103 protein-coding genes, 6 tRNA genes and 2 pseudogenes (1 of these 111 running past the window's edge) are annotated in these 115343 nt (G+C 72.3%); 32 read left to right on the plus strand and 79 right to left on the minus strand.

From position 1 onward, the window contains the following. The 3 genes from A3IG_RS28505 to pyrR all read right to left on the minus strand — a co-directional run. Nucleotides 1-539 (minus strand): amidohydrolase family protein (locus A3IG_RS28505; RefSeq protein ID WP_040910778.1); only part of this gene is annotated, 539 nt, incomplete at its 3' end. Further along, a complete protein-coding gene (locus A3IG_RS0103480; protein WP_018382153.1) occupies nt 536-1564 on the minus strand; it encodes an aspartate carbamoyltransferase catalytic subunit in 1029 nt (342 codons plus the stop codon). The genes A3IG_RS28505 and A3IG_RS0103480, both read right to left, overlap by 4 nt. A gap of 265 nt (nt 1565-1829) precedes the next feature. Further along, nucleotides 1830-2420, minus strand: coding sequence for a bifunctional pyr operon transcriptional regulator/uracil phosphoribosyltransferase PyrR (gene pyrR, locus A3IG_RS0103485; RefSeq protein WP_018382154.1), 591 nt, complete (start codon nt 2418-2420; stop codon nt 1830-1832). Nucleotides 2421-2766: 346 nt separating this feature from the next. On the opposite strand from pyrR, the gene bldD reads away from it, so the two are divergent. After that, complete coding sequence (bldD, locus tag A3IG_RS0103490) at nt 2767-3267, plus strand: transcriptional regulator BldD (RefSeq protein WP_018382155.1); 501 nt, start codon at nt 2767-2769, stop codon at nt 3265-3267. Nucleotides 3268-3380: 113 nt separating this feature from the next. On the opposite strand, the gene nusB is transcribed toward bldD, so the two are convergent. The 20 genes from nusB to A3IG_RS0103590 all read right to left on the minus strand — a co-directional run bounded on the left by nusB (nt 3381) and on the right by A3IG_RS0103590 (nt 24075). Next, entirely contained in the window at nt 3381-3809 is a 429-nt protein-coding gene (gene nusB / locus A3IG_RS0103495; protein WP_018382156.1) for a transcription antitermination factor NusB, read from the minus strand. A gap of 2 nt (nt 3810-3811) precedes the next feature. Continuing rightward, nucleotides 3812-4378: an elongation factor P gene (gene efp / locus A3IG_RS0103500; protein WP_018382157.1), complete on the minus strand. Its 567-nt coding sequence runs from the start codon at nt 4376-4378 to the stop codon at nt 3812-3814. Nucleotides 4379-4442: 64 nt separating this feature from the next. Continuing rightward, nucleotides 4443-5546, minus strand: coding sequence for an aminopeptidase P family protein (locus A3IG_RS0103505; RefSeq protein WP_018382158.1), 1104 nt, complete (start codon nt 5544-5546; stop codon nt 4443-4445). A gap of 106 nt (nt 5547-5652) precedes the next feature. Then, nucleotides 5653-6462: an AAA family ATPase gene (locus A3IG_RS0103510; RefSeq protein ID WP_407701006.1), complete on the minus strand. Its 810-nt coding sequence runs from the start codon at nt 6460-6462 to the stop codon at nt 5653-5655. An 85-nt stretch (nt 6463-6547) separates the two neighbouring features. Further along, nucleotides 6548-6988, minus strand: coding sequence for a type II 3-dehydroquinate dehydratase (aroQ, locus tag A3IG_RS0103515; RefSeq protein WP_040910770.1), 441 nt, complete (start codon nt 6986-6988; stop codon nt 6548-6550). Next, nucleotides 6985-8073 (minus strand): 3-dehydroquinate synthase, encoded by a 1089-nt coding sequence (aroB, locus tag A3IG_RS0103520; protein ID WP_018382161.1) that lies wholly within the window; start codon nt 8071-8073, stop codon nt 6985-6987. Before aroB ends, aroQ begins: the two co-directional genes overlap by 4 nt. A gap of 7 nt (nt 8074-8080) precedes the next feature. Further along, on the minus strand, nt 8081-8638 hold the full coding sequence (locus tag A3IG_RS0103525) for a shikimate kinase (protein ID WP_018382162.1): 558 nt from the start codon (nt 8636-8638) through the stop codon (nt 8081-8083). Then, nucleotides 8635-9819 carry a chorismate synthase gene (gene aroC, locus A3IG_RS0103530; RefSeq protein ID WP_026219859.1) on the minus strand — a complete coding sequence of 395 codons (1185 nt, stop codon included), beginning with the start codon at nt 9817-9819 and terminating at the stop codon, nt 8635-8637. The genes A3IG_RS0103525 and aroC overlap by 4 nt, the downstream gene beginning before the upstream one ends. Before the next feature lie 183 nt (nt 9820-10002). Continuing rightward, on the minus strand, nt 10003-10839 hold the full coding sequence (locus tag A3IG_RS0103535) for a shikimate dehydrogenase (protein WP_018382164.1): 837 nt from the start codon (nt 10837-10839) through the stop codon (nt 10003-10005). Beyond that, complete coding sequence (mltG, locus tag A3IG_RS0103540) at nt 10836-12851, minus strand: endolytic transglycosylase MltG (RefSeq protein ID WP_018382165.1); 2016 nt, start codon at nt 12849-12851, stop codon at nt 10836-10838. Before mltG ends, A3IG_RS0103535 begins: the two co-directional genes overlap by 4 nt. A gap of 116 nt (nt 12852-12967) precedes the next feature. Then, nucleotides 12968-13426: a Holliday junction resolvase RuvX gene (gene ruvX, locus A3IG_RS0103545; protein ID WP_018382166.1), complete on the minus strand. Its 459-nt coding sequence runs from the start codon at nt 13424-13426 to the stop codon at nt 12968-12970. Further along, nucleotides 13423-16098 (minus strand): alanine--tRNA ligase, encoded by a 2676-nt coding sequence (gene alaS, locus A3IG_RS0103550; RefSeq protein ID WP_018382167.1) that lies wholly within the window; start codon nt 16096-16098, stop codon nt 13423-13425. The genes ruvX and alaS overlap by 4 nt, the downstream gene beginning before the upstream one ends. Then, nucleotides 16098-16433 carry a DUF6167 family protein gene (locus A3IG_RS0103555; RefSeq protein ID WP_018382168.1) on the minus strand — a complete coding sequence of 112 codons (336 nt, stop codon included), beginning with the start codon at nt 16431-16433 and terminating at the stop codon, nt 16098-16100. Before A3IG_RS0103555 ends, alaS begins: the two co-directional genes overlap by 1 nt. A gap of 8 nt (nt 16434-16441) precedes the next feature. Next, complete coding sequence (locus A3IG_RS0103560; protein WP_026219860.1) at nt 16442-16858, minus strand: DUF948 domain-containing protein; 417 nt, start codon at nt 16856-16858, stop codon at nt 16442-16444. 339 nt (nt 16859-17197) lie between these two features. Further along, nucleotides 17198-17809: a 30S ribosomal protein S4 gene (gene rpsD / locus A3IG_RS0103565; protein WP_018382170.1), complete on the minus strand. Its 612-nt coding sequence runs from the start codon at nt 17807-17809 to the stop codon at nt 17198-17200. 250 nt (nt 17810-18059) lie between these two features. Further along, nucleotides 18060-19430: a replication-associated recombination protein A gene (locus A3IG_RS0103570; protein ID WP_018382171.1), complete on the minus strand. Its 1371-nt coding sequence runs from the start codon at nt 19428-19430 to the stop codon at nt 18060-18062. 56 nt (nt 19431-19486) lie between these two features. After that, on the minus strand, nt 19487-20134 hold the full coding sequence (locus tag A3IG_RS0103575; RefSeq protein ID WP_018382172.1) for a vitamin K epoxide reductase family protein: 648 nt from the start codon (nt 20132-20134) through the stop codon (nt 19487-19489). A 162-nt stretch (nt 20135-20296) separates the two neighbouring features. Beyond that, complete coding sequence (gene aspS / locus A3IG_RS0103580) at nt 20297-22075, minus strand: aspartate--tRNA ligase (protein ID WP_018382173.1); 1779 nt, start codon at nt 22073-22075, stop codon at nt 20297-20299. Next, complete coding sequence (gene hisS / locus A3IG_RS0103585; RefSeq protein ID WP_018382174.1) at nt 22072-23346, minus strand: histidine--tRNA ligase; 1275 nt, start codon at nt 23344-23346, stop codon at nt 22072-22074. The genes aspS and hisS overlap by 4 nt, the downstream gene beginning before the upstream one ends. 12 nt (nt 23347-23358) lie before the next feature. After that, nucleotides 23359-24075 carry an MBL fold metallo-hydrolase gene (locus A3IG_RS0103590; protein WP_018382175.1) on the minus strand — a complete coding sequence of 239 codons (717 nt, stop codon included), beginning with the start codon at nt 24073-24075 and terminating at the stop codon, nt 23359-23361. Between the two features lie 169 nt (nt 24076-24244). Here A3IG_RS0103590 and A3IG_RS0103595 point away from each other — a divergent pair, with 169 nt between their 5' ends. The 3 genes from A3IG_RS0103595 to tsaA all read left to right on the plus strand — a co-directional run bounded on the left by A3IG_RS0103595 (nt 24245) and on the right by tsaA (nt 27169). Next, nucleotides 24245-25093, plus strand: coding sequence for a peptidylprolyl isomerase (locus A3IG_RS0103595; protein WP_018382176.1), 849 nt, complete (start codon nt 24245-24247; stop codon nt 25091-25093). Between the two features lie 293 nt (nt 25094-25386). Beyond that, entirely contained in the window at nt 25387-26616 is a 1230-nt protein-coding gene (locus tag A3IG_RS0103600) for a DUF349 domain-containing protein (protein WP_018382177.1), read from the plus strand. A 148-nt stretch (nt 26617-26764) separates the two neighbouring features. Beyond that, nucleotides 26765-27169, plus strand: coding sequence for a tRNA (N6-threonylcarbamoyladenosine(37)-N6)-methyltransferase TrmO (gene tsaA / locus A3IG_RS0103605; protein WP_018382178.1), 405 nt, complete (start codon nt 26765-26767; stop codon nt 27167-27169). 66 nt (nt 27170-27235) lie between these two features. Here the strand turns inward: tsaA and A3IG_RS0103610 are convergent, their stop codons facing one another. The 15 genes from A3IG_RS0103610 to pgsA form a co-directional block, all read right to left on the minus strand. Beyond that, nucleotides 27236-29794 carry a RelA/SpoT family protein gene (locus A3IG_RS0103610; protein WP_018382179.1) on the minus strand — a complete coding sequence of 853 codons (2559 nt, stop codon included), beginning with the start codon at nt 29792-29794 and terminating at the stop codon, nt 27236-27238. Nucleotides 29795-29971: 177 nt separating this feature from the next. Continuing rightward, on the minus strand, nt 29972-30544 hold the full coding sequence (locus A3IG_RS0103615) for an adenine phosphoribosyltransferase (protein WP_018382180.1): 573 nt from the start codon (nt 30542-30544) through the stop codon (nt 29972-29974). Between the two features lie 9 nt (nt 30545-30553). After that, the gene (secF, locus tag A3IG_RS0103620) at nt 30554-31720 is read right to left on the minus strand and encodes a protein translocase subunit SecF (RefSeq protein ID WP_018382181.1); all 1167 of its coding nucleotides are present in this window, start codon (nt 31718-31720) and stop codon (nt 30554-30556) included. Continuing rightward, entirely contained in the window at nt 31720-33501 is a 1782-nt protein-coding gene (gene secD, locus A3IG_RS0103625; protein ID WP_018382182.1) for a protein translocase subunit SecD, read from the minus strand. The genes secF and secD overlap by 1 nt, the downstream gene beginning before the upstream one ends. Before the next feature lie 107 nt (nt 33502-33608). After that, the gene (gene yajC, locus A3IG_RS0103630) at nt 33609-34142 is read right to left on the minus strand and encodes a preprotein translocase subunit YajC (protein ID WP_018382183.1); all 534 of its coding nucleotides are present in this window, start codon (nt 34140-34142) and stop codon (nt 33609-33611) included. Nucleotides 34143-34360: 218 nt separating this feature from the next. Continuing rightward, complete coding sequence (gene ruvB, locus A3IG_RS0103635) at nt 34361-35431, minus strand: Holliday junction branch migration DNA helicase RuvB (RefSeq protein WP_018382184.1); 1071 nt, start codon at nt 35429-35431, stop codon at nt 34361-34363. 43 nt (nt 35432-35474) lie between these two features. Beyond that, complete coding sequence (gene ruvA / locus A3IG_RS0103640; RefSeq protein ID WP_018382185.1) at nt 35475-36095, minus strand: Holliday junction branch migration protein RuvA; 621 nt, start codon at nt 36093-36095, stop codon at nt 35475-35477. Beyond that, on the minus strand, nt 36092-36691 hold the full coding sequence (gene ruvC / locus A3IG_RS0103645) for a crossover junction endodeoxyribonuclease RuvC (RefSeq protein WP_018382186.1): 600 nt from the start codon (nt 36689-36691) through the stop codon (nt 36092-36094). Before ruvC ends, ruvA begins: the two co-directional genes overlap by 4 nt. A gap of 154 nt (nt 36692-36845) precedes the next feature. Next, a complete protein-coding gene (locus tag A3IG_RS0103650; RefSeq protein WP_026219862.1) occupies nt 36846-37598 on the minus strand; it encodes a YebC/PmpR family DNA-binding transcriptional regulator in 753 nt (250 codons plus the stop codon). A 48-nt stretch (nt 37599-37646) separates the two neighbouring features. Further along, on the minus strand, nt 37647-38252 hold the full coding sequence (pdxT, locus tag A3IG_RS0103655; RefSeq protein WP_018382188.1) for a pyridoxal 5'-phosphate synthase glutaminase subunit PdxT: 606 nt from the start codon (nt 38250-38252) through the stop codon (nt 37647-37649). Nucleotides 38253-38410: 158 nt separating this feature from the next. Further along, nucleotides 38411-39328, minus strand: a complete 918-nt coding sequence (gene pdxS / locus A3IG_RS0103660) for a pyridoxal 5'-phosphate synthase lyase subunit PdxS (protein ID WP_018382189.1) — start codon at nt 39326-39328, stop codon at nt 38411-38413. Between the two features lie 56 nt (nt 39329-39384). Then, the gene (locus tag A3IG_RS0103665) at nt 39385-39921 is read right to left on the minus strand and encodes a membrane protein (RefSeq protein WP_018382190.1); all 537 of its coding nucleotides are present in this window, start codon (nt 39919-39921) and stop codon (nt 39385-39387) included. A 65-nt stretch (nt 39922-39986) separates the two neighbouring features. Then, nucleotides 39987-41165 carry a glycosyltransferase family 4 protein gene (locus A3IG_RS0103670; RefSeq protein WP_018382191.1) on the minus strand — a complete coding sequence of 393 codons (1179 nt, stop codon included), beginning with the start codon at nt 41163-41165 and terminating at the stop codon, nt 39987-39989. After that, nucleotides 41162-42064: a phosphatidylinositol mannoside acyltransferase gene (locus A3IG_RS0103675; RefSeq protein WP_018382192.1), complete on the minus strand. Its 903-nt coding sequence runs from the start codon at nt 42062-42064 to the stop codon at nt 41162-41164. The genes A3IG_RS0103670 and A3IG_RS0103675 overlap by 4 nt, the downstream gene beginning before the upstream one ends. Then, nucleotides 42061-42723, minus strand: a complete 663-nt coding sequence (gene pgsA / locus A3IG_RS0103680; RefSeq protein WP_018382193.1) for a phosphatidylinositol phosphate synthase — start codon at nt 42721-42723, stop codon at nt 42061-42063. The genes A3IG_RS0103675 and pgsA overlap by 4 nt, the downstream gene beginning before the upstream one ends. A 299-nt stretch (nt 42724-43022) precedes the next feature. Here pgsA and A3IG_RS0103685 point away from each other — a divergent pair, with 299 nt between their 5' ends. Further along, a complete protein-coding gene (locus A3IG_RS0103685; RefSeq protein WP_018382194.1) occupies nt 43023-45218 on the plus strand; it encodes an elongation factor G-like protein EF-G2 in 2196 nt (731 codons plus the stop codon). A gap of 183 nt (nt 45219-45401) precedes the next feature. Then, entirely contained in the window at nt 45402-47042 is a 1641-nt protein-coding gene (locus A3IG_RS0103690; RefSeq protein ID WP_018382195.1) for a hypothetical protein, read from the plus strand. A gap of 72 nt (nt 47043-47114) precedes the next feature. Here the strand turns inward: A3IG_RS0103690 and A3IG_RS0103695 are convergent, their stop codons facing one another. After that, nucleotides 47115-47696: an HIT family protein gene (locus A3IG_RS0103695; RefSeq protein ID WP_018382196.1), complete on the minus strand. Its 582-nt coding sequence runs from the start codon at nt 47694-47696 to the stop codon at nt 47115-47117. A gap of 131 nt (nt 47697-47827) precedes the next feature. Between A3IG_RS0103695 and A3IG_RS0103700 the strand changes: the two genes are divergently transcribed. After that, the gene (locus tag A3IG_RS0103700; RefSeq protein WP_018382197.1) at nt 47828-48580 is read left to right on the plus strand and encodes a maleylpyruvate isomerase family mycothiol-dependent enzyme; all 753 of its coding nucleotides are present in this window, start codon (nt 47828-47830) and stop codon (nt 48578-48580) included. 73 nt (nt 48581-48653) lie between these two features. Here A3IG_RS0103700 and thrS read toward each other — a convergent pair whose 3' ends face one another. From thrS to A3IG_RS0103715, 3 genes are all read right to left on the minus strand, one after another. Continuing rightward, nucleotides 48654-50633 carry a threonine--tRNA ligase gene (thrS, locus tag A3IG_RS0103705; protein ID WP_026219863.1) on the minus strand — a complete coding sequence of 660 codons (1980 nt, stop codon included), beginning with the start codon at nt 50631-50633 and terminating at the stop codon, nt 48654-48656. A 191-nt stretch (nt 50634-50824) separates the two neighbouring features. Then, entirely contained in the window at nt 50825-52009 is a 1185-nt protein-coding gene (locus tag A3IG_RS0103710; RefSeq protein ID WP_018382199.1) for a hypothetical protein, read from the minus strand. A gap of 62 nt (nt 52010-52071) precedes the next feature. Beyond that, nucleotides 52072-52638 (minus strand): DUF4365 domain-containing protein, encoded by a 567-nt coding sequence (locus tag A3IG_RS0103715; RefSeq protein ID WP_018382200.1) that lies wholly within the window; start codon nt 52636-52638, stop codon nt 52072-52074. 346 nt (nt 52639-52984) lie between these two features. On the opposite strand from A3IG_RS0103715, the gene A3IG_RS0103720 reads away from it, so the two are divergent. Then, on the plus strand, nt 52985-53530 hold the full coding sequence (locus tag A3IG_RS0103720; RefSeq protein ID WP_026219864.1) for a MarR family winged helix-turn-helix transcriptional regulator: 546 nt from the start codon (nt 52985-52987) through the stop codon (nt 53528-53530). Then, complete coding sequence (locus tag A3IG_RS0103725) at nt 53527-54684, plus strand: DUF3179 domain-containing (seleno)protein (RefSeq protein WP_018382202.1); 1158 nt, start codon at nt 53527-53529, stop codon at nt 54682-54684. The genes A3IG_RS0103720 and A3IG_RS0103725 overlap by 4 nt, the downstream gene beginning before the upstream one ends. Before the next feature lie 85 nt (nt 54685-54769). On the opposite strand, the gene A3IG_RS0103730 is transcribed toward A3IG_RS0103725, so the two are convergent. The 3 genes from A3IG_RS0103730 to A3IG_RS28510 form a co-directional block, all read right to left on the minus strand. Next, nucleotides 54770-54841, minus strand: a tRNA-Val gene (locus tag A3IG_RS0103730). 216 nt (nt 54842-55057) lie between these two features. Beyond that, nucleotides 55058-55129, minus strand: a tRNA-Val gene (locus tag A3IG_RS0103735). A 55-nt stretch (nt 55130-55184) separates the two neighbouring features. Then, nucleotides 55185-55697 carry a TIGR02611 family protein gene (locus A3IG_RS28510; RefSeq protein ID WP_018382203.1) on the minus strand — a complete coding sequence of 171 codons (513 nt, stop codon included), beginning with the start codon at nt 55695-55697 and terminating at the stop codon, nt 55185-55187. Between the two features lie 190 nt (nt 55698-55887). Between A3IG_RS28510 and A3IG_RS0103745 the strand changes: the two genes are divergently transcribed. Together A3IG_RS0103745 and A3IG_RS0103750 are read left to right on the plus strand one after the other, a co-directional pair. Further along, nucleotides 55888-56301: an SsgA family sporulation/cell division regulator gene (locus A3IG_RS0103745; RefSeq protein ID WP_018382204.1), complete on the plus strand. Its 414-nt coding sequence runs from the start codon at nt 55888-55890 to the stop codon at nt 56299-56301. Between the two features lie 339 nt (nt 56302-56640). Next, nucleotides 56641-57228: a CGNR zinc finger domain-containing protein gene (locus tag A3IG_RS0103750; protein WP_018382205.1), complete on the plus strand. Its 588-nt coding sequence runs from the start codon at nt 56641-56643 to the stop codon at nt 57226-57228. A 212-nt stretch (nt 57229-57440) separates the two neighbouring features. Here A3IG_RS0103750 and A3IG_RS0103755 read toward each other — a convergent pair whose 3' ends face one another. Further along, nucleotides 57441-57899 (minus strand): hypothetical protein, encoded by a 459-nt coding sequence (locus A3IG_RS0103755; RefSeq protein WP_018382206.1) that lies wholly within the window; start codon nt 57897-57899, stop codon nt 57441-57443. 228 nt (nt 57900-58127) lie between these two features. On the opposite strand from A3IG_RS0103755, the gene A3IG_RS0103760 reads away from it, so the two are divergent. Then, complete coding sequence (locus A3IG_RS0103760; RefSeq protein WP_018382207.1) at nt 58128-58631, plus strand: DsbA family protein; 504 nt, start codon at nt 58128-58130, stop codon at nt 58629-58631. Nucleotides 58632-58682: 51 nt separating this feature from the next. Here A3IG_RS0103760 and A3IG_RS0103765 read toward each other — a convergent pair whose 3' ends face one another. Both A3IG_RS0103765 and A3IG_RS0103770 read right to left on the minus strand, forming a co-directional pair. Beyond that, complete coding sequence (locus tag A3IG_RS0103765; protein WP_018382208.1) at nt 58683-59522, minus strand: GNAT family N-acetyltransferase; 840 nt, start codon at nt 59520-59522, stop codon at nt 58683-58685. Nucleotides 59523-59579: 57 nt separating this feature from the next. Continuing rightward, nucleotides 59580-60401, minus strand: a complete 822-nt coding sequence (locus A3IG_RS0103770; RefSeq protein ID WP_018382209.1) for an aminotransferase class IV — start codon at nt 60399-60401, stop codon at nt 59580-59582. A 249-nt stretch (nt 60402-60650) separates the two neighbouring features. On the opposite strand from A3IG_RS0103770, the gene A3IG_RS0103775 reads away from it, so the two are divergent. From A3IG_RS0103775 to A3IG_RS0103790, 4 genes are all read left to right on the plus strand, one after another. After that, a tRNA-Gly gene (locus tag A3IG_RS0103775) sits at nt 60651-60723 on the plus strand. A gap of 24 nt (nt 60724-60747) precedes the next feature. Beyond that, a tRNA-Cys gene (locus tag A3IG_RS0103780) sits at nt 60748-60818 on the plus strand. 54 nt (nt 60819-60872) lie between these two features. Beyond that, nucleotides 60873-60947 (plus strand) — tRNA-Val (locus A3IG_RS0103785). Between the two features lie 42 nt (nt 60948-60989). Beyond that, nucleotides 60990-61061 (plus strand) — tRNA-Val (locus A3IG_RS0103790). Between the two features lie 332 nt (nt 61062-61393). On the opposite strand, the gene A3IG_RS0103795 is transcribed toward A3IG_RS0103790, so the two are convergent. From A3IG_RS0103795 to A3IG_RS0103810, 4 genes are all read right to left on the minus strand, one after another. Then, a complete protein-coding gene (locus tag A3IG_RS0103795) occupies nt 61394-61666 on the minus strand; it encodes a TFIIB-type zinc ribbon-containing protein (RefSeq protein ID WP_018382210.1) in 273 nt (90 codons plus the stop codon). A 38-nt stretch (nt 61667-61704) separates the two neighbouring features. Next, nucleotides 61705-62634: a phosphotransferase family protein gene (locus A3IG_RS0103800; protein WP_018382211.1), complete on the minus strand. Its 930-nt coding sequence runs from the start codon at nt 62632-62634 to the stop codon at nt 61705-61707. Between the two features lie 138 nt (nt 62635-62772). After that, a complete protein-coding gene (locus A3IG_RS0103805; protein WP_018382212.1) occupies nt 62773-62979 on the minus strand; it encodes a hypothetical protein in 207 nt (68 codons plus the stop codon). A 623-nt stretch (nt 62980-63602) separates the two neighbouring features. Next, a complete protein-coding gene (locus tag A3IG_RS0103810) occupies nt 63603-63851 on the minus strand; it encodes a hypothetical protein (RefSeq protein WP_040910772.1) in 249 nt (82 codons plus the stop codon). A gap of 252 nt (nt 63852-64103) precedes the next feature. Between A3IG_RS0103810 and A3IG_RS35930 the strand changes: the two are divergent. From A3IG_RS35930 to A3IG_RS0103835, 5 genes and pseudogenes are all read left to right on the plus strand, one after another. Further along, a pseudogene (locus A3IG_RS35930) lies at nt 64104-65375 on the plus strand (serine/threonine-protein kinase); the annotation flags it as partial. Between the two features lie 954 nt (nt 65376-66329). Then, nucleotides 66330-66782 carry a MaoC family dehydratase gene (locus tag A3IG_RS0103820; protein ID WP_018382215.1) on the plus strand — a complete coding sequence of 151 codons (453 nt, stop codon included), beginning with the start codon at nt 66330-66332 and terminating at the stop codon, nt 66780-66782. Nucleotides 66783-66801: 19 nt separating this feature from the next. Next, on the plus strand, nt 66802-68004 hold the full coding sequence (locus A3IG_RS0103825) for an acyl-CoA dehydrogenase family protein (protein ID WP_018382216.1): 1203 nt from the start codon (nt 66802-66804) through the stop codon (nt 68002-68004). After that, a complete protein-coding gene (locus A3IG_RS0103830) occupies nt 68001-69140 on the plus strand; it encodes an acyl-CoA dehydrogenase family protein (protein ID WP_018382217.1) in 1140 nt (379 codons plus the stop codon). Before A3IG_RS0103825 ends, A3IG_RS0103830 begins: the two co-directional genes overlap by 4 nt. Beyond that, complete coding sequence (locus tag A3IG_RS0103835) at nt 69140-69769, plus strand: TetR/AcrR family transcriptional regulator (RefSeq protein ID WP_018382218.1); 630 nt, start codon at nt 69140-69142, stop codon at nt 69767-69769. Before A3IG_RS0103830 ends, A3IG_RS0103835 begins: the two co-directional genes overlap by 1 nt. A gap of 19 nt (nt 69770-69788) precedes the next feature. Here A3IG_RS0103835 and A3IG_RS0103840 read toward each other — a convergent pair whose 3' ends face one another. From A3IG_RS0103840 to A3IG_RS0103860, 5 genes are all read right to left on the minus strand, one after another. After that, on the minus strand, nt 69789-70610 hold the full coding sequence (locus A3IG_RS0103840) for a TrmH family RNA methyltransferase (protein ID WP_026219865.1): 822 nt from the start codon (nt 70608-70610) through the stop codon (nt 69789-69791). Then, the gene (gene cobA, locus A3IG_RS0103845; protein WP_026219866.1) at nt 70598-71878 is read right to left on the minus strand and encodes a uroporphyrinogen-III C-methyltransferase; all 1281 of its coding nucleotides are present in this window, start codon (nt 71876-71878) and stop codon (nt 70598-70600) included. The genes A3IG_RS0103840 and cobA overlap by 13 nt, the downstream gene beginning before the upstream one ends. A gap of 115 nt (nt 71879-71993) precedes the next feature. Further along, nucleotides 71994-76490, minus strand: a complete 4497-nt coding sequence (cobT, locus tag A3IG_RS0103850) for a nicotinate-nucleotide--dimethylbenzimidazole phosphoribosyltransferase (RefSeq protein ID WP_018382221.1) — start codon at nt 76488-76490, stop codon at nt 71994-71996. 328 nt (nt 76491-76818) lie between these two features. Continuing rightward, complete coding sequence (gene cbiE / locus A3IG_RS0103855; protein WP_018382222.1) at nt 76819-78036, minus strand: precorrin-6y C5,15-methyltransferase (decarboxylating) subunit CbiE; 1218 nt, start codon at nt 78034-78036, stop codon at nt 76819-76821. A gap of 225 nt (nt 78037-78261) precedes the next feature. Continuing rightward, complete coding sequence (locus tag A3IG_RS0103860; protein ID WP_018382223.1) at nt 78262-78894, minus strand: GNAT family N-acetyltransferase; 633 nt, start codon at nt 78892-78894, stop codon at nt 78262-78264. Between the two features lie 227 nt (nt 78895-79121). Between A3IG_RS0103860 and A3IG_RS0103865 the strand changes: the two genes are divergently transcribed. Beyond that, nucleotides 79122-79889 carry a class I SAM-dependent methyltransferase gene (locus tag A3IG_RS0103865; protein WP_026219867.1) on the plus strand — a complete coding sequence of 256 codons (768 nt, stop codon included), beginning with the start codon at nt 79122-79124 and terminating at the stop codon, nt 79887-79889. Between the two features lie 111 nt (nt 79890-80000). Here A3IG_RS0103865 and A3IG_RS0103870 read toward each other — a convergent pair whose 3' ends face one another. The 6 genes from A3IG_RS0103870 to A3IG_RS0103895 all read right to left on the minus strand — a co-directional run bounded on the left by A3IG_RS0103870 (nt 80001) and on the right by A3IG_RS0103895 (nt 85237). Further along, nucleotides 80001-80828 (minus strand): MetQ/NlpA family ABC transporter substrate-binding protein, encoded by an 828-nt coding sequence (locus A3IG_RS0103870; protein ID WP_018382225.1) that lies wholly within the window; start codon nt 80826-80828, stop codon nt 80001-80003. A 79-nt stretch (nt 80829-80907) separates the two neighbouring features. Beyond that, nucleotides 80908-81627 carry a methionine ABC transporter permease gene (locus tag A3IG_RS0103875; RefSeq protein WP_018382226.1) on the minus strand — a complete coding sequence of 240 codons (720 nt, stop codon included), beginning with the start codon at nt 81625-81627 and terminating at the stop codon, nt 80908-80910. Continuing rightward, nucleotides 81624-82682 (minus strand): methionine ABC transporter ATP-binding protein, encoded by a 1059-nt coding sequence (locus A3IG_RS0103880; RefSeq protein WP_018382227.1) that lies wholly within the window; start codon nt 82680-82682, stop codon nt 81624-81626. The genes A3IG_RS0103875 and A3IG_RS0103880 overlap by 4 nt, the downstream gene beginning before the upstream one ends. Nucleotides 82683-83224: 542 nt before the next feature. Next, a complete protein-coding gene (locus tag A3IG_RS0103885) occupies nt 83225-83890 on the minus strand; it encodes an AIM24 family protein (RefSeq protein WP_018382228.1) in 666 nt (221 codons plus the stop codon). A 64-nt stretch (nt 83891-83954) separates the two neighbouring features. Next, entirely contained in the window at nt 83955-84605 is a 651-nt protein-coding gene (locus tag A3IG_RS0103890; RefSeq protein ID WP_018382229.1) for an HAD-IA family hydrolase, read from the minus strand. 110 nt (nt 84606-84715) lie between these two features. Beyond that, nucleotides 84716-85237, minus strand: coding sequence for a GNAT family N-acetyltransferase (locus A3IG_RS0103895; protein ID WP_018382230.1), 522 nt, complete (start codon nt 85235-85237; stop codon nt 84716-84718). 468 nt (nt 85238-85705) lie between these two features. On the opposite strand from A3IG_RS0103895, the gene A3IG_RS0103900 reads away from it, so the two are divergent. Beyond that, nucleotides 85706-86443, plus strand: coding sequence for a DUF427 domain-containing protein (locus A3IG_RS0103900; RefSeq protein ID WP_018382231.1), 738 nt, complete (start codon nt 85706-85708; stop codon nt 86441-86443). 129 nt (nt 86444-86572) lie between these two features. Here A3IG_RS0103900 and argH read toward each other — a convergent pair whose 3' ends face one another. The 8 genes from argH to A3IG_RS34080 form a co-directional block, all read right to left on the minus strand. After that, nucleotides 86573-88012 carry an argininosuccinate lyase gene (argH, locus tag A3IG_RS0103905; protein ID WP_018382232.1) on the minus strand — a complete coding sequence of 480 codons (1440 nt, stop codon included), beginning with the start codon at nt 88010-88012 and terminating at the stop codon, nt 86573-86575. 81 nt (nt 88013-88093) lie between these two features. Beyond that, complete coding sequence (locus A3IG_RS0103910) at nt 88094-89287, minus strand: argininosuccinate synthase (RefSeq protein WP_026219868.1); 1194 nt, start codon at nt 89285-89287, stop codon at nt 88094-88096. A gap of 231 nt (nt 89288-89518) precedes the next feature. Further along, nucleotides 89519-90043, minus strand: coding sequence for an arginine repressor (locus A3IG_RS0103915; protein WP_018382234.1), 525 nt, complete (start codon nt 90041-90043; stop codon nt 89519-89521). A gap of 5 nt (nt 90044-90048) precedes the next feature. Further along, a complete protein-coding gene (locus tag A3IG_RS0103920) occupies nt 90049-91293 on the minus strand; it encodes an acetylornithine transaminase (protein ID WP_018382235.1) in 1245 nt (414 codons plus the stop codon). Further along, entirely contained in the window at nt 91290-92249 is a 960-nt protein-coding gene (gene argB, locus A3IG_RS0103925) for an acetylglutamate kinase (RefSeq protein WP_018382236.1), read from the minus strand. The genes A3IG_RS0103920 and argB overlap by 4 nt, the downstream gene beginning before the upstream one ends. Continuing rightward, the gene (gene argJ, locus A3IG_RS0103930) at nt 92246-93397 is read right to left on the minus strand and encodes a bifunctional glutamate N-acetyltransferase/amino-acid acetyltransferase ArgJ (protein WP_018382237.1); all 1152 of its coding nucleotides are present in this window, start codon (nt 93395-93397) and stop codon (nt 92246-92248) included. The genes argB and argJ overlap by 4 nt, the downstream gene beginning before the upstream one ends. Beyond that, nucleotides 93394-94422, minus strand: coding sequence for an N-acetyl-gamma-glutamyl-phosphate reductase (gene argC, locus A3IG_RS0103935; protein WP_018382238.1), 1029 nt, complete (start codon nt 94420-94422; stop codon nt 93394-93396). Before argC ends, argJ begins: the two co-directional genes overlap by 4 nt. Nucleotides 94423-94604: 182 nt before the next feature. Further along, nucleotides 94605-95669 (minus strand): GNAT family N-acetyltransferase, encoded by a 1065-nt coding sequence (locus A3IG_RS34080; RefSeq protein WP_158676899.1) that lies wholly within the window; start codon nt 95667-95669, stop codon nt 94605-94607. 323 nt (nt 95670-95992) lie between these two features. Between A3IG_RS34080 and A3IG_RS0103950 the strand changes: the two genes are divergently transcribed. Further along, a complete protein-coding gene (locus tag A3IG_RS0103950) occupies nt 95993-96253 on the plus strand; it encodes a hypothetical protein (RefSeq protein ID WP_018382240.1) in 261 nt (86 codons plus the stop codon). A gap of 593 nt (nt 96254-96846) precedes the next feature. Continuing rightward, nucleotides 96847-99300 (plus strand): Hsp70 family protein, encoded by a 2454-nt coding sequence (locus A3IG_RS31740; protein WP_018382241.1) that lies wholly within the window; start codon nt 96847-96849, stop codon nt 99298-99300. A 133-nt stretch (nt 99301-99433) separates the two neighbouring features. Here A3IG_RS31740 and A3IG_RS0103960 read toward each other — a convergent pair whose 3' ends face one another. Next, entirely contained in the window at nt 99434-99895 is a 462-nt protein-coding gene (locus A3IG_RS0103960; RefSeq protein ID WP_018382242.1) for a MarR family winged helix-turn-helix transcriptional regulator, read from the minus strand. 102 nt (nt 99896-99997) lie between these two features. Between A3IG_RS0103960 and A3IG_RS0103965 the strand changes: the two genes are divergently transcribed. Next, a complete protein-coding gene (locus tag A3IG_RS0103965; protein ID WP_018382243.1) occupies nt 99998-100948 on the plus strand; it encodes a quinone oxidoreductase family protein in 951 nt (316 codons plus the stop codon). Nucleotides 100949-101104: 156 nt separating this feature from the next. Next, nucleotides 101105-101395, plus strand: a pseudogene (locus A3IG_RS34945) (helix-turn-helix domain-containing protein); the annotation flags it as partial. 965 nt (nt 101396-102360) lie between these two features. Here the strand turns inward: A3IG_RS34945 and A3IG_RS0103980 are convergent. Together A3IG_RS0103980 and A3IG_RS0103985 are read right to left on the minus strand one after the other, a co-directional pair. Continuing rightward, nucleotides 102361-102849, minus strand: a complete 489-nt coding sequence (locus tag A3IG_RS0103980) for a hypothetical protein (RefSeq protein WP_018382246.1) — start codon at nt 102847-102849, stop codon at nt 102361-102363. 127 nt (nt 102850-102976) lie between these two features. Then, nucleotides 102977-104173, minus strand: coding sequence for an MFS transporter (locus A3IG_RS0103985; RefSeq protein WP_018382247.1), 1197 nt, complete (start codon nt 104171-104173; stop codon nt 102977-102979). Nucleotides 104174-104295: 122 nt separating this feature from the next. Here A3IG_RS0103985 and A3IG_RS0103990 point away from each other — a divergent pair, with 122 nt between their 5' ends. Beyond that, nucleotides 104296-104628, plus strand: a complete 333-nt coding sequence (locus A3IG_RS0103990) for an ArsR/SmtB family transcription factor (RefSeq protein WP_018382248.1) — start codon at nt 104296-104298, stop codon at nt 104626-104628. 52 nt (nt 104629-104680) lie between these two features. Here the strand turns inward: A3IG_RS0103990 and A3IG_RS0103995 are convergent, their stop codons facing one another. Then, entirely contained in the window at nt 104681-104983 is a 303-nt protein-coding gene (locus tag A3IG_RS0103995) for a YciI family protein (protein ID WP_018382249.1), read from the minus strand. A gap of 156 nt (nt 104984-105139) precedes the next feature. On the opposite strand from A3IG_RS0103995, the gene A3IG_RS0104000 reads away from it, so the two are divergent. Then, complete coding sequence (locus A3IG_RS0104000; RefSeq protein WP_018382250.1) at nt 105140-105331, plus strand: DUF1918 domain-containing protein; 192 nt, start codon at nt 105140-105142, stop codon at nt 105329-105331. Nucleotides 105332-105442: 111 nt separating this feature from the next. On the opposite strand, the gene A3IG_RS0104005 is transcribed toward A3IG_RS0104000, so the two are convergent. Next, complete coding sequence (locus tag A3IG_RS0104005) at nt 105443-106741, minus strand: glycoside hydrolase family 10 protein (RefSeq protein WP_040910774.1); 1299 nt, start codon at nt 106739-106741, stop codon at nt 105443-105445. A gap of 231 nt (nt 106742-106972) precedes the next feature. On the opposite strand from A3IG_RS0104005, the gene A3IG_RS0104010 reads away from it, so the two are divergent. The 3 genes from A3IG_RS0104010 (at nt 106973) to A3IG_RS0104020 (ending at nt 111792) form a co-directional block, all read left to right on the plus strand. Further along, nucleotides 106973-107830, plus strand: a complete 858-nt coding sequence (locus A3IG_RS0104010) for a 3-hydroxybutyryl-CoA dehydrogenase (RefSeq protein WP_018382252.1) — start codon at nt 106973-106975, stop codon at nt 107828-107830. Between the two features lie 249 nt (nt 107831-108079). Then, a complete protein-coding gene (locus tag A3IG_RS0104015; RefSeq protein WP_018382253.1) occupies nt 108080-109813 on the plus strand; it encodes an ABC transporter ATP-binding protein in 1734 nt (577 codons plus the stop codon). Then, nucleotides 109813-111792, plus strand: coding sequence for an ABC transporter ATP-binding protein (locus A3IG_RS0104020; RefSeq protein WP_322887982.1), 1980 nt, complete (start codon nt 109813-109815; stop codon nt 111790-111792). The genes A3IG_RS0104015 and A3IG_RS0104020 overlap by 1 nt, the downstream gene beginning before the upstream one ends. 29 nt (nt 111793-111821) lie before the next feature. Here the strand turns inward: A3IG_RS0104020 and A3IG_RS34735 are convergent, their stop codons facing one another. From A3IG_RS34735 to pheS, 3 genes are all read right to left on the minus strand, one after another. Next, a complete protein-coding gene (locus A3IG_RS34735; protein ID WP_201787463.1) occupies nt 111822-112217 on the minus strand; it encodes a hypothetical protein in 396 nt (131 codons plus the stop codon). Between the two features lie 138 nt (nt 112218-112355). Continuing rightward, nucleotides 112356-114863 (minus strand): phenylalanine--tRNA ligase subunit beta, encoded by a 2508-nt coding sequence (pheT, locus tag A3IG_RS0104030; RefSeq protein WP_018382256.1) that lies wholly within the window; start codon nt 114861-114863, stop codon nt 112356-112358. Further along, a protein-coding gene (pheS, locus tag A3IG_RS0104035; RefSeq protein ID WP_018382257.1) for a phenylalanine--tRNA ligase subunit alpha crosses the window boundary here: on the minus strand, nt 114863-115343 show its final stretch. It continues 641 nt past the right edge of the window; the window shows 481 of its 1122 coding nt (coding positions 642-1122); its start codon lies beyond the right edge, outside the window; its stop codon occupies nt 114863-114865. Before pheS ends, pheT begins: the two co-directional genes overlap by 1 nt.

The raw sequence follows: 115343 nt of genomic DNA on the forward strand, positions 1-115343 counted from the left end.
ACACCCCCAAACGCCCGCACATACTCCAACGCCCGCCGCATGATCACCGCATCATCCACACACCGACCATCATCAGAAAACACCCGCACCCCAGCAGCCGACTCCGCCATCGCCCCCAACTCCGCCAACTGCCGCCCCTCCAACCCCACCGTCACCGCACCCACCGGCTGCACATCGCAATACCCCNACTCCCGCCCCAACCGCCACACCTGCTCCACCACACCCGCCGTATCCGCCACCGGAAACGTATTCGCCATCGCATGCACCGCCGTAAACCCACCCCGCGCCGCCGCACGCGTCCCCGTCGCCACCGTCTCCGCATCCTCCCGACCCGGCTCCCGAAGATGCGTATGCAAATCCACCAACCCCGGCAACAACACCAACCCCTCCGCATCCACCACCCGCACACCACCACCACCCGAACCACCAGCCGACACACCCACACCCACCTCAGCCACCACACCACCCACCACCAGAACATCCCGCGGCGCACCCCCCAACACCCGCGCACCACGAATCAGGAATTTCGACTGGCTCACTTGCTCTCCTCGGAACGGTGGTGGGAAGGGACGGTGCCGGGCAGCGCTGGTTCCGCGCCCCCCAGCAGCAGGTAAAGGACGGCCATCCGGACGCTGACCCCGTTGCTGACCTGTTCCACGACGGTGGAGCGGACGGAGTCCGCGACGTCCGCGGCGATCTCCATGCCGCGGTTCATCGGGCCGGGGTGCATCACGATGGCGTGGTCGGGCAGCTTCGCCATCCGGGTGGCGTCCAGCCCGTAGCGGCGGCTGTACTCGCGTTCGGTCGGGAAGAACGCCGCGTTCATCCGTTCCCGCTGTACCCGCAGCATCATCACGGCGTCGGACGCGGGCAGCACGGCGTCGAGGTCGAAGGACACCTCGCAGGGCCAGCTCTGCACCCCGATGGGCAGCAGGGTGGGCGGGGCCACCAGGGTCACCTCGGCGCCCAGGGTGCTCAGCAACAGGACGTTGGACCTGGCCACCCGGCTGTGCAGCACGTCACCGACGATGGTCACGCGCCGGCCGGCCAGGTCCCTTCCGGTGCCGTCGCCGGGTCCGCGGTGCCAGACCGGGCCGCCGTCCGGTGCCCCGGCGAGGTGACGTCTCATGGTGAAGGCGTCCAGCAGGGCCTGGGTGGGGTGCTCGTGGGTGCCGTCACCGGCGTTGACCACACTGCCGCGGATCCAGCCGGAGTGGGCCAGACGGTGCGGGGCGCCGGAGGCGTGGTGCCGGATGACCACCGCGTCGGTCCCCATCGCCTCCAGGGTCAGTGCGGTGTCCTTGAGCGACTCGCCCTTGGAGACCGAGGACCCCTTGGCGGAGAAGTTCAGCACGTCGGCGGAGAGCCGTTTGGCCGCGGCCTCGAACGACACCCGGGTCCGTGTCGAATCCTCGAAGAAGAGGTTCACCACGGTACGGCCCCGCAGGGTGGGGAGCTTCTTGATGGGGCGGTCGGCGACGCGGGCCATCTCCTCCGCGGTGTCGAGGATGAGCAGGGCGTCGTCGTGGGTGAGGTCGGCTGCCGAGATCAGGTGGTGCTTCACAGGAACTCCGTGGCGGGGACATCAGGCGTGGGCACCGGCCGGGACGGTTCGGCGCGGGGACGTCGGGCGGGCACGTCGGACGGGGCGGGTCAGGGTCCGGACGTTACGGGTGGGCGTCGGGTGGGCGTCGAGCGGCCAGTTCCGGCGTGTCGCGCCGGGGCACCGGGTGGGTACGGGGCCGTTCAAGCGCGCCGGGCCGGGGTGTCGGACCGGGCGCCGCGCGGAGCCCGCGGTCGGGGGCTCGGGCGGGGGTGACCCGCGGGGGCTAGCCGCGTTCCGGTACGCCGCCGAGCAGTACGGCGTCCCTGCCGTCGTGTTCGGCCAGCAGGACCTTCACGGTCTCGCGCAGCGACGTGGGCAGGTTCTTGCCGACGTAGTCGGCCCGGATCGGCAGCTCGCGGTGCCCCCGGTCGACCAGGACCGCGAGCTGGACGGCTCGGGGCCGGCCGATGTCGTTGAGCGCGTCGAGCGCCGCACGGATGGTGCGGCCGGAGAAGAGCACGTCGTCCACCAGGACCACCAGTCGGCCCTCGATGCCGTCACCGGGGATCTCGGTCCTCGCCAACGCACGCGGCGGGCCGAGGCGCAGGTCGTCGCGGTACATCGTGATGTCGAGGGAGCCGACCGGGGTCTCCCGGCCGTTGATCTGCGCCAGCTTGTCGGCGAGCCGCCGGGCGAGGAACACGCCCCGGGTGGGGATGCCGAGCAGGACCACGTCGTCCGCGCCCTTGGCGCGCTCGACGATCTCGTGGGCGATGCGGGTCAGCACCCGCGCGATGTCCGGTGCTTCCAGCACCGGCCGGGCCGAGGACAGGCCGGGAACCGCGTCTCCAGGGACTTCGTCCCCTGGGAGCATGTCTCCATGGACCATGTTCTGGACCTCCTTCCCCGCCTCACGGGACGGGCCTTAAAGGACGCCTGATTACCCTGCCACGGTACCAGGGGGCCGGCGCGCACCCGCCACCGCCCCCCGCGGCGGCAGGGCCGGAGGACCCCGTGGAGCAGGCCCGCACACCTGCGCGAACAAGCCAGACTCGGCGTCCGTGGGGCCCGGTCGGACCATTCGGCTTGACGAAGCCAAATTACGCTGCGTAACCTCACAGTGAGTTACCGCGCTGGTCGCCGGGCACGGGGTGTCCCGGCAGGCGGGCCACCGCGGGATTGTTGACCATGATCGCCGAGTACCACGTCCGGGGAGCCATATGTCCAGCGACTACGCCAAGCAGCTCGGGGCCAAGCTCCGTGCCATCCGCACCCAGCAGGGCCTGTCCCTCCACGGTGTCGAGGAGAAGTCCCAGGGGCGCTGGAAGGCCGTCGTCGTCGGCTCCTACGAGCGGGGAGACCGCGCCGTCACCGTGCAGCGCCTCGCCGAGCTCGCGGACTTCTACGGGGTTCCGGTCCAGGAGCTGCTTCCCGGCAGCACCTACCCGGGTGCCTCCGAGCCGCCGCCGAAGCTCGTCCTCGACCTCGAGCGCCTGTCCCAGGTGCCGCCGGAGAAGGCCGGCCCGCTGCAGCGCTACGCCGCGACGATCCAGAGCCAGCGCGGCGACTACAACGGCAAGGTGCTCTCCATCCGCCAGGACGACCTGCGGACGCTCGCGGTCATCTACGACCAGTCGCCCTCGGTGCTGACCGAGCAGCTCATCAGCTGGGGCGTCCTGGACGCGGACGCCCGCCGGGCGGTCCCCCAGGACGAGGGCTGAGGCATTCGTCCCTGGTGAAACGTCTCACCCTCCCGGGTGGCCCGGGAGGGTGAGATCTCTGCTGTTCCTGATGCGCCGGCCCGCGCGGGGCCAGCAGCGCACGGACCGGTCATTCAGTCCCGGCGAAGGCTGGGCTTGAGCTCCTTGAGGCGGCCGAGGAGACCGTTGACGAAGGCCGGTGACTCGTCCGTGGAGAACTCCTTGGCCAGTTCGACGGCCTCGTCGAGCACCACGGCGTCCGGCACCTCGTCCTCCCACAGCAACTCGTAAGCGCCGAGGCGGAGCACGTTGCGGTCCACGACCGGCATCCGGTCCAGGGTCCAGCCCACGGAGTAGGCGCCGAGCAGCTCGTCGATCCGCGTCGCGTGTTCCGCGTAGCCCTCGACGAGCTGCATCGTGTACTCGGTGACCGGCGGCTGCCGGTCGTCGGTCCGCGAGTGCCGGATCCAGTCCGCCATGACCGTGGTCGGCTTCTCACCGCGCTGGTCAGCCTCGAAGAGGATCTGAAGGGCGCGCTTGCGGGCCTTGTTGCGAGCAGCCACGGTTAGCTGTTCACCCGACCGAGGTACTCACCCGAGCGGGTGTCGACCTTCACCTTCTCGCCGGTGGTGATGAACAGCGGGACGCCGATCTCGTAGCCGGTCTCCAGCCGGGCCGGCTTGGTGCCGCCGGTGGAGCGGTCACCCTGGACACCCGGCTCGGTGTACTCGATGACCAGCTCGACCGAGGCCGGCAGCTCGACGTACAGGGGGTTGCCCTCGTACATCGCCACGACCACGTCGAACCCCTCGAGCAGGTAGTTCGCGGCGTCGCCCACGGTGTCGGGGGAGATGTGGATCTGGTCGAAGGTCTCCGTGTCCATGAAGACGAAGTCGGAGCCGTCCTTGTAGGAGAACTGCATGCCGCGCTTGTCGACGTTCGCCGTCTCCACCTTCACCCCGGCGTTGAAGGTCTTGTCGACGACCTTGCCGGAGAGCACGTGCTTCAGCTTGGTGCGGACGAAGGCGGGGCCCTTGCCGGGCTTGACGTGCTGGAACTCGACCACGGACCAGAGCTGGCCGCCATCGAGCTTGAGCACCATGCCGTTCTTGAGGTCGTTCGTGGATGCCACGGTTGCGGAATCTCCTGGAGTGCTGCTTCGGGGACCCAGGGGGCGCGCCCGCGCCCTCGCGGGCCTACAGGGCGAGCAGCTCCTTGGTCGTGATGGTGAGTAGCTCGGGCCCGCCGTCCGTCACAGGACGGACGACGAGTGTGTCGTCGATCCGGACGCCGCCCCGGCCCGGAAGGTAGACCCCGGGCTCGACGGTGACCGGCACACAAGCGTCCAGTTTACCCACGGCCGCAGGCGACAGCCGAGGGTCTTCGTGGATTTCCAGGCCGACGCCGTGGCCCACCGAGGACCCCAGCAGGTCGCCGTGGCCCGCCCGGTCCACCACCTGCCGCACCGCGCGGTCCACGTCCCGGTACGCGGCTCCGGGGGCCAACGCCTCCCTCCCGGCGCGCTGGGCGGCGAAAACCAGCTCGTAGAGCTCGATCTGCCAGCTCGCGGGCTCGCTGCCGACGACGAAGGTGCGACCCACCTCGCACCGGTACCCGCGGTAGCAGGCGCCGAGGCAGACCGTGAGGAAGTCGCCCTCCTCGACCCGCCGGTCCCCGGGGTGGTGGTTGGGCGCGCCGGCGTTGGGTCCCGTGCCGACGTGCGGGGGGAACGCGGCCGAGTCGGCGCCGTGGTCCACCAGCCGGCGCTCCAGCTCCAGGGCGAGGTGCCGTTCGGTCCTGCCGACCAGGATCGACTCCAGCAGCTCGCCCAGCGCGTGGTCGGTGATCTCCGCGGCCACCCGCAGCGCCGCGATCTCGTCGTCCTCCTTGACCAGCCTCAACTGCTCGACGGCCCGGTCCAGATCGGTGAGCCTGAGCCGCGGGGCCGCCCTGGCCAGCTCCCGGTGCCGGGCGACGGTGAGGTGGTGTTCCTCCACGGCGAGGCCCTGCACGCCGATCCTGTCGGCCAGCTCCGCGGCGGCGACCGCGCAGTCACCGTCCGCGGACGGCAGCACCACCTGTTCCACCCCTTCGGGGGGCCAGCCCCGCTCAGGCTCCGCCCAGGGCTCCCGGGGCAACACCAGCACGTCGTGGTCGGGGGCCAGCAGCAGGGCCGCCCCGGGTGGCGCGCCGTCGGTCAGGTAGCGGACGTTGGCCGCCCGGGAGACCAGGGCGGCGCAGCCGCCCGCCGTGCAGCGCTCGCGCAGCCTCGCCCGCCGAGCCGCGTGGACCTCGGACATACGGCGAGCGTAAGCGGCATCGGGTCCGGCGGCCCACCCGGAGGGGCCACTCGGGGTGTCCGGCTGGCAACGGTGGCCCTGACGGGCCGCACCTCCTGACGAGGGCCTACCAGACCGGGGGCCCCACCATGCTCCGGGCGACCACCCGGTCCAGCGCCTCGGCCGCGGCGGAGACGTCGAGCGTGGAGTTGTCGATGATCGGCAGACCGGAGCCGTACCAGCCGGCCATCCGCCCGTGGATGCGGGCCACCTCCTCGTCGGACAGCCGACGGTTGCCGCTGCGCTCGGCGTTGCGGGCCAGGACCACCTCAAGGCCGGGGAGGAGGACCACCGGCAGCAACCCCGGCCCGACGTGGCGTTTCCAGCCGCCGAGGCCCACCACCGGGCGGTCCGGGAAGACCGCGTCGTCGATGATGCAGGAGATGGCGTTGGCGAGGAAGTTCCGGGCTGCGAAGCCACAGGTGCGGCGGGCGAGGCGGTACTGGGCCTCGGAGTTCTCGTTCCAGCCGGACTGCGGGTCGGCGAAGCCGGACCTGACCCACTCCCGGACGTCGTCGAGGCTGATGTGGGCCGTGGGCACGGGACGGGTGTCCGCCCACCGGCGCGCGATGGTGGTCTTACCGGCCCCCGCCGGTCCTATCAGCAGCACGGCGATCGGTGCGGAGGTGGACACCGACGGCGGTTGCGCGGCGGCCTGGGGCACGGGGACCGGACTGGACGGCGGCAGCGGGAAGTGCCCGGTGCTGCCGGTGGGCTGCTGCGCCGGCGGCGGCACCGGCGGGCTCCCCTGGCCCGGATAGCCGGTGCCGGGCGTCCCCCGAGCTCCGGCACGTCCTGGCGGAACGCCGGGCGGCGGGGGCATCGGCACCCCAGCATGTTGCATCTCGGCCCCACTCTGTCTTCCGTGGCACGGCACCCTCCCCCCGGGCAGCCCGTGCACTCGCCTTCGAACCGTGTCCCGCAAGGCGGGTTCCCCCACCGTGTTGGCCGGTCAGGAGTCTTTATAGCTCATCCGCGAGGGCGCGAAGGGCGAGCCGGTAGGAACCGATGCCGAACCCCGCGACGGTCCCGGTGGCCACCGAGGCCACCACGGAGGTGTGCCGGAACTCCTCCCGGGCGTGCGGGTTGGAGATGTGCACCTCGATCAGCGGGGCGGTCCGCTGGGCCGCCGCGTCCCGCATCCCGTAGGAGTAGTGGGTGAACGCCCCGGGGTTGAGCACCACGGGAATCCGCTCGTCGGCGGCCTCGTGGAGCCAGCGGATCAGCTCGCCCTCGTCGTTGGTCTCCCGGACCTCGACGGCGAGGCCGAGCTCCTCGCCGAGCGCGGTGCACTGCTCCACCAGCCCCGCGTAGGAGGTGGCCCCGTACACGTCCGGCTCGCGGCTGCCCAGCCGCCCCAGGTTCGGTCCGTTCAGCACCAAAACACGTGTGTGATTCGTCACTTGGCGACTTCCTGGTAGGCGGCAACCAGCAAGGACGGGTCCGGGGCGGTGAGGATCGCCGGCTTGGCAAGGCCGTCGAGCACCACGAACCTGAGCTGGTCCGCGCGGGACTTCTTGTCCACCCGCATGGTCTCGAGCAGCGCCGGCCAGGCGTCGGCACGGTAGGTGAGCGGCAGGCCCACCGACTCCAGCACCGCACGGTGCCGGTCCGCCGTGGCGTCGTCCAGGCGCCCGGCCAACCGTCCCAGTTCGGCGGCGTAGACCATGCCCACGCTGACCGCGGCGCCGTGCCGCCAGCGGTAGCGCTCGGCACGTTCGATGGCGTGCCCCAGGGTGTGCCCGTAGTTGAGGATCTCCCGCGGCCCGGACTCCTTCAGGTCCGCGGACACGACTTCGGCCTTGACCCGGACGGCCCGTTCGACCAGTTCCGCGGTGTGCGCGCCGGACGGGGTGCGGGCTGCCCCGGGGTCCTGCTCGACCAGTCGGAGGATCTCCGGGTCGGCGATGAACCCGGCCTTGATGACCTCCGCGAGACCCGCCACGTAGTCGTTGACCGGCAGCGACTCCAGGGCCGCCAGGTCCGCGAGCACACCGGCCGGCGGGTGGAACGCACCCACCAGGTTCTTGCCCTCGGCGGTGTTGATACCGGTCTTCCCGCCGACCGCGGCGTCCACCATGCCGAGCAGGGTGGTCGGCACCGCCACCCAGCGGACCCCGCGCAGCCAGGTGGCCGCGACGAAGCCGGCCAGGTCGGTGGTGGCGCCGCCGCCCACCCCCACGACCATGTCACTGCGGGTGAACCCGGTCTGTCCCAGGGCCTTCCAGCAGTAGGCGGCGACCTCCGCCGTCTTGGCCTCCTCCGCGTTGGGCACCTGGATCAGCACGGCCTGGTGGCCCCGGGCGGCCAGCTCGTCCCGGACGGCCTCTCCGGCCGTGGTCAGCGCCTCCGGGTGGATCACCGCGACCCGGTGGGCGCCCCCCACCAGCTTGGGCAGCTCGTCCAGCAGGTGGTGGCCGACCAGGACCTCGTAGGGAGCGGTGCCCGCGGTGCCGCCGACCTGGATCCGGACGGGGGTGTCGGTCATGTGTTCCTCACTTGGTAGGGCGGTCGGAGACGCAGGGCAGGTCGAGCGCCCTGGCCACCGCCTCGGCGACGTCCTCAGGGGCGCGCCCCTGGGTGCTCACCACCGCCGAGGCGACCTCGGTGTACAGCGGACGGCGCTGTTCCATCAACTCGCGCCACCGGGTCCTGGGGTTGCCGATCAGCAGCGGTCGGGGGGCGTCCAGCCCGACCCTGCGGACCGCGTCGCCGGGCGCCACGTCGAGGAAGACCACCGGGGCAGGGGCCAGCAGGGCCCGGGTGCCGCCGTCCAGCACGGCTCCGCCGCCGAGGGCCAGGACCCCGGTGTGCTTGGCCAGGGCGTCCTGCACCGCCTGCCGCTCCAGCTCGCGGAAGCGCGGCTCGCCCTCGTCGATGAAGATCTCGGGGATCGGTTTGCCCGCCGCGGCCTCGACGTCCGCGTCGGTGTCGCGGAAGGTCACCTCGAGCCACTCGGCGAGGATCCTGCCGACGGTGGTCTTGCCCGCGCCCGGCGGACCGACCAGGACGGCGACGGGGGCGGGTCGCTGTGGCGGAGTCGGGTCGCTCACCTGACCACCAGGTGCTCGAGGTAGCTGACGACGTTCCGCCGGGTCTCGGCGACCGAGTCGCCGCCGAACTTCTCCGCCACGGCGTCGGCGAGCACCAGGGCGACCATCGCCTCGGCCACGATGCCGGCGGCCGGGACCGCGCAGACGTCGGAGCGCTGGTGGTGCGCCCTGGCTGGTTCCCCGGTGACGACGTCCACGGTGGCCAACGCCCGCGGGACGGTGGCGATCGGCTTCATCGCGGCCCGCACCCGCAGCAGTTCCCCGGTGGACAGGCCGCCCTCGGTGCCTCCGGACCTGCCCGACCTGCGCCGCAGCCCGGTGGGTGTGGGCTCGATCTCGTCGTGGGCCCGCGAACCGGGCGTCCTGGCCAGTTCGAAACCGTCGCCGACCTCGACGCCCTTGATCGCCTGGATGCCCATCAGCGCCCCGGCGAGACGGGAGTCCAAACGTCGGTCCCAGTGCACGTGTGACCCCAGCCCGACGGGGACGCCGTAGGCCAGCACCTCGACCACGCCCCCGAGGGTGTCCCCGTCCTTGTGTGCCTGGTCGATCACCCCGACCATGGCTTCGGACGCCTCCCGGTCCAGGCAGCGCACGGGGTCGGCGTCGAGCCGTTCCACGTCAGCGGGCAGGGGGTGGACGCCGCGCGGCGCGCTGGCCCCGCCGAGCTCCACCACATGGCTGACGATCTCGATCCCGGTGGTGTGCCGCAGGTACGAGCTGGCCACCGCGCCGAGTGCCACCCGGGCCGCGGTCTCCCGGGCGCTGGCCCGCTCCAGCACCGGGCGGGCCTCGTCGAACCCGTACTTCTGCATCCCGGCCAGGTCGGCGTGACCCGGGCGGGGGCGGGTGAGCGGGGCGTTGCGGGCGAGCTCGGCGAGCTCCTCGGGGTCGACCGGGTCGGCCGCCATCACCTTCTCCCACTTGGGCCACTCGGTGTTCTTGATCGTCAGGGCGATCGGGCCGCCCAGGGTCAGGCCGTGGCGGACGCCGCCGAGGAAGGTGACCTCGTCCCGCTCGAACTTCATCCGGGCACCGCGGCCGTAGCCGAGCCGCCGCCTGGCCAGGGCGTCCGCCACCATGTCCGTGGTGATCGGCACTCCCGCGGGCAGTCCCTCAAGCGTCGCGACGAGTGCGGGGCCATGGGACTCCCCCGCGGTCAGCCAGCGCAACCTGCTCAACAGTGCTCCTTACCCTCGCGGCCCCGGGCCGGCCCGGTGACCAGACCCAGGCAGATCCTTCCACGACCCGGTCCGCCGACGGTCCGCCGTCCAGCCTACGGAACGGACCGGGACCCGGGTCGGGGTGTGGGGACCCGCGGGAGACCCGGACCCGCGGCGGAGCGGGCTGGGCGACACCGGGGCTCACCGTCCGGCCAGTGCCTCCTCGCCGGCCCTGCGCATGGCGGCCAGCGGGGCCGGACGACAGCCGGTCATCCGCTCCACCTGGAGGACCGCCTGGTGCACCAGCAGGTCGAGGCCGCCGACCACGGTGCCGCCGCGGACCGACCAGGCCGCGGCGAGGGGCGTGGGCCAGGGGTGGTAGAGCACGTCGAAGAGCGTCCCGGGCCGGTCGGGCACCGCGGCGGACAGCGCGTCGGCCGCCCCGGCAGGAACGGTGCTGACCACCAGCTCCGCGGCGAACGCCGTCGCCGCGCGCTCCCAGGGGACGGGCCTGACCGCTACGCCGAGGCGCTCCCCGAGCTCCCGCAGCTCCGCGGCTCGCCCGGGGCCGCGGACGTACACCAGGACCTCTCCGGTACAGACCCGGCCGAGCGCGGCCACCGCGGAGGAGGCGGTGGCCCCGGCGCCGAGCACCGCCGCGGAGTCGACCCGGGTCACGCCGCGTTCGTCGAGCGCGGCGACCAGGCCCGGGACGTCGGTGTTGTCACCGACCAGGCGCCCGTCCTCGGTGAAGACCACTGTGTTCACCGCGTGCACCGCCCGTGCGGTCGGGCTGACCTCGTCCAGCAGCGGGATCACCGCCCGCTTGAGCGGCATGGTCAGGGACAGTCCCGCCCACCGCTGGCGCTCCGGCTCCAGGCTCCGCAGGAAGTCCGGCAACCCCGCCTCGTCCACCTCGAACCGGTCGTAGGTCCATTCGGTGAGGCCCAGGTCGGCGTAGGCGGCGCGGTGCAGTGCCGGGGAGAGCGAGTGGGCGATCGGTGAGCCGAGCACCGCCGCGCGGCGGGCGTCGGTCACCCGTCGTCCCCGTGCTCACGCCGGTACTTGTTGAACTCCTCCACGTTCTTGTTGTGCTCCTCGATGGTGGCGGCGAACCGGGTGTCCCCGGGTTTGACGGTGACGAAGTACACCCAGTCGCCCTCCGGCGGGTTGGCCGCCGCCTCGATCGCCTGGTGCCCGGGGTTGCCGATGGGCGCGGGGGGCAACCCGGGGTGCTCGTAGGTGTTGTACGGACTGTCCACGCTGGTGTCGTCCACCGTGACGTCGAGGGTACTGCGGTTGAGGGCGTAGTTGACCGTGGAGTCCATCTGGAGCTTGCCCATGGTGGCGTCGGTGTTCAGCCGGTTGTACATGACCCGGGAGACCTTGCCGAAGTCCTTGTCCTCCTGGGCCTCCGCCTGGACGATGCTGGCCAGGATGATGATCTCGTAGGGGCTCCGCCCGACCTTGCGGCCCGCCTCCTCGAGGTTGTCCTTGGCGTACTCCTTCTCGGCGCGGTCCACCATCTCCCTGAGCAGGTCGGCGGGCTTGGTGCTCTTGCCCACCGCGTACCGGGACGGGAACAGGAAGCCTTCCGGGTTGCCCTCGGCGTAGGCGGGCAGACCCAGGTCGGTGTTCCTCGCGATCTCCTCGGTGGTGCCGGTCTTGAGCTTCAGCCGCTTGTCGATCTCTGCGTAGATCCAGGTGGCGCGGCGTCCCTCGGGGATGGTGAGGGCGTTGAGGTTCTTGGGGTTGGTCAGGATGCCCATGGCCGCGGCGGCGGACATCTTCTTGCGGACCATGTAGACGCCCGGCTGGATGGACTGCGACTTGGGGTTGGCGTTGGCCTCCTCGGTGAACGCCCGGACGCTCTTGATCACGCCCTTGTCATGGAGGATGTTGCCGATGTCGGTGGCGCCCGCACCCTCCGGGATCTCCACCTCCACGTCGCCCGAGCCCTGGCCCGAGAAGTCCGGCGGATCGCCGAAACGGCTGTCCCAGAACTTGTAGCCGGAGTAGCCGGCGGTCGCCACCACTCCGCCGAGGACCAGCGCCACCACGAGGCAGGCACAGCCGCTCCGGCGCTTCTTCGGCTTGCGGTTCTTGTTCCGGCCGCCGGAGTCGTCGTCGGAGTCGTGGTCGTCGTCGGCCCGGGAGTCCCCGTCGTCGGAGAAGAAGGGGTGGCGCTCCTCCTCGTCGTCCGCGGGGCCGCCGGTCCCGCCGTCGGACCGGCCGTCCGGTTCCGCTGGGCCGGGTTGCCGTTCCTGCCGGGGGGCACCGGGGGACGCGCTCGGGTCGCCGCCGGGGAACCCGCCCCCGTGGGGCTCGCCCGGGTGGTGGGGGTGCTGGCCGGGGTGGGGCTGGCCCCCGGGGTAGGGGGCGCCCTGGCCCTGGTGGGGGTCGTGGCCGGGGTCGTGGTGCGCGGCCTGGGCCGGGTGTGCCCCCGGCTGCGGAAACGGGTACCCCCCCGGGTGCTCCTGCTGGCCGCCACCGGGGCCGTGGTGCGGGTCGGGATAGCCACCGGGCGCCATCCCGCCGGGGTCCCCCGGGTGGGAGCCGGGGTGCGGCTGCACGTAGGGGTCGGAGTAGTAGCCGCCGCCCAGCGGGTCACCGGTTCCGTACGGGTCCTGGGAGGCGTACGGGTCCTGCTGCGGGTACGAGGTGTGCTGGGGGTGCGGCTCCTGCTGGGCGTACGGGTCCTGCTGCGGGTACGAGGACTGCTGGGGGTACGAGGACTGCTGGGCGTACGGGTCCTGCTGCGGGTACGAACCGCCGTACGGGTCCTCGTGGTACGCGCCGCCCCCGGTCGACGAGTGATCCCCGGACTGCGCGGCCCAACCCTGACTCCCGTACTCCCCGGAGTGGAACGACTGGCCCTGTGGGTACTGGGCCTCGGGGGGTGTGTGCGGGTGGTGCGTCTGGTCTGCGGTGGCCCCCTGAGCGTTCCAGTCATCGGAGGGCGCTCCGTGTCCGGTCCACTGCTGGTCACCGTGGAGGGGATCCTCCGGATACCACGGATCGGCCCCGGAGCCCCGGCCAAGGTCAGTCATCTATCCCCTATCACCGGGATGGCGGCACTCACGACCCGGCCCGGTTGTCGCACCAGCGTTCGAGTGAGCGCCCTTACGGGTAGTCACCCCCCCGCGCGAACGCTACCGTACCTCGATCAGACAACCACCTCGACGCACTCCCCCGGGGGACGCCCGGACACCCGCTCGGCCTCCAGCGCGCTCTGCAGGATCACCACCGCAGCCGCCTGGTCCACCACCGAGCGACCCTTCTTCGAGCGCACGCCGGAGGCACGCAGGCCCTGGGTGGCGCTGACGGTGCTCATCCGCTCATCCACCAGTCGTACCGGCACCGGTGCCAGCAGCCGGGCCAACGACACGGCGAACGCGCGGACCTTGGCCGCCGCCGGACCCTCCCGCCCGTTCAACGAACGGGGGAGCCCGACCACGACCTCCACCACCTCGTACTCAGCGGCCAGCGCAACGATCCGGGCCAGGGCGCCCTGCCTGGCCCGAACCGTCTCCACGGGTGTGGCCAGCAACCCGTCGGGGTCGCAGGAGGCGACCCCGATCCGGGCGTCCCCGACGTCAACCCCGAGGCGGCGCCCCCGCCTCATCGGCCCGCACGCTCGGCCACCAGCCGCTGGAACGCGTCCATGGCCTGCGGCACCGCGTCGGGTTTGCTCCCGCCGCCCTGCGCCACGTCGTCCTTGCCCCCGCCACCACCACCGAACGTCTTCGCGGTGGCGCGCACCAGCTCGCCGGCCTTGAGCCCGCGCTCCCTGGCCGCCTCGTTGGTCGCCACGACCACCAGTGGGCGGTCACCGGTGACCGTGAACGCGGCCACCACGGCCGGGCGCCCGGCCAACCGACCGCGCACGTCGAGCACCAGCCTGCGCAGGTCGTCCCCGGAGGTGCCGTCCGCGACGCGGGTCGTCACCAGCGCCACCCCGGCCACGTCCTCGGCCTGCTGGGCGAGGCCCGCGGCCTGGCTGAGCACCTTCTCGGCGCGGAACTTCTCGATCTCCTTCTCGGCGTCCCTCAGCCGTCCGAGCACCCCGGAGATCCGCTCGGGCAGCTCCTCCGGACGGCTCCCCTTGAGCAGGTCGGTGAGCTGCGAGACCACGGTGTGCTCCCGGGCCAGGAAACGGTAGGCGTCCACGCCCACCAACGCCTCCACCCGGCGCACCCCGGAGCCGATGGAGGACTCGCCGAGCAGCTTGACCAGGCCGAGCTGCGCGGTGTTGTGCACGTGGGTGCCTCCGCACAGTTCCTTGGAGTAGTCGCCGATGCTGACCACTCGGACCCGCTCGCCGTACTTCTCGCCGAACTCCGCGATCGCCCCCTGCTGCTTGGCTTCCGCCATGCTCATGACCTCAGCGGTGACGTCGAGCTCACGGGCGAGCACCTCGTTGATCTTCTGTTCCACGTCGTTGAGCACGGTCCGCGGAACGGCGCTCGGGGAGCCGAAGTCGAAGCGGAACCGACCGGGGGAGTTCTCCGACCCGGCCTGCGCCGCGGTCGGGCCCAGCGCGTCGCGCAGCGCCCGGTGGGTGAGGTGGGTGGCGCTGTGCGCCCGGGCGATGGCCCGCCGGCGGGAGCCGTCGATCTGCGCGTGGGCCGCCGCACCGACGGTGACCTCGCCGACCTGGACCACGCCCTTGTGCACGCTCACCCCGGGGACCGGCTGCTGCACGTCGCGGACCTGGACCACCGCGCCGTTGTCCAGCCTGATCCGGCCGGTGTCGGCGAGTTGCCCGCCGCCCTCCGCGTAGAAGGGGGTGCGGTCCAACACCACCTCGACCTCGTCGCCCTCCCGGGCGGCCGGGGCCGGCAACCCGTCGACCACGAGCCCGACCACGTTGGCCTCGCCCTCGGTGGCCGAGTAGCCGGTGAAGACGGTGGTGCCGGAACGGTCAGCGACCTCCCGGTACGCCGACAGGTCCGCGTGGCCCAGCTTCTTGGCGCGGGAGTCCGCCTTGGCCCGTTCCCGCTGCTCCTTCATCAGCCGGCGGAACCCCTCCTCGTCGACGGCCAGGCCCTGCTCGGCCGCCATCTCCAGGGTGAGGTCGATGGGGAAGCCCCACGTGTCGTGGAGCAGGAACGCCTTCTCGCCGGGCAGGACGGTGCCGCCGGCCCGGCGGGTCTCGGTGACCGCCCCGTCCAGGATGGCGGTTCCGGTCTTCAGCCGCTCGAGGAACGACGCCTCCTCGGCCGCCGCCACCGTCTCGATCCGCTGGTGCTCCTCGTGCAGCTCGGGGTACTGCGGTCCCATCGCCTTGACCGTGACCTCGACCAGCTCCCGCACGGTGGGGCCGGTGGCACCCAGCAGCCGCATGTTGCGGATGGCCCGGCGCATGATCCGGCGCAGCACGTAGCCCCGGCCCTCGTTGCCCGGGGTGACCCCGTCCCCGATGAGCATGACCGAGGTGCGGATGTGGTCGGCGACCACCCGCAGGGACACGTCCGAGCCCTCGGCGTCGCCGTAGGCGCAGCCGGTCAGCTCGGCGGCCCGATCGATGATCATCCGGCTGGTGTCGATCTCGTACATGTTCCGCACGCCCTGGAGCACCATCGCCAGGCGTTCGAAACCGAGCCCGGTGTCGATGTTCTTGGCCGGCAGCTCGCCGAGGATCGGGAAGTCCTCCTTGCCCTCACCCGGCCCGCGCTCGTACTGCATGAAGACGAGGTTCCACAGTTCCACGTACCGCTCGTCGTTGACGGCGGGGCCGCCCTCGACGCCGAACTCGGGACCGCGGTCGTAGGAGATCTCCGAACAGGGGCCGCACGGGCCCGGCACGCCCATGGACCAGAAGTTGGGCCCCATGCCGAGACGCTGGATGCGCTCCGCCGGCACCCCGATCACGTCCCGCCAGATCCGCTCGGCCTCGTCGTCCCGCTCGAAGACGGTGATCCACAACCGTTCCGGGTCCAGGCCGTACCCGCCCTCGTCGACCGGGAGCGTCATCAGCTCCCAGGCGAGCTTGATGGCCCCCTCCTTGAAGTAGTCACCGAAGGAGAAGTTGCCGCACATCTGGAAGAACGTGCCGTGCCTCGTGGTCTTGCCGACCTCCTCGATGTCCGGGGTCCGCACGCACTTCTGCACGCTGACCGCGCGGGGGAACGGAGGAGTGACCTCACCGAGGAAGTAGGGCTTGAACGGCACCATGCCCGCGGGCACCAGCAGCAGCGTCGGGTCGTCGGCGATGAGCGATGCGGACGGCACGACGGTGTGCCCGCGCTCCTCGAAGAAGCGCAGCCAGCGGCGGCGGATCTCTGCCGACTCCATCAGTGGCCCTCTTTCCAGTCGTGAAGCTGCGGGTGGGGACGGGGAACGTCGTGCCCGGGGGCCGGCAGGGCCCGGTCCGGCGTCCCCGGACGGATGACGTAGGCACCCTGGCTCGATCTGCCGAGGGTGTGGTTCAGCTCTTCCTCGCGCTCGGCCATGCCGACGCGGACGTCGGACACGAACGTGCGCATCCGGTCGCCGACCTGCGCGGCGCGGCCGACCGCGGTTTCCGTGAGGCCCTCCGGGGTCAGACGACGGGCCGCCCGGTTGACCTTGGTGGTCCCCCAGGCACCCACCGCGGCTCCAGCGGCGAGCCAGAACAGGCGGCCTAGCACTGTGTTCCTCAGCCCTTCGGTCGGCGGGGCTGCTGGCCGCTGCCGAGCGCACCCCGCGGCTTGGTGGACTCCTGCCGCCCGCGGGCGGCCTGGCTGGCCCGACGCACCCCGTGGCCGAACGCCGCCACCTTGACCAGCGGCCCGCCGAGGGCCGCGTTGACCGTGGCGGAGAGCGCGGAGGCGTTGGCGGTGACCTGCTTGACGTCGGCGGTGATCGAGTCGACGCGCTCCAACTGGACCCCGGTGCGCCGCAGCGTCACCGCGGCCTCGCCGAGCAACGGAACGGTCTGGTCGGCGATGCCGCTGACCAGCCTGGCCGTCTGCCGGAGCACCCGGGCGACCCGCACCAGGACCACGGCGAGGAAGACCACCAGGACGGCCCAGAACCCGGCGACCACCAACCCTGCCACCTGACCTGCGGACACGTTGCGCGCTCCCTCGTGGATTGTCGGCCCTGACGGATGCGGTCCCGCCGGACGTCGGCGTGGTCGGGCTCGGTGGACCGGGCCCCAGGACGGGCCCGCGGACGGGTCCGCGCGAGCCACGCCCCGCGGTGTCGCGGCCCGGGGACAGGGCTCGCCCGGTGCCCCGCGAGGCCCCCGCCCGGCGGGCCCACCCGGTCCGCGTGCACGGCCAGCAGACACTGACCTTATCGCGCCGGCACCGGCGGACCCCACCGGCTTTGCGGCACGCGGGGACGAGCAAGGCCCGCCGTCGCCCCTGCCGAACGTGGTCGGCGGGACGCCGGCGGGCCAGCCCGTGGATCAGCGTGCGTAGTACTCGACGACGAGCTGCTCGTCGCAGATCACCGGGATCTCCCGACGGTTCGGGTCGCGGTCCAGGCGGAACGCCAGCGCCTTGAGGTTGACCTCGAGGTACCTCGGGGTCTCGCCCTCACCGGCGTAGCCACCCTCGCGGGCCACCTGGAACGGGTGCTTCTCCCGGCTGCGCTCCCGGACCATGACCACGTCGCCGGGACGGAGCCGGAACGACGGCCGGTCCACCTTGCGTCCGTTGACCTCGATGTGGCCGTGCACGACCATCTGCCGGGCCTGGTAGATGGTGCGGGCGATACCGGAACGCAGGACGAGCGCGTCCAGACGGCGCTCAAGCTCGATGATCAGCGCTTCGCCGGTCTTGCCAGTGACCTTCCGAGCGCGGTCATAGGCACGGCTCATCTGCGTCTCACTGATGTCGTACTGAGCGCGCAGACGCTGCTTCTCCAGCAGTCGGACCTTGTAGTCGCTGCTCTGCTTGCGACCCCGACCGTGCTGACCCGGCGGGTACGGGCGGGCCTCGAAGTACTTGACCGCCTTCGGGGTGAGCGGGATGCCAAGGGCTCGGGACTTGCGGACCTTTGGCCGTGACTGGTTCACGAGGAAGGAACCTCCGTAGTGGGTTGACGTGCCTCAAGGATCGTGCTCTCGAAGATCGGCACCACCCCACGAGCCCCATGCCCACGACCGCCCGCCGGTGGCGGGCGCTCGGGAGGCCGGGTCAGCCGCGCCCTCGGAGTGAAGCCTGCGCCCGGACCTGCCAGGGGTCGGGCGCGCACGAATCCTATAGAGAGTAACGCGTCCGGGGACCTGTTCCTCCACGGCGCCCCCCGCACCCGGGTCGGACGGGTCAGCTCGGCGCCTGCTCCTCGCCCTCTCCGGCCAGGCGGCGGCGCAGCCGCTCGACGACGTCCGCGTAGCGGGCCTCCGTGCCGTACCGCGTCGGCTGGTAGTAGCGCCTGCCGTGGACCGCGTCCGGCGCGTACTGCTGGGCGGCCACGGCGCCCGGCACGTCGTGCGGGTACTGGTAGCCCCGGCCGTGTCCGAGGCTGTTCGCGCCGCGGTAGTGGGAGTCGCGCAGGTGGGTCGGGACCGGGCCGGCGAGCCCCTTGCGGACGTCGGCCAGCGCGGCGTCGACGGCCAGCACCGCCGCGTTGGACTTCGGGGCCAGGGCCAACGCGATGGTGGCCTGGGCCAGGGTGATCCGCGCCTCGGGGAACCCGATCATCTGCACCGCCTGGGCCGCGGCGACCGCGGTCTGCAGCGCCCCGGGGTCGGCAAGCCCGATGTCCTCGCTCGCCGAGATCATCAACCGGCGGGCGATGAACCGCGGGTCCTCTCCCGCCTCCACCATCCGCGCCAGGTAGTGCAGCGCCGCGTCCACGTCGGAACCCCGGATGGACTTGATCAGGGCACTGGCCACGTCGTAGTGCTGGTCGCCGGAGCGGTCGTAGGTCACCGCCGCCCGGTCCACCGCGGTCTCCAGGGTGGCCAGGGAGATCGTCGTCTCGCCCTTGGCCAGCGCCGCGCCGGCCCCCGCCTCCAGCGCCGTCAACGCGCGCCGTGCGTCCCCGCCGGCCACCCTCAGCAGGTGCTCCTCGGCGTCCGGGGCGAGCGTGACCGCGCCGTCCAGGCCCCGCCCGGCGGACAGCGCCCGGTGCAGCAGCCCCCGCAGGTCCTCGTCGGTGAGGGACTCCAGGGTGAGCAGCAGCGAACGGGAGAGCAGCGGGGAGATCACCGAGAAGTAGGGGTTCTCCGTGGTCGCCGCGACCAGGGTCACCCAGCGGTTCTCCACCGCGGGCAGCAACGAGTCCTGCTGGGCCTTGCTGAACCGGTGGATCTCGTCCAGGAACAGGACCGTGTCCCTGCCGTAGCCGCCGCTGTCCCGCCTGGCCGCCTCGATGACCGCTCGGACCTCCTTCACCCCCGCGGTGATCGCGGACAGTTCCACGAAGCGACGGTTGGTGACGCGGCTGACCACGTGGGCCAGGGTGGTCTTGCCGGTGCCGGGCGGCCCCCACAGGATCACCGAGGCAGGACCCGCGGGCCCGCCCTGCGGCTCGGCGACCAGGCGGCGCAGGGGCGAGCCCTCCTTGAGCAGGTGCCGCTGCCCCACCACCTCGTCCAGGGTGCGCGGGCGCATGCGGACGGCCAGGGGGCTGCGGCCGGGCTCCTTCTCCGCGCGGGCCTCTGCCGCGGCGGTGAACAGGTCGGGTTCCACACCGGGAAGCCTAGGACACCGGACCGACTACCTGACCGGGCCGACCGGGGGCCGGCTCACAGCAGGGTGCGCCAGTAGGACCAGAAACGGGTCAGGATCAGCATGGCGATCGCCAGGTACCAGGTGAACGTGATCAGCCAGTGGAACTCGGACGCCACCGCCAGTGCCCGCCTGCCGCGCGCGCCCAGCGGGATCACGTCCGTCCGGAGGTTGTGCAGGGTGACGTAGACGAACATCGGGATGGTGGCGGCCCAGGCGACCATGCAGTACGGGCAGAGCGCCCCGATGGTGTACAGGGACTGGTAGATGAGCCAGTGGATGAAGCAGACGCCGAAGAGGGTGCCGAGCTGCACCCCGCCCCAGAACCACCGGCGGAACCTGGCACCGGCCAGCAGTGCGGCACCGACCAGGGCCACCATGGCGTACCCGGCGAGCCCCATGAACATGTTGGCGAAGCCGAACGCCTGCGCCTGGTCGGTCTGCATCACCGAGCCGCAGCTCAGCACCGGGTTGATGCTGCAGCTCGGCACGTAGGACGGGTCCTCGAGCAGCTTGATCTTCTCGATGGAGAGCACGAACGCCGAGAGGAGACCCACCGATCCGGTCACCACCAGGAGCCAGGCGAAGGCACGCCCGGCGCCGATCGTCGGGGCGGCCGGCTCCTGGTCGGTGACCGGGGCAGTGTCCAGCGTGGTGGTCGTCATCCGCCACCTTCCGTTCTCCGTGTGAGCAGTCCCACCCTGCCCAACGGTAACGCCCCCGGTGAGGTGCCGGCCCGAGGGCAGTTCACCCCCGGGAGTGACGGGCCCCGCCACGGCACCGGTCGTCCGCCGGCGTCGTGGCGGGGCCGTCCCGCCGATCGGGGACTAGTCCCCTGCGACCTTGGTCGCCGCGTCCTGCGGCCGGGCGTCCACCCCGGCCTCCCGGCGCTGTGCCGGGGTGATCGGGGTGGGCGCCCCGGTCAGCGGGTCCCCGCCGGTCGAGGTCTTCGGGAAGGCGATCACGTCCCTGATCGTCTCCACCCCGGCGGCGAGGGCCACGATCCGGTCCAGGCCGAAGGCGATGCCGCCGTGCGGTGGCGGACCGTAGTTGAACGCCTCGAGGAGGAAACCGAACTGCGACAGGGCCTCCTGCTCGGACAGGCCGATCGCTGCGAACGCCCGCTGCTGGACCGCGCGGTCGTGGATGCGGATCGAGCCGCCGCCGATCTCCGAACCGTTGAGCACCAGGTCGTAGGCGTTGGACAGGGCGCTGCCCGGGTCCTTGTCGAAGGTGTCGAGGCTCTGCGGGCTGGGCGCGGTGAACGGGTGGTGCAGTGGCGTCCACCCGGCGAACTCGCCCTTGTCGTCCTCCACCGCCTCGAACATCGGGAAGTCCACGACCCACAGGAACGCCCAGGCGGACTCGTCGATCAGGCCACAGCGCCGGCCGATCTCCAGCCGGGCGGCTCCCAGCAGCTCCAGCGACGGGGTCCTGCGGCCGGCGGCGAAGAAGATCGCGTCGCCCGGGGCGGCACCGGCCGCCTCGACCAGCCCGGCCAGGTGTTCCTCGGAGAGGTTCTTGGCCACCGGCCCGCGCAGCTCCCCGGTCTCCGCGTCCACCAACACGTACGCGAGGCCCCTGGCGCCGCGGGCCCGCGCCCAGTCCTGCCAGGCGTCCAGCTCCTTGCGGGTCTGGGTGGCACCGCCGGGCATCACCACCGCGCCCACGTGCTCGGCCTGGAACACCCGGAACGAGGTGCCGCCGAAGTACCCGGTGAGGTCCACCAGCTCCTGGCCGAACCGCACGTCCGGCTTGTCCGAGCCGTACCTGGCCATGGCCTCGGCGTAGGTGATCCGGGGCAGCGGGCGGGGCACCTCGTGCTGGTGCACCTCCCTCCAGACCCGCGCGATGACCTGTTCGCCGACGTCCAGCACGTCCTCCTGCTCGGCGAAGGACATCTCGACGTCGAGCTGGGTGAACTCCGGCTGCCTGTCGGCGCGGAAGTCCTCGTCCCGGAAGCAGCGAGCGATCTGGTAGTAGCGCTCCATGCCGGCGACCATGAGCAACTGCTTGAACAGTTGCGGGGACTGCGGCAGGGCGTACCAGCTACCGGGCTGGAGCCGGACCGGCACCAGGAAGTCACGGGCGCCCTCGGGGGTCGACCGGGTGAGGTACGGCGTCTCCACGTCGAGGAAGCCGTTCTCCTCCATCACCGTGCGGATCACGTGGGTGATCTTCGAGCGCAGCCGCAGGGCCCGCGCGGGGCCCTCCCGCCGCAGGTCGAGGTAGCGGTACTTCAGCCGCACCTCCTCGTTGACCGAACCCGGCTCGTACTCCGCCACGGGGAACGGCAACGGAGCCGCCTCGGACAGCACCGTGAGGTCGGACACGACCACCTCGACCGCGCCGGTGGGCAGTTCGGGGTTCTCGTTGCCCTCGGGGCGGATCCGCACCTCGCCGGCGACCTTGACGCAGTACTCGGCGCGCAGCCCGTGCACGGAGTCCAGGTCCCGGACGACGACCTGCACCGTTCCGGAACCGTCCCGCAGGTCGAGGAACGCGACACCCCCGTGGTCCCGGCGCCGGGCCACCCACCCGGCGAGCGTCACGGTGGTGCCGGCGTCGCTCGCGCGGAGCGCCCCGGCGTCATGGGTGCGGATCACTGCAACTTCTCCTTGATCGTGGTGATGAGGGCGTCCAGGGCCACGGGGTGCTGCTCGCCGCTGTCCAGGTCCTTGAGCTGGGCGACGCCGTCGGCCAGGTCCCGTTCGCCGGCGACGACGGCAAGCCGCGCCCCCGAGCGGTTGGCGGACTTCATCGCGTTCTTCAGGCCCTTGCCGCCGTAGGCGAAGTCCGCGGCGACGCCGGCCCGGCGCAGCTCGGTGAGGACACCGAACAGCACCCGCCTGGCCTGCTCCCCCACCGGCACCGCGAAGACCTCCACCGGGGAGGGTGGTTGCGGCGTCACGCCTTCTGCCTGCAGCGCCAGCACGGTGCGGTCCACCCCGAGGGCCCAGCCGACCGATGGCAGGGAGGGACCGCCGAGGAGTTCGGACAGGCCGTCGTAGCGACCGCCGCCCCCGACCGCGGACTGCGCGCCGAGACCGTCGTGGACGAACTCGAACGTGGTGCGGGTGTAGTAGTCCAGGCCCCGCACCAGTGCGGGGGCGTCCTCGAAGCCCACCCCGGCGGCGCCGAGCAGGTCGCGGACCTGCTCGTGGTACGCCTTGCACTCCTGGCACAGGTGGTCGCGCATGAGCGGGACGCCCTCGAGCAGGGCCCGCATCGCGGGGCGCTTGTCGTCCAGCACCCGCAACGGGTTGATCTCGATCCGGCGGCGGGTGTCCCCGTCGGGGTCGATCGCCTCGAGGTCGAGGCCGCGGAGGAACTCCTGGAGCGCGGCCCGGTAGGCGGGGCGGCAGTTGGCGTCGCCCAGGGTGTTCAGGAGCAGCCGGACGTCGCGCAGGCCGAGTGACCGGTAGGCCTCCACGGCCAGCAGGATCAGCTCGGCGTCCAGGTACGGGTCCTCGGCGCCCAGGGCCTCGGCACCCACCTGGGAGAAGTGGCGGTAGCGGCCGGCCTGCGGGCGCTCGTAACGGTAGTAGGAACCGGAGTACCACAGCTTGACCGGGAGGCCACCGCGGTGCAGGTTCCGTTGGAGGGCGGCGCGCAGCACCGCCGCGGTGCCCTCGGGACGCAGGGCGAGCTCGGTGCCGCCCTTGGTGGTGAGGGTGTACATCTCCTTGGTCACGATGTCGGTGGACTCACCGACGCCCCGGGCGAACAGCGGGGTGTGCTCGAACGCCGGGGTCTCCACGTAGCCGTAGCCGGCGCGGCGCAGCGGTGCCGCGAGCGCCTCGCGGACCGCCAGGAAGACTTCGGAGTCGGGGGGGATCAGGTCGTAGGTGCCCTTGGGGCCTTGGAACGTGCTCACGGTGCAGACTCGTCACAATCCTCGTTGCGGGGGCGCCGGCTTGGGCTGCCCCTCCGCGTCGGCGGCCACCTGCCGCAGGTAGGGGTTGGTGGCGCGTTCGCGGCCGATGGTGGTCTGGGGTCCGTGCCCGGACAGCACCACGGTGGAGTCGTCCAGTGGGAGGCACACCCGTGCCAGGGACCGGAGGATCTCGAGGGGGTTGCCGCCGGGCAGGTCGGTCCGTCCGATGGAGCCGGCGAACAGCAGGTCGCCCGAGAAGAACACCTGGGGGACGTCCTGGTGTTCGGGCAGCCGGAAGGTCACCGACCCCTTGGTATGGCCGGGGGCGTGCGCGACGGTGAGTTCGATGCCGGCCAGGCGCAGCGTGTGGCCGTCGGTGAGGGTGCGGACGTCGCTCGGCTCGCCCACGGTGATCTCCCCCATCAGCCGGGCCCCGATGGCGCGGCCCATCGCCTTCGCCGGGTCGCTCATCATGTAGCGGTCCTCGGGGTGGATCCAGGCCGGGACGTCGTGTGCCCCGCACACCGGGACCACGGAGGCGACGTGGTCGATGTGACCGTGGGTGAGGAGGACGGCGACGGGCTTCAGCCGGTGCTCGCGGACCAGCTCGGCGACACCGGGGGCGGCCTCGTGCCCCGGATCAATGATCACGCACTCCTCGCCCGCGGCTGGGGCGACCAGGTAGCAGTTGGTCCCCCAGGCCCCGGCGGGGAACCCGGCAATGAGCACGTTCGTCCTCTGATCGTCGGTGGTGGCTCGTGAGGCTCAAGAGCCTACCGGCGGCAACGGGCCCATCGCGAACCAGATCGCGCGCCCCGTGCCTACACTTGTGCGCCGAACCGGCCGAGGCGGCCGATCCGCGGTGCGGAGCACACCGAGTGAGAAGGGGACCGAGTCGGTGGTCAGCAAGGAGCAGCGGCGACGGCAACTCGCCCGCGAGAAGTTCCAGCGCCAGCAGCAGCGGCGGAGCGCACAGCGGGAACGGGCGAAGCGGCGCAACGTCGTGATCGCCACCGTACTCGCCGTGGCCCTTGCCGCGGGGGCCGCGGCCGTCGCGGTGGCCGCCGTGGGCGGGGACGACGAGGGCACCGAGGCGAAGCAGTCCCCGTCCCCCTCCCCTTCCGCGTCCAGCGCGCCCCCCAAGAACCCGTGCGCCGAGCCGGCCAAGGGCACCCCCTCGACCAAGTCGTGGAAGGAGGAGCCGGCGATGAAGGTGAACAAGAAGGCCACGTACACCATGACGCTGGACACGAGCTGCGGCGAGATCGCCATGGAGCTGTATCCGGCCAAGGCCCCGCACACCGTGAACTCGTTCTCGTTCCTGGCCGGGCAGAAGTACTTCGACCACTCCCCCTGTCACCGCCTGGTCACCGACGGGATCTACGTGCTGCAGTGCGGCGACCCGGGCGGCGGCGCCGGACCGGGCACCCCCGGCTACACGATCCCCGACGAGAACCTGGACGACCCCTCCGTCAAGGGCGGGGTGTACCCGGCCGGCACGGTGGCCATGGCCAACCGGTACGACCGCACCACCAAGCAGGGCCGGAACACCGGTGGCTCCCAGTTCTTCCTGGTCTACCAGGACAGCGAGCTGCCCCCCGACTACACACCGTTCGGGAAGGTCACCGCGGGGATGGACGTGCTGAAGAAGATCGCTGAGGCGGGAACCCAGACCGGGATGCCGGACGGGGCGCCCAACGCCACGGTGGTCATCGACAAGGCGACGGTCGTGGCCCGCGAGGACTGAGCCGCGGGACCGGACGCTTCGGCGTGCGCCGGGCGGACCTGGCCCGGCGCACGGACCGGCGCCGGCCGCCGCGGGGCGGGTCGGCTCGGGGGACGGGCCCGCCGCACGGCACCGCCCGCGAGAAACTTCGGCCGTGCGGGATGCGGACAGCCCCACCGCCGTTCGCCTATGTTGGGCGTTGTGCAGGGCGTTCGTGCCGAAGACCCCTCCTGGTCCGTAGGGGGCGAGGAGGGCGGAACTGTGGACGATGGCCGTGTGGGGCACCACTCGGACATCACGTAGGAGGAGGCGCTGTGACCAGCGACCCATGGGGCCGCGTCGACGAACAGGGGACCGTGTACGTGCGTACGGCCGACGGCGAGCGTGTCGTCGGATCGTGGCAGGCGGGCTCCCCGAAGGAGGCCCTCGCCTACTTCGAGCGCAAGTACGAAGGACTTGCTGTCGAGATCGGCCTCCTCGAGCGGCGGGTGCAGACCACTGACCTGTCGCCGAAGGACGCACTGGCCGCGATCGAGCACCTGCGTGCCACGGTGGACCAGGCCCACGCGGTGGGCGACCTGGCCGCCCTGGCCAAGCGGCTCGACGCGCTGGTCAGCGTGGTCGAGGAGCGGCGGGAGGAGCGCAAGGCACTCAAGGCCAGGGCGACCGACGAGGCCCGTCGGGCCAAGGAGGAGCTGGTCGCGGAGGCGGAGCAGCTCGCCGCGAGTGACCAGTGGCGGGTGGCCGGGGAGCGGCTGCGGGCCCTGGTGGACACCTGGAAGGGTCTGCCGCGGCTGGACCGCAAGAGCGACGACGAGCTGTGGCACCGGTTCTCCCACGCCCGTTCGGCGTTCTCCAAGCGCCGCAAGGCACACTTCGCCTCGCTGGACGCCCAGCGCGAGGAGGCGAGGCGGCGCAAGGCGAAGCTGGTCACCGAGGCCGAGGCGCTGTCGGGCTCCACCGACTGGGGGCCGACCGCGGCCCGTTACCGCGAGCTGATGTCCGAGTGGAAGGCGGCCGGCCGGGCCCAGCGGGAGGCCGAGGACGAGCTGTGGAACCGTTTCCGCAGCGCTCAGGACGTCTTCTTCCAGGCGCGGTCGGAGACCTTCGCCGAACGGGACGCCGAACAGCGGGAGAACCTGACCCGCAAGGAGGAGCTGGTCGTCGAGGCGGAGAAGATCCTGCCGGTCACCGACCTCAGGGCGGCCAGGGCGGCGTTCCGTTCGGTCAACGAGCGCTGGGAGCAGATCGGCCATGTGCCGAGGGACGCCAGGCCCCGCATCGAGGCCCGGCTGCACGCCGTGGAGCGGGCCATCCACGAGGCGGAGGAGGCCGAGTGGCGGCGCACCAACCCTGAGGCAAGGGCCAGGGCCGAGGGTCTGACCGGCCAGTTGCAGGCTGCCGTGGACAGGCTGCGTTCCCAGGTGGAGCAGGCCCGCGCCGCGGGCAACGACGCCAGGGCAGCCAAGCTCGAGACGGAGCTCATGGGGCGCCAGGCCCTGCTGGAGCAGGCCCAGAAGGGCCTGCAGGAGTTCAGCGGCTGAGCTCCGGGGGCTGGCCTCCGGGCAGGGGCTTTCGGCCCCTGCCCGGAGGCCGGCCGACAGCAGGGCTCCGCCGTGGAGTTCGGCGGCGGAGCGCAGCGGGCGCGGACCGCGCCCGTCGGGACGGCCGTTCGAGAGGGACGAGGGATTCGTGACGGAGTACGTGCTGCGCCCGGTCGGGCGGGTCGAGTCGGAGCTGACCGACCGGGCGGCAGCGCCACGGCAACCCGACGAGGGAGCCCCCGACGCCTGGCTGGTCTTCGACGACCGGTACCTGCCCGCCCTGGACGGCCTCACCCCGGGCGGCGACGTGCTCCTGCTCACCTGGCTGGACCGTGCCGACCGCGACACGCTCGCCGTCCGCCCGCGCGGTGACGCCGCCCGCCCAGTCACCGGGGTCTTCGCCACCCGCGCCCCCGACCGCCCCAACCCGATCGGGCTGCACGTCGTCCACGTCCTCGCCGTGGCGGGGCCCCGCGTCCACGTCCGCAACCTCGAAGCCCTCGACGGGACCCCGGTCCTGGACGTCAAACCCCTGCTCACCGCGGACCGCTGACGGGCGTCTCCAGGGGACCCGCCGGCACCGCCCCCCCGGGGGGACCGGAGGCGCGCGGCGCGTGGGTCAGCGGGCCCGGGCGGAGGTGACGCGGTACACGTCGTAGACGCCCTCCACCCCGCGCACCGCCTTCAGTACGTGACCCAGGTGCTTGGGGTCACCCATCTCGAAGGTGAACCGGGAGGTGGCCACCCGGTCCCGGCTGGTCTGCACCGCCGCGGACAGGATGTTGACGTGCTGGTCGGACAGGACCCTGGTGACGTCGGACAGCAGCCGGGACCGGTCCAGCGCCTCCACCTGGATGGCGACCAGGAACACCGAGGACTGGGTGGGGGCCCATTCCACGTCGATGATCCGCTCTGGCTCCTGGGCGAGCGAGTCGACGTTGACGCAGTCGGCGCGGTGCACGGACACGCCGTTCCCCCGGGTCACGAAGCCGATGATCGGGTCGCCCGGCACCGGGGTGCAGCAACGGGAGAGCTTCACCCAGACGTCGTCGGTGCCCTTGACCACCACGCCGGGGTCACCCACCGGGCGGCGCCGCCGGCTGCGCGGGGACGGGGTGGTGACCTCGGCGATGTCCTCGGTGGCGCCCTCCTCGCCGCCGAGCGCCTGCACCAGCTTCTGCACCACGGTCTGCGCCGCGACGTGCCCCTCGCCGATCGCTGCGTACAGCGCGGAGATGTCGGGGTACCGCATCTCGTGGGCCAGGGTGACCAGCGAGTCACCGGTGAGGACCCGCTGGATCGGCAGGTTCTGCTTGCGCATCGCCCGCGCGATGGCCTCCTTGCCCTGCTCGATGGCCTCTTCGCGGCGCTCCTTGGAGAACCAGGCACGGATCTTGTTCCGGGCCCGGGGGGACTTGACGAAGCCGAGCCAGTCCCGGCTGGGCCCCGCCCCGGCCGCCTTGGAGGTGAAGACCTCCACCAGGTCGCCGTTGTCCAGGGTGGACTCCAGCGGGATGAGCCGGCCGTTGACGCGCGCCCCGATGGTGCGGTGACCGACCTCGGTGTGCACCGCGTAGGCGAAGTCCACCGGGGTGGCGCCGGTGGGCAGCGCTATGACGTCACCCTTGGGTGTGAAGACGAAGACCTCGTTCCTCGACAGGTCGAAGCGGAGGGACTCCAGGAACTCGCCCGGATCCTCGGTCTCCTTCTGCCAGTCCAGGAGCTGGCGCAGCCACGCCATGTCATTGACCGTGTCGCCCTTGTCACCCTTGCGCGGCGCCCGCGGGGTGTCGGTGCGCACCTTGGAGGCCCCGGCGACCGCCTCCTGCTTGTACTTCCAGTGCGCGGCGATGCCGTACTCAGCGCGACGGTGCATGTCGAAGGTGCGGATCTGGAGCTCGACCGGCTTGCCGCTGGGCCCGATCACCGTGGTGTGCAGCGACTGGTACATGTTGAACTTGGGCATCGCGATGTAGTCCTTGAACCGGCCGGGGACCGGGTTCCACCGCGCGTGGATGGTGCCGAGTGCGGCGTAGCAGTCCCGGACGCTGTCCACCAGGACCCGGATGCCCACCAGGTCGTAGATCTCCGCGAAGTCCCGCCCCCGCACGATCATCTTCTGGTACACGGAGTAGTAGTGCTTGGGACGCCCGGTGACGGTCGCCTTGATCCTCGCCGCCCTCAGGTCCTGCTGGACCTGGTCGGTGACCACCGCCAGGTACTCGTCGCGCTTGGGCGCCCGTTCGGCGACCAGACGGACGATCTCGTCGTACATCTTGGGGTAGAGGATGGCGAACGCCAGGTCCTCGAGCTCCCACTTGATGGTGTTCATCCCCAGCCGGTGCGCCAGCGGGGCGTAGATCTCCAGGGTCTCCCTGGCCTTCTTCTCCTGCTTGTCCCGCTTGAGGTACCGCATGGTGCGCATGTTGTGCAGCCGGTCCGCCAGCTTGATCACGAGCACCCGGGGGTCCCTGGCCATGGCGACGACCATCTTGCGCACCGTCTCGGCCTGCGCGGCCTCACCGAACTTGACCTTGTCCAGCTTGGTGACGCCGTCCACCAGCAGGGCCACCTGCTCGCCGAAGTCCCGACGCAGCGCGTCCAGGCCGTACTCGGTGTCCTCGACCGTGTCGTGCAGCAGGCCGGCCATCAGGGTGGCCGGGTCCATGCCCAGCTCGGCGAGGATCGTGGTGACGGCGAGGGGGTGGGTGATGTACGGATCCCCGCTCTTGCGCTTCTGCCCGCGGTGCCAGCGCTCGGCGACCTGGTAGGCCCGTTCGAGTTGCCGCAGGTCGGTCTTGGGGTCGTTGCTGCGAACGATGCGCAGCAACGGCTCGAGCACCGGGTTGTACGGGCTGCTGCGCTGGACGCCGAGGCGGGCGAGACGGGCCCGGACACGGTTCGAGGACGGCTGGCGGGTCACCGACGCGCCGGTCAGTGCCGGCCGGGCGCGGGCGGCGTCCAGCGACCGGGCCGGTTGGGGTCCGCGGTCCAGGGCGGGGTGCTCCCGGGCGGAACGCTCAGGGACCTGGCGGTCCTGGGTGCCACGGCTCTGGACGGCACGCTCCGGGGCGGTCCGTCCGGGCGGGTTGGGACCACCGGTGGCGCCGGGCGCCGGATGCTGCCTGCCACCGGCTTCCGGCGTCGTCGGTGCCACGGGCTGGGCCTTGTCGGGCAAGGGAACTCCTCCTCGGCCCCTCCCGCTGTGGGCCCGCGGGAGGGAGGGTCCGGTTCTCCATGGTAGCGATCGAGGACGGAAAAGCGCCTGTGGTGCTCCGGGGTGCCACGACAGCGGGCGCCCGCCGGGGGCGCCCGCTGCGCAGGAGAACTGCCCGACGGGGTCGGACGGTCACGGTCAGACGGTGACCAGCGCCTCCAGGGGTGCCCCGGCGAGCACCGTCTCCAGGCGGGTCCTGCCCTGGAGGAAGGCCAGCTCCATCAGCACCGCCAGCGCGGCGACCTCGGCCCCGGCGCGCCGCACCAGCTCCACCGACGCCTCGGCGGTACCGCCGGTGGCCAGCACGTCGTCGATCACCAGGACCCGTTCACCGGGCAGGAAGGCGTCCCGCTGGACCTCGATCTCGGCGGTGCCGTACTCCAGGGCGTACGCCTGGGACAGGCACTCCCCGGGGAGCTTGCCGGCCTTGCGGACCGGGACGAAACCCACGTCCGCCCGTACCGCCACCGGCGCCGCCAGGATGAAGCCGCGGGCCTCCAGGCCCACCACCTTGTCCACCTGGTGCCGCACGGCCAGCGCGGCCAGCGCCTCCACCAGGGCCGTCATGGCCGCGGCATCGGCGAGCAGCGGGGTGATGTCCTTGAAGACCACGCCCGCGCGCGGGTAGTCCGGGACGTCCCGGATGCGGCTGGTCAGCAGCGTGCCCAGGTCCACGGGGACCGGCTGGCCGGTGGTTTCTGTGGCGCTCATCGTCCCCCCTCAGCGTCGCTTCCCGGACGGTCGGTTCCTGCTGCGACCTCGGTTGACCGGCTGCCGGCGCTGCCCCCGCTGCGGCCCCACTCCGGCGGTCGCCGTCGGTGGCTCGGCGTCCTCGGGGCCCTTGGCCAGCGAGATCGTCTCCAGCTCGCCGGCCGGCCCGTCCTGGGAGTCGCCCTGGTCCTTGCCCTTGGCCCGGTCCGAGGCGCGGCGGGCGGCGACCCGCCTGGCCAGGTCCTTCATCTCCGGCTGCTGTTCCTTCAGCCAGGACATCAGCGGGGTGGCGATGAAGATCGACGAGTAGGCACCCGCGGCGAGGCCGATGAACAGCGACAGTGCGATGTCGTTGAGCATGCCGGCCCCGAGCAGGCCTCCGCCGACGAAGAGCAGCGCACCCACCGGCAGCAGCGCCACGATCGAGGTGTTGATCGAGCGGATCAGGGTCTGGTTCAGGCCGAGGTTGGCCGCCTCGGAGTAGGTGAAGCGGCTCTGACTGGTGATGTTCTTGGTGTTCTCCTTGATCGTGTCGAAGACGACCACGGTGTCGTAGAGCGAGTAACCGAGGATCGTCAACAGACCGATCACCGTGCCCGGCGTCACCTCGAAACCCACCAGGGCGTAGACCCCGACGGTGATGGTGAGGTCGTGGATCAGGGCGAGCAGGGCACCGAGCGCCATCCGCCACTCGAAGGCGATGGCCAGGTAGATCACCACCAGGACCAGGAAGATCCCCAGGCCCTGCCACGCCTTGCGGGAGATCTCCTTGCCCCAGCTCGGGCCGATCACCTGGGCGTCGACCTGCTCGACCTTGATCCCGAGGTCCTTGGCGAACTCCTTCTTCGCGTGGTCCGCCTCGGCAGTGTCCAGCTCGCTCATCTGGACGCGCAGCTTGTCGTTGCCCAGCTTCTGCACGATGGCGGTGTGACCGGTGATCTCCTCGGCCGCCTTCCTGGCGTCCTCCTGGGAGATCTTCTGGTCGTTCTTCTGGACGGTGAAGACCGCGCCGCCGGAGAACTCGATGCCCATCCTCAGACCGGGGGTGATCAACCCCACGATCGCGGCCACGGTGATGACCAGCGAGAGCACGAACCAGCGCTTCCGCTTCCCGACGAAGTCGTAGGAGACCTCGCCGCGGTACATCCGCTCGCCGAGACTGCCCAGCCGGGACATCAGGCCTCCTTCAGGGGGGTGATGGGACGGCGTCGGCCGCGGATCGGCGCCGGAGCGCCCAGCCGCGTCGGATCGAGCCCGGACCACTTGTGGCCCTGGCCGTAGAACCGGGTGCGGGCCAGCAGGGTCATCATCGGCTTGGTGAACAGGAAGACCACCGCGACGTCGAGCAGCGTGGTCAGGCCCAGGGTGAAGGCGAAGCCCTGCACCTTGCCCACCGAGACGATGTAGAGGACCGCGGCGGCGAGGAACGACACGAAGTCCGACACCAGGATGGTGCGCCGGGCGCGCGGCCAGGCCCGCTCCACCGCCGGCCGCAGCGAGCGGCCCTCACGGATCTCGTCCCGGATTCTCTCGAAGTACACGATGAACGAGTCGGCGGTGATGCCGATGGCCACGATGGCACCGCAGACCGCGGGCAGGTTCAACGCGAACCCGATGCCGGGACCGAGCAGCGTCATGATCGTGTAGGTCAGGATCGCGGAGACCCCGAGGCTGAGCACCGAGACGAAGGCGAGGCCCCGGTAGTAGGCCAGCGAGTACAGGATGACCAGCGCCATGCCGATGCCGCCGGCGATCAGACCGCCGCGGAGCTGGTCGCTGCCGAGCGCGGCGGAGACCTCGGTGACGTCCTCGGTGCGGAAGGACAGCGGGAGCGCGCCGTAGGACAGCACGTTGGCGAGGTCCTTGGCCTGCTGCTGGGTGAAGCTGCCGCTGATCTCGGCCCGGCCGCCGGCGATGCTCGAGGAGACCGAGGGGGAGGAGACCACGTCGCCGTCGAGGACGATCGCGAACCGGTTGTTGGGCTCGGCGTTCTTGGCCAGCTCGCCGGTGACGTCGGCGAACTTCTTGGAGCCCTTGCCGTCGAACTCGAGGTTCACCTGCCAGGTGCCCCGCTGCTGGTCGTAGGAGGCCTCGGCGCCGTCGAGGTCCGTGCCGTCCACGGCGGCCGGTCCCAGCGCGTACTTGTAGCCCTTGTCGTCACCGGTGCCACAGGCCACGATCGGCTGGTCGGGCTTGCCCAGCGGGGGCTTGCTGTTCTTCGCGCAGGTCACCGCGTCGAGCTGCTTCTGGAGCTCGGGGGTGACGGTGGTGTCCAGGCCGTCGGTGGCCGCGGGGGACGGGGTCGAGGAGCCCTTGTCCTCCGCCTTGGCGCTCTGCGACGGGGTGGTGCTGGGTGAGGCGTCGTCCTTGGTCAGGGCCTCGGAGACAGCCCGGCCCTGGGTGGTGGAGCTGGGGTTCGCCGACGAGCTCGAGCTCTCCTTGGCCTTCTCGCCCGCGTCCTTGGCGTCGTCGCCCTTCTTCGCGTCCTTGTCGGCGTCTGGCTTCTTGGTGGCCTTGCCCGACGTGCTCGCCGAGGGCGACGCGGCGGGTGCGGGATTGGCCTCGGTGATGGCCAGCACGGGGCGGAAGTACAGGCGCGCGGTCTTGCCGACCTGTTCCTTGGCCTGCTGCTCGTTGGTGCCCTTGGGGATGTTGACGATGATGTGCTTGTCGCCCTGAGTCTGGACCTCGGACTCAGTCACCCCGACCCCGTTGACCCGCCGCTCGATGATGTTGACGGCGGTTTCGAGGTTCGTCTTGTTGACCGCGTTCTCCTGACCTGGCTCGCTCTTGGCGGCCAGGGTGATGCTGGTGCCGCCGGCGAGGTCGATGCCCAGGCGCGGCGTGTGCTCCCCGGAGAGGAACATGCCCCCCACCAGCGCCACGATCGTCACCAGGATCACGGCCAGGGCGGTCCCTGGCCTCTGCTGGGAGCGGCCCTTCTTGGGTGCTGCCACCTTCTCGATTCTCCCTGTCCGAACCGCCCCGGGAGCGGGGGCTCACGGGGCGATCACGAAGTGTTGGTGCGGACCTGCTCGGCCGAACCTGAGCGACCGGCCGGCGTCTAGACGCCCGCAGGGCCCTCCTCGTCGTCCTTGCCGGCACGCCCGGCGTTCTTCCGGGACCCGGCGCCCGCCGGCTCGGACTCGTCCGGGTCCTCGTCCGCCGCGTCGTCCCGCACCTCGTCCTCGGCACCGTCATCGGCCCGGACCGCGGAGTCCTTGCCCAGGTCCACGGAGCCGAGGCCCGCCGGGCTGTCCGGAACGGTCAGTCCCTCACCGAGATCATCACTCGCAAGGGCCTCGTCCTCAATGGTGCCGTTGACGATCCGGTCATACTCGTCGTCCTCGAGGACCGCACCCACGGCGTTCTTGGCGAAGGTGGCGTGGACGCCGGGAGCCAGCTCGAGGACCACCGTGTCCTCTCGCGTCTCCTTGACGCGGGCGTACAGACCGCCGATCGTCCGTACCCCCGTCCCTGGCTGGACGCCCTCGCGGAGCTGCGCCGCGGCACGCTGCTTGTTCTTGGCCGAACGCGTCATCAGCCACATGGCGCCGACGAGCACGATGAACGGGAGGAGAGTGACGACGATATCCACGGTCAGGAAGTCCTTCACGGGGCCGCCCTAGGCGGCCGGTCTGTGGGGATGTGGGGGGACCGTCCGGTCAGGGGCGGCGTCGGCGGAGTCTAGGGGACTTCGCCGTCATAGAACAACGCCAAGCATCGCATCCCAGTTCCCCTGGGGGCGAGCCGGTGCGGCACCGTTCTCGGAGCGCGGCGGCGGGGGCCACCTCCGCGTCTTCTCCTCCCATGGTGTCACGGTTGGCCGAATAGTCCGCGCTGCGGCGCGGCGAGTCCCAGGTGGGCCCAGGCCGCCGGTGTGGCGATCCGCCCCCGGGGGGTGCGGGCGAGCAGCCCCTCGCGCACCAGGAAGGGCTCGGCCACCTCCTCGACGGTCTCGCTCTCCTCCCCCACGGCCACGGCCAGCGTGGACAGCCCCACGGGGCCACCGCCGAACAGCTTCAGCAGCGCCTCGAGCACCGCGCGGTCCAGCCGGTCCAGTCCGCGGGCGTCCACCTCGTAGATGTCCAGGGCCCGGGCCGCCACCTCCTTGGTGATCACACCGTCCGCCTTGACCTGGGCGAAGTCCCGGACCCTGCGGAGCAGCCGGTTGGCGATGCGGGGCGTCCCCCGGGACCGTCCGGCGATCTCCGCGGCCCCCTCCGCCTCGAGCGGCACGTCCAGCAACCTGGCGGAGCGGTGCAGCACCCGCTCCAGCTCGGCCGGGGCGTAGAACTCCATGTGGGCGGTGAAGCCGAAACGGTCCCGCAGCGGCGGCGGCAGCAGCCCGGCCCGGGTGGTCGCCCCGACGAGGGTGAACGGGGGGAGCTCCAGGGGGATGGCGGTGGCACCCGGGCCCTTGCCCACGATCACGTCCACACGGAAGTCCTCCATCGCCATGTAGAGCATCTCCTCGGCGGGCCGGGACATCCGGTGGATCTCGTCCAGGAACAACACCTCGCCCTCGGTCAGCGAGGACAGGATCGCTGCGAGGTCACCGGCGTGCTGGATGGCCGGCCCCGAGGTGATCCGTATCGGGGCGTTCATCTCGGCTGCGATGATCATGGAAAGGGTGGTCTTGCCCAGTCCTGGCGCGCCGGAGAGCAGCACGTGGTCGGCGCTCGCGCCCCGCTGCCTGGCCGCCCTGAGCACGAGCGAGAGCTGCTCCCTGACCCGCTCCTGGCCCACGAACTCGGCCAGGTCCTTGGGGCGCAGCGCCGCCTCCACCGCCTGGTCCTCCCGGTCGGCGGAGGGGGCCACCAGTCGCTCCCCGGGGGCGCCCGGCTGGCCCTGGGTGGTGTCGGATGCGGTGTCGTCCCAGTTCATGGTCGGTCTTTCGGTAGACGGAGCACGGTCGGTGCGGGGCTCGTCAGCGGGCGCGGCCCAGCCCTCGCAGTGCCAGCCGGAGCAGCGCCGAGACGTCGGGGGAGGCTCCCGAGGCCACCGCGGCGTCCGCCTCCGGGGCCACCGCGGCCACCGCCTCGTCGGCCTGCCTGGCCGGGTACCCGAGGCCGACGAGCGCGGAGTGGACCTGGTCCCGCCATCCCGCGGGGCCCGCGACGGCGACCGGCCGCCGGCCGGAGCCCACCGGGTCGCCGAGGCGGTCCTTCAGTTCGAGGAGCAGCCGCTGCGCCCCCTTCTTGCCGATGCCGGGCACCGCCGTGAGGGCCTTCTCGTCCCCGCCGGCGAACGCGGCGCGCAGGCCGTCGGGGGTGTGCACGGCGAGCATCGCCTGGGCGAGCCGCGGCCCTACCCCGCTCGCCGTCTGGAGCAACTCGAACACCTGGCGCTCGTCGTCGTCGGCGAAGCCGTAGAGGGTGAGCGACTCCTCCCGGACCACCAGCGAGGTGGGCAGGCGGGCGGTCTGCCCGACACGGAGGGTGGCCAGCGTGCCGGGGGTGCACTGCACCGCCATCCCGACACCGCCGACCTCGATCACCGCGGTGTCCGGGCCGACGGCCGCCACCCGGCCACTGACAAACGCGATCATGAAGGTGCTCCTGGGTGGGTCCTGGGTTGCCGGCCGCGCTGTTGGCCGGCACCGTACGACGGTGTGCCGGCAGGGGTCGCCGGGGAACGGGCGGCGGCCACCGCGGCGGCGAGCCGGCCGGTCGCGGTCCCGCGCCAGATGTGGCAGATGGCCAGCGCCAGGGCGTCCGCCGCGTCGGCTGGCTTGGGCGGCGCCGACAGCCTCAGGAGCCGGGTGACCATGGAGGTGACCTGCGCCTTGTCCGCGCGTCCCGTGCCGGTGACGGCGGCCTTGACCTCACTGGGGGTGTGTAGCGCCACGGGCAGCCCCCGGCGGGTGGCGCACAGCAGGGCCACGGCGCTGGCCTGCGCGGTGCCCATCACGGTGCGGACGTTGTGCTGGCTGAACACCCGCTCCACGGCGACGGCTTCGGGCCGCTGCTCGTCCAGCCACTGCTCGAGTCCCTGCTCGACCAACAGCAGGCGCTCCCCGATGTCGAGGTCGGCGGCGGTACGCACCACACCCACGGCGACCATGTGCAACGGCCGCCCCGGGGTGCCGTCCACCACGCCGACCCCGCAGCGGGTGAGCCCCGGGTCCACTCCCAGCACCCGCACGCTGACTCCCCCTTACCTTCCGCGTCCTCGCGCAGGCTACCGGCCGGCACCGACAGCGCCCCGGCACGCCACGGGGCCGGCGTGCCCTCGTGCACGCCGGCCCCGTGGAACGCCCGGCAGGTGGCCGTCCGTCATGTGGTGTCCCGGGTCGCGGTCAGGCGCTGATCTTCTCCATGATCTCGTCCGGCACGTCGAAGTTGGCGAAGACGTTCTGCACGTCGTCGCTGTCCTCGAGGGCGTCGATCAGCTTGAAGATCTTCCGCGCGCCCTCCTCGTCCAGCGCGACCTGCACGCTGGGCAGGAAGTTGGCGTCAGCGGAGTCGTAGTCGATCCCGGCGTCCTGGAGCGACTTGCGCACCGTGACCAGGTCCCCCGCCTCGCTGACCACCTCGAAGGACTCGCCGAGGTCATTGACCTCCTCGGCGCCCGCGTCCAGGACCGCGCCCAGCACGTCGTCCTCGGTCAGGTCGCCCTTGGGGACGATCACCACGCCCTTGCGGGAGAACATGTAGGACACCGAGCCGGGGTCGGCCATCGAGCCGCCGTTGCGGGTCATGGCCACCCGCACGTCGGAGGCCGCGCGGTTGCGGTTGTCGGTGAGGCACTCGATCAACATGGCCACGCCGTTGGGGCCGTACCCCTCGTACATGATGGTCTGGTAGTCGGCGCCGCCGGTCTCCAGACCGGAACCGCGCTTGACGGCCCGCTCGATGTTGTCGTTGGGGACCGAGCTCTTCTTGGCCTTCTGGATGGCGTCGTACAGCGTCGGATTGCCCTCCGGGTCACCGCCGCCGGTGCGGGCCGCCACCTCGATGTTCTTGATCAGCTTCGCGAAGAGCTTGCCACGCTTGGCGTCGATCACGGCCTTCTTGTGCTTCGTCGTAGCCCATTTAGAGTGGCCGGACATCAGCCTGTCTCCTTCGCGTCACCACTTGTCCAGTCGAACGGGGCGATCCTATCGGGACCGCACCATCTCCACGAACAGTCGATGGACGCGGTGGTCACCGGTCAGTTCCGGATGGAACGAGGTCGCGAGCAGCGGCCCCTGGCGCACCGCGACCACCCGCCCCTCGGCGGGTCCGCTGCCGACCCTGGCCAGCACCTCGGCCCGGGCACCCACCGACTCGACCCAGGGCGCGCGGATGAACACGCCGTGCACGGGGCCTCCGTCCACGCCGGCGAGGTCCACGGGGGCCTCGAAGGAGTCGTTCTGCCGCCCGAAGGCGTTACGCCGGACGATCATGTCGATCCCGCCGATGGTCTCCTGGTCGTCCCGGCCGTCCAGGATCTTGTCCGCGAGCATGATCATGCCGGCGCACGAACCGTACGCGGGCATCCCGGCCGCGATCCGTTCCCTCAGCGGCTCGAGCAGCCCGAACGCCACCGCCAGGTTGGACATCGTGGTGGACTCGCCGCCAGGCAGCACCAGGGCGTCCACCCCGGCGAGCTCCCCCACGCGGCGGACAGGAACGACCGAGGCACCGGCGGCGGCAAGGGCGGCGCTGTGCTCGCGCACGTCGCCCTGGAGGGCGAGCACGCCGATGACGGGGGTGGCGGACACGGGAGGGCACCTCTCAACACGGACTCGGGGCGGTGGAAGGGCGGTGGCGGTCCGGCGGCGGCCCCCCGGACGGGACGTCGGGGGGGGCCGTCCGGCCGGCGACCTCACCGACCGGAGCCGTTCCGACCGCGGTGGGCGGCCGGAACGGGCGCGCGGCGTTACCAGCCCCGGTTGGCGTAGCGCTGCGACTCCGGCAGCTCGTCGCAGTTGATCCCGACCATGGCCTCGCCCAGACCGCGGGAGACCTTGGCGATCACGTCCGGGTCGTCGTAGAAGGTGGTGGCCTTGACGACCGCCGCGGCGCGCTTGGCCGGGTCACCGGACTTGAAGATGCCGGAGCCGACGAACACGCCCTCCGCCCCGAGCTGCATCATCAGCGCCGCGTCCGCAGGCGTGGCCACGCCACCCGCGCTGAACAGCACCACCGGGAGCTTCCCGAGCGTGGCGACCTCCTTCACCAGCTCGTACGGGGCGCGGAGCTCCTTGGCCGCGGCGTACAGCTCGGTGTCGTCCAGGGTGGTCAGACGACGGATCTCGGAACGGATCTGCCGCATGTGGCGCACCGCCTCCACCACGTTCCCGGTGCCCGCCTCGCCCTTGGAACGGATCATGGCCGCGCCCTCGGCGATCCTGCGCAGCGCCTCGCCCAGGTTGGTGGCACCGCAGACGAACGGCGTGGTGAAGGCCCACTTGTCGCTGTGGTTGACCTCGTCGGCGGGGGTCAGCACCTCGGACTCGTCGATGTAGTCCACGCCCAGGGCCTGCAGGACCTGGGCTTCCACGAAGTGCCCGATCCGGGACTTGGCCATCACGGGGATGGAGACGGCCTTGATGATGCCGTCGATCATGTCGGGGTCGGACATCCGGGCAACGCCGCCGTCCCGGCGGATGTCGGCGGGCACACGCTCGAGGGCCATCACAGCGACGGCACCGGCATCCTCAGCGATCTTGGCCTGATCTGGCGTGACCACGTCCATGATCACACCTCCCTTGAGTTGCTCCGCCATGCCGCGCTTCACGCGCGCCGTGCCGGTCTCGGGGCTGTCGGACGAGGGGAGGGGGGACGCAGTGGACACGGTGTGACCTCACACTCAAAGACGAAAAGTCGACGACTCCATCGTAGAGCGCTCGCTCATGTGGCCGAATACAGCGGGGTCGGAGACTCATCATCCATCTCAAATGTCATGGGGAAGGGCGCATAACCAGCCAGCCGGAACCAGCGCACCAACCGGTGCCGGCGCACCGCCCTGGCCGCCCGCACCGAGTCGTTGTGGAAGCGCCGTGCCATGGGCACCCGGCGGACGGCGGCGGACAGCTCCCGGATCGCCTCCTCGCCCCCCGGGACCGAGCGCAGCGCCTCGAGCTGCTCCTCCTCGCCGAACACCGCCCGCATCGCCTGGCTCAGCTCGCTCTCCGCCACCTCACGCTGTTCGTCGTCGGCCTGCCGGGCGGCCTGCGCCGCCTGGTACAGCACGATCGAGGCGGCCGGGTCGAGCAGCCCGGAGGTGGCCACCTCCTGCGCCACCGAGGCCCGGCGCAGGAGCTGCGCGTCCAACGCCGCGCGGGAGGCGTCTATCCGCGAGTGCAGGCGGTCCAGGCGGCCAGCCGTCCAGCTCAGGTACACCCCGAAGGCGAGCACGACGATGACGATCAGGATCCAGGTGGTCACGTGCGCAGGCTACTGCCTCGGTCCCGGGCGGCCACCGGCCCGCGACCGGTCCTCCGCGAGCGGCGTCACACCCGACGGCCGAAGCGGGCGAAGAGCCCCACGCGCTCGTCGGCGGCGACCGAGGCGGCGCCGGTGGCCACCGTCTCGTACACCGCCAGGATGTCCCCGGCCACCGCCGGCCAGTCGTAACGGCGCACGTGGCGGCTGCCGACAGCCCGCAGTTCCGCGAGCCTGGCCGGATCGCCGAGCAGGCGCAGCGCGTGGTCGGCGAGGGCGTCGGGGTCGCCCACCGGGAACAGTTCGCCGGCGGCCCCCTGGTCCAGGACCTGCCGGAAGGCGTCGAGGTCGCTGGCGAGCACCGGCGCCCCGGCGGACATCGCCTCGACGAGGATGATCCCGAAGCTCTCCCCGCCGGTGTTCGGGGCGACGTACAGGTCAACGCTGCGCAGCAGCCGGGCCTTGTCCGCGTCGCTGACCATCCCGAGGAACTCCACCTGCCCCCGGACGTGCGGCGGCAGGCCCTCCGCGGCCTCGCGCTCGTCACCCCGGCCGGCGACGAGCAGCCGCGCCCCGGGGCGCTGGTGCGAGATCCGCTCGAACGCCGAGAGCAGCGTCGGCAGGCCCTTGCGTGGCTCGTCGAGGCGGCCGATGAACCCGATGGTGCCCGGCCGTCCCAGATCCGCCCTGCCCTGCCACTCCGGGCGCGGGGTGGCGTCCGCGAAGAACCGCACGTCCACCCCGTTCGGGATGACCACGGCGTCTCCGCCGAGGTGCTCCACCAGGGTGCGCCGGGCGTACTCGCTGACCGCGATGCGGGCGCTGATCTTCTCCAGGGCCGGTTGCAGGATCGGATACGCGGCGATCATGGCCCGGGAGCGCGGGCTGGACATGTGGAAGGTGGCCACGATCGGGCCCTGGGCGGCCCAGCAGGCGAGCAGCCCGAGCGACGGGGGCGCCGGCTCGTGGATGTGCAGCACGTCGAACCGTCCGTCGTGCAGCCAGCGGCGCACCCGGGCGGCGGACAGGAAACCGAAGTTGAGCCGGGCGACGGAGCCGTTGTACGGCACCGGTACCGCGCGGCCCGCGGACACCACGTAGTCGGGCAGCGCGCCGTCGTCGTCGGCGGAGGCGAGCACCGACACCTGGTGGCCGTGCCCGAGCAGGTACTCGGCGAAGTCACGGATGTGGAACTGCACGCCCCCCGGGATGTCCCAGGAGTACGGGCAGACGATCCCGATCCTCACCTCCGTCCCCCGTCCGCTGACCGGTCCAGGTCGGCCAGCCAGAGCCGTTGCAGCATGTGCCAGTCCTCCGGGTGTTCGGCGATGCCCTGGGCGAAGACGTCGGCCATGGACTGGGTCATCGCCGCCACCTTCTCCGTCCGCGTGCCGTGCGCGGGCACCGGCACCGGGGGGTGGACCTGGCCGTGCAGGATGTCGCCGTACCACAGGGTGACCGGCAGCAGCAGGGCGCCGGTCTGCAGCGCCAACAGCGCCGGCCCCGCCGGCATCCGGGCCGCCTCGCCGAAGAAACGCACCTCGACGCCGCTCCGGGACAGGTCGCGGTCGGCCACGAGGCAGACGAGACGGCCCGCCCGCAGTCGTCTGACCATGGTGTCGAACGGACCCTGGCCCCCGGTGTGCGCCAGCACCTCCATGCCCAGGCTCTCCCGGTACGCGACGAACCGGTCGAACAGCTTCTCCGGCCTCAACCGCTCCGCGACGGTGGTGAACGGGTAGCCGCGCTCGGCGATCCACGCCCCGGCCAGGTCCCAGTTGGCCAGGTGCGGCAAGGCCAGGATGACCCCCTGTCCCGAGGCCATGCCCTCGTCCACCCGGTGCACGTCCTTGGGGTCGAACGAGGCGCGGACCCGCTCGCTGTCCCAGGTGGGCAGCCTGAACGACTCGCGCCAGTAGCGCATGTAGGACCGCATGCCGGCCTGGGAGAGCTCGCTGATCGCGGACGGTGGGGCGGCGGGCACCACCCGGCGCAGGTTGGCCTCCAGGCGCAGCACGCTCCGCCCCCGGCGGGACCAGACGTTGTCGGCGATCCTGGTGAAGAGGCGTTCGGCCGCTGACTCCGGCATGCGCTTGACCGCGGTCCAGCCCAGCGCGTACGCGGTGTCGGTCAGCCGTTCCCTCACGCGGGCCCGCCCTTTCGGGCGGACTCCAATGCGTCCGCCTCCTGCGCCTCGTGGTAGACCGCGTGCATCCGCTGCCACAGGGTGATCGCACTGCCCACGGCGACCACCCACAGGGCGATCGGCAGCAGCCAGTCGATGTAGGGCACGCCGTACTCGTGCAGGCCGGAGAGTCCGGTGAGCACCAGCGTGATCACCATCCGGTCGGCGCGTTCGATCAGTCCGGAGACGTCACACTTCAACCCGAGGCTCTCGGCCCGGGCCTTGGTGTACGACACCACCTGCCCGCTGGCGAGGCAGAACAGCGTGACCGCGGCGAGCAGCAGGTCGTCGCCCTTCCCGGCGAACCACATCAGCAGTCCGCCGAAGACCGCGGCGTCGCCCACCCGGTCGAGCGAGGAGTCCCAGAACGCCCCCCAGCGGCTGGACCGTCCCACCTGGCGGGCCATGGTGCCGTCCAGCAGGTCGGAGAAGACGAACAGGGTGATGACCAGGGTCCCCAGGAAGAAGGTCCCCCTGGGGTAGAAGACCAGGGCCCCCGCCGCCACGCCGACGGTGCCCACTGCCGTGACCATGTCCGGGGAGACCCCGGCGCGCACCAGCATGGTGGCGAACGGCGTGACGACACGCGTGAAGAACGCACGCGCGTACTTGTTGAGCATGACCTTCCCGATGGTGTCGGCGGATGCCGGAGGGCCCGGACGGGCACCGGCTGGCCCATCGTAGCCAGACAGCGACTCCCTCCTCTGCGACGGCACCCGTCGGGTGACGGCGACGGGACCGCCCCACCGGGCCGGCACGGCGCGGAGGACGGCGCCCGCACGCCCTATGGACGGGTGCTGACGCCCGTGGAAAGCTCGAGGGACCGCGGGCGTCGACGGGGCCGCCGGAGCGGTCCCGTGGCGTGCGCGTTCCCCATCCCTGCGGACTTCCACTGCACGGTGGAGCGGGAGGCGAGCCCATGGCCGACAGGACGAACCCCCACCCAGGAGCCGCCGGAAGGGCACCGACGGCCGACCAGCCCTCGTCCGTACGCAACGTGGTGCTGGTCGGCCACAGCGGCTCGGGCAAGACCACGCTCGTCGAGGCGCTGGCCCTGGCGACCGGCGCGACCACCAGGGCGGGGCGGGTCGAGGACGGCGGCACCATCTCCGACCACGACGAGATCGAGCACCGCCAACACCGCTCGGTACAGCTCTCCCTGGTGCCGGTCGAGTGGAACGGCATCAAGATCAACCTGCTGGACGCCCCCGGATACGCGGACTTCGTCGGGGAGTTGCGGGCCGGACTGCGGGCCGCGGACGCCGCCCTCTTCGTGGTCTCCGCGGCCGACGGGGTGGACGGGGCCACCCGGATGGTGTGGGAGGAGTGCGCCGCCGTCCGGATGCCCCGCGCGGTCGTCGTCACCCACCTCGAGGCCGCCCGCGCCGACTTCGACGAGATGCTCCGGGTGTGCCGGGAGGTCTTCGGCGGCGACAACCCCGAGGCTGTGCTCCCGCTGTACCTCCCGGCGTACGGCGCACCGGGCGGCGACGGGCAGTCCCCGGTCACCGGCCTGCTCGGGCTGCTCTCCCAACGGGTCTTCGACTACTCCTCGGGCGAACGCCTGGAGCGCGACCCGGACGACGACCAGGCGGCGCTGATCGCCGACGCCCGGGACCGGCTGATCGAGGGGATCATCGCGGAGAGCGAGGACGAGTCCCTCATGGACCGCTACCTCGGTGGCGAGGCGCTGGACATGAAGACGCTCGTCACCGACCTGGAACGGGCCGTGGCCCGCGGCACCTTCCACCCGGTGCTCGGCGCGGCCCCGGCCGCCAACGGTGCCAGGCAGGGCCTGGGCACCGTGGAACTGCTCGAGTTGATCACCGGGGGGTTCCCCACCCCGCCCGAGGGCCGGCTCCCGGAGGTGACCACCCCGAACGGCCGCCCCCGCCCTGCGCTGACCTGTGATCCCCAGGGGCCGCTCGCCGCCGAGGTCATCAAGACGACCTCCGACCCGTACGTGGGCCGGATCAGCCTGGTGCGGGTGTTCTCCGGAACGCTGCGGCCGGACCAGACGGTGCACGTGTCCGGGCACGGCCTGGCCACCAGGGGGCACGAGGACCACGACGTGGACGAGCGCCTCGGCACCCTGTCCTCACCGTTCGGCAAGCAGCAGCGCGCCGTCGCCAAGTGCGTCGCCGGGGACATCTGCACCGTCGCGAAGTTGACCCGGGCCGAGACCGGCGACACGCTCTCGGACAAGGACGACCCGCTGCTGGTGGAGCCGTGGGAGATGCCCGACCCGCTGCTGCCCGTGGCGATCGAGGCGCACAGCAAGGCGGACGAGGACAAGCTCTCCCAGGGCCTGGCCCGGTTGGTGGCCGAGGACCCCACCATGCGCCTGGAACAGAACCAGGACACGCACCAGGTGGTGCTGTGGTGTCTGGGCGAGGCCCATGTGGACGTGCTCCTCGACCGGTTGCGCTCCCGGTACGGCGTCCAGGTGGACACCGTGCCGCACAGGGTGTCGCTGCGCGAGACCTTCGGAGCCAGGGCCGGCGGGCGCGGGCGCCACGTCAAGCAGTCCGGTGGCCACGGCCAGTACGCCATCTGCGAGATCGAGGTGGAGCCCCTCCCGGGAGGCGGTGGGTTCGAGTTCGTGGACAAGGTGGTCGGCGGCGCGGTGCCGCGCCAGTTCATCCCCTCGGTGGAGAAGGGCGTGCGGGCCCAGCTCGCCAGGGGCGTCGCCGCGGGGTACCCGGTGGTGGACGTGCGGGTGACCCTGCTCGACGGCAAGGCGCACTCGGTGGACTCCTCGGACGCGGCCTTCCAGACCGCGGGCGCGCTGGCGCTGCGGGAGGCGGCGGCGGGCACGGTGATCCACATGCTGGAGCCGGTGGCCGAGGTCGGGGTGCTGGTCCCGGACGAGTACGTGGGCCCGGTGATGAGTGACCTGTCCGGCCGCCGTGGCCGGGTGCTGGGCACCGAGCCGGCGACGCCGGGGCGGACCCTGGTGCGCGCCGAGGTCCCGGAGATCGAGATCAGCAGGTACGCGGTGGACCTGCGGTCGCTCTCCCACGGCACCGGCCGGTTCAGGCGCGCCTACGCCCGGCACGAGCCGATGCCGCCCCAACTCGCCGTCAGGGTCCGCGAGACGGCGGCCGAGAGGTAGGCCCGGGAGCTGATCGGACCCGCCGGGCGGCGGATCCGGAATCTCCACGGCACGGGCGCACCCGGGTGGTTAGGCTGACGACCTGGTGTGCCCGTGCCGCGCCGCGGGCATGCTTCTGCGCAGCAGGACCGTCGGGCGCGGCAGGAACCTGCGGGCGCAGCCCGCGAGTTGGCAGGGGGTACGGTGACCACGTTCGACTTCAGCCCGGGAGCCCAGGTCCCGCTGACCGACGTGGGGCAGCAGACCGCGCCGACCCAGATGCTCTCCTCGGCTGCCTACCGCGACGGCAGCATGGAGGAGCTCACCAAGCTCAGTGAGGGCACGTCCCAGTCGGCCGGCAGGTTCAGCCTGCTGGAGCCGAACCTCGGCGAGGCCTTCTGCCGCGCGGTGCAGGTGCGGATGCTCGGCGGCGGCCGGAAACCGGTGATCCAGTCGTTCGGGGTGGACCCGGCGGCGGTGGTGCGGCACTGCCTGGCCGCGAGTCGCATCCGCAGGAACCGGGACATCCGGCTGACCATCGTGATGGCCGTGTTCGGGCTGCTGTTCCTGCCCGGGACGCTGGTGTGGGTCGGGGCCTTCCAACTCAAGCGGACGCTGTCCCGGACGGCGTCGCGGTTCAGTTCCCTGAACTCCCTGGTGATCGTGGTGGTGGCCGCCGCAGCCGTGCTGTTCGCGGTCCGGCCGCCGGCCTCCGGCCTCCCCGGCCTGTACCTGCGGCTGGTGTTGCTGGCCCCGGTGGCCGGCTGGTTCGTCGCCAGGCGGCTGTGCACCGCCACCGCCGTCGAGCTGCGCAAGAGGTGGACGGCCGTGCTGGACGGCGCGGACGCCGGCCCCTCGGTGCCGGAGGCGGTGCCGTCGGGGCCCAACGACACCAGGGCCGAGCGGATGCGCGAGGAGCTGGAGAAGCTGGGCCAGGAACAGAACAGCAACGTGGTGTTCTACCGGGGGCGTGACGGCATACTCGGCATGGGCTCCCGGTGGGGCGGCTGGGTGATGGACGAGGAGCTCCGCCCGGCACCGGGCCACACCGACATCAACCAGTTCCGTTCGTGGGACGTGGTCAAGGCCATCCACGGAGCCCTCCGGGACCTTCCGCGCGGCCCCCTGCACAGCGGCGGGTTCCCCCGCCCCTCGGTGCGGCACTGGATCGTGGTGCCGGTGAACGAGGGAGCGGGGGCCGTCTCCCGGCCGAGCGGGCCCGAGGTGGACGGCTACTCGATCCGCGACTTCGAGGTGCAGCGCATCTGCAACGAGCAGCAGTTCGACGCCGGAAGCCGGCACTACGTGGGTGTGCAGTTCGTGTTGTGGGAGGGACAGTTCGTCCTGACCCTGATGTGCACGGTCACCACGCTGCACCGCTCGCTGCGGGTCGAGGTCACCGGCTACACGCTGGGTCCTGTGGCGCCGTCGCTCGCGGGCAAGCCGTCGCCGAGGACCAAGACGGTCCCCAAGAGCGTCAAGTTCTGGGAGACCAAGAAGGTGACGCTGCCGCTGGTGACGACGGAGGAGGTGGTCCGACTCGCCATCCGGGCGCCGCTGATCTGGATCCCCTCGCTGCTGGAGTGGCTGGGCGGCAAGCTCACCCTGCCGGAGCCGTTCGGGCTGCGGCACTCGTGGGTGGAGCCGCCGTGGACCCACCGGTTCATGGCGGACGACGCGCTGCGTGCCGCCGCCCCCGTGATCCGCGCGGTGCACGCGGCCACCCTCAAGGTGCTGGAGGACAACAACGTGGACGTCGAGCCGTTCCGCAACCGCGCCGGGAGCCTCGGCGGCGCGGTCCAGGGCGCGGCCCCCGGCAAGGTGGACCACTACGACGCCCGTTGAGACACCGCGCGGGGCCGGTCGGGTACCACCCCGCCCGCGGCGTCCGGGCTGGACCGCGGCGGGCGGGGGTGGCTACTCCGCGCCGGGCGCGGACAGCGGGTGGTGCCAGACCTGGGCGAGCATGGTACGGGTGTCCGCGAGGAGCTGGGGCAGCACCCGGGTTTCACCGATCACCGGCATGAAGTTGGTGTCACCACCCCAGCGCGGCACCAGGTGCTGGTGCAGGTGGGCGGCGATCCCGGCCCCGGCCACGGCGCCCTGGTTCATGCCGATGTTGAAACCCTGGGCTCCCGACGCCTGGCGCAGCGTGGTCATCGCCTTCTTGGTGAACTCGGCGAGTTCCACGGTCTCCGGCGCGGTGAGGTCGGTGTAGTCGGCGACGTGGCGGTAGGGCACCGTCATCAGGTGTCCCGAGTTGTACGGGTACAGGTTGAGTACCGCGTAGACGTGCTCGCCGCGGGCCACCACCAGCCCTTCCTCGTCCGACAGACCGGGGATGGTGCAGAACGGGCAACCGTCACCGGCCCCGGGACCGGTGGGCTTGTTCTCGCCCTGGATGTACGCCATCCGGTGGGGTGTCCACAGGCGCTGGAACGCGTCCGGCGACCCCACTCCGACCTGCAACTCCGGCTCACGCGTCATGCCGGTCAGCATAAGCGTCCGCGGCGGGCGAGGGGACCCGAGGGCAGCCGGACGGCGCCCCACCACCGGTTACCGCCCCGTCGTCCCCGGGGGGCGGCGGGTCCGGCCGGGTGGCTGTCGGTGCCGCGTGGTAGAAGACGCCCATGACGACGCTTGCCTTCCCGGAGTTCCTCGATCTCATCGAGGACCGTTCCGCCGCACTGCGCGGGGCCGCCGCCGGCCCGGCCGACCTCGAGGTCCGTGTCCCCGGCTGCCCGGACTGGTCCCTGCGGGACCTCGTTGCGCACCTCGGCTTCGTGCAGCGGTTCTGGGCGGCCACCATCGCCGCTGGCCCGCGGGACGCCCCGCCGAACCGGGCCGCGATCGACGGCGCGGACCCCCACGGCGACCTCGTCGCCTGGTCGTCCGAGTCGACCGACCTGCTCCTGGCCGCGCTGCGGGACGCCGGCCCCGAGCGGGGCTGCTGGGCCTGGTGGGACCCCGCGTCCGCTTCGTGGACGGCGGCGTCGGTCGCCCGCCACCAGGTGCAGGAGGCAGCGGTGCACGCGCACGACGCCCAGGAGGCGGTGGGACGGCCCGAGCCGATCCCCACAGTGGCCGCCGTGGACGGCCTCTCGGGGTTCCTGGACGTGTTCCTCGGCTCGGCGGGCCCGTGGCCGCACCGACCGGCCAGGGTCTCGGTCCAGGTCTCCCAGGGCCCGCGGTGGCTGGTGGACCTGGCCGAGCGGGGCTCGCTGGTCGTCGAGGACGACGGGACGGCCCCTGCCGTCCGACTCGAGGGCTCCGCCAGCGACCTGCTGCTGTTCCTCAACGGGCGCCTGGGGCCCGACCGGATCAGGGTCGAGGGGGACCGTGCCCTGGTCGAGGCCCTCCTCGCCTGGCCCGACCTGACCTGATCGCCCCTCCCCCGGGCTGACCGCGGTCCGGGGCGCCGGCGGCCGGGGGTCCAGCCGCCGGCGCCCCGGGTGCTCACACCTGGACGCGGCGCTCCACCGCGTCGGCGATCTCCGCCAGGGCGGCGTCCCGGGGGATGCCGTTGGCCTGGCTGCCGTCGCGGTAACGGAAGCTGACGGCGCCGTTGGCCATGTCGTCGTCCCCGGCGATGACCATGAACGGGACCTTGTTCTTCTGGGCGTTGCGGATCTTCTTCTGCATCCGGTCGGCCGACGCGTCCACCTCGACCCGCAGGCCCCTGGACCGTGCCTGGGCGGCGAACTCCTCGAGGTAGGGCACGTGGGCGTCGCCGATGGGGATGCCCACCGCCTGCACCGGCGCGAGCCACGGCGGCATGGCGCCGGCGTAGTGCTCGAGCAGCACCGCGAAGAACCGCTCGATGCTGCCGAACAGGGCGCGGTGGATCATCACGGGCCGTTGCCTCGAGCCGTCCGCGGCGGTGTACTCCAGGTCGAACAGCTCAGGCAGGTTGAGGTCCACCTGCACGGTGGACATCTGCCAGGTCCGGCCGATGGCGTCCCTGGCCTGCACCGAGATCTTCGGCCCGTAGAACGCGGCACCGCCGGGATCGAGGACCAGCTCCAGCCCCTGCTTCTGGGCCGCCTGCCGCAGCGCGTCGGTGGCCCGCGCCCACACCTCGTCGGTGCCGACGGACTTCTCCGGGTTCCTGGTGGACAGCTCCAGGTAGAAGTCGTTGAGTCCGTAGTCGCGCAGCAGGTTGAGCACGAAGGTGAGCAACGAGTCCAGCTCGTCGGGCATCTGCTCGACGGTGCAGTAGATGTGTGCGTCGTCCTGGGTGAAACCACGGGCCCGGGTGAGGCCGTGGACCACGCCCGACTTCTCGTAGCGGTAGACGGTGCCGAACTCGAACAGCCGCAGCGGCAGCTCGCGGTAGGAACGCCCCCTGGCCCGGTAGATCAGGTTGTGCATGGGGCAGTTCATGGGCTTGAGGTAGTAGTCGTGGCCCTCGTCGAGCTGCATGGGCGGGTACATGGCGTCCCGGTACCAGTCGAGGTGGCCGGAGATCTCGTAGAGCCTGCCCTTGGTGGCGTGCGGGGTGTAGACGAACTCGTAGCCGGCCTCTTCGTGGCGCCTGCGGGAGTAGTCCTCCATGGCCCGGCGGATGATCCCGCCGCGCGGGTGGAACACCGCCAGGCCCGAGCCGATCTCCTCGGGGATGGAGAACAGGTCGAGTTCGGCACCAAGCCGCCGGTGGTCCCGCTTCTCCGCCTCGGCCAGGAAGTCCAGGTGCGCCTTGAGTTCGTCCTTGGAGGGCCAGGCGGTGCCGTAGATCCGCTGGAGCATCGGGTTGCGCTCGCTGCCCCGCCAGTAAGCGCCCGCGGAACGCATCAGCTTGAACGCGGGGATGATGCGGGTGTTCGGCAGGTGCGGGCCCCGGCACAGGTCGCGCCAGCAGAGCTCGCCGGTCTTGGCGTCCAGGTTGTCGTAGATGGTCAGCTCACCGGCTCCGACCTCGGCCGAGGCGCCCTCCGCGGCGTCCGCGGCGGCGCCCTTGAGCCCGATCAGCTCGAGCTTGTAGGGCTCGTCGGCGAGCTCGGTGCGGGCCTCGTCGTCGGTGACGACCCGGCGGGAGAACCGCTGTCCGCGCTTGACGATCTCCTGCATCTTCTTCTCGACGCGCTTGAGGTCGTCGGGCTGGAACGGAGTCCGCACGTCGAAGTCGTAGTAGAACCCGTCCTTGATGGGCGGGCCGATGCCGAGCTTCGCCTCGGGGAACAGCTCCTGCACCGCCTGCGCGAGTACGTGCGCGGTGGAGTGGCGCATGATCGCCAGGCCGTCCTCGCTGTCGATGGCGACGGGCTCGACCTCGTCGCCGTCCGCCAGCCGGTGGGTGAGGTCCCTGAGCTGGCCGGCGACCCGGGCGGCGATGATCCGGCGGTCACCCTCGAAGAGCGCCGCGGCCGTCGTCCCCGTGGTCACCACGCGCTCATCCCGCTCGGAATCGCGTTTGATGATCACACGGAGGTCTGACACCGGTCTCTCCTGACTCGTGCACGTGGAACACATGGGCGCGTGTTCGTGAACGTGTGTGGGCGCGTGTCCCGGGGACACATGGCCGCGGCGGGGTGCCGCGCTGACGAATCGTACCGAGCCGGATGCCCGACGGGCGAAACGGTAACGCGCCGGACAGGCCCTCCGGGGCCCGGCCGCGCGGCGGCGCCTGATCAGCCCCGCTGCTCGCGGAGCTCCTCCACGAGCTCGGCCGCGCCCCGCACCGAGGCCGACAGCCGCTCCCGCTCCTGCGGATCGACGGGCGCCGGCGTCACCTCCCGCACCGCGGTCAGACGGCGGAACCCCCCACGGCCGTGCAGCAGGCCGCTCACCCGGACCGGGACGCCGGCCAGGTGGGCGTGGGCCGCCACCCGGTAGCGGCCCCCGGCGAGCTGGGCCACCACCTGCTCGACGTCCGCGCCGGCCAGCACGCGCAGCCGGACCGTGCCGGCCCCGTCCGCGCTCCGCCGGTAGAGCGCCACCACCTCGCCGGTGATCCGCACCGCGACCGACTGCTCGGCGTGCAGGTACCGGACGCCGGCCTCACGCAACACCGGCAGGTCCACCGGGGAGAACACCACGGCCGGCGGCCGGTTCGGGTAGCCGTGCGGCGGCCCGACGGCGGACGACCAGGACAGTGAGACCTCCACCAGTGCGGCACCGTGCACCAGCCGCACCAGGGACTCGGTCAACTCACGGCAGACCCCGCGGTCGACCGCGGAGTCGAACGCCTCCATGGAACCGGTGGCCCTGCGGTGGTCCACGGCATCCCTGGTGGCGTTGAGGCTCCGCAGCAACGCCGTGGTCAGCGGCCGCCCCTGGGGCACCGGCGCGTAGACGGTCAGCGGCCGGCCCCCGGGGGAGGACTCCACCAGGACCTGGCTCAGCACCCCGGCGACGTAGCGGGCGTGGCGCTCGCCGAAGTACCCGTGAGGAGGGCAGTCGGCGTGGGCGACCGCGAGGAGCATGGCGCGCACGCCGGTCCACAGGCGCTCGGCCGCTTCCCAGGACACCGTTCCCGCGGTCCGCGGCACCTCCCGCATCCAGCGGATCTCGTCGCCGGGAACGGCGAGACCACGCAGGATCCGGACGGCCGAGGGCGCTCCGGAGCGGGCCAGGGCCGTCAACGCCTCGTGGAGCAGCTCCCCGTGGTCCTCCCACCGTCCGCCGTGCGGCACCAGCAGGCTGACCTCGCGGTCGGCGAACCGGGTGCCGACCGGCGGGGTCCAGCGGGTGTACCGGCCGGGGACCCCACCGCGCCGCTGCCAGCCGTACCTGGCCAGCAGCCCGCTGAGCACCGCGGGATCGACCCACCGCGCGTCGGGCAACTCCTCGAGGGGGCCCTCCCCGTCCGACACCCCCGACCTGGAACCGCCCGGTCTCGAGCCGTCCGGCCGTGAACCCTCCGCACGCGTCCGCATCAGGGCCGCCCCCCGGCCCCGACCCGGGCCATGATCTCGGCCAGCGCACGGTCGTCGAAGATCCGCGCGGTGGATATCCGCACCTGGGTCCTGAGCCGCCCGGTGACCGCGTGGCCGGCCAGGTTGACCCAGTAGCAGCAGTGCCGCAGTTCGAGCCGGTCACGGCCGGCGCGCAGCCAACGTCCCCTGCTCAGCGGGGCGATCATCACGACCAGGATCCTGGGCACCGACACGGGGGTGCGGGCGAGGGCGGCCAGCTCGTCGTTGTCCAGGGTGAGGGTGAAGGACGGCCCCCGGGGCGGCAGGGGGAACTGGTGCGCGTGCGTGAGCCGCACCCTGATCGTCACCTCGTCCTCCACGGCCGGGCCGAGCGAGTCGCGGCTGAGGTACCAGTCGGTGCCGGTGGCCGAGTACGGCCGGGACAGCGTGCACCCGGCGGCCGCGGCCACCGCGTGCAGGTGAGCGGTCTGAAGCGTCTCCATGCGGTGGGGCGGGGCGGGTACCTCCCGGCACTGCTCGGTCCGCCGGGGGAGAAGCCCGCTGGGGGCGGGCTGCTGGAGAGCCATCGAGTGGGTTTCCTTCTGCCATGGTGACGATGAGTAATCGTCAGGGTGGGTGATCGAACAAACAGTTCGTCACTACTGTTCCTCTCCGTAGGCGCACTACCTCAAACGACTACGGGACAACATGATTTGTTAACGCTCGGTCACCCAAGAATCGATGACGGAGAGTCACCATGGCGGGTGAGTGAGGCGGGGCGATCTCCGACGGGCCGGGTGTCCACGACCGGGGTCACCCGTGCGGGTGGATTCCGGTGCACGACCCCTTTCGGCCGCCATGCGCTACGCCTATAGTTAGGAACCTAACCGATAGGTGCCTAATGGATAGGGACCTAATCGACAGGAGCCGATCATGCCTCGCTCCCGCCGCTCTCCGCCGCACCCAAACCCGAACGAGGCAAACCGCAGGGAAACCCTCGACTGGATCTTCCAGTCGACGCCCGACCTCAACGTGAACGACGCCGAGTTGGGCGCACTGCTCTTTGCCGGATCAGGGCAACTCGTCCGCACGGTCGAGGATCACCTGCACCGATACGGCCTTTCTCCAGGACGGTTCGCGGTGCTCCTCGCTCTGGGGTCCGCCCCCGGAGGTCAGCGCACCCCCTCCGCGCTCGCCGAACGCATCGCGGTGAGCCGGCCGACCGTGACGGGGATCGTCGACGGGCTGGTCAACGCCGGGCTGGCGCGCAGATGCGCGGATCCCACCAACCGGCGGAACCAGCCGGTGGCCCTCACCGAAGAGGGACAGCGGCTGATCGAGGAGACCGTGCCCGACCACTTCCGCCGACTGGCCGCGGCGGTGGGCAGGTTCAGCCCTGCCGAACGGGAGACCCTTCGCCAAGCCATGGGTCTCATCAACCGTTTCGGCGACTTCCTACTCGAGGAGAAAGCACCATGATGCTCGTGCTGATGTATTCATTAGCGGTGGTGGCCCTCACCATCGGCACAGCCGCGTTCTACCTCGCGCTGGTACCAGCGTTTCCGGTGTCCTGGCTCTACTACCACTACTTCATCCGCAAGCCCGCGGCCTGGACGCTCCTGGCCGCAGGCGTCGGAATCGCCGTGTGGGAAACCGTCGATGACGGGTTCCCGCTCTCGATGATCGCTCCGCTGTCCCTGTTGGTGTTGGCGACGTGGCTCACGTACTGGTTCCACCAGGACGTGCAGTTCCCGGCCGTTGACTACCCGGAGATGGCGGAGGACCCGCTGAGCCTGCCGCTGCGCGGCGAGATGCAGCTCGCGGTGATCGAGTACGGCGGGGTGACCAAGGCGTACCCGCTGGACTACGTCATCCACCACCACATCGTCAACGACCGCTTCGGCGACAAGATCGTCTCGCTGACCTACTGCGCCCACTGCCGAAGCATCATGCCCTTCGACGTGACCGACATCGGGCCCCTGCTCGTCGGCTCGTTCAAGGACACCAACATGATCGTCGCGGACCGCCGCACCAAGACGTTCTTCCAGCAGGCCACGTTCAAGTCGATCATCGGCAAGCTCCACCCGCACACCCTGAAGTTGATCCACTTCCAGGTCCTGTCCTGGACCGACGTCAGGCGCCTCGACCCCATGCCCCAGGTCGCGAAGGTGACCGAGCGGGACGTCAAGGGGATGGACTTCGCGGTCCCCGGCAGCTACGAGCGGCTCATGTCCAGCAACCACACCCTGGGCCTGCCGAAGAACCGCCGCGACAACACCTTCCCCCCGCGCACCCGTGTCGTGGGCGTTCTGGAGCCCACCATGCGCCCCTGGTCGTACCTCCGGAACGAACTGCTCCAGCAGCGCGTGGTGAAGAACGAGGACGGCTTCTACATGGTGGCGGTCAACAGCACCATCAACGCCTTCCAGGGTGAGGTGGACGGCCACGAGGTGAAACTGGCGATCACCGAGGACCTCCAGCTCAGCGACCGGGCCACCGGCACCGTGTGGGACCTGCGGGGCCACCGCATCCGCGGTGAACTCCAGTCGAACCTCACCCCCGTCGCCCTGTCCGACGAGTACTGGTTCTCCTGGAAGCTCTACCACCCCGACACCAAGCTCATCCGGTTCTGACCGGACACCCTCCCCCTGGGGGTGCACGACGCGAACACGAACAGGGCCCCTACCGATGTCCATCGGTAGGGGCCCTGCGACAGCGTGGGCGATACTGGGATCGAACCAGTGACCTCTTCGGTGTGAACGAAGCGCTCTCCCGCTGAGCTAATCGCCCTTGACACGCTGAATAATACAGGCCGGGCAGCGCCCGGTCCAAACGCCTTACCCAGTACGGCTCCCAGGCGTCCGCCGGGTCATCGGCCCGGCACGACCCCCGGTCGAAGCACCCGCGGGAACACCGGCCACCCGAGGAGAGCACCGCCCCGCGACCGCGCACAACAACGAGGACGGCGGTCCACACATCACGTGCGGACCGCCGCCCTCATCCCGGTGGGCGATACTGGGATCGAACCAGTGACCTCTTCGGTGTGAACGAAGCGCTCTCCCGCTGAGCTAATCGCCCGGGTGCGGGGAAAACACTACCGCACCCGTACGGGTGCTCAGCACCGTCGCAGAGGTCAGGGCAGGTGCGGGCCGTACTGCGACAGGTAGATCGCCACCCCACCGCCGGCGAGCAGCAGGCCCACGATCAGGAAGACCAGGTTCCTGCGGCGGGTCCGCGGGTCCATCGCCCGACTGGCCGCCCTGGCAGCCTGCTGCTTGGACCAGCGCAGCACCCGCTGCGCCCAGACGAACTCGGTGCCGAGCACCGCGAGCCCCAGGAAGATCGCCACCCAGCCCGGCCCGGGGAGCACCAGCATGGCGATGCCGGCGACGATGATCGCGACACCGACCAGGAAGACGCCGATCTGCCAGGTGAGGTGGAGGGGCCGGTACCTCTTGACGAACATCGGCGCCCGGGAGCCGAACTCCGGCTTGCCGTCCGCTCCCGCCACCTTGTCCTCGGCAACCTGAGCGGCGACCTGGACGCCGCTGTCCTTGTACACCCGACCCTCGGCCCCCGTGTCCGGCGAGGCCCCCTCAGAGTCATCCTCGGGCTTCCCGTGCAGCCCGTCGCTCCCCGTCGTCATGGTTTCAAAGTTACAGGAGCTTTGCCTTTCACCGGAACGGCGGTTGTCCCAACAAATACACTAAGCCGGACGAGGTACCCGAAGGTTAGCAATCCAGGCAGAGGGGTTTACAACGGCCCTGGAGGTGGCATGTCGATTCCGCCGACGTGCGATTCCCCGAGCGCACACTGAGCGAAAGGCCATGGCGCTTATGAACACCACGGTCAGCTGCGAGCTGCACCTGCGCCTCGTTGTGTCGAGCGAATCCTCACTGCCCGTTCCCGCGGGCCTGCGGTACGACACGGCCGACCCCTATGCCGTGCACGCCACCTTCCACACCGGTGCGGACGAGACCGTCGACTGGGTCTTCGCCCGCGATCTCCTGGCCGAGGGCCTGCACCGGCCCACCGGCACCGGCGACGTCCGCGTCTGGCCGTCCCGGAGCCACGGCCAGGGCGTCGTATGCATCGCCCTGAGCTCGCCCGAGGGCGAAGCCCTGCTCGAGGCACCCGCCCGCGCCCTGGAGTCCTTCCTGAAGCGCACCGATGCGGCGGTTCCACCAGGCACCGAGCACCGTCACTTCGATCTCGATACCGAGCTCTCGCACATCCTCGCCGAGAGCTGAGACCCCGCCCGGCCGTCCGACTCGGGGGTACGGTCCGGGCCCGAGTGCACCCACAGCAGCCGCCGCTCACGACACCGCTGGAAGCGAGCCTTGCCGGCGCCGTTGCCCGCGTCCCGTTCCCGGACGCGGGCAACGGCGCCGCACGCGTGCCGGGCGGAGCCTGCCGCCTCCGGCACACCCCACACCCGCTCGCCGGCACCCCGGCCCCGGGGGCGCCCGTAAGGGCTTCAGCCACGCCGCGACCCGGCCGCATACGGAGCGCGGTCGCCGTGCACGCTACAGTCACCGGGCAGGGCGCATGCCCCTCCACCGCCACCAGACCGGTCAGGGAGCTCATCAGTGCTGATCACCCATGACACCCGGTGCGCGCTCGACTGCGTGGTCGAGCTGCTCGGTACCGCACCGGAGTGCAACGGGGAAGAGGGACTGCCCGACATCGCCACGCTGCGCGACTTCGTCCAGCGTCAGCGGATAAGCGAAGTGGAGGTGGGCGAGCTCAGGGAGCGGGACCTCGCCGCGGTGCGCCGGGCCCGGGAGCGGTTCGCCGCCGTCTTCCGGGCCCCCACCGACAGCACGGCGGCCGAGCTGATCAACGCCATGGTCGCCGACGCGGGGACCACCCCCCGGCTCACCAACCACGACGAGTACAACTGGCACATGCACTACTTCTCGCCGGGGGCGACGGTGGCCGACCACCTCGCGGCCGACGGCGGCATGGCGCTGGCCTTCCTGATCGTCGCGGGCGAGCGCGAGCGACTGCGGCACTGTGACGCCCCGGACTGCCGCAGGGCCTTCGTGGACCTGTCCCGCAACCGCTCCCGCCGGTACTGCGACAGCCGCACCTGCGGCAACCGGCTACACGTCGCGGCCTACCGGGCACGACGCCGGGAAGCGGCCGTGCCGCCCCCCGCGCAACCAGCCGACTGACCGCCCCCAGCGGGCTCCCCGCTCCAGGGGCCCGGAGAACGGGACATTCCGGCCCCCGACCCCTGGAGCGGCAATATGCGACACCTCATCAGGTGAATACGCGTCAGTGAATAGCGCGGACCGGGAGCGGCTTCCCGGTCACTTCGACGCCCGTCGAGAGGAATACCGAGATCGTCCGTTATGGATTTCGGGTGCGGGCCGACCGAGATGCCTCAGATTCCCCGGCGCCGAAGAATTTCCTCGATTTCCCGGAAATCCGACAATCCATCATCACGGGAAGACTTCTTGGGCTTCCCGCCGCCGCCCGGCCGCAGGCCCGCCGCCGGGGTCGTCCCCGCACCCACCGGAGCGGCTCCACGCTCCGCCGCCGGCGGGGTGTCCCCACGCCGGTCCCCCGCGACCCGGGCCACCACGAACAGCACCGCGGACACCGCGAGCACCGCCATGCCCACCCACACCGTGGAGTCGAAGACCAGGTCCACCGCCCAGTCCCCGACCGCCTCGCCCACGTCCTGCCCGAGCGGCAGCACGCCGCTCATGTAGAGCCCGACGGGTAGCAGGGACCACGCCGTCAGTCGGACCGCCCGCAGGAACCTGCGGCGGTACGCGTGCAGGAAGGCTATGGCCAGGCCGGCCCCGGACAGCGCGATGCAGACAGTCGCCGTCAGCACGGTGTCCCCCTCGTCTCGTCGTCGCGCTCGCCGTTCCGACAGCGCGCCGGGGCCCTGCCGCTGCGCCCCGTCCTCCCATCGTGCCTCGGCGAGCGGGTGCGATGCCAGGATCAGACCGGTTCCCGGGGAAATCTCAGGGACGGGCTCCTCCCTGGGCCCGATCCGCGCCGTCGGCCGACCGCAGGGGTCACTCGGGGTTCCCGGGCGGGGGATGCCACACTGCACGGCATGAGTGATGCCCCGCCCCGCCGCGCCACGCTGGACGTCTGGTGCGACCTGCAATGCCCCGACTGCGGCACGGCCCTGGAGGACATCAGGGCCCTGCGCGCCCGTTACGGCGACTCCCTCGTCATCGAGTTGCGGCACTTCCCGCTCGACAAGCACAAGCACGCCACCGCCGCCGCGCAGGCCGCCGAGGAAGCCTTCGCCCAGGGCAAGGGCTGGCCCTACGTCGAAGCGGTACTCGGCCGCGTCCAGGAGCTGACCGACCAGGGTGAGACCGCGCTGGTGCAGGTCGCCCGGGAACTCGGCCTCGACGCCAACGAGGTCGATACCGCGCTGATCGACGGGCGGCACTTCCTCATCGTCGACGCCGACCTCGCCGAGGGCCGGGCCATCGGCGTCACCGGCACACCCACGTACGTGGTGGGCGGCACCCGGTTCGACGGCGGCAAGAGCCAGCGGGGCCTGCGGGAGAAGGTCGAGGACGCCATCGACCGGCTGCTCGCCTGACCCCCCGGAAGCTGACCCGGGCCCGGGGGCACCCAGGGGACCAGGACGGACTCAGGACAGCGGCTTCGCCAGGTGGTGGTGGGTGACCTGGAACCCCAGGGACCGGTAGAGGCGGGCGGCGGGTTCGTTGTCGGCGAAGACGTTCAACCCGAGCTCCGCGACCCCGGCCCGGTGGCACTCGGCCTCGGCCAGCCGCATCAGGGTGCGCCCGTGGCCGCGACCCCGGTGCTCCGGCTCCACCTCGACGTCGTAGACCCAGGCCTGGTCGGTCCGGTCGGGCCCAGCCAGCCCCAGCCAGAGCACGCCGACCCGCACCCCCGCGCTGCGCAGCACCCGCAGCACGGCACCCGGGGTGCGCACGCCCTCGGGCAGGAACCTGCGCTGGTCGTCCCGCGCCTTGCTCTCCGCCTGCTCCGCATCCAGGCCCATCGCCACCAACACCTCGACGTACCCCCGGCGCTGGTCGTCGTTCCAGGCGGCGAACTCCGCGTCGGTCAGCGGGTCCGCGGAACAGCCCGGCGGCAGCACGGGAACCGGGCGGTCCCGGAGGGACAACGCCATCGTCCGGCTCCGCTCCGAGTAGCCCAACGCCCGGGCCAGCGACAGGCCGGCCGCCTCGGACGGGGCCACCGACACCTCCACCCGCCCGCAGCCCCAGTGGCGCAGCACCTCCTCGGCGGCGAGCAACGCCACGGTGCCCCTCCCCCGCCGCCGGTCCCCCTCGTCCACGCGGAGCCCGCCCAGCCGACCCACCAGCCGGCCGAACCGCTCCCTGGCCTCCACCTCGATCTCGCCGACCGGCCGGCCGTTCACGACGATCGCGTAGCGCCTGCCACGCGACCCGTCCGCCGCACGCCGCTCCGCCTCGCACGGCCGCAGTGTGGTCGTCATCGGGCCCTCCCCCTTCTCATCGGTCCGGTCCGCGCCCCGCCCCCCTCGGGCGGCCGCTCAGGGATCGAGCTCGGACCGGCTCCGCTCGTCGAACACGGCGATGGTCTTCGCCGTCACCGGCCCCGGGGCCCCCGCCAGTTCCCTGTCGTCCACCCGGTGCACGGCCTGCACATCGCGCAGCGAGGACGTCAGCATGATCTCCTCCGCCTCGGCCAGCACCTCCAGTGGGAGGTCCGCCTCCTGGGCGTCGGTCCACTCGAGCACCAACTCCCGGGTGATCCCGGCGAGGCAGCCGGCGTCCAGCGGCGGGGTCAGCAGACGCCCTCCCACCACCACGAACACGTTGGTGCCCGTGCCCTCGCACAGCCGGCCCACGGTGTTGCCGAACAGGGCCTCGGAGGCTCCGCGCTGCTGGGCCCGGGCCAGGGCGACCGCGTTCTCCGCGTATGAGGTGGACTTCAGGCCGGCCAACGCGCCGCGCTCGTTGCGCGGCCAGGGCACGGTGATCGCCGCGGTGCTGTCCGGTCTGCGGCCGACCGGCCCGCCGGACACCACCAGGGTGGGCGCGGCGGTCCCGCGCGCCGAGCCCAACGGCCCCGGCCCACCGGTGTACGTCACCCGCAACCTGCCGTGGGCGACGGGCTCGGCCCCGAGCACCTCGGCGCAGGCGTGGCGCACCTCGTCCAGGTCCGGTTCCGGCAGGCCGAGCCCCCGGGCGGACCTGGCCAGTCTGCGCAGGTGCCGGGTGAGCGCGAACGCCCGCGCCTGCACGATCTTCATCGTCTCGAAGACGCCGTCCCCGACGGTCAGCCCGTGGTCGAAGACGGACACCACGGCGCTTTCGGTGTCCCTCAGGGCACCGTCCACCCAGACCCTCATCGACTGCTCCTCGCCGTGTCCTCGACGCGTTGTCCGCGATGACGTTACCTCTGTGCCCGCCGGGGCCCCAGCCTTTGTGCCGCCGGGGCGCCGGGCACCGCCGGAACGGCGCGCGTCCGTTCCGGCCGTCCCCCGCGGCCGGCTGCCCCGGCGGCGTCCTGGGAAAACAGAATTTGAGCTGGCCGGGGAATCCGCTAGAGTTCAACACGTCACCAGGGCACACGCACAAACGCCCGGACAGTGGCACACGCGGACGTGGCTCAGTTGGTAGAGCATCACCTTGCCAAGGTGAGGGTCGCGGGTTCGAATCCCGTCGTCCGCTCGATGGGGGTCGAGGACCCCCCTCGGTGGAGTGGCCGAGAGGCGAGGCAACGGCCTGCAAAGCCGTCTACACGGGTTCAAATCCCGTCTCCACCTCTGCGGATCTGATCGTGTCCGGCGGTGTGTTCGCTCGGGCGATCGGTTCTGTGGGGGCGATTAGCTCAGTGGGAGAGCGCTACCTTGACACGGTAGAGGTCACTGGTTCAATCCCAGTATCGCCCACCATGTCCTGTCCGGTCACGGCCGGCGAGCATGGCTGACCAGCACGGACGATTAGCTCAGCGGGAGAGCACTACCTTGACACGGTAGGGGTCACTGGTTCGATCCCAGTATCGTCCACCCGGAGTTCGCGCTCTGCGCGTACGGTGTTGAGCCGCGGGTACGGAAACCGTACCCGCGGCTTTCTGCTGTCCATGGACGTGCCCACGGCGCGTTCGACTTCGCCGGCAGGCTCCGTACGCGCCACGGCGTCCCCCGGCCGGGTCCCCCGCCGCAGCGCCAGCCCTTCAGCCCCAGCCCCGCGGCCCCTCAGCCCCAGCCCCGCAGACCAGCCGGCGCAGACCCGTGCGGGGCCGCGCCGGCCGATGTGGTCGCTCGCCGAGCGCCCGGGGTCCCGGCGGGCTTCGGGCCGTTCGGGCTTCGGGCCCCGCCAGGAGGTCCCCAGGACTCGATCAGGAGGAGAAGAGCATCCTGCCGAAGCTCCGGTGGTGGTGACCCCGGTGGCCGCTGTGCACCGCACCCCAGGCGGGGGCGGCCGGCGCGGCCGGGTACGCGGGTGGGGCGGCCGGCGGCGGAGGCTGCTGGACCCACTGCGACTCCAACTGGGTCAGCGCCTCCAACTCGCCGTAGTCCAGGAAGATCCCCCGGCACCCGCCGCACTGCTCGATCTGCACACCGCTGCGGTTGTACGTCTGCATCAACCCGTGACACTTGGGGCACTGCATGCTGTATCAGCTCCTCACGCCAACATGCGCCGGCCGGTTCACCCGGACGGCGGTGTCCTCACCTTACGCGCGTGCCGTGTCGGGGCTCCGGAGGTGAGTCCGGCGATCCGTTCACAGGCTGCGACCAGCGCCTGGTCCACCTCGTCCAGGGGCCGGCCCTCCCGCCGGGCCCGGACCACGGAGAGCGCCGCGGACTGCACGGTCAGTGCCCGGGCCGGCACGTCCAGTACCGGCCAGGGGTCCTCCCCGCGCGGCGGCACCGCGGGACCGCCGGTGTCCTGGTAGGCGGTGAGCAGCCGGACCCACAGTTCCGGGGCCAGCAACCCGGTTGCGTACCAGGCGGCGGGGCGGGCCAGGTCCCAGGCCGGGTCGCCCACGCCCAGGTCGTCCACGTCGATCAGCCGCCACTGTCCGGGGGGCACCCGGACCAACTGCCCCAGGTGGAGGTCGCCGTGCACCAACACGTCCCGATCGGGTGGCGTCCCCTGGCCACGTGCCCAGCCCGGCAGTCCGGCCGCGGCCCGGCGCACCACGGCGGAGGAGGTGTCCTGGGCCACCGCGCCCAACCGCTGCAGTGCCCGCGCCACCTTGGCCGGCCCGCGCATGGGGGGCGGCGTCCCCGGCAACGAGTCCAACGGCACCGAGTGGAGCCGGGCCAGCAGCCGACCGGCCTCCGCCCAGGGCGCGGCCTCCGGGTCCCCGGAACCGACCGGCTCGCCGTACGGCCACAGGGTGACCCGGCGGCCCCGCACCCATCCGGGCCGTCGCTGCCGCACCGGTGGGAGCAGCACGCCTGGCAGTGTCGAGGCCACCGCCAGGCGGGCGTCGAGCCCTGCCTGGTCGGTGTCGGCGGCGTGGGCCTTGGCGACCAGGTCCCCGACCCGGACCACCACGGAGTCGTCGCGCTGGGCCAGCACGACCGGCTCGCCGCCCAGCATCCGTGCGAGTTCGCCCACCAGCCCGTTCATCGCGCCAGTAGACCACGCCCGACAACCCGACACCTCCCCCAAGGTGCCGGGTTGCCTGCCGTCCGTCGCACCCCCGTCCCCACGGGGCTGCCGGTTCCTTCCCGCCCGGTCCGTGAACCGGGCTTCGGGGGCGCCTCGTCAGCGCCCCATCGTCCCGGCCACGGACGACGCCTGCATGACCACCTGGTCCCATCCTCCGAAGACCACGGCGAGCAGGGCGGCGAGCGGCACCACCATGGCCGCGGCCACCAGGGGGTGCCGGGTACCGGAGGCGGTGACACCGAACGTCCCGGCGCTGTGGGGACGGCTGCCGCGCCCCGCCCTGCCGGACTTGCCCATCGTCATCGCCGCTGGTCTCCTCGGTTCCCGCCGCCCACCGCGGCACGGTGCCGCGGGTCGGTCGTCGTCAGGTGCGTCCGGCGGCGGGCGGGGGACCTCGGGGGATGAGAGCGCCGCCCACCGCCTGACCACAAGGCTAGGCACGGCTGAGCCGTTGATCGTCATGCCGTCGTACCGCTTCGCGGGCATCCCCGAGGATGAGCGTTCGACCCATGGCGTACTCCCCTGGGTGGAGGTGGTGGTGATCCGCACAGGGATCTCCCGGAGGGGACCGCACGACCGGGCGCGGGCGGGGCTGCCGGTGGTGCCGCGGCGGCGGCGCACGGGGGCCTCCCTCGTTCGGGGAACCCGCGGTGTCGGAGCGGTCACCTCATCGGGGAGTCGGCGCATCGGCCTTCGGGCCTGTTATTTGAACCCAGCGGGGGCTGTACGGCTCCGCTGGCGAGCGGGGAACGCGGTGCTCCCCCGCGGACGGGTGCGGACGGGTGCGGACGGGTGACGGTACGCCACGGGCCCTACCCCCGGCCCCCGAGCGGTCCGGGGGCCAAGCGACCCGCACGGCCGTTCACCGCGGGGCGCGGCGCCGGTGCGCCGACGCCGCGCCCCCACCTCCGTCCGCCGGAGCCCGGTCAGTCCGACGACGCGGGAGCCTCCCCCTCGGCGTCACGCGGCACCGGCTGCTCGACCAGGGCGAGCACGCGGTTCTGCATGAACCGCGCCGTGCGCACCACCGACCCGCTGCGCGTGACCTCGCTCACCTCCACGACGCCGCGGCGCACCGCGGTCTCCACCCTGCGCCCTGCCCTCGTCGCCAGCACTTCGTAGGTCCTCGTCGTGTCCCCCGCGTCCACGACTATCTCCACACGGTCACCCTTCATGCCGTCAAACCCCCTTGAATGACGGGCCGATGGGCACGAGTCGGCCTGCTCCTGGAGAGGTCCCCGTCCGGTGTGCCCTGTTCCTTCAGGATCGCACCCGCCACTGACATTCCCGCTCGGCGCACGCGCGTTGCGCATCAGCACACCGGCAGACCAGTCCGTAAGCTGTGCCACGTCAGACGGACCGGCCGGAAGCGACCTCCTCAACGGGGGCAGGGGGCGAAGCCTTCCCGCCGAAGGCAGGGGAAGGACATGACGATGATGCGGCTCCGGCGCGAGGATCCGCGGGTCGTCGGCTCTTTCCGGTTGCACCGGCGGCTGGGCACGGGCGGGATGGGCGTGGTCTATCTCGGCTCGGACCGGCGGGGGCAGCGGGTGGCGCTGAAGCTGATCCGGTCGGAGTTGGCCGAGGACCCGGAGTTCCGTACCCGGTTCGCCCGGGAGGTCTCGGCGGCGTCCCGCATCCGCGGCGGCTGCACGGCCCGGCTGGTCGCCGCCGACATCGCCGCGGACCGGCCGTGGCTGGCCACCCAGTACGTGCCGGGCCCCTCGTTGTACGACAAGGTCAACGACCAGGGGCCGCTGGCCGCCGCCGAGGTGGCGGCGATCGGGGCGGCGCTGGCGGAGGGTCTGATCGCGGTCCACGAGGCCGGGGTGGTGCACCGTGACCTGAAGCCGTCCAACATCCTGCTGTCCCCCAAGGGGCCGCGGATCATCGATTTCGGCATCGCCTGGGCCACCGGGGCCAGCACCCTCACCCATGTGGGGACCGCGGTGGGCTCGCCGGGGTTCCTCGCTCCCGAGCAGGTGCGCGGGGCGCCCGTGACACCGGCGACCGACGTGTTCGCGCTGGGAGCGACGCTGGCCTACGCCGCCACCGCCGACTCACCGTTCGGACACGGCAGTTCCGAGGTGATGCTCTACCGCGTGGTGCACGAGGAGCCCGACCTGCGCGGGGTCCCCGCCGCACTCTCCCCGCTGGTCGCCGCCTGTCTGGTCAAGGACCCCGAGGAGCGTCCGAGCACGGCGTCGTTGCACGAGCGGCTCACCGAGATCCACGCCCGGGAGGCCCGCGGCCTGGACCCCGCGTGGGGAGCCCCGGGCACCAGGGGCCCGGCCCGGCCCGGCGGTCGGGAGGCAGCCGCGTACCTGCGGCAGCGCACCGAGGAGCGGCGCGGCGGGTCCCCGCCCACCCGGCCGACCGCCGCTCACCGGCCCCCGGCAGGCAGCCAGCACCTGCCCGGAGCGAGGCCGGGGCAGGGCGGTCAGTCCACGCAGGGCCGGCCGGCCTCCGGCGGTGACCGGCCCGGTCCCACCGCCCGCCCCACCCCGGGCAATCGGCCGGGTGCGGGGGGTGGGTCAGGTGGCCGCAACGCCGCCGGCGCCCGCAGCGGCCCCGGCGGTCGCCCGGGCCCCGCGGGGCGACCCGCCGCCGGCAACCGCCGCACCGCGCCCGACCGCGCGCCGCGCACCCCTCCGCCGTCCCAGCACCGCACCGGTGCGGGCCGCCGCACGGGGCAGCCCCGGCCCACCGGCCCCCGGCCCGCGATGCTGCGGCAGCGCCTGGTGGTGTTCGTGACCGCGACGCTGCTGGCCGCCGTGGGCATCGCGCTGGCCCAGGGCTGTCAGGGGCCCAAGCACGACGACGGTGCCGAGCGGAGGGCCTCCAGGGGCGGCTCCCCGGTCTCCCAGCGGCCCCCGGGCAAGAACCCGGCGCCGGACGCCGGACGCACGTCGCAGCCACGGGGCAACGTGGCTCCCCCGGCGCGTGCGGAGCAGGCGTCCAAGGCCGCACGCCCCCTGACGCTGACCCGGGACTCGGCGCGGACGCCCCGGGTGGACTGGCTCAACCGCAGCTATCCCGACCCTGACGGCGGCCCGGACCTGCGCCTGCGCAACGGCCGGCTGCACGGGCCCGGCGGCGACCGGGTCACCCTGGACCAGCTCCTCTCGGTGCGCCAGGGCGGGCGCCCCGCGCAACTGGTGGTGCTGGAACGCGAGGCCGGTCCGGTGCGGGAGCACCTGGTGGAGCTGTACACGTTCCGGGCGGAGGAGCCGGTGCTGACCGCCGCGCACACCGCCGAGGCCAGGCCGGGCGCCGACTACCGGTGGCGGATCGTCAACGGCGCGGTGCTGCGCGAGCAGCGGCCCACCGGCGACGGGCGGGGCCCGGACGACCGGGCCGACGGAGCGGCGTCCAGGACCACCGGGTTCGTACCGCTGGTGGACGGCACGTTCGCCGAACGCCGCGCCGTGCCCGGCTCCTGAGCCCCGGTTGTGCGGCAGCCGCCGGAAGGTGGGTGGCGGTGCCCCGTTCCCGTGGTGCCCCGTTCCCGTGGTGCCCCGTTCCCGTGGTGCGCCGTTCCCGTGGTGCGCCGCCGCCCGTGTGGACCCGTTCTGGGCCCTCTGGCGCCGGAGTCCACCGGCGAGTAGCTTGCTAAGCGCTTGCTCAGTCAACCGACGAGCCCGGAGACCGCCATGCGCACATTCACCGGACTGGACGAGTTCGCCCGCGCCAAGGGGGAGCACCTCGGACACAGTGACTGGCACACCGTCACCCAGGAGCAGATCGACCGTTTCGCCGAGGCCACCGGCGACCACCAGTGGATCCACGTGGACCCGGAGCGCGCCGCCTCGGGCCCGTTCGGCGGCACCATCGCCCACGGTTACCTGACGCTGTCGCTCGTGCCCGCCCTCGCCCAAGGGATCTACCGGGTGGACGGGGTGCGGATGGGCATCAACTACGGCACCAACAAGGTGCGCTTCCCCTCCCCCGTGCCGGTCGGCTCCCGGGTTCGCGGCTCGGCCGAGCTGGTCGAGGTGACCGTGGGGGCGCAGGGCTGGCAGGCCGTGGTCAGGTTCACCGTCGAGATCGAGGGGCAGGACAAGCCCGCCTGCGTGGCGGACACCGTCGTCCTGCTCGTTCCCTGACGCCGAGAGGGGGCCACGGGTGACGACGACCGCCGCCACCGCTGTGGACGCGGACGAACTCCGGGGTCGGGTCTCGGCGTTGCTCGCCGAGTACGACCCGGCCACGGTGGACCGGCTGACCTTCCTGCGCGCCCGCTTCGACGCCGGGCTCGCCTGGGTGCACTACCCGCGCGGCCTCGGCGGGCTGGACGCCCCGCGGGCCCTGCAGTCCGTGGTGGACGCCGCCCTCGAGGCGGCCGGAGCCCCGGACAACGACCCCCGCAGGATCGGCATCGGCCTGGGCATGGCCGCCCCGACGCTGCTGCGGTTCGGCACCGAGCGGCAGCGCCGCCGCTTCCTGCGCCCGCTGTGGACCGGCGAGGAGGTCTGGTGCCAGTTGTTCAGCGAGCCGGGCGCCGGCTCCGACCTGGCCTCGCTCGGCACCCGGGCGGTCCGGGACGGGGACGCCTGGGTGGTGACCGGGCAGAAGGTGTGGACGTCCTCGGCGCACACCGCCCGCTGGGCGATCCTGCTGGCCCGCACCGACCCGGAGGTGCCCAAGCACCAGGGCCTCACCTACTTCGTCTGCGACATGCACGCCCCGGGCGTCGAGGTGCGACCGCTGCGGCAGATCACCGGGGAGGCGGAGTTCAACGAGGTCTTCCTCAACGAGGTCCGCGTCCCCGACGAGCACCGGCTGGGTGAGGTCGGTGACGGCTGGCGGGTGGCCAGGACCACCCTGATGAACGAGCGGGTGGCCATCGGCGGGCAGGCGCTCCCCCGTGAGGGAGGCATGATCGGGATCGTCGCCGAGCTGTGGCGCGGGCGCCCCGAGCTGCGCACGCCCGCGCTCCACGACCGACTGCTGCGTCTGTGGGTGGACGCGGAGGTGGCCCGACTGACCGGCGAACGGCTGCGCCAGCAGCTCGCCACCGGGGCACCGGGGCCGGAGGGCTCGGGGATGAAGCTGGCGTTCGCCAGGCTCGCCCAGGAGATCAGCGGTCTGGAGGTCGAGATGCTGGGCGAGGAGGGCCTGCGCTACGACGACTGGACGCTGCGCCGCCCGCAGACCGTGGACTTCACCGGGCGCGGGCCGGGCTACCGGTACCTGCGGGCCAAGGGCAACTCCATCGAGGGCGGCACCTCGGAGATCCTGCGCAACATCATCGCCGAACGTGTCCTGGGGCTCCCGGCCGAGCCCCGCACCGACAAGGACGTCGCCTGGAAGGACCTGCCCCGATGACGCCTGCCCGGACCGTCGTCCCCCGGACCGACCAGGACCTTCTGTACTCCGAGGTCGAGCAGGACCTGCGGTCCTCGGTGCACGACCTGCTCGCCGACCGTTGCCCACCGGCCGCGGTGCTCGCCCGCTGCGAGGACCGCACCCCGCACGACCTCGCGCTGTGGCGCGCCCTGTCCCGGGACCTGGGCGTCGCGGGACTGCTGGTCCCCCCGGCCCACGGCGGCCACGGAGCCACCGCCCGGGAGGCCGCGGTGGTGCTCGAGGAGTTGGGCGCCTCGGTCGCCCCGGTCCCCTTCCTGACCAGCGCGGTGGTGGCCACCACCGCGCTGCTCGGCTGCTCGGGGGCGGCCGACGAGATCGCCCGGCTGGCCTCGGGCGCGGCGACGGCGGTGCTGACGGTGCCGTTGTCCACCGCGCCCGGCTCTGCCTTCCCCCAGGGGGTGCGGGCGGACGCCGCCGGGGTGCTGACCGGCCGGGTGACCAGCGTGGGGGACGCCGGGTGCGCGGACCTGCTGGTGGTGCCGGCGACCGGCCCCCGGGGGCCGGGGCTGTACGCGGTGCACGCCGGGGCGCGCGGCCTCGGAGCCGACCTGCCGGTCTCGTTGGACCTGACCAGGCCGCTGGTGGACATCCACTTCGACCGGGTGGCGGCCCGGCCGCTCGCCGGCCCGGGGGCCGCGGAGCCCGCGCTGGCCACGGCGCTGCTCACCGGGGCGGGACTGCTCGCCTCCGAGCAGCTCGGCATCGCCCAGTGGTGTCTGGACACCACCGTGCGCCACCTGGGCGAACGGAGCCAGTTCGGCCGCCCGGTGGGGTCGTTCCAGGCGCTCAAGCACCGGCTCGCCGACCGGTGGTTGGAGGTGGTCTCGGCCCGCGCCGCCGCCCGGTCGGCCGCCGACGCCCTCGCCTCGGGCAGCACCGACGCTCCCGTGGCGGTCGCCGTGGCCCAGGCGTACTGCGCCCCCGTCGCGGTGCGCGCGGCGGAGGAGTGCCTGCAACTCCACGGAGGCATCGGGATGACCTGGGAACACCCGCTGCACCTGTTCCTGAAGCGCGCCAAGGCCGACGAGGTCGCCTTCGGCACCCCCGGGCGGCACCGCGCCGCCCTCGCCGGCCTCGTGGGCCTGCCCGCCTGATGGCCTCCCCCTCCTCGCCACCGGACCCCGTCGAACTGTGGCCGCAGGTCCAGCCCGAGGCGGCGCGCCGACTGATGCGCGCCGGCCTGGAGTCGTTCGCCCGTCGCGGGTACCACGCCACCACCACCCGGCACATCGCCACCGGAGCGGGGATGAGCCCGGCCGCCCTGTACGTGCACTTCTCCTCCAAGGCGGCGCTGCTGACGGAGATCAGCCGCAGCGGGCACGAGTGGACCCTGAGCCTGGTGCGGCAGGCGGTGGCACGCGGCACCGACCCGGTGGAACGGATGCGGGCGCTGGTCGAGGAGTTCGTGGCCTGGCACGCCGAGCAGCACGTCGTGGCCCGGGTGGCGCAGTACGAGCTGGCGGCGCTTCCCGAGGAGGCGCACCGGGTGGTGAAGGGGCTGCGTCGGGAGACCGAGCAGGTGGTGCGGTCCACGATCCGGGACGGGGTGGAAGCGGGCGTGTTCGACGTCCCCGACGTGCGGGTGGCGGCGCGTGCGGTGCTGTCCCTGGGCATCGACGTGGCCCGCTGGTACTCGGAGCGGGGGCCGCGCACACCGGCCGACCTGGGCCAGGAGTACGCCGACCTGGTGCTGCGGATGCTAGGGGTGCGCCCGGCTCGGTAGCGCCGCCCGACGGCCCCGGTCAGCCGCCCGGCGCGCCCGCCGGGGACACCGCGTAGAAGGCGACGGCTGCCGCGGCGGCCACGTTCAACGAGTCCACCTCGTGGGCCATCGGGATGCGCACCCAGGTGTCGGCGGCGGCCAGGGCCCGGGGGGTCAGCCCCGTCCCCTCGGCCCCGAGCATCAGCGCGCAGCGGTCGAGGCGGTGGGGGGCGGCCTCGGCCAGCGGGACGGCCTCCTCCCGCGGGGTCAGCGCGAGGACCGCGAACCCGGCGTCGCGCACCGCCTGGAGGTCCCGGGGCCAGGATGCGAGACGGGCGTAGGGGACGGAGAACACCGCGCCCATCGACACCTTCACCGCCCGCCGGTAGAGCGGGTCGGCGCAGTTCGGGCTGAGCAGGACCGCGTCCATGCCCAGGGCGGCGGCGCCACGGAACACCGCGCCGAGGTTGGTGTGGTCGTTGACCCCCTCAAGCACGGCGAGCCGGCGGGCTCCGGCGATCAACTCGTCGGGGGACGGCAGCGGCCGGCGCTCCATCGCGGCCAGCGCGCCCCGGTGGACGTGGTAGCCCGTGACCCGCTCGGCGAGTTCCGGGGAGACGACGTACACCGGTGCCGTCGCCCCGTCGATGACGTCGCGCATGACCTCGACCCACCGGGGGGTCAGCATCATCGACCGCATCGGGTAACCGGCCTGCCGGGCCCTCCTGATGACCTTCTCGCCCTCGGCGATGAACAGCCCCTCGGCGGGCTCCAGACGACGCCGCAGTTCCACGTCGGTCAGGGCGGTGTAGTCCCCCAGGCGCGGGTCGTCGGGGTCGTCGATCTCGGTCAGCTCGGCCACGCGGACCATCCTGCCGTGCCCGCGCCCTGGCCTCCGCGCCGGCCCACCGCGACCACGTCGCCCACGACCACCACGGCGGGCGGCCGGACGCCCTCGGCGGCGACCACCTCGGCCACCGTGGCCAGGGTCGCGTCCACCCGGCGCTGGGCCGGGGTGGTGCCCTCCTGGACCACGGCGACCGGGGTGCCGGCCGGCCGGCCGTGGGCGATCAGGGCAGCGGCGATGCCGGCGATCCGCTCCACCGCCATCAGCAGCACCAGGGTGCCGCGGAGCCGGCCGAGCGCCGGCCAGTCCACCAGCGAACGGGGGTCGTCGGGGGCGAGGTGCCCGGAGACCACGGTGAACTCGTGGGCTACGCCCCGGTGGGTCACCGGGACGCCGACCGCCCCGGGCACACTGACCGCGCTGGAGACCCCGGGCACGACCGTGCACGGCACCCCGGCCGCGGCGCAGGCCAGCGCCTCCTCCATGCCCCGCCCGAAGACGAACGGGTCGCCGCCCTTGTAACGCACCACGAAGCGGCCGGCCCTGGCGTGGTCGATCAGCGCCTGGTTGATCGCGTCCTGCGCCATCGCCCGGCCGTAAGGGATCTTGGCTGCGTCGATCACCTCCACCCCGGGCGCCAACTCCTCGAGGACGGCCCGGGGGGCGAGCCGGTCGGCGATCACCACGTCGGCCTCCGCGAGCAGCCGGCGGCCCCGCACCGTGATCAGGTCCGGGTCCCCGGGGCCGCCCCCGACCAGGGCCACGCCCGGCGTGCGGGTCCGGTGGCGACGGGCGGTCAGGGTCCCGTCGCGCAGGCCCTCGAGCACGGCGTCGCGGACGGCGGCCGAACGGCGCGGGTCCCGGCCGGTGAGCACCGCCACGGTGACGCCGTCGCTGCGCCCGGTGGCCGGGGTCCACGCGGTGGCCGCGGAGGCGTCGTCGCTGCGCACGCACCACACGCGGTTCCGTTCGGCCTCCGCGGACGCGGCGGCGTTGGCCCCCGGGTCGTCGGTGGCGATCAGCGCGTACCAGGCGTCCGCCAGGTCACCGGGCCGGTAGCCACGGCGCCGCCAGGTCAGTTCCCCGGCGTCGGCCATCGCCTGGACCGCGGGGGTCGCGGACGGCGACACCAGCAGCACGTCCGCCCCGGCCGCGAGCAGTCCCGGCAGTCTGCGCTGGGCGACCTGTCCCCCGCCGAGCACCACCACCCGGCGTCCTGACAGGCGCAACCCCACGGGGTACGCCGGGGCTTCGGCGGGCGAACCCGCCGTGCTTTCTGACATGACGGCTCCTCGGTGCGTGCGGTGGGGGTCGGGACGCCGACCCGCTGCCGCTGCGGCACTGGAGCGGCACGCCCCACCCACGGTACGGGCCCCGCGTCGGCGGGGCCCGTCCAGGTCAGGACTTCTCGGTGACCCCCGCCGCGTCGAACGTCGCCACCTCGTGCATGGCGCGGGCGGCGCTCTGCACCACCGGCAGGGCCAGCAGGGCACCGGTGCCCTCCCCGAGCCGGAGGTCGAGGTCTATCAAGGGCCGCAGTCCCAGCTTGGTCAGGGCGGCGACGTGCCCCGGCTCCGCACTCCGGTGCCCGGCGACACAGGCGGCCAGCACCTCCGGGGCGATGGCCCGGGCCACCAGCGCCGCCGCGCCCGCGCTGACCCCGTCCAGGATCACCGGGGTGCGCAGCGAGGCCGCGCCGAGCAACAACCCGACCATAGCGGCGTGTTCCAGGCCCCCGATGGCCGCCAGCACTCCGATCGGGTCGGCCGGGTCGGGTTGGTGCCGCTCGAGTACGGCCTGGACGACCTCGATCTTGCGGGAGTACGTCTCGTCGTTGACGCCGGTGCCGCGTCCGGTGACCTCGGCCGGGTCCGCGCCGGTGTAGACGGCGATCAGGGCCGCGGACACCGTGGTGTTGGCGATGCCCATCTCGCCGGTCAGCAGCGCCTTGTTCCCCGCGGCCACCAGATCGCGGGCGGTCTCCACACCGACCTCGATGGCGCGCACCGCCTCGTCCCTGGTCATCGCGGGCCCCTGGGTGATGTCCGCGGTGCCGTGCCGCACCTTGCGCGGCACCAGGCCGCCGCGGTGCGGCAGCTCCCCGACGACACCGACGTCCACCACACAGACCTCGGCGCCGACCTGGCTGGCGAACGCGTTGACCACGGCGCCGCCGGCGAGGAAGTTCAGCACCATCTGGGCGGTGACCTCCTGGGGCCAGGACGTCACTCCCTGGGCGTGCACCCCGTGGTCCCCGGCGAACACGGCCACCGCCGCCGGCTCGGGGATCGGCGGCGGACACTGTCGGGAAAGCCCGCAGAGCTGGGCCGAGATGATCTCCAGCATGCCGAGGGCCCCGGCCGGCTTGGTCATCCGCTTCTGCCGCTCCCAGGCCTCGCCGAGCGCCTTGGCGTCCAGCGGGCGGATGCCGTGCAGGGTGTCGTCCAGCAGGCTCTGGGGGGCCTCACCCGGCAGGGCACGGCGCCCGTACTCCTCCTCGTGGACCACCCAGGCCAGCGGGCGGCGCCTGGACCAGCCCGACTGCATCAGCTCGGGCTCGTCGGGGAACTCGTCCACGTAGCCGACGCACAGGTAGGCGACGATCTCCAGGTGCTCGGGCAGGCCCAGTTCGCGCACCATCTCCCGCTCGTCGAAGAAGCTGACCCAGCCGACGCCGAGCCCCTCCGCGCGGGCGGCGAGCCACAGGTTCTCCACCGCCAGCGCCGACGAGTACGGGGCCATCTGCGGCTGCCCGTGCCGGCCGAGGGTGTGCCGGCCGCCACGGGTGGGGTCGGCGGTGACGACGATGTTGACCGGGGTGTCGAGGATGGCCTCGACCTTCAGCTCCTTGAACTGCTTCGCCCTGGCCTTGGGCAACGTCCGTTCGTAGGCGGAGCGCTGACGCATCGCCAGCTCGTGCATCTTGCGCCGGGTCTCCTCGGACCTGATGACCACGAAGTCCCAGGGTTGGGAGTGCCCCACGCTGGGCGCGGTGTGCGCGGCCTCGAGCACCCGGAGCAGCACCTCGTGGGGGATGGGGTCCTGGCGGAAGCCGTTGCGGACGTCCCTGCGCTCCCGGATCACCCGGTGCACGGCCTCCCTGGCGGCCGGGTCGAAGCCCTGGGCGGGGGGCGCCGCCGGCCGGTCCTGCGCGGCTTCCTGGTCCGGTTGGGCCTCCTGGTCCGGCGGGGCAGGTTGGTCCGACGGGGCAGGTTGGTCCGACTGCGCTTCCTGGTCCGGCTGGGGGGAGGGGGCGGGCTGGTCCGGTCCTCCGGGTTGCTCGGGCGGTGCCGGCGGGTCCGACGGCGGGTTACCGTCCGACGCCGACCCGTCGTCCGACGCTGCCTGCGGGTCCGGCTGCGCACCCTGGTCCTGGGCCGCCTGCTGGGCGGTGGTGGTCCCCTGGTCGGAGACGGCCTGGTCCTGAGCCGCCTGCGGGTCCGCGGCGTCCTGTGGGTCGGACGGCGCCTGTGGGGCAGGTGTCGGCTGCTGGTGCGCCACCGGAGTCGGCTGCGGCTGCTGCTCTGGTGGGTCGGCAGCGGGTTGCCCGGACGGCACGGGCTGATCCGGTGCAGCCGATGCCTCAGCCGGTGGCGTCTGTCCGGCCGGGGACGTCTGCTCGCCCGGCGCCGCCTGCGGGTTCCGGGCGGCTGCCGGAACGGTCGTGGCCGCGGGGTCCGCGGCGGGGACGACCTGCTGCTCCTGGTGCGGCTGCTGGGCCTGCGCCGGCTCGGGCACGGGCCGGGCCGCCGGGACCGCGGGACCCGGCTGCGCGGGCGCGGGACCCGCGGCGGACTGCTCACCGGAGGGCTCCGTCGCGTCCTGCGGCTGCGCCTCGGGGGCCGGTTGCGGCTGGGCGGCCTCCTCGGCAGCGGCCGGTGGTTCCCCGCCGGGGGCTGCCGCCCCTGAGGCCGCCACCTCCGGCTCGCCGGAGGTGGAGCGAATCGGTTCAGCCGTGGCCCCGGCCCGCGGTGGAGCCGGTTGCGCGGGCTGCTGCGGAGCCTGCGGTGCCGGGGTCGGCTGCTGGGCCGGGCCGGCACCGGCCGGGTCAGGGGAGGGCGAGACCTGCGGCGACGCCTCCGGAGCCTGGGCCTGGCCGCCTTGGGCGCCCTGCCCCTGCGGGTCCCGCGGCGCCGACTCCCCCTGGGGGGCCTGCTGGGGAACGGGAGCGGCTGGAGCACCCGGCGCACCCCCCGGGGCGGGCTGCTGCTGCGGGTCGGTGAGGAAGGCGTCCGTGCGGGAGGGCGGCAGGGGCACCGCCGCGGTCGTCACGGGCTGCTGGGCAGCCGGGGCCGGCTCGGGCTCGCGGCCCGCGGCTCCGTCGGACGGCGCCTGTGGGGTCGCGGGCACCGTCGGTGCGGCGGCCGGGACCATGGCCGCCCCCGCCTCCTGGGAGACGCTCTCGGCGCCCGCTCCGGGGTCAGCGGGGACCGCCGCGCCGTTCCCTGGTGGCTGGACGTCAGCTTGCCCGGGGGGCGTCCCGGTGACGGCGGGAGCAACCGGTGACGGCTGTCCCCCCACCGCGGGGTCCTCGGCTCCGTCTGCCGGTGACGGCACCGGAGGGACCGGCCCCGAAGCGGTGGCGCCCGGCACGGGGCCCTCCGGCTCCCCGGCCACCGGCGGCTCGGCCGGTGGCTTCGCTGGTCCGGTGGCCTGCTCGGGAACCACGGGCTCGGCCGGGGCGTGCGGTGCGGTCACCTGGGCCTGCACGACCGCGGCCTGGGCGGTCGCGGCCTGAGCCGTCGCCTGCTGCGCGGAGGGCGCGCGGTGCGCGCCCCGCTGCCGTGGCGGCGCAGGAGTCGGGGTTTCCGGCGCCGACTCGCCCGGGGCCTGGGGTGTCTGTGCGGCGAGCGCCGGCCCCCGGTCAGCGAGCGAGCGCACCGAGACCGTCTGGCCGGCCTCGGTGACGGGCGGGGTGGCCCCCACCGGTCGCCGCGGCTGGTGGGCGGGGGCAGCGGTCTGGGGCGGCACGGCCGGGCCCGGTTGGGCTGACGGTGTGGTGGCCGCGGGGTCGGGCTGCGGCGGCACGACGTGCCCCCGGGCCGGGGTGGGCGTCCGCGGCGCGACCGTCTGGGGCCCCTGCTGGGCGGCGTGGCCCGGGGCTCCCGGGTGCGGCATCCCGGCGTCCCGGCCGCCGGACTCGTGCGCCTCCGGCTCACCGACCACGGATTGCCCCTCCCCGGGCTCCTGGGGCTGCGCGGTGCCCTCGCTCAGCGTCGCCGTCCCGGCGCCGGGTACGGGGGCGGGTGTCGGCGAAGAGGGCACCGGCGGGGGTGGAACGGGCGCCGTGCCGCCGCCGGGCCGGGGGGCGGTCGGTTGACCGGGCGCCTGCTGGGCCTGGGCTGCCGGTGCCGCCACCGCGGCCGGTGGCGTGGCCGGCGCAGGAGCCTGGGGTGCCGCCGGGCCGGCCGGCTCCGACCGCGGCTCCCCGGGGGTGGTCACGGCCTGCTGTTGCGCCGGTCGTTGAGGCACCGTCTGCGGGACCGCCGGGGGCTGGGCCGCCGGGGGCTGGACCACGTGGGGCGGCTGGGGCGCGGCCCGGAGTCCCACGGTCGGGTTCGGCGCGACCTGCTGGGGAACGGCGGGCACGGGAGGGGCCGCCTGCGAACCGGACGGCTGGGTGTCCTGGACGGCCGTGCCCCGCTGCGCGGTTCCCTGTCCGCGCAACGATCCCGACTCGGTCCACGAGCCCTGCGGGCCGGGCATCAGGAGCAGGTCGTCCTCCTCCTCCGCCGTCTCCGGGTGGTCGGGGAAGGCGTAGGCGGGTACCACGGGCTCGGCTCCCCAACCGGTGATCGGAGTGTCGTCGGCAAGCTGCCCGTCCGGACGCGGACCCGCTGCTCCGCCCGCGTGCTCCGGCACCGCTTCGCCCGGGACGTGGCCGGTGTCAGTCATGCGTGCCCCTCGCGCATCCGTATTGTTCCTTCCATGCCCCCTCCAGGTGGCGCATGTCCCTCGCGTGACCGCGGCACCCCGCCCCAAGGAAGAACGAGCGCGCACGACAACCGGCACGACCCGCCCGGCAGTGTGCTGCATTCTCCCCGGTGGCCGTACCCGATGTCCGAGCGAGCGCGCCCACTGGACTGTGGGCTGCGCCACTTCCGCGGCTGTCGGACCCGTCCGTGGCCAGCCCTGGTCAGAGGGCCACCACGGACGTCACAACGATCGGCCAGCCTACCGTTCGAACCGGTGTCGTGTTTCGGTGCGCCCCGGCCGGGGGTGCTCAGCGGAGCTCGCCGCACACCACGAACGACGTGCTGCCCCCGTCCTGTTCCCCGTCGGCCAGGACCGAGGCGGAGTGCAGCAGTTCGACCTCCACCAGGTACCCCGCCGAGCCGAGGGCCTGTCGTATCGCCTCCGCCTCGCCCCGGGTGGCGACCGGGGCCACGATGCGCTCGGGGCGACGGGACGCACAGGCCGCGGCCACCGGGGCGCCACCGACGCCGATCCGCACCACGTCCGGCTCCGGCAGGTCCTCGAGGGCCTGTGGTGCGGTGCCGTGCACCACCGCCACCTGAACTCCGTGGTGGCGGGCGGTGGCGGCGATCCGGGCGCACGCCTGCTCGTCGGGCTCCACCGCGAGGACCGCCGCCCCGAACCTGGCCGACTCCACCGAGACGGCTCCGTTGCCCGCGCCGACGTCCCACAGCAGGTCTCCCACCCGCGGGCCCAACCTGGCAAGGACGAAGGCCCGTTCTGCCGCTCCGGCCCCGCCCCCGGTGGCCTGCGGGCCAGCGGCACCGTACCGCTCGTCGGGCAACGCCCAGCCCCGGGGCCCGGGGTAGTCCGTGGACTGCCCGGCGATCCAGCCCCCGGTGTCGGACCCCGCCGCCGGGGAGACGCCACCGATCACGATCGCCACATTGGGGTCGCGCCAGATGTGGTCGGCGACCTTGTCCGAGGTGAGCACGGACACCTCCTCCCGCTCGGTGCCCAGCGCCTCGCAGATGACGAAGGTCCGGTGTACGTCGCCGAGGAGCAGGGCGAGTTCGGCCGGGCCCGCGCCCGGGGCGGTCAGCACCGCGACCTTGTGGTGGGCCCGGCAGACGTTGACCGCGCGGCGCAGGGTGCGCTGGTGGGCGACCACGATCTTGGCGTCGTCCCACGGCATCCCGGCCCGGGCGAACGCCGCCGCCACGGACGACACCGCGGGCACGACCTCCACCTCGAGGCCGTACTCGGGCCGCCGCAGGGCACGCACCACGCCGAAGAACCCGGGGTCGCCGTCGGCCAGCACCACGGCGGTGCCCCGGTGTTCGGCGATCCTGCGGGCGGCGAGCGGAAGGCTGCCGACCAACACCCGGGTGGCGGTGGGCGGAATCCCGGCCAGCCCGAGGTGGTGCCTGGCTCCCGCCACCATGGTGGCGGCCCCCATGGCGGCACGGGCCGCCTCGGTGAGCGGAGAACCGTCCCATCCGATCACTGTGACCCGGTCGGCCATCTGTGCCGTGCCCCCTCGTCTGCTCTGGTGCGGCCCCTGCTCCGGTGCGCCGTGCCGTTCGCGGCGATTGTGTCGCGGGAGACGCCTGTTGTGCGCGACGCCCTGCCGGGGGTGTCGCCCCATGGTGGGTCCTGCCCCCGGGTTGGTTCCTGCCCCGTGGTCCGGGGTGTTTCCCCTTTCTCCTTCGTACCGGTTCCGCCGCGCCGGTGGTGGGAGCCCGGGCGCTCAGAGCCAGCTCTGTCCCTGGCCCGCTCCCGAACCGCTGAGCAGGGTCGTCCCCTCGAGGTCCTCCGGCAGCAGGCTCCACACGATCAGGTCGGTGCGCAGCTCGCGGTCCGACAGCTCGTTCTGGGGCGCACGCAGGGTCCACGCGCTGCGCAGCACGCCCTCGCTGATGCAGCCGATCTTCTGCGCGACCTGCTGGGAGGCGGTGTTGCCCGCGGCGGTGCGCAGCTCCATCCGTTTGATCCCCTGGTCGTGGAAGGCCCATTCGGCGGCGGCGAGCGCCGCCTCGGCGGCGTAGCCCTCGCCCCGGGCCCAGGAGGCGGTGACGTAGGAGACCTCGGTGGTGCGGTGCCGCCAGTCGGTGTGGTGCAGGTGGAGCATGCCCACCAGGCGGTGGGTGAGGAACTCGGAGACGGCGAAAACGATCCCGCGGCCTTCGGTGCGCTCCGCGGGGGCCTGGCCGTTGACCCACTGCAGGGCGTGGTACTCCGTGTAGGGGGCGGGCACGCTGGTCCAGGTGCGGATCGGCTCGTCGTTCATCATGTCCACGAGCGCTGGGACGTCCTCTTCGTCGAAGGGCCGCAGCACCAGGCGTTCGGTGCTGAGGGAGGTCTCCGGGAATGTGGAAGCCATTGCGTCTCTCCTTGCCGGGTTCGTGCTCCGGTGTTCGATCCTCCGGGCCGGGTGTCCCTCATGCAGCATGCAGTATTCGTCAGCGCGCACGCAGCGCAGGGGTCGCACGAATCGCCACGCGCGCCGTGCCACGGACACGTAGAAAGACCCTATTGGGGGGATGTGGGGTTGTCCTGGTCGCCTGACGTTTCCGCTGCGTCCATCCGATCCTGCTACCGTCAGCGCGCGTGACGGTCCACCAGGCAGCAGGCGTTGGTTACCAGAGGGCCGCGGGCGAGTACGAGCGGTCCCGTCCCTCCTATCCCATGTCCGTCCTGACCGAGCTGGCCACGGCGTTGGGGCTGGAACGGGGGCGCACGGTGGTGGACATCGGGGCGGGCACGGGCAAGTTCACCCGGCTCCTCGCCCTGACCGGCGCGCGGGTGCTGGCGGTGGAGCCGGTCGCGGCGATGCGGGAGAGCCTGGCGGAGTTGCTGCCGTCCGTGACGGTGATCGACGGCACCGGGGAGCGGACGGGTCTGCCCGACGGCTCCGTGGACGCGGTGGTGGCCGCGCAGTCCTGGCACTGGTTCCAGCAGGAGGCGGCGCTCTCCGAGGTGGAACGGGTACTGCGGGCGGGCGGAGCGCTGGCTTTGGTGTGGAACACCTACGACGTGACGGTGCCCTGGGTGCGGGACTTCGAGGCGATCTACTTCCGGCGGGCGCCCAGTGGACTGCCCAGCCATCACGACGGAGCCTGGCGGCGCGCCCTGGAGCAGCGCCCCGGGTGGTCACCGGTGCGGGAGCGGCACCTGCCGAACCCACACTCGATCACCCGGCAGCAGGTGGTGGAGCGGATGCTGTCCTCGAGCCACATCGCCGCCCTGGACCGGGCCGGGCAGGCACGGGTGCGCGCCGAGGTCGAGGAGGTCCTCCAGCGCCACGCGGCCACCAGGGACCGGGAGTCGGTGGAGGTCCCCTACATCACGGACGTCTACTGGGCGCGGCGCGGCTGAGGCCACGGCCGGGTGGGCGGGCCGTCCGCCCACCCGGCCGGGTGTCGCCCGCCCCGGACGGTCCGGCGCGGTCAACCCGCGCGTCCGGACCGGCAGGGGGCCGGTCCGGGCTCAGAACGCCGGGACGACCGCGCCGGAGTACTCCTCCTCGATGTACGACCGCACGCCGGGTGACTGGAGCAGCTCCGCCAGTTTCCTGACCCGCGGGTCGTCCTGTTTCCCCCGCTTGACGGCGAGGAAGTTGGCGTACGGGTTGTCCTTGGCCTCCTCGGCGACCAGTGCGTCGCGTGCCGGGTTGAGGCCCGCCTCGAGCGCGTAGTTGCCGTTGATCACCGAGGCGTCCACGTCGTCGAGCGACCGCGGGAGCTGGGCGGCCTCCAACTCCTCGAACTTCAGGTCCCTGGGGTTGTCCACGATGTCCCTGGGGGTGGCGTTCTGTCCGACCCCGTCCTTGAGGGTGAGCACGCCGTGCTCGGCGAGCAGGGCCAGCGCCCGGCCCTCGTTGGTGGCGTCGTTGGGGACGGCTATGGTCGCCCCGCGGTTGAGCCCCTCCACCGAGGCGACCTCCTTGGAGTACAGGCCGAGCGGTTCCAGGTGGACGTCTGCCACACGGACGATGGAGGTGTGGTGCTCCTCGTTGAAGTCGTCCAGGTACGGCCGGTGCTGGAAGAAGTTGGCGTCCACGTCACCGTTCTGGGTGGCCGTGTTGGGCTGGACGTAGTCCGTGAACTCCCGTATTTCTATGCGGAGTCCGGCGTCCTCGGCGAGGTTGTCCTTGACGTACCTGAGGATGTCGGCGTGGGGAACCGGTGTCGCGGCGACGACCAGGGCGTCGCCGGAGCCCGAACCGGAGCCGGCGTCCGAGCCGCAGGCGGACAGCGACACGACGAGGGCGCCGGCGGCGAGGGCCACTGCGGAGATCTTGACGGTGTTACGCACGAAAAGTGCCTCTCTGTGAACGGTGGGGGAAACGACCGCCCGGTGTTGTCCCGGCGGCGGGTCTGGTGGGGGTTCGCCGTCAGCGCGAGGGGTGGCGCGGCATTCGCGGGCGGATGCGGAACGGTCCGTGCCCGGCGCGCCCGCCCCGGTGGTCGAGCGCCCGGGCGAGCAGGTCACCGACGACCTGGACACCGGTGACGAGCACCACGAGCAGCAGCACGGTGGCGATCATCAGGCCGTTCTCGAACCGCTGGTAGCCGTAGCGGACGGCCAGGTCCCCCAGGCCGCCGGCGGCGACCGCGCCGGCCATCGCGGAGTAGCCGATGAGCGCGATGACGGTGGTGGTCAGCCCGGAGACCAGCGACGGCAGCGACTCGGGGAGCAGGACCTTGCGCACCACGGCCCAGACGCCCCCACCCATGGACTGGACGGCTTCGACGAGCCCGTGGTCGACTTCCCGCACGGAGGTCTCGACGAGCCGGGCGAAGAACGGCACGGCACCAACGGAGAGCGGCACCACCGCGGCGTCCACCCCGATGCTGGTGCCGACGGCCCAGCGGGTGAACGGGATCAGCGCGATCAGCAGGATGATGAACGGCAGGGAACGGGTGAGGTTCACCAGTGCTCCCAGGGTCTTGTTCACCACCACGCACGGCAGCAGTCCTCCCCGGTCGGTGAGCGAGAGCACCACCCCGAGGGGGAGCCCCACCACCGCCGTGACCAGCGAGGACAGGCCCACCATGGTGAGGGTCTCGGAGCACGCCTGCTCCAGCAGGGGCCGCATCTCGTCCCAGGTCACCGCGGGCCTCCCGGAGTTCCGGCGGGGGCGGGGTCCCCGGCGGAAGCGGTCACCGACGAACGGGCGCGCTCCGGCTCGGCGACGTCTACCCGCAGGCCCTGCTCACGCAGGTAGCCGATGGGCACCACGTTGTCCTCGAACGCGCCGGGCAACGCGATCCGCATCCGGCCGACCTGGAGCCCGCCGATGGTCTCGATGGCGGCACCGAGGATGGAGACGTCCACGTTGTAGGAGCGGGCCAGGTGGGAGATGACCGGCTGGGCGGTGGAGTCCCCGTGGAAGGTGAGGTCGATGACGGTGCGTCCCGCGCCGGAGGGCACCTGTCCGATCGGGAACAGCGCCCCGGCCAGTTCGGAGCCCGGGGTGGCGAGCAGTTCCGCCACGGTCCCCGACTCCACGATCCGGCCGTCGCGCATCAGCGCGGCCGAGTCGCAGACTGTCTTGATCACGTCCATCTCGTGGGTGATCAGCAGGATGGTGAGACCGAGCTGCCGGTTCAGGTCGCGGAGCAGGTGGAGGATGGAACGAGTGGTCTGCGGGTCGAGGGCCGAGGTGGCCTCGTCGGACAGCAGCACCCTGGGCTTCCCGGCCAGCGCCCGGGCGATGCCGACCCGTTGCTTCTGGCCCCCGGAGAGCTGGGCCGGATAGGCGCCGGCCCGGTCGGCGAGACCGACCAGTTCCAGGAGTTCCCCGGCCCGCCGGGACCGCTGGGCGCCGCGCAGGCCCAGGATCTCGAGCGGCAGTTCGACGTTCTGCTGGACCGTGCGCGCGGACAGCAGGTTGAAGTGCTGGAAGACCATGCCGATGCGACCGCGGGCGGCTCTCAGTCCGCGCCGGTGCAGGGCGGTGAGGTCCTGGCCCGCGACGGTGACGGTGCCGGAGGTGGGGCGCTCGAGGAGGTTCACGCAGCGGATCAGCGTGCTCTTGCCCGCGCCGCTGCGGCCGACGACGCCGAACACCTCACCTTCGCGCACGTGCAGGTCCACCCCGTCGAGCGCGACGATGTCGCGCCCCCGGGAGCGGTAGGCCTTCTTGAGGTTCGTGGTGGTGATCACGGATGGTCCATCAGGTTGAGTGCGCCGGACAAAAGCCAGCACACAGGGGCATATCACTGAAACGTGAGCAGGGAGCGGCCCGGGAGCTCCGGGCGGAAGGGCGCGTCAGCGGTGGGTGGGGCCGGGGAACGCGAGGGGGCGAGCGGGGCGGCGGTGGTCCGGGGCGCTCAACGACGACCAGGACCGACCCACGGGTCCGCGTACGACGCGGTGGTGCCGCGCCCTACCGGGACGTGCGGCGGAGGAAGGACTCGCTTCGGGGCGCGAGCGTGGAACAGGGGCCCTCAGCGGTCACACATTCGGCGGGGCTGACCCGCCTGGCGCCACGCACGACACATGCCGCAGGCACCGGGCGTCATCGCCTCGGCCGGCTGCGGGTACCTGGTCGTCGCGGTCATGGACGTCAGTAAACCAGAGCGTGGCCCGGGTCCCAAAAAACACGTGTTCGATGTCCGGATGTCGGACACGTCCCGGTGGTCCGCACGCCGACGGCCCGCCCACCGGGTGGTGGACGGGCCGTCGGCGTGTCGGCGCGCGGGCGGTCAGCCTGTGGGCTTGGCCTCGCTGGGCTGCACGATGACGAAGCCCTCACCCTGGAGCATGAGCTGGAAGACCTCGCCGGAGCCACCCTTGAGCATGGACTTCAGGCTCTGCGAGCGGTGGATCGACGTCTGGAGGTGGCTGGACCAGCCGACGACCGCGTCGGTGTCCACGTAGACCGGGGCATGGTGGCTGACCGGGATGACGATCGGGTCGCCGTCGCACATCAGACCGATGCGGCCCTGGCCGGAGAACAGGCAGTTGAACAGGCCGCCGCCGGTCATCCCGGCGCCGCTCACCATCTTGATCTCGTAGTGCAGGCTGGGGTCGAAGCACAGCACGTTGCGGCCGTTGATCGTGAGGGAGTCCTGCGGCTCCAGGTCCACGACGAAGCAGTTCTCGTTGTTGTGCGCGAACCACACCTCACCCTGGCCGCGCACCGCCATCAGCGCGAGGCCCTCGCCCGTGACGGCCCGCTTGAGGAAGTTGCCGACGCCCTGGGACTTCACCTCGAACTGGAGGTTGCCCCGGTAGGCGACCATGGCGCCCTGCCGGGCGTGGCACTCGCCGTTGACGACGTACTTGATCGCCTTGGAGTGCTGCAAGGACATCCCGGGCGCGGTGGGAGCCTGGGCCTGGTACTCGGACTTGAACAGATCGCTGCGCACGGACCGATCGTATGGCGTGGACCCGTCCGGGTGACAGGGGGCCCGTCGTTCGGCGTGCCCCGGCTCAGTTCCCGAGCTCCAGGGTGATCCCACCGTTCGCGGCGCGACCGGCCCGCACCCGGTGCAGTCCGTCCAGGACCAGGTCCGCGACCAGCTCGTCCGGGCCGTGGGTGGTGGTGACGGCCACCGCGGTCATCCCCGCCGCCTGGGCTGCGGCCAGTCCGGCCGGGGCGTCCTCGAAGACCACGCACGCGCTCGGCTCCACCCCGAGCCGGGAGGCCGCGAGCAGGAACGGTTCCGGGTCCGGCTTTCCCCGGACGACGTCGTCGGCGCTGACCACGCACGACGGCTGCATCCCCACCGAGGCCAGCCGCTTCTCGGCCAGGGCGCGGCTCGCCGAGGTGACCACCGCCCAGCGGTCGGCGGGCAGCGCGCCCAGCAGTTCCACCGCCCCGGGGAGGGCGACCACGCCGTCCAGGTCCGCGAGCTCCAACTCCTCCACCCGGCGCACCGCCTGTGCCACCAGGGGGGCCGGCAGCAGGTCGGCCACGATCTCCGCGGTGGGGCGCCCGTGCAACGGCACCGCGGCGAACTCCTCCGCGGTGAGCCGGTACTCCTGGGCCCAGCGGGTCCAGGAGCGAACGGCGGTCGAGGTGGAGTCGATCAGCGTGCCGTCGTTGTCGAACAGCAGTGCCGCGGCGGTGAGAGTGTGCATGACGCGCCAGCGTACGCCGAACGGGTGAATGCCACCGTGACCAGCGGCACGCCGCCTGCCCCCGGGGCGGTGACCCGGGGGGCAGGCGGGTGCGCGGGAAGGCGGTCCGGCTAGGCGCTGGCCGCCAGGGCGCCACCGGAGTCGGTCGCGCTCGGCGCGGCCTCCTTCTCCATGGTCACCAGGTCCAGCCCACGGCCGGCCGGCGCGGTGCCGACCGGCCGGTAACCGAGGCTCCGGTACAGCCGGAGGTTCTGCGCGCTGCGGTGCCCGGTGAACAGCCGGTAGCGCGTGGCCTGGCGTTCCGCGGCGAGCCGGGCCTCGATCGCCTTCAGCAGCCGACCGCCGAGACCGTGCCGGCGCATCCGCGGGTGCACGATGAGCTTGCCGATGGCGGCGGAGCCGTCCTCCTCGACCCTGGCGCGTACCGAGCCGATGACCTCGTCGCCGAGTCTGGCCACCAGCACGTATCCGGTCGCTAGCTCGGCCCGGAGCTCGTCGAGGGTCTGGGTGAGCGGTTCGATGCTGTAGTCGCCGTACAGCTCCGCCTCGCTCTGGTAACAGAGGTACTGGAGTTTGAGGATGGACTCGGCCTCGTGCTCGAGCGCCGGAGAGATGGTCACGCTCATGCCCATGTGCGCTGGCCTCCCTGATTTCGTCCGGACAGAGGTGATGAGGGTGGCCTGTCCGGAACGTTGCCCTGAGTGAGCCGGAACGGTGCGTACCGGCCCTGCGGCGCCAACTGTCGCACGACAGTTCGAAGAAGCGGAGTCGCCGCACGAGCGAACCCCGCACCACCGGGTGCTGTCGATAGCGCCATCATCGGGTGTTTACCGGGGATTACCCCGATGACACCCCAGATCAACCTGTGACACCAGCATTCTGCGCACATGAGCCCCACATCGCGAGCGCATGGCGCCCGGGCGTCCTGTGACATTGCCAACTACCCCCGTGGCGAGGTCCGGTGCGACCTCGACGACTGGGCAGGACATATAGCCATACCGTCTATTTGTCAGATCGACCGCGGGGTCAGGAGGGACCCCGGACCCGCGACGCCCCTGACCGGCGGGAAATGCTGACCCGTCGCTGCGGGTTGACCCGGCATGACTGATTCCCACCGCAGCCGCCTGCGCGTCGAGCCCGGCGCCAAGCGCGTCCGCGCCTACCTCGCCGGTCACCTGGTGGCCGACACCACCCGCCCCGTCCTGGTCTGGGAGGGGCCCCACTACCCCACCTACTACCTGCCGGTCGCTGACGTCCGCACCGAACTGCTCACCGCGAACGACAGGACCAGGCGTTCCCCGAGCCGCGGCGAGGGCAGGCTCCACGACCTCTCCGTCCCGGGCAGGACCGTCCCCGACGCCGCCCTGCGCTACCCCGACTCCCCGGTCCCCGAGCTGAGGGACCTGGTGCGGTTGGACTGGAACGCCATGGACCAGTGGTTCGAAGAGGACGAGGAGGTGTTCGTCCACCCGCGCGACCCGTACACCCGGGTGGACGTGCTGGCCAGCTCCCGTCACGTCAGGGTCGAGGTGGACGGGGTCCTCGTCGCCGAGTCCCGGGCGCCCAGGATCGTGTTCGAGACCGGTCTGCCGCCGCGGTACTACCTGCCCCAGACGGATGTCAGCCTGCACCTGCTCGAGCCGAGCGACACCGTGACCCACTGCCCGTACAAGGGCACCGCCCGCTACGTGTCGGCCCGGCTAGACGGCCGGACGGTCGAGGACATCGCCTGGTCCTACCCGACGCCGCTGCCGGAGAGCCAGAAGATCGCCGGCCTGTTGTCGTTCTACGACAGCAAGGCGGAGGTCTTCGTGGACGGTGAGCTCCAGGGCCGCTGACCGCACGGCGCCCCGGTGACGGCGCTGCCGGGAAGCGCCGGCCACCCGGGCACGGCCGTCGGCCCGACCGCCGCCGGGCGGTCGGGCCGACCAGCGGGGGCTCCGGCGCAGCCCCCGCGTCCATGCCGGTTACCGCTTGGCCTCCGACCAGGCCCGTTGGCGGGCCAGGTCCTCGCGCACCTCGGCCAGTTGCTCCGCCACCCGGTCCGGGGCGGTGCCGCCGCGGCCGTTCCTGGAGGCCAGGGACCCGGGGACGTTCAGCACCGAGCGGACGCCCGGCGTCAGGTGCGGGGAGATCTCGGCGAACTGGGCGTCGGTGAGCTGGTCGAGCTCGAGTCCTTCCGCCTCGCAGACCCGCACGCACTCCCCCGCGACCTCGTGCGCCACCCGGAACGGAACGCCCTGCTTGACCAGCCACTCCGCGACGTCGGTGGCCAGGGAGAAGCCGGCGGGCGCCAGCTCCTCCATCCGCTCGCGGTTGACCGTCAGCGTCGCCACCATCCCGGTGAACGCGGGCAGCAGCACCTCGAGGGTGTCGCAGGAGTCGAAGACCGGCTCCTTGTCCTCCTGCAGGTCGCGGTTGTAGGCGAGCGGGAGCCCCTTCAGCGTCGCCAGCAGTCCCGTCAGGTTCCCGATCAGCCGCCCCGACTTGCCCCGGGCCAGCTCGGCGATGTCCGGGTTCTTCTTCTGCGGCATGATCGACGACCCGGTGGAGTAGGCGTCGTGCAGGGTGACGAACGAGAACTCCTTCGTCGCCCAGATGATCACTTCCTCCGCGATCCGGGAGAGGTCAACGCCGATCATCGCCGTGACGAAGGCGAACTCGGCGACGAAGTCCCGCGAGGCCGTGCCGTCGATGGAGTTGGCCACCGAGCCGCGGGCGAAGCCCAGCTCGGCGGCGACCGCGGTGGGGTCGAGCCCCAGCGAGGAACCGGCGAGCGCTCCCGATCCGTAGGGGGACACCGCGGTGCGCTCGTCCCACTGCCGCAGCCGCTCCGCGTCCCTGCCCAGTGCCTGCGCGTGCGCCAACACGTGGTGGGCGAACAGCACCGGCTGGGCGTGCTGGAGGTGGGTGCGGCCCGGCATCGCGACGCCCGGGTGGGCCTCGGCGAGCCCGACCAGCGCCTCCTGGAGGTCCACCAGCAGCCCGCCGATGATCCGGGCGTGGTCCCGCAGGTACATCCGGAACAGGGTGGCCACCTGGTCGTTCCGGGAGCGCCCGGCCCGCAGCCTGCCTCCCAGGTCCGGCCCGAGCCGCTCCAGCAGCCCCCGCTCCAGGGCGGTGTGCACGTCCTCGTCCGCCTCGGTGCCGGTGAAGGAGCCGTCGGCGACGTCACGTTCGAGCCGGTCGAGCCCGGCGACCATGCGCACCAGCTCGTCCTCGTCGAGCAGCCCGGCCCGGTGCAGCGCCCGGGCGTGGGCCCGCGAGCCCGCGATGTCGTACGGGGCGAGCCGCCAGTCGAAGTGCACCGAGGCCGACAACCGGGCCAGCGCCTCCGCCGGACCGTCGGCGAACCTCCCGCCCCACAGCCGGACCTGGCCGTCGGACGCACCGCTGTCACTCACCACCGTGGACTCCCTACCACTGTCGCGTCGGGGTCGCCGCAGGCGACCGGGAAGATGAACCAGGACCGCCGGGTCACCCGGGCCTCAGCCGAGGTCCCGGCCCGCGGCGATCTTGCTGGAGAGGCCGAAGATCTCGATGAAGCCCTTGGAGAGCGACTGGTCGAAGGTGTCCCCGGTGTCGTACGTGGCGAGGTTGAAGTCGTACAGCGACTGGTCGCTGCGCCGGCCGGTGACCACGGCCCTCCCCCCGTGCAGGGTCATCCGGACGTCCCCGCTGACGTGCTGGTTGGCCTGGTCGACGAACCCGTCCAGGGCCCGCTTCAGCGGCGAGAACCACAGGCCGTCGTAGACCAGCTCGCCCCACCGCTGGTCCACGGTCCGCTTGAACCGGGCCAGCTCCCGCTCGACGGTGACGTTCTCCAGCTCCTGGTGGGCGGTGATCAGGGCGATGGCGCCCGGCGCCTCGTAGATCTCCCTCGACTTGATCCCGACCAGCCGGTCCTCCACCATGTCGATCCGCCCGACGCCCTGGGCCCCGGCCCGCCGGTTGAGCTCCTCGATCGCCTGGAGCACGGTCACCGGCCGGCCGTCGATGGCCACCGGGGCACCGGCCTCGAAGGTGATGACCACCTCGTCGGCCTCCCGCGGCTCGGCCGGGTTCTGGGTGTAGCTGTAGACGTCCTCGATGGGACCGTTCCAGATGTCCTCGAGGAAACCGGTCTCCACGGCCCGCCCGAAGACGTTCTGGTCGATGGAGTACGGGGACTTCTTGGTGGTGGCGATCGGCAGGTTCTTGGACTCGGCGAAGGCGATGGCCCTGTCCCGGGTCATGGCGTAGTCCCGGACCGGGGCGATGCACTTCAGGTCGGGGGCGAGCGAGGAGATCCCGGCCTCGAACCGGACCTGGTCGTTGCCCTTGCCGGTGCAGCCGTGGGCCACCGTGCTGGCCCCGTGCTTCCTGGCCGCGGCCACCAGGTGCTTGACGATGGTGGGCCGGGACAGCGCGGAGACCAGCGGGTACCTGTCCATGTACAGCGCGTTGGCCTTCAGCGCGGGCAGGCAGTACTCCTGCGCGAACTCGTCCCGGGCGTCGGCGACCTCGGCCTCCACCGCCCCACAGGCCAGGGCCCGCTTGCGGATGATCTCCAGGTCCTCGCCGCCCTGACCGACGTCCACCGCGACCGCGACGACCTCGGCGCCGGTCTCCTCGGCGATCCACCCGATGCAGACGGAGGTGTCAAGGCCGCCCGAATAGGCGAGGACGACGCGCTCGGTCACGGGGTGCTCCTTCGTTCGCTGGGTCAGGGCGGGCACGGGGTCGGGGTCCGCCACACGCTGGTTGGCATGAGTATGCAGATCTCTGCATACATTGTCAAAGCGAGGTCCGACCCGGCGCGACGGCAGCACGAAGGGACCACCCGCGCGGGTGCACGGGTGGTCCCGAAGAGGTGTGTCGTGGCGTACCGCGGCCGGGCCCTGCCCACCGTCGCGGCCGCCCGGCGACCGGCGCTACCGCGAGCGCTCCGCCAGCGCCAGCAGGTGGTCCGCGAGGGCCTGGCCGCCCTGGGGGTCGCGACTGACCAGCATCAGCGTGTCATCGCCCGCGATGGTGCCCAGGATGTCGTGGACCTCCGCCTGGTCGATGGCCGAGGCGAAGAACTGGGCGGCGCCCGGTGGAGTGCGCAGCACCACCAGGTTGGCCGAGGCCTCGGCGGAGATCAGGAGCTCACCCGCGAGGCGGGCCATCCGCTCCTCCTTCACCGACTCCCCCAACGGCGCCATGGGCGTGCGGAACCCGCCCTCGGACGGCACCGCGTAGATGAGCTCCCCCTCCGCGTTCCGGATCTTGACCGCACCGAGCTCGTCCAGGTCCCGGGAGAGCGTGGCCTGGGTGACCTGCAACCCGTCGTCCGCGAGCAGCCTGGCGAGCTGGCTCTGGGAACGCACCGGCTGCCGGTTGAGGATGTCAACGATCCTCCCGTGCCGCGCCGTACGGGTCTGCGGGACCGCGGGTCCCTGGTGAGCGTCGGTCATCGTCGTCAGTCCTCGGTTCTTCTCGCCCCGTGTACCCCGTCCAGGAGTCCGGGCAGGACCTGGATCAGCGCATCCACCTCGGCCTCGGAGACGATCAGTGGAGGAGCAAGCCGCACCACGTCCGGTGCCGCGGCGTTCACCAGGAACCCGGCGTCCTGAGCCGCCTGCTGCACCAGCGGTGCCACCGGCTCGGTGAGCACGATACCCAGCAGCAGTCCGGCCCCCCGCACATGGCTCACCAGCGGGTGCCGCAGGCCCTCGACGCCCTGCCTGACCCGTTCCCCGAGGAGCTTGGCCCGGTCGAGCAACCCCTCGGACTCGATGGTGTCGATCACGGCGAGGGCGGCGGCGCAGACGACCGGGTTGCCGCCGAAGGTGGTGCCGTGGTGCCCCCGGGTGAACAGCTCCGCGGCCGGGCCGAACGCCACTGCGGCACCGATCGGGAGTCCCCCGCCGAGGCCCTTGGCGAGGGTCACCACGTCCGGCTCCACCCCGGCCGACTGGTGGGCGAACCAGTGGCCGGTGCGGCCGAACCCGGTCTGGATCTCGTCGAGGACCAGCAGCGCGCCGGCCGAGCGGGTGATCTCCCGGGCCGCCGCCAGATAGCCGTCGGGAGCGGGCACCACGCCGACCTCGCCCTGGATCGGCTCCAGGACCACGGCCGCGGTGTCCGTGGTGACCGCGGCCCGCAGGGCCTCCACGTCGCCGTACGGCACATGGGTCACCTCGCCGGGCAACGGCTCGAACGGGGCCCGCTTGTCCGGCTGGCCGGTGAGCGCGAGCGCCCCCATGGTGCGGCCGTGGAACCCGCCCTCGGCCGCGACCACGTGCCGGCGTCCGGTGAGTCGGCTGAGTTTGAACGCCGCCTCGTTGGCCTCGGCTCCCGAGTTGGCGAGGAAGACCCGCCCCGGGCGGCCGAACAGGTGCAGCAGCCGCTCGGCGAGCTCCACCGGCGGCTGGGCCACGAACAGGTTGGAGACGTGGCCGAGCCGGCCGAACTGGTCGGTCACCGCCCGGGCCACGGCCGGGTGCGCATGGCCGAGCAGGTTGACCGCGAGACCGCCGACGAGGTCCAGGTATGCCTTGCCGTCGGCGTCCCACACCGTGGCGCCGGCCCCGCGCACCAGGGGGACCCTCGGGGTGCCGTAGTTGTTCATCAGGGCACCCTGCCAGCGGGCGGTCAGGGTGGCGTTGGTGACGCCCGCACCGGCGCTGGTCGCCCCGGCGGCCGTGTCGTCCTGCGTGGTCATGCCGGTCCCTCCTCGTCCGGGACGACCTGGGTCCCGATCCCCTCGTTGGTGAACACCTCGAGCAGCAGCGCGTGCGGCACCCGTCCGTCCAGCACGTGCGCCTTGCCCACCCCGGCGCGGACCGCGCGCAGGCAGCCCTCCATCTTCGGCACCATGCCGCTGGCCAGTTCGGGCAGGAGCTTCTCCAGTTCGCTGACGGTGAGCTGGCTGATCACCTCGTCGCTGTGCGGCCAGTCCGCGTACAGTCCCTCGACGTCGGTGAGCACGACCAGCTTCTCCGCGCCGAGCGCGGCGGCGAGCGTGGCGGCGGCGGTGTCGGCGTTGATGTTGTAGACCTGTCCGTCCGTTCCCCGGGCGATGCTGGAGATCACCGGGATGCGGCCGTCGGCGAGCAGCGCGGTGACGGCCCCGGTGTCCACCTCGGTGACGTCGCCGACCAGGCCGATGTCCACCCGCTCGCCGTCCACCTCGGCCCACCGCCGCACCGCGGTCATGGTGTGCGCGTCCTCGCCGGTCATGCCGACGGCGAACGGCCCGTGCTCGTTGAGCAGGCCGACGAGCTCCCGCTGCACCTGCCCCGCGAGCACCATCCGGACCACGTCCATGGTCTCCGGGGTGGTGACCCGCAGCCCGGCGGTGAACGTGGACTCCAGGCCGAGCCGGTCCAACTGGGCACTGATCTGCGGCCCGCCGCCGTGCACGACCACGGGCTTCAGCCCGGCGTACCGCAGGAAGACGACGTCCTGGGCGAAGGCCCGCTTCAGTTCCTCGTCCACCATGGCGTTGCCGCCGAACTTGATCACGACCCGGGTGCCGTGGAACCGCTCCAGCCAGGGCAGCGCCTCGATCAGGGTGTGTGCCTTGGGCAGCGCGGTGTGGTTGCGCGTGGTGCGGCGCGGGGCGTCGGGCGCGGGGGCCGCCGGCCGCTCGGAAGGGGACTGGTGGGTGGCCGTCATGACGAGTAGGCGCTGTTCTCGTGGACGTAGTCGGCGGTCAGGTCGTTGGTCCAGATCACCGCGGACTCGCTGCCCGCGGCCAGGTCGGCGGTGATCCGCACCTCGCGGAAGCGCATGTCCACCAGCTCCCGGTCCTCCCCGACGGAGCCGCCCTTGCACACCCACACGCCGTTGATCGCCACACTGAGCTGATCGGGGTCGAAGGTGGCGGAGGTGGTGCCGATCGCGGAGAGCACCCGCCCCCAGTTGGGGTCCTCGCCGTGCACCGCGCACTTCAGCAGGTTGTTGCGGGCGACGGACCGCCCCACCTCGACCGCGTCGTCCTCGCTCGCCGCGTTGACGACCTCGATCCGGATGTCCTTGGAGGCCCCCTCGGCGTCACCGATGAGCTGGTGGGCGAGGTCGGCGCAGACCGCGCGCACCGCCTCGGCGAACGCCCCGGCGTCGGGGGTGACCCCGGAGGCACCCGAGGCGAGGAGCAGCACCGTGTCGTTGGTGGACATGCAGCCGTCGGAGTCGATCCGGTCGAAGGTGGTGCGGGTGGCCGAACGCAGGGCCAGGTCGAGGGTCTCCGGGTCGGCGACCGCGTCGGTGGTGAGCACCACCAGCATGGTGGCGAGGCCCGGGGCCAGCATCCCGGCGCCCTTGGCCATGCCGCCGACGGTCCAGCCGTCGCCGGCCGCCACCGCGGTCTTGGCGACGGTGTCGGTGGTCATGATCGCCAGGGCGGCCTTCTCCCCGCCGTGCTCGCTGAGGTCGGCGACGGCGGCGTCGAGGCCGGCCAGCAGCCGGTCCATGGGCAGCGGGACGCCGATCAGGCCGGTGGAGCAGACCGCGACCTCGCCGGCGCTGTGGCCGAGCAGCGCTGCGGCCCGCTCGGCGGTGGCGTGGGTGTCCTGGAAGCCCCGGGGTCCCGTGCAGGCGTTGGCCCCGCCGGAGTTGAGCACCACCGCGGAGACCTGCCCGCCCTTGAGGACCTGCTCGGACCAGAGCACCGGGGCGGCCTTGACGCGGTTGGTGGTGAACACGCCGGCGGCGGCGAGCGACGGGCCGTCATTGACCACCAGGGCCAGGTCGGCGCCTCCGGACTCCTTGATCCCGGCGGCGATGCCGCAGGCCCGGAAGCCCCGGGCGGCCGTGACGCTCATGGTGCGACTCCGATCGTGGAAAGTCCCGTTCCCTCGGGGATGCCGAGGGCGATGTTCAGGCTCTGCACCGCGCCGCCCGCGGTGCCCTTGGTCAGGTTGTCGATGGCGCTGATCGCCACCACGCGTCCCGCCGCCCCGTCCAGGGCGACCTGCACCAGGGCGGTGTTGCTGCCGTGCACCGCGGCGGTGGACGGCCACTGTCCCTCCGGGAGCAGCCGGACGAACGGCTCGCCCTCCAGCGCCTGCGCGTAGGCGTCGCGCACGGAGCGTGCGGTGGCACCGGGGCGGGCCGGCGCCGAGCAGGTGGCGAGGATGCCGCGGGTCATCGGGGCCAGGGTGGGGGTGAACGAGACGGTGACCGGTTCGCCGGCCACCTCGGTGAGGTTCTGCACCATCTCGGGGGTGTGCCGGTGGACTCCGCCCACCCCGTACGGGCTCATCGCGCCCATCACCTCCGAGCCCAGCAGGTGCGGCTTGGGCGCGCGTCCCGCGCCCGAGGTGCCGGAGGCGGCCACCACCACGACGTCCGGTTCGACGAGCCCGGCGGCGAAGGCGGGGAACAGGGCGAGGGTGACCGCGGTCGGGTAGCAGCCGGGGACCGCGATCCGCGACGAGCCCTTCAGCGCCGCCCGCGCACCGGGCAGCTCGGGCAGCCCGTAGGGCCACGTCCCGGCGTGCGGGCTTCCGTAGAACGCCTCCCAGGCGCCGGGGTCACGGAGCCGGAAGTCGGCTCCGCAGTCCACCACGACCACATCGGGCCCCAGCGCCTCGGCCACCGCCGCGGACTGTCCGTGCGGCAGGGCGAGGAAGACCACGTCGTGTCCGGCCAGGGTCCGCGCCGAGGTGTCCCGCAGCACCCGGTCGGCCAACGGCACCAGGTGGGGCTGGAGTTCACCGAGGCTTCGCCCGGCGTTGCCGCCGCCGGTCAGGGCGCCGATTTCGATCTCGGGGTGCCCGAGCAGCAGGCGGAGCACCTCTCCGCCCGCGTAGCCACTCGCTCCGGCGACCGCCGCCTGCCACGTCATGTTGCCCTCCCTCTGGAGGGCATGACTATACGGTTCAATGCAGCACTATGCAATGACAAGATCGTGGACGCCTTCACCGGGCTGACCAGCTCGCCAGGAGCATCGACACCGGGCAACCGATCCGAGCATGATGTTGATCTTCGGCACCCAGAGGGACGGCCAAGGCCGCCGGCGCCTCCGCTTCACCCGCCCAGGCCACGCAGGTCAGCCATCTTGACCCTCGCCACCACCGCATCGCCCTCACGCACCAACTCGCCACCCACTCCTGTGAGAAGCCGTTGCGCGGCGGCGTTGTCCACCTTCGTGCTCGCGAACACCGAATCGAATCCCTCAGCGCACGCCAAGTCCAGAAGCTGATGGAGCACCGCACGTCCGACGCCGCTCCCGCGATGAGAACGGCCGATCCAAACCCCCACCTCGACCGCACGCCTCACCGGATCCTCCATCGGGCACAGCCGCGCAGCCCCCACCACTGTCTTCCCCACGACGATGGCATAGGTGCTCTCCACCGGCTCTGCAGAAAGTGACCTCGACTGGTGGAACCTCAAGAAGGCCACCCGTCGCTCGCTGGTCCACCCAGAAGGTCCTGCCACCGGAGGCATCACCTCACGCGGGTCGGCATCGGCGACAGCGGCCTCCAACAGTTCCTGCAGTAGATCCTCATCGAGTCGCTGGAGCACGACATCAGAGCGCATCCCCGCATCCTGCGATCCGCTGGACCCAACCGACCCTGCGCCCTTCTCAGCGCACCGCAGATACTCCTTGGGAAGCCTGACGTTGGTGCTTGCGCGCAAACGCAGCATGTCCCTCCGGTCCTTCTCGGTGGGCTCATAACCGAGGTGACACTGCACCTGGGTCGCCGCGTCGACGCACTGAACCTCGTGTCCGCCGATCATCCCAGTCGTCGGAGGCGGGTAGTGGAACCTCTCGTTACCCGGGAGGAGCTGATAGCCGCCCTCCCCAGACGACCCGGTGATGGGATGCAGGTCGATCTCCCGGCCCGCACCGTCCGCGACGGCCAGTGCAGTGGGCAGCCAGTCGCGCACGACCTCGGTGAACCCTGCCTCGGCCAGGATGGTCCGAACGACATCAAGCTCGTCCGAGAGGACGACGAGGTCAAGATCCGAATGAGCTCGGGTCGTCTCACCGACAAGGGCGTCCACCCCCCAACCGCCGTCCACCCAGACCGTCGCTCCCGCATTCGCCAACAGGTGCAGTACGTCGAGCACATCGGGTTCACTGAGCACGGGTGGCACTCTGACAGCCACGACGCCCCGCCGCCACCGAGATTCACCACTACCGCTGCGGACAGCACGGCCCGTCCGATGTCCTTCGGGGTCACCTATCGACCCTCGCCGGGGCCAACATCGAGGCTTCGCAAGCTGCTGACCACCGGCTACCGAAAGTCGCGGGGCCACCTATCAGTCTTCGTCACACCGGGCTGAGACTGAGCGCTTCACCTGGCGGGTGAGGCTTGAGGTGGCGGGAGAGGCAACAGTTGTCCTTCTCACCTGCGGTGCCCCTCGGGAAAGTGGTCCGGAAGGCCGTGCCGGTCGGGTGTGGTGGGGGCATGGCCGAGCTGCGGTTCCTCATCCGCGACGACGGCGACGAGGACCACGCTCCCGACTTCCCGGTGCCGCCGCCCGGGACCGCGGTGCTGATCGACGTCCGGCCCGCTGACCTGGTCGAGGCGAAGGACGCGGTGAGGTTCGCCGTCCGCGGCGGTTCGGTGAGCCGGTGGACGCCACCTCGTTGTCGGCGGCGGCCCGGGCACATGCCGTTCCCCTGCTCTGGCATCGCCGGTTGGCGATGGATCCGGCCCAGCCGTTGAGTGATGCCGCGTGGATCCACCCGATGGGGAGGCGGTGATACACGACGGACGCCACGGTCGTGGAACGCCGATCTGAAGGATCACGGCCTGGCCAGGGCCCGGATCTGGACGGCGCACCTGCTGCCGGTGCTTCTGGAACGGCTCACCGCACGGACCCCGGTCACCGAGTGGCCGACGCGGATGACCGCCGAGCAGAAGACCGCGCCTGCATGTTGACCCGAGCCCGCGCAGCCGCGGCCGACCGGCCGGCTGCCCCGCTGAGTGCACTTCCTCCGCCGGCCGAGCGGGCCGAGATGGCCAATGCCACCCGGCGCCGCCCCGCTCCCTTGAGCACCACCGCGAGACCCGGGGAAGGGCCTGCTCCAGTGATCGCGGGGTACTGGCTGCGGTCGTGCGCGTCGCCACCACGGGCTGCGCCTGGCAGCAGCTGACGTCCGCATCTTCGGCACGTACGGCCAGGCACATCCGGACGCGGGGCCCGCACAGTGAACTCGGCCCTCTGGCTGGCCACGGCGGGAGCCGGGGGAACGTAACCTGCCTGGGGGCACGGGACGTTGGCGCCGACACGGGTGCTGGGTGGGGAAGGGGGCCGGGTGGAGCCGCTGAGGGCCGGGGACCCGGAGAAGGTGGGTGGGTTCGGGTTGCGGGGCCGGCTGGGTGCAGGCGGGATGGGCGAGGTGTTCCTGGGCTGGTCGCCGGGTGGGAAGGCGGTGGCCGTGAAGGTGGTGCATCCGCATCTGGCGCGGCAGGGGGAGTTCCGGCGGCGGTTCGCGCGGGAGGTGGCGGCAGCGCGGGCGGTAAGCGGGGCGTTCACGGCTCCGGTGATGGCCGCCGGGCCGGACGACGACCGGCCGTGGATCGCGACCGTCTACGTTCCGGGGCCCACTCTGGCGGAAGCGGTCGGTGTGGCCGGGCCGTTGCCCGAAGGCGCGGTGTGGCGGATGGCGGCGGGGCTGGTGGAGGCGTTGCAGGCCATTCACGCGGTGGGGGTGCTGCACCGCGATCTGAAGCCATCGAACGTGCTGGTGGCCGCCGACGGGCCGCGGGTGATCGATTTCGGGATCGCGCGGACGCTGGAGGACACCGCACTGACGGCTACCGGCCTGGTGGTGGGGACGGCGGGCTTCATGGCGCCCGAGCAGGCCGAGGGCGGCGAAGTCGGCCCGGCCGGCGATGTGTTCGCGCTGGGGGCAGTGATCGCCTTCGCCGCCACGGGGGCCGGGCCCTTCGGGGAGGGCCCGCCACTGGCGGTGCTCCACCGGGTGGTCAACGGGCGGCCCCGGCTGGACGGGCTCACGGGACCGCTGCGCGAACTGGTCGACGCGTGCCTCGCGAAGGACTCCCGCGAACGGCCCACGCTCACAGCGTTGCTGGAGCGGATCGGCGCGCACTGGGAGCCGACGGACGACTTCCCCGGCGTCTCTCCCTGGCCGGACGCCGTCACCACCCTCATCCAGCGGCACGCCACACCCCAGACCGCCCCCTACACCGAAGCCGCCGGGGCCACGGCGCCGCCGGACGGCGAACGGGACACGGCGCGTCCGGCCATCGTCGGCATCGACTTCGGCACGGCGAACTCGACCGTCGCCGCCCTGGAAGCCGGCGAGGTCCGGCTGATCCCCAACGCCCTGGGCGCGCATTCCACTCCCAGTCTGGTGGCCCTCACCGCCGAGGGGGACGTCCTCGTCGGCACGGCCGCCGAGCGGCAGGCCCTCACCAACCCCGGCTACACCGCGCGCGCTGCCAAGCTGAAGCTGGGCACCAGCTGGCGTGTCACGCGGGGCGACATCCGGCTCACCGCCGAGGACGTCGCCGGGCTGCTCCTCGCCCGCCTGCGCCAGGACGCCGAGGCCCACCTCGGCAGGCCGCTCACCGGCGCGGTGCTGGCGGTGCCATCCAGCTTCCCTCGCGAACAGCGGGCCGCGCTGGTCGCGGCCGGTGAACGGGCCGGGCTCAACGTCCTGCGGCTGATCAATGAGCCCTCGGCCGTGGCGATGGCCTACAGCCCGCACCGGGTCGACCAGACCTGTCTGATCTTCGATCTCGGCGCGGGCACCCTCGACGTCGCCCTGATCGCTCTCGGCGACGGCGTCGTGGAGGTGAGGGCCGCCGCCGGCGACAGCCGGCTCGGCGGCGACGACTGGGACCTGCGGATCGTCGAGCACCTGACCGACCGCGTACGGCTGCGGCACGGCGTGGACCTCACCGGCGACGTTGCCGCGGCCCAGCGGCTGCGCCAGGCGGCCGAGGCGGCGAAGATCGAGCTGTCGGTGGCGCGCACCACGACCGTCAGGCTGCCCCACCTCGCCACCGGACCTGACGGTCCCGTCCACCTCGAAGAGGAGCTGACCCGCGAGGAGTTCGAGACGCTCACCCGGGAACTGCTGGAACGCTGCCGAACCCCTGTCGAACACGTCCTCGCCGACGCCGAGCACACGCTCGCCGACATCGACCGGGTCGTCCTGACGGGCGGCGCCGCCCGGATGCCCGCGGTGGGCGACCTGATCCGCCGGCTCACGGACGGCCGTGAGCCCTACCGGGGCCTGATCCCCGGGGCTGTCGCCAGCGGCGCCGGTGTTCAGGCGGGCGTCCTGGCTGGTGAGGTGAAGGACGTGCTCCTCATGGACGTCACCCCCCACTCGATCGGCATCGAAACCAACGAGGGGACCACGAGGAAGCTGATCGAGCGGAACACGACGATCCCCACGACGCGCTCCGAGATCTTCACCACGCACACGGACCACCAGCCCACGGCGGTGGTCCACGTCGTGGAGGGCGAGCGGGAGGACGCGGCGAGCAACCGGACCCTTGCGGTCCTCGAGATCGCCCTGCCACCCGCTCCCCGCGGCGTGCCGCTGATCGAGGTGACGGCCAGCTGCGACGCCAACGACATTCTCCGCATCAGGGTCAAGGACCTGGGCACGGGCAATGGGACGACCGCCACCGTCGACCTGGCGACGATGGAACGGGCGGCCGCGCTCCGCCGCTCCTCCGGCTGGGCCAGCCTGCGCCGTCTCGCCCTTGCGACTCACCCGGGGGCCTTCTAAGTGGTCGGCGCTGGAAGTCCTTCGGGGATTGATCAGCTAGTCAGGGCGGCGGGGGGCTTCTTGTCGACCGCGGGCGCGCCTCCAGAGTGGCTTCACGCTGATGGGGCGGTGGTGCTTGTGGTGGCCCAGGGTCTCAGGTGGCGGGCGGGGTTGTCGTGTGGCGAGTCTGCTGGATCAGGACGGTGGTGGCGCGTTCCAGGAGTTCGCAGAGTGAGGCGTGTTCGGAGGGTGTGAACGCTTCGGTGAGCGCGCGCTCAAGGATGATCACCTCCTGGTAGGCGCGGTCCAGCAGCGTCTGGCCCTCATCGGTGAGTGTGGCGATCTGCACCTTGGCGTGCACGGGGGACGTCTCGCGGCGGATGAGTTCCTTGGTCTCCATGTTGGTCAGCACGCTGCTCATGCTCTGCTGCGTGACCCCGCAGGAGCGGGCCAGCTGGGCGCCGGACATGCCGCCTTCGCGCGAGAGGAACAGCAGAACGGTGTACTGCGTCATGGTCAGCCCGTAGGCACGCAGCACTGCCTCGTGGTGCGCCATCAACGCCTGCTCCGACCGCCTGATCCGGGTGCAGAGGTCGTTCTCGATCGGGGCTTCCACGGCGCACTCCTTCAATTCACAGATTCATGGGTTGACTCAGGAACCTTATATACATAGGTTCTCAACTGTAAGGATACTGAGTCAACACAAAGGGCTGTAACCATGAAGGCTGCCGTTCTCGACACTGATGACCACTACCGGGTCACCGAACTTGATGAGCCCACCCCCGGCCCCGGCCAGGTGGCGATCCGGGTCGCCTACGCCGGGATCCAGTGGGGCGACACCATGGTCCGGGACGGCCACTTCCCCGTGCCGCGCCCCTTCGTCCCTGGCTTCGAGGCGTCCGGACACATCACCGCGGTCGGCGAGGGCGTCGACGCAAGCCGTGTCGGTGAGCCGGTCACCGCACTGACCATGGCAGGCGCCTACGCCGAGGTGGTCCTGGCGCCCGCCGTGCTCACGTTGAACATCGGCGACTTGCCGCTGCGGACGGCCGCAGGTCTCGGATGGGGCGCACCGACCGCCTACGACCTGATCAACACCGCCGCGCATGTGCGGCCTGGTGAGCGCGTGCTGATCCACGCCGCCGCCGGCTCAGTCGGCACGCTCGCCATCCAGTTCGCCCGACTGGCCGGGGCCGACCGGATCGTCGGCGTGGTCGGCACTGCCGGCAGGGCCGACCACGCCGCCCAGTTTGGATACGACCAGCTCCTGCTGCGCGAGGACTTCCCGGCCAAGCTCGGCGACGACAAGTTCGACGTGATCCTCGATCCCGTCGGCGGCGCGACCCGCCACGCCGGCCTCGTCGAGCAGCTCGCACCGCACGGCCGACTGGTGGCGTACGGCAACCTCGCCACGTACGAACCTGTCCTGGCCAACGCCAACGACCTGCTCACGCACGGCAAATCGCTCCTGACCTACAACAGCAACCTGCTCAGCCAGACCCACCCCAAGCGACTCGCCGACAGTGCCCGCCGTGCACTCGGCCTCGTCGCCGACGGCCAGGTCCGCACGGACATCACCGCCGAGTACGACCTCGCAGACCTGGCCATGGCCGTGCAGCGCCTCGCCGAGGGCGCAACCCATGGCAAGAGCATCCTCCGCATCGCCTGACGACATCCCTGCTGGGCAGCAGCCTTGGCCGCTGCCCAGCCTGCCGGTGCCCCACACAGCCACACCCTCCGAAAGATGGGCCGCCCTCCGTCCATGCCCGCATGTTCCGCCGTGCCCGTGGAACTGACCGCCTCCGAGCGCCACCGGCTCAAGAAGATGGCTTACGGCCACAAGACCCCGTACCAGACCCGCCAGCGGGCGACGATCGTGCTCCTGGCGGCACGAGGCTGCTCCAACGCCCGGATCGCCACCGAAACCCGCCTGCATGTGGACACCGTGCGCCGCTGGCGCGGCCGGTTCGCGGTCGGCCGAGTGCCCGCCCTGGCCGACCGCAAGCGATCCGGGCGGCCACCGACGTTCACCGGGCTGCAGGTCGCCGAAGTCAAGGCCCTGGCCTGCCAGTTATCCTCCGAGTCCAAAACCCCGCTCTCGCGCTGGTCATGCCCCGAGCTCGCGCGAGGCCGTCACCCGGGCCATCACCGAGACGATCTCCGCCTCCACAGTACGGCGCTGGCTCAAGGGCGACGCCCTCAAGCCCTGGCAACACCGCTCCTGGATCTTCATTCGCGACCCGAACTTCCGCGCCACGGCCCAACGAGTCCTGGACCTGTATGCGCGCATCTTCGACGGCGCCCCGCTCGACGACGAAGTCCGGGACCGGCTCCGAGCATTCGAAGACCGCTACAACGCCATGGCACAGCCGTTCCAGTGGAGGTTCACCACCACCGACCTGGACGATCTGCTGGCCAGACTCGACCGGCACACACTGACCGACCGACTGGAAGAATCCTCCACCGCACTCGCAGCATGATCAACCCCCGAAGGACTTCAGGAGGCGACCACTAAGGCTCTTCTCACGCGGTCAGTCGGCGGTGGCAGACAAGGGGGGCAGGGGATTCCGCTGAAGGCGTCTGAGGGACGGCGGCAGCCGCCGAGCCAGGCCATGGTGTCCGGTCCAACGCCGCGGGAGCCGGGTTCCTCAAGGACCAAGCGGTGGAGCTTGCCCCAGACTTCCGGCATTCGTCCACTCGGCGAACCACCGGTGAGCCATTGCGCCGGAGCGTCACGCATGGCGGAACCCGCCAACTGAGGCGCTCAGTCTCAGATGGTCGGAACCTGGCCGTGCGTGTGGGAACCGAGGAAGTGAGGCGGACACTGATGACCCGATCCGGTGGCTGTCTTGTCGGTGCCGCGGTCTACGCTTCCCCGCACTGGGCCGGACGGAGATCGTGAGGGACTCGCGGCCATGGGGGGCGGGTGTGGAAGGTCCCCGGCATCCGGCTCGGGACCGGAATGGGATCCGTGTCCCCGCCCCCCACCCAGCCACCCACGGTCCGGAGCTGATCTTCGACGAACAGGTGACCGGTACGGCGAGCAGACGTGCGACCGGTGCCTGTGCACGGGCCGGGCGCTCAGTCCGTGGCGCCCTCCAGCGGAAGGCGGTCCCGGTGGTGCTCCGACTCCAGCCACGCCTCCTTCACGAAGAGCGGACGCGTGAGCCGCGCTTCGCCGACCCGTTGGTCACGTAGCAGGATCCCGAGGTCGGTCAGGGCGAGCGATGCGTCCGGTGTGAACAGGATCCGGTGCCCGTGCTCTGCGGCATGGTCCAGAAGAAACCGCTGGCCCCGCCCCGAATCGCTTCCTGCCAGAGGGAAGCCGGCCAGCCAGACCTGCGGACCGATGACGGCGTCCAGCCCGACGCACGCAAGCCGGCCGGCGTCGTAGAACGCCTTCACCCCGTCCGGGAAGTCCTCCTGACCATACGGGCCACCAACCCGTGAGTCCGGCTCGGGAACCAGCAGCGCCTCGGCGACCTCCGCTGTGGACATCCCGAAGAGCAACGGCCCCACACCGATGTCGGGCCGCAGCTCCCACCGCTCCCGCTCACCGACCACGCTCACCCGCCCGCTCCCAACTGTGGCCCACCACCTGCCCAAGTGCTCGGCGGGACCAATGAGATCTGCCACCATACTGTGGCTTCCGGGTGCCGCCGCCAAGGCCGTCGACTGCATCGTCAGAGCGAACGGGTCAGGCCCTGGACCTCTCCGGGGCGGCCGAGGTGGAGGGCGGTGCCGCGGGGGTGGGCGCGGCGGGGCGGCGCGTGGTCCCCAGGTGCCACAGGAGGGTGATGACGGTGATGGCCGCGGCCACGAGGCCCAGCTCGGCCGGGGCGAGCCCGAACCACTCCTGCGCCAGCCCGCCGAGGCCGCCGCCGAGGGCCATCCCGAGGTAGAGGGCGGAGGAGTTGAGGGCGAGCAGGACGGGTGCGGCGGCGGAGCCGAGGGCGATGAGCCGGTGCTGCTGCGGGACGACGACGACGCCGAGGGTCGCGCCCCACACCGCGGACCAGACCAGGGCGGGCACGAGGGCACGGGTCGCCAGTGGGGTCAGCGCCAGGGCGAGGGCCGCGAGGGCGAGAGGGCCGGTGAGGACCCGGGCGGGGGCGTGGCGGTCGACCAGGCGTCCGGCGGCGATGTTTCCGGCCAGGATGCCCACGCCCCAGGTCAGCAGGAGCAACGTCAGCAGCGACTCGTCGCCGTCCGTGGCGTCCCGCAGGGCCGGGGCGATGTAGGTGTAGAGGGTGTAGGCGCCGAGGAAGGCGAGCGAGGTCACCGCCAACAGCGACAGCACCCGGCCCTGCCCGAGCGGACGCAGGCGATCGGACAGCGAGGCGGCGGGGAGCGTCACGGCGGGCAGGCCGACGGCGATGCCGACGGCCGCCAGCAGGCCGGTCCCGGCGACGGCCCACAGGGTGACGTGCCAGTCGGCGCGGCCGACGAGCGTGCCGAGCGGCAGCCCCAGCGCGGTCGCCAGCGTCAGGCCGCCCAGCACGAAGGCCAGCGCCCGACCGCGGCGCTCCGGTGGCACGATCGCCGCCGCGGTGCTGGAGGCGGCGGAGTTGATGACGCCCGCTCCCACGGCGGTGACGACACGGGCGGCCATCGCCATCTCGTAGTTGGTCGCCAACGCGGTGGCGGCGTTGCCGGCCACGAACACGCCCAGGGCGATCAGCAGTGTCGACCGCCGGTCAAGGCCGCTGGTGAGGGCCCCCACGAGCGGCGCCGACAACGCCATCGTCAGGGCGAACACCGTCACCAACTGACCGGCCGCCGGGGTGGAGACCCCCAGGTCGGCGGCGATGGAGGGGAGCAGGCCGGCGATGACGTAGCTGTCGGTGCCGACGGCGAACGTCGCCAGGGCCAGGGGGAGAAGTCGTTTGATCACGGATCGTGCCGCCCTTCGGAGCACCGGGGAGGTGGGTGATCGGCACTGTAGGCAATACATGGATTGTTGTCCATGTATCAATGAATGGATAGGCTGGGTCCCGTCACGGACGGAGGGAAGCGATGCGTGAGGTGTCCCAGCCGGCGACCGAGGCGATCCGGATGGTGGAGGTGCTGCGCGCGCTGGGCGACCCGGTGCGTCTGGAGATCGTCCGACGGCTCGCCGCGGCCGGCGAGGTGAGCTGCAACACCATCGGCGGCGAGCTGGACGTCCACCAGACGACGATGTCCCACCACTACCGGGTGCTGCGCGAGGCCGGCGTCACCTGGACGACCGTCAAGGGCCGGACCCGGCTGGTGCGGCTGCGCCGCGACGACCTGGACACGCTGTTCCCCGGCCTGCTCGACTCGGTGCTGAACGGCGCCCGCCACGGGCGTGCCGCCGCAGGAGGCTGACACCGGGCCCCCACCCCGGCTCATGTGGGTCGGGACCCGCGGCGGGAACCGGTCAGCCGGCCGGGTTCAGCAGGCCCGCCAGGTCCGGGTGCACCCGCCCCGGGATGATGGTCGTGACGCTGTACGTCGCGACGCCGTTGGCGACGAACGGGTCCTGTGCGGTGATCTGCTCGATCGTGGCACGGTCGACGCCGTGCGCGACGATGGCGCCGCCGATCGAGGTGGGGGTGGTCTGGCCGGAGACCAGGAAGGTCCCGTCGCGGTGGTGCCGGTCCAGGTAGGAGACGTGGTCTTCGACGAACGGCTCCGCGGCCTCCTCCGAGCCGGTGTAGTGGAGCGACAGCAGGTGCAGCATGCGGGTTTCCTCGAACGTCGTGGGTGGTCGGCCATCATCGCACCTGGCTGCGCGGCGGTGGCCGTCCGCGCGTCTACAGCGGACACGACCTCGAGCCCGACTAGAATCCGCAGTGTTCGACGACCCTTGCTCCCTCCAGACGCGGAGGCACCGGTTATGCACGCGAACGTAGGCGACAAGCTGTGCACGCACGGCAGGACCGTCGGCCAGAAGGACAGGGTCGGCGAGATCATCGAGGTGCTGGGCCGAGACGGTGGCCCCCCGTACCGGGTGCGGTTCGACGACGGCCACGAGACGCTGATCTCCCCGGGGCCGGACACCGTGGTCGAGCACCCGGGCGCGAGGTAACCCGCCCGCACCCCCTCGTCCCGTCACCGACCCCCGCGTCCCGTCACCGACCCACTCGTCCCGTCACCGACACCGAACACCGGGGCGCCGGTGCCCCGACGCCCCCCGCGTTCACCGCCGGACCTCCGGCGCGACGGTGCGCCGCCCGTAGTGGTCCGCGACCACCCAGCTCATCGCGCCCAGCGGGTCGGCGACGACCTCCTTCGCCGAGAAGAAGACGTTTCCCCGCACCTCGGGGTACGCGTGGTCCAGGGTGAGGTGCCGGGACAGCTCCCCGGGGTCCTGCCAGGCCTCGGGCTGCGCCGGGTCCCCGACCTTGTACAGGGCCTCGCCGACGTAGAGGTGGACCCGGGTGCCGCGCACCGTCCGCGACCACCAGGGCACCAGGGTCGCGTAGTCGGCGGCGGCGAAGCCGATGTTCCAGTAGAGCTGCGGGACGACGTAGTCGATCCACTCCTGCCGGACCCAGGAGCGGGTGTCCGCGTACAGGTCGTCGTACGTCTGCACCCCCGCCCTGGTGTCCGAACCGGACGGGTCGGTGGCCGCGTTGCGCCAGACCCCGAAGGGGCTGATCCCGAAGGCGGTCCCGGGCCGGGCGGCACGGAGCCGGTCGGACGTCTCGCGCACCAGCAGGTCGATGTTGTTGCGCCGCCAGGCGGCGCGGTCGGGGAAGTCCCCGCCGTACGCGGCGTACGCCGCGTCGTCGTCGAAGACCTGGCCCGCCACCGGGTACGGGTAGAAGTAGTCGTCCCAGTGGACCCCGTCGACCGGGTAGCGGAGCGCGGCGTCCAGCATCGCCTCCTGGACGAACGCCCGCACCTGCGGCAGACCGGGGTTGTAGTAGAGCCTGCCGCCGTAGGGGACGGTCCACCCGGGGTTGCGGCGGGCGGGGTGGTCGGGGGCCAACCGCTCGGGGTCGGCGTGGTTGGCCACCCGGTAGGGGTTGAACCAGGCGTGCAGCGCCAGGCCGCGCCGGTGTGCCTCGCGGACCGCGAAGTCCAGTGGGTCCCATCCGGGGTCACGGCCCTGGGTGCCGGTCAGGTACTGGGACCAGGGCTCGTAGGGTGACGGCCAGAACGCGTCCGCGGTCGGGCGCACCTGGAGGATCACCGCGTTCAGCCGGAACTCGACCGCGGCGTCCAGCAGGGCGCGCAGTTCGGCCTGGTGCCGGCGGGCGGAGAGACCCGGGGCGGACGGCCAGTCCCGGTTGACCACGGTGGCGATCCACATCCCGCGGAACTGCTCAGGCGGCCCGGCCCGGCGCCCCGCGCCCTCCCGCGCCGGTGCCGGGCGGGCCGCCGCCGAGCCCGAGGCCAGCAGCACCGCCGACAGGCCCGCCGCCGTCACGCCTCCGAGACCGCGACGGCTGAGCCCGCCGCGACGGCCGTGGGCCGCACCACTGTCACCCATGGGTCTCCGATCTGCTCGTGGGGCGCGCCGGTGCGGGACCGCACCGCCGCCCGGCCATCGTGACGGGGTGACGCACCGGCACCAAGGCGCCACGCGGCACTCGTTGCCCGACGCGGACCGTTCACCCGGTCCCCCGCCCCCGGCCCCAGGGGGCCCGGGTAACGTCGGGAGGAGGGCGCCGGAACCATACGGCCGCCCTTCCCATGTCTCGAGACCAGCGAAAGGCACGGCGTGACGGACATCGAACGCGTCGGAGTGGTGGGGTGCGGCCTGATGGGCGCGGGGATCGCGGAGGTCTTCGCCCGATCGGGCCTCGACGTCCGGGTCGCCGAGACCACGGGCGAGTCCCTGGAGTACGGCCGGACCCGGCTGACCAACTCCCTGGACCGGGCGGCACGGCGAGGGAAGATCACCGAGGCGGAGCGGGACGCCGCGCTCGGGCGGCTGACGTTCACCACGGACCTCGGCGAGTTCGCCGACCGGGACCTGACCGTCGAGGCGGTGGTGGAGAACGAGCGGGTCAAGACGGAGATCTTCCGGGTGCTCGACCAGGTGGTGACCCGGCAGGACGCGATCCTGGCGTCCAACACCTCCTCCATCCCCCTGGTGCGGCTGGCCGTGGCCACCTCGCGCCCCGGCCAGGTGGTCGGCATCCACTTCTTCAACCCGGCCCCGGTGCAGCGCCTGGTCGAGCTGATTCCCGCCCTGACCACCACCGAGGAGACGGTCAAGCGGGCCGAGGCGCTGGTCAGCACGGTCCTGGGGAAGCACGCCATCCACGCCAAGGACCGCGCCGGCTTCGTGGTCAACGCGCTGTTGATCCCCTACCTGCTCTCCGCGGTCCGGATGTACGAGTCGGGTGTGGCCGGCCGGGAGGACATCGACGACGGCATGGAACTGGGCTGTGCCCACCCGATGGGTCCGCTGAAGCTCGCTGACCTGATCGGCCTGGACACGGTGGTCTCGATCGCCGACTCGCTGTTCGACGAGTACCGGGAACCGCAGTACGCGGCTCCGCCGCTGCTGCGCCGGATGGTGGACGCAGGACGGACGGGACGGAAGTCGGGCGACGGCTTCTACTCCTACTGACGCCGCCCGGACGCCAGCCCGCTCGGCCCCCGCCGGACGCCGATCCGTCCGCCGGCCGTGCGCCTGGCTCCGGTGCTGCGGGACCCGTCCTGGAGGTCGCCGGCCCGGTGGTCCGCCACCCGGGCCGGTGACCCGCGGCACCCTCAGAAACGACTTGACCTCAACCATCGTCGAGGTCGTACTGTCCACTGCTGCGTGGCTTACCGGAGGCAGAACGCCCGTGGTACGGCCATTTCAGGAAGGTTCCATGTGCTGATACGACTACTGCGGGCGCACCTCAGGCCCTACTCGACACCGATCACCGTGGTGGTGGTCCTGCAACTCGTGCAGACCCTCGCCGCCCTGTACCTGCCCACCCTCAACGCCGACATCATCGACCACGGCGTGGTCAAGGGGGACACCGACTACATCCTGCGCACCGGCGGCATCATGCTGGCCGTCACCGTGCTCCAGATCATCTGCACCATCGCCGCCGTCTACCTCGGCGCGCGCACCGCCATGGCGCTGGGTCGGGACGTCCGGGCAGCGATCTTCGACCGGGTGCAGTCCTTCTCGGTCCGCGAGGTGGGTCAGTTCGGCGCCCCCTCGTTGATCACCCGGACCACCAACGACGTCCAGCAGATCCAGGTCCTCGTGGTGATGGGGCTCACCCTCATGATGGCGGCGCCCATCATGGGCGTCGGCAGCATCCTGATGGCGTTGAACCAGGACGTCCCGCTCTCCCTCCTCTTCGTGGCGATCCTGCCGGTCCTGATCGGGGCCATCGCGTTGATCATCCGACGGATGGGACCGCTGTTCCGCTCCATGCAAACCCGCATCGACCGGGTCAACCGGGTGATGCGGGAGCAGATCACCGGCATCCGGGTGGTCCGCGCGTTCGTCCGGGACCCCCACGAGCAGCAGCGGTTCTCCGGCGCCAACAACGACCTGATGGACGTCTCGGTGGGCGTGGGCCGGCTGATGGCGCTGATGTTCCCCACCGTGATGCTGGTGATGAACCTGTCCAGCATGGCGGTGATGTGGTTCGGGGGGCACCGGATCGACAGCGGGTCCATGCAGGTCGGCGCGTTGACCGCGTTCCTGAACTACCTGGCGCAGATCGTCATCGCGGTGATGATGTCGACGTTCATGCTGGTGATGGTTCCGCGGGCGGAGGTCTGTGCGGAACGGGTGCTCGAGGTGCTGGACACCGAGACCAGCGTCCGGCCCCCGGCCACCCCGGTGACCGCGCTGCGCGGCCGGGGACACCTGGAGCTCCGGGACGCCGAGTTCCGCTACCCCGGGGCCGAGGAGCCGGTGCTGCGGGGGGTGAACCTGCTCGCCCGGCCGGGCGAGACCACAGCGATCATCGGTTCCACCGGCAGCGGCAAGACCACCCTGCTGAACCTGATACCCCGGCTGTTCGACGCCACCGCGGGCAGCGTCCTGATCAACGGCACCGACGTACGGGACCTGGACCCGGCCGCCCTGGCCGGTCTGATCGGCCTGGTGCCCCAGAGGCCCTACCTGTTCTCCGGCACCGTCGCCTCCAACCTGCGCTACGGCAACCCCCAGGCCACCGACGACGAACTGTGGCACGCCCTGGAGATCGCCCAGGCCAGGGACTTCGTCGAGGCCCTGGAGGAGGGCCTGCAGGCCCCGATCGGGCAGGGCGGCGGCAACGTCTCCGGTGGCCAGCGGCAACGCCTGGCCATCGCCCGCGCCCTGGTGGCCAAGCCGGAGATCTACCTCTTCGACGACTCCTTCTCCGCCCTCGACTACTCCACCGACGCCGCGCTGCGCGCCGCGCTCGCCCGTCAGACGGGCGACTCCACGGTGGTCATCGTGGCCCAGCGGGTGTCCACCATCCGGCACGCCGACCGCATCGTCGTCCTGGACCAGGGCGAGGTGGTGGGCACCGGAACGCACCACGAGCTGATGCGGACCACGCCCACCTACCGGGAGATCGTGCTCTCCCAGCTCACCGAGGAGGAAGCGGCCTGATGGGCGAGGACACCAAGCGGCCGTCCGGTCCCCCGCGCCGCGGCCCCGGGCCCGCCCCGGGACCAGGACCAGCCATGATGCGCGGCGGCATGCCCACCGAGCGGTCCATCGACTTCCGTGGCTCGTCCCTGCGGCTGTTGCGGCTGCTGCGGCCCGAGCGTCCGCTGCTCCTGGTGGTGCTGCTGTGCGGGATCGTCAGCGTCACCTGCACCGTGCTCGGCCCCAAGCTCCTCGGCCGCGCCACCGACCTGATCTTCTCCGGCGTGGTCGGCAGGAACATCCCCGAGGACACCACCAAGGAACAGGCCGTCGCCGACCTGCGCGCCGACGGCGAGGACAACCTCGCCGACATGCTCTCCTCCATGGACGTCGTCCCAGGTCGGGGCGTGGACTTCGGCGACGTCAGCGAGGTGTTGCTGATCTTCGTCGGGGTGTCCGTCGCCGCGTTCCTGTTCGCCCTGCTCCAGGGGCGGATGACCACGCTGGTGGTGCAGCGGCTGGTCTACCGGCTCCGGGAGGAAGCCCAGGGCAAACTGGCCAAACTCCCCCTCAGCTACTTCGACCAGCAGCCGCGCGGCGAGATCCTCTCCCGGACCACCAACGACATCGACAACATCGGCCAGACGCTGCAACAGGCGTTCAGTCAGATGGTCACCTCACTGCTCACCATCGTCGGCGTGCTGACCATGATGGTGTGGATCTCCCCGCTGCTCGCCCTGATCGCCCTGATCACGGTGCCGGTGTCGGTGCTGGTCGCCGCGAAGATCGGCAAGCGGGCGCAGCCGCAGTTCGTCAAGCAGTGGGCCAGCACGGGCCGGCTCAACGCCCACGTCGAGGAGATGTACTCCGGCCACGCGCTGGTGAAGGTCTTCGGGCGGCAGAAGGAGGCCCGGGAGGTCTTCGACGAGCACAACGAGGCCCTGTACACGTCGAGTTTCCGCGCCCAGTTCGTCTCCGGCCTGATCCAGCCGTCGATGATGTTCATCGGCAACCTCAACTACGTGCTGGTGGCGGTGATCGGCGGGCTCCGGGTGGCCTCGGGCTCGATGTCGCTCGGCGACGTGCAGGCGTTCATCCAGTACTCCCGGCAGTTCGGACAGCCGATCACCCAGGTCGCCTCGATGGCCAACCTCCTGCAGTCAGGGGTGGCCTCGGCGGAGCGGGTGTTCGACCTGCTCGACGCCGACGAGGAGTCACCCGACCCGGTGCGGCCGGCCCGACCCGAGCGGGTGACCGGGCACGTCGCCTTCGAGCACGTGTCCTTCCGCTACCAGCCGGACAAGCCGCTGATCGAGGACCTGTCGCTGTCCGTGGAGCCCGGTCAGACCGTGGCCATCGTCGGTCCCACGGGGGCGGGGAAGACCACCCTGGTCAACCTGCTGATGCGGTTCTACGACATCAACGAGGGCCGGATCCTCCTGGACGGGGTGGACACCGGGACCATGACCCGCCCGGACCTGCGCGCCCGCATCGGCATGGTCCTCCAGGACACCTGGCTGTTCGGCGGCACCATCGCGGAGAACATCGCCTACGGGGTCGGTGACGTCCCCCGGGACCGGATCGTCGAGGCGGCGCGGGCCACGCACGCCGACCACTTCATCCGGACCCTGCCCGACGGGTACGACACCGTCATCAACGAGGAGGGCGACAACGTCAGCGCCGGGGAGAAACAGCTCATCACCATCGCCAGGGCGTTCCTCACCGACCCGGCGATCCTGGTGCTCGACGAGGCCACGAGCTCGGTGGACACCCGTACCGAACTGCTCATCCAGCAGGCCATGACCTCGTTGCGCGCCGGCCGCACCAGCTTCGTCATCGCGCACCGGCTCTCCACCATCCGCGACGCCGACCTGATCCTGGTGATGGAGTCCGGGCGGATCGTGGAGCAGGGCACCCACACCCAACTGCTCGCCTCGGAGGGTGCCTACGCCCGGCTGTACGCGGCCCAGTTCGCCCAGGCGGTCGCCGAGACGGGGTGAGAGCCCCGGGCCGGGCGGAGCGGCCGGGCCTACGGCTGCGGGGGGCGGCGCCGGTCCCCCGCGTCGCCTTCCCCGGGGGGCGGTGCCCCGGGCCCGCGGTCCGGCTCGCCGGAACGCGACCGGTGGACGTGCGGATGTTCGGGGTCTGACCGGTCCTGGGACGGCCGGCGGTCCGGCCGCTGCCCCACGTGGTCCGGGCCGTGGCCGTCCGGGGTGCCCTGCGGCTCCTCGTCCTCCAGGTAGGCCCGGGGGGGCAGCCCGTGCCGGGGGCACTCGGGGTTCTCGCACGGGCCGGGCCCCCAGACGGGGACCACCGTGCCGAGCACCTTGCGGCGCTTGACCACCACGTCCCGCAGGGGTTGGTGGCAGACGGCGCAGACATAGGCCCCACGCGGCACCAGCCGCGGATCTTCCTTACCGGCCATGCCCCCACCGTACGACCGCCTCCCTGCCCCTGCCACCGCGGTCGGGCCGGCCACGTGTCACGTGGCCGGCCCGCATCCCGGTGCCGGGGACCCGGGGGCCGGGACCCGGGGCCGCCCTCGACGGGCGGGCGCTGGTGGTCAGGCGCCGCGCAGGACCGCCGCCGTCCGCTGCTGGGCCGCGCGCACCGCGGCGTCACGGGCGCGGGTGGCCTCCTCCACGGTGAGCGTCCGGTCCTGGGCCCGGAACCGCAGCGCGTACGCCAGCGACTTGCGACCCTCGCCGAGCTGCTCGCCGGTGAACACGTCGAACAGCCGCAGCGACTCCAACAGCTCGCCCGCGCCCTCCCGCAGCGCCGCCTCCACCTCGGCGGCCGGAACGTCGGCGTCCACCACCAGTGCCACGTCCTGGGTGGCCACCGGGTAGGTGGAGAGCCTGGGGGCCTGGACGGGCCCGGAGCCGGCCGCCGCCAGGGCGTCCAGGTCCAGCTCCATGGCGCAGGTCCGCTCCGGCAGGTGCAGCGCCTTGATCGCCCTGGGGTGCAGCTCCCCGGCGTGGCCGATCACCCGACCGTCCACCACCAGCTCGGCGCAGCGGCCGGGGTGCCAGGGCTGGTACCTGCCCTGCCGCACGACCAACGGTGCGCCCGCGGCCTCGGCCACGGTGACCGCGGCCCGCACGGCGTCCGCCCAGCCCGCCGGGTGGCCGGGACCCCACCAGCCGGCCCGCTCCCGGGCCCCGGCGAGGACCACGGCGACGTGCCGGGGCTGCTCGGGCAGGGACGCGTCCAACTTCGCCAGCTCCTCCGCGGTGGGCCGTCGGTCCACCGGGAGGGGGGGTGCCGCCGGGGCGTCCGGGCGGGGGAGGAAGACCAGGCCCGTCTCGAACAGGGCGAGGTCGCGCATCCCGCGACCCTCGTTGCGGCGGAGCGCGGCGAGCAGGCCCGGCAGCAGGGTGGTGCGCAGCCCCGGCTCCTCCTCGGAGATCGGGTTGACCAGCCGCACCGTGGACCGGCGGGGGTCGTCGGCGTCCAGCCCCAGACCGTCCAGCGCGGCGGGTCCGAGGAACGGGTACGTGGGCGCCTCCACGTAGCCGGAGCCGGCGAGCACCCGGCCCACCCGGCGGTGCAGCCGCTGGGCCTCGGTGAGACCGCGGCCCGCCGGGGGCTTGGGCAGGGTGGAGGGCAGCTTCTGGTAGCCCTCGAGCCGGATGACCTCCTCGGCCAGGTCGTTGGGGTCGGTGAGGTCCGGCCGCCAGCTCGGGACGGTGACCACCAGCTTGTCCGTGCCGTACACGTCGCAGCCGACGTCCTGGAGGCGTCGGGCGACGGTCTCGCGGCCGTACTCGGTGCCCGCCACCCGGTCGGGGTGGTCGGCCGGCATGGTGATGGTCCGGGGGGCCGAGGGGGTGACGACCTCGGTGACGCCGGGTTCCGCGGTGCCGCCGCCGAGCAGGACCAGCAGGTCCGCCGCGCGCTGGGCGGCTGCCCGGCTCGCCAGCGGGTCCACTCCGCGCTCGAACCTGCGGGACGCCTCGGTGAGCAGGCGGTGGCGGCGGGCGGACCGGCTGACGGCCACCGGGTCGAAGTGCGCCGCCTCGATCACCACGGAGGTGGTGCCCAGCGGGCCGGTCGGCCCCGTGTCCCCGACGGCGATCTCGGTGGACTCCCCGCCCATGACGCCGGCCAGGCCGATCGGCCCGGAGTCGTCGGTGATCAGCAGGTCCTCCGGGTCCAGCGTCCGCTCCGCGCCGTCCAGGGTGGTGAGCTTCTCCCCCGGACGGGCCCGGCGCACCACGATCGGCCCGGTCAGCCTGGTGCGGTCGTACGCGTGGAGCGGCTGGCCGAGCTCCAGCATCACGTAGTTGGTGATGTCCACGACCAGCGAGATCGGGCGCATCCCGGCCTTCTGCAGCCTGCGCTGCATCCAGATCGGGGACTGCGCCTCGTGGTCGATGCCGACGACGGTCCTGGCGGTGAACCGGTCGCAGGCCATGGGGTCCTCCACCCGGACCGGGTAGCCGCCGGGGGTCGGACCGGGGACGTCGAGCAGGGCCGGGTCGCGCAGCGGCACCCCGTAGGCGACGGCCGCCTCCCGGGCCACCCCGCGCAGGCACAGGGCGTAGCCGCGGTCCGGGGTGACCGCGATGTCCAGCACCTCGTCGGCCAGCTCGAGCAGTTCGACGGCGTCGGCGCCCACCTCGCACTGGCCGGGCAGGATGAGGATGCCGTCGTGGTCGTCCCCCATGCCCAGTTCCCGGGCGGAGCAGATCATGCCCTCGGAGACCTTGCCGTAGGTCTTGCGCGCGGTGATCTGGAACCCTCCGGGCAGTACGCCGCCGGGCAGGATCACCGCCACCTTGTCGCCCTCGGCGAAGTTGGTGGCGCCGCAGATGATGTTCTGCGGGTCACCGGTGCCGTTGGCGTCGCCGACGTCCACCTGGCAGTACCGGATGGGCTTCTTGAACCCGGTCAGTTCCTCGATGTGCAGGACCTGGCCCACCACCAGGGGGCCCTTGAGGTCGGCGCCGAGGGTCAGCACCGTCTCGACCTCGAGCCCGGCGTCGATGAGCCGGGCGGCGACGCCGCGGCCGGTCTCCCCGGCGGGGAGCTCGACGTACTCCCGCAGCCACGAAAGCGGGATCCGCATCAGATCTCCATCCCGAACGGCAGGGTGAAGCGCACGTCACCCTCGACCATGTCTCGCATGTCCTCGACGTTGTGGCGGAACATCAACATCCGCTCGATCCCGAACCCGAAGGCGAAGCCGCTGTACCGGCCCGGGTCCACGCCGCAGGCGGTCAGCACCCGGGGGTTGACCATGCCGCAGCCACCCAGCTCGATCCAGCCCTCGCTGCTGCAGGTGCGGCACGGGCGGTCCGGGTTGCCCACCGAGGCGCCGCGGCAGGCGAAGCAGACCATGTCCATCTCGGCCGAGGGCTCGGTGAAGGGGAAGTAGGACGGCCGTAGCCGGGTGGCCAGGCCCTCCCCGAACAGCGCCGTGACCATGTGGTCGAGGGTGCCCCTCAGGTCGGCCATGGTGAGCCCCTCGTCCACGGCCAGCAGTTCGACCTGGCCGAAGACCGGGGTGTGGGTGGCGTCGAGCTCGTCGGTCCGGTACACCCGGCCC

It is taken from the genome of Wenjunlia vitaminophila DSM 41686, from assembly GCF_000380165.1.
Classification (GTDB): Bacteria; Actinomycetota; Actinomycetes; order Streptomycetales; family Streptomycetaceae; genus Wenjunlia; species Wenjunlia vitaminophila.

Coding starts and splice junctions, on each gene's coding strand:
- ruvA (WP_018382185.1), bottom strand. CDS start 36,095: ATGATCGCGTTTGTCAGTGGCCGGGTGGCGGCCGTCGGCCCGGACACC.
- aroB (WP_018382161.1), bottom strand. CDS start 8,073: ATGACCGACACCCCCGTCCGGATCCAGGTCGGCGGCACCGCGGGCACC.
- A3IG_RS0103950 (WP_018382240.1), top strand. CDS start 95,993: ATGGCCGAGCTGCGGTTCCTCATCCGCGACGACGGCGACGAGGACCAC.
- A3IG_RS0103745 (WP_018382204.1), top strand. CDS start 55,888: ATGAACACCACGGTCAGCTGCGAGCTGCACCTGCGCCTCGTTGTGTCG.
- pheT (WP_018382256.1), bottom strand. CDS start 114,863: ATGCGGATCCCGCTTTCGTGGCTGCGGGAGTACGTCGAGCTCCCCGCC.
- ruvX (WP_018382166.1), bottom strand. CDS start 13,426: ATGAGGCGGGGGCGCCGCCTCGGGGTTGACGTCGGGGACGCCCGGATC.
- A3IG_RS0103715 (WP_018382200.1), bottom strand. CDS start 52,638: ATGGCTCTCCAGCAGCCCGCCCCCAGCGGGCTTCTCCCCCGGCGGACC.
- A3IG_RS0103800 (WP_018382211.1), bottom strand. CDS start 62,634: ATGAACGGGCTGGTGGGCGAACTCGCACGGATGCTGGGCGGCGAGCCG.
- A3IG_RS0103900 (WP_018382231.1), top strand. CDS start 85,706: ATGACTGATTCCCACCGCAGCCGCCTGCGCGTCGAGCCCGGCGCCAAG.
- argC (WP_018382238.1), bottom strand. CDS start 94,422: ATGACGTGGCAGGCGGCGGTCGCCGGAGCGAGTGGCTACGCGGGCGGA.
- A3IG_RS0103995 (WP_018382249.1), bottom strand. CDS start 104,983: ATGCTGCACCTGCTGTCGCTCCACTACACCGGCTCGGAGGAGGCCGCG.
- cbiE (WP_018382222.1), bottom strand. CDS start 78,036: ATGGCCGACCGGGTCACAGTGATCGGATGGGACGGTTCTCCGCTCACC.
- A3IG_RS0103820 (WP_018382215.1), top strand. CDS start 66,330: ATGCGCACATTCACCGGACTGGACGAGTTCGCCCGCGCCAAGGGGGAG.
- A3IG_RS0103760 (WP_018382207.1), top strand. CDS start 58,128: ATGAGTGATGCCCCGCCCCGCCGCGCCACGCTGGACGTCTGGTGCGAC.
- A3IG_RS28510 (WP_018382203.1), bottom strand. CDS start 55,697: ATGACGACGGGGAGCGACGGGCTGCACGGGAAGCCCGAGGATGACTCT.
- cobA (WP_026219866.1), bottom strand. CDS start 71,878: ATGTCAGAAAGCACGGCGGGTTCGCCCGCCGAAGCCCCGGCGTACCCC.
- pyrR (WP_018382154.1), bottom strand. CDS start 2,420: ATGCTCCCAGGGGACGAAGTCCCTGGAGACGCGGTTCCCGGCCTGTCC.
- A3IG_RS0103685 (WP_018382194.1), top strand. CDS start 43,023: ATGGCCGACAGGACGAACCCCCACCCAGGAGCCGCCGGAAGGGCACCG.
- A3IG_RS0103895 (WP_018382230.1), bottom strand. CDS start 85,237: ATGGGCATGAGCGTGACCATCTCTCCGGCGCTCGAGCACGAGGCCGAG.
- ruvB (WP_018382184.1), bottom strand. CDS start 35,431: ATGAACTGGGACGACACCGCATCCGACACCACCCAGGGCCAGCCGGGC.
- A3IG_RS0104020 (WP_322887982.1), top strand. CDS start 109,813: ATGGGCGAGGACACCAAGCGGCCGTCCGGTCCCCCGCGCCGCGGCCCC.
- A3IG_RS0103965 (WP_018382243.1), top strand. CDS start 99,998: ATGAAGGCTGCCGTTCTCGACACTGATGACCACTACCGGGTCACCGAA.
- A3IG_RS0104005 (WP_040910774.1), bottom strand. CDS start 106,741: ATGGGTGACAGTGGTGCGGCCCACGGCCGTCGCGGCGGGCTCAGCCGT.
- A3IG_RS0103810 (WP_040910772.1), bottom strand. CDS start 63,851: ATGAAGGGTGACCGTGTGGAGATAGTCGTGGACGCGGGGGACACGACG.
- A3IG_RS0103725 (WP_018382202.1), top strand. CDS start 53,527: ATGATGCTCGTGCTGATGTATTCATTAGCGGTGGTGGCCCTCACCATC.
- mltG (WP_018382165.1), bottom strand. CDS start 12,851: ATGACTGACCTTGGCCGGGGCTCCGGGGCCGATCCGTGGTATCCGGAG.
- A3IG_RS0103615 (WP_018382180.1), bottom strand. CDS start 30,544: ATGAGCGCCACAGAAACCACCGGCCAGCCGGTCCCCGTGGACCTGGGC.
- A3IG_RS0103695 (WP_018382196.1), bottom strand. CDS start 47,696: ATGCTGACCGGCATGACGCGTGAGCCGGAGTTGCAGGTCGGAGTGGGG.
- A3IG_RS0103805 (WP_018382212.1), bottom strand. CDS start 62,979: ATGACGATGGGCAAGTCCGGCAGGGCGGGGCGCGGCAGCCGTCCCCAC.
- A3IG_RS0103795 (WP_018382210.1), bottom strand. CDS start 61,666: ATGCAGTGCCCCAAGTGTCACGGGTTGATGCAGACGTACAACCGCAGC.
- argJ (WP_018382237.1), bottom strand. CDS start 93,397: ATGAGCGTCACGGCCGCCCGGGGCTTCCGGGCCTGCGGCATCGCCGCC.
- pgsA (WP_018382193.1), bottom strand. CDS start 42,723: ATGCTCAACAAGTACGCGCGTGCGTTCTTCACGCGTGTCGTCACGCCG.
- A3IG_RS0103990 (WP_018382248.1), top strand. CDS start 104,296: ATGCGTGAGGTGTCCCAGCCGGCGACCGAGGCGATCCGGATGGTGGAG.
- A3IG_RS0103890 (WP_018382229.1), bottom strand. CDS start 84,605: ATGCACACTCTCACCGCCGCGGCACTGCTGTTCGACAACGACGGCACG.
- argB (WP_018382236.1), bottom strand. CDS start 92,249: ATGACGGCCACCCACCAGTCCCCTTCCGAGCGGCCGGCGGCCCCCGCG.
- bldD (WP_018382155.1), top strand. CDS start 2,767: ATGTCCAGCGACTACGCCAAGCAGCTCGGGGCCAAGCTCCGTGCCATC.
- A3IG_RS34735 (WP_201787463.1), bottom strand. CDS start 112,217: ATGGCCGGTAAGGAAGATCCGCGGCTGGTGCCGCGTGGGGCCTATGTC.
- A3IG_RS0103765 (WP_018382208.1), bottom strand. CDS start 59,522: ATGACGACCACACTGCGGCCGTGCGAGGCGGAGCGGCGTGCGGCGGAC.
- alaS (WP_018382167.1), bottom strand. CDS start 16,098: ATGGAGTCGGCAGAGATCCGCCGCCGCTGGCTGCGCTTCTTCGAGGAG.
- A3IG_RS0104000 (WP_018382250.1), top strand. CDS start 105,140: ATGCACGCGAACGTAGGCGACAAGCTGTGCACGCACGGCAGGACCGTC.
- A3IG_RS0103860 (WP_018382223.1), bottom strand. CDS start 78,894: ATGGCTTCCACATTCCCGGAGACCTCCCTCAGCACCGAACGCCTGGTG.
- A3IG_RS0103830 (WP_018382217.1), top strand. CDS start 68,001: ATGACGCCTGCCCGGACCGTCGTCCCCCGGACCGACCAGGACCTTCTG.
- A3IG_RS0103505 (WP_018382158.1), bottom strand. CDS start 5,546: ATGTCCGAGGTCCACGCGGCTCGGCGGGCGAGGCTGCGCGAGCGCTGC.
- A3IG_RS0103915 (WP_018382234.1), bottom strand. CDS start 90,043: ATGACCGACGCTCACCAGGGACCCGCGGTCCCGCAGACCCGTACGGCG.
- A3IG_RS0103650 (WP_026219862.1), bottom strand. CDS start 37,598: ATGTCCGGCCACTCTAAATGGGCTACGACGAAGCACAAGAAGGCCGTG.
- A3IG_RS0103720 (WP_026219864.1), top strand. CDS start 52,985: ATGCCTCGCTCCCGCCGCTCTCCGCCGCACCCAAACCCGAACGAGGCA.
- A3IG_RS0103770 (WP_018382209.1), bottom strand. CDS start 60,401: ATGAGGGTCTGGGTGGACGGTGCCCTGAGGGACACCGAAAGCGCCGTG.
- A3IG_RS0103835 (WP_018382218.1), top strand. CDS start 69,140: ATGGCCTCCCCCTCCTCGCCACCGGACCCCGTCGAACTGTGGCCGCAG.
- secF (WP_018382181.1), bottom strand. CDS start 31,720: ATGTCCCGGCTGGGCAGTCTCGGCGAGCGGATGTACCGCGGCGAGGTC.
- A3IG_RS0103700 (WP_018382197.1), top strand. CDS start 47,828: ATGACGACGCTTGCCTTCCCGGAGTTCCTCGATCTCATCGAGGACCGT.
- cobT (WP_018382221.1), bottom strand. CDS start 76,490: ATGACTGACACCGGCCACGTCCCGGGCGAAGCGGTGCCGGAGCACGCG.
- A3IG_RS0103575 (WP_018382172.1), bottom strand. CDS start 20,134: ATGACGACCACCACGCTGGACACTGCCCCGGTCACCGACCAGGAGCCG.
- A3IG_RS0103920 (WP_018382235.1), bottom strand. CDS start 91,293: ATGACCACGCAGGACGACACGGCCGCCGGGGCGACCAGCGCCGGTGCG.